This window comes from uncultured Haliea sp. (assembly GCF_963973825.1).
Taxonomy (GTDB): domain Bacteria; phylum Pseudomonadota; class Gammaproteobacteria; order Pseudomonadales; family Halieaceae; genus Haliea.
Map to the genome: position 1 here is coordinate 170,645 of NZ_CAXBAE010000002.1, position 115,343 is coordinate 285,987.

The window sequence follows — 115,343 nt, forward strand, 5'->3', positions numbered from 1 at the left end:
TCAATAGTTCAGGTTGCGTTCCAGCCTCAGTGATCGCCGGTGTCCGGATCATACTGCGCCGCGGCGCAAAGCGTAACCGGCCCGGTGCACTATGCGTAGGGCGTAAAGGCGGGGGCGAGATAGGGTGCCCCGTTGGTCTGCTGCAGGTAGACGAAGTCGACGCGGCCCGGCATATCGCAGCGCAGGGCGGGTGTCGTGTTCTCAGTCACCCGCATGACGATGCGAATATCCGGTGCTTCCAGCGGGCTCACCAGGGCACAGGTATAGGCTTCGCGGAACTGCGGGTTCAATCCTCCGGCGACCTCGCACCAGCTGATCAGCGACGCTTCACCGGACAGCCTGCGCCAGTGCAGGTTTCCGTCGCAGTGCGGGCAGTGTGGACGCGGGTACCAGACCGCGCGGTCGCAGGCGGCGCACCAGGTGACCTGCAGCTCCTTCCGGGCTGCAGCCGACCAGAATGGCCCGGCCAGCGGGTGGTCGAGATCGGGCCCGTTCATGCGCCCCCCCGGGACAGCACCAGTGTGGCCGCTTCGTCCGCGGTAAATCCTGCATATACAGCGCGTTGCGCATCGGTGACCTGGTTGGCGGCGCTACCACGCAGCTGTCGCACCAGTTCCACGACGTGGGAGGCACCGAGTAAATAGCCGTGGGACAGCAGCCCGCCGTGCGTATTGCAGGGTATGCCGCCCTGTCGCCGCGTGCGTGCATAGTGCAGGCGATCTTCCTGCACGAAGCTGCCGCCCTCGCCCTTGCGGCAGAAGCCCAGGTCCTCAATCTGCATCAGCGCCGTGCTGGAAAAACAGTCGTAGACGGCAATAACGTCGACCTCGGCAGGTGCCGTTTCCGCCATGGCGTAGGCCCAGGGTGCCGCGAAAACCTGCGGGGTAGCGGTCAGGTCCAGTTGCTGGCTGATGTAGGGCGCACCGGCGATTCGCCCGTGCCCCACACCATCGATATGGATCGGAATCCGGGGCATGTCCGCCGCGCGCTCCGAGGGACTCATGACCCAGGCCGCTGCACCGTCGGAAATCAGGCAGCAGTCTTCGCGTCGTAATGGGCCCGCCAGTGGTGGTCGGGCGAGGTAGGCCTCCAGCGTCAGGCCGCGATCCCGCATCACCGCGCCAGGATGTCCGTTTGCATGGCGGCGAAAGGTGAGCGGGATGGCGGCGAGCTGTGCCTCGGTGAGCTGATACTCGTGCATGTACCGCCGGGCGAAGGTGGCGAAATAGACAGGCTGTGGGTACCAGCCCAGAGGCACTTCAAGGTGTGCCTTCATGTCTTCCCCGGCGTGCCAGTCTCCCGGTGTTCCTGTGCCCGCGGCCCGGCGCGTGGCCCAGTCGACTGCGAACACATTGACGATATGCGTGGCCCGCCTGGCGCGCATGGCCATTGCCGCCTCATGCGCGCAGGTGGCAGCCCAGATCATAGCGCCGCCCTCGGTGCTGAACCAGAGAGGACCCAGGGTACCAAAGTGGCGGTGGAAGTCATCTGGCGTGATCTGGTCTGCGATGTGTCCGGACACCATCAGCCCATCAATGTCCTGCGGTTGTAAGCCGGCATCGGCTATCGCTGCTGCCACCGCTTCCAGTGCCATCTGCCGTGGGTCGCGGCCTGAGGGCCCGCTCACGGCGGTTTCTCCCACGCCGGTGATGGTTGCGATACCGCGGATATCCTCCAGGGGTTCCGCGGTCCCGCCCGCGGGCAGCGACGTGGCGCGCGCGAGCGACCGCAGCGATAATGCAGGCATCAGCGGCGGATCCGCTGTGCCGTCTGGAAGTTCTGCCGGGTTGTGCGCATGCGTAGCCTGCTGAAGTTCAGAGTCTGGCTGCGAAGACTAGCCCGGGGCGCGTTATCGGGGCAAGCCGACTGGTCAGCCTGCGTGTTCCTCCGGGCGATTCGCCAGCCTTCGCGCCACCGGGGTGCGAGTCGGTATAAGCACTTGCACCGCGCCGTTTAAGCGCGCGGGCAAAAACGTCTATCATCGGTTGTTGAGTTTTAGTGAGCCGGGCCGCAGCGTCCGCACGGTTGCCAAGGAGTTTGCAATGCCGAAACCACGTCCCCCGATGCCGATACCCTTCGGCTGGTTTGTTGTCTCCTACAGCGATGAGCTCGCAGTAGGGCAGTCTCGCGCGGTCAATTACTTCGGCCGTGAAATGGTGCTCTTCCGCACCGAATCGGGCCGTGCGGTACTGCTCGATGCGTACTGTCCCCACCTCGGCGCACACCTGGGGTACGGCATCAATGAAAGCAGTGGGCAGGGCGGGCGCATCGAAGGCGAAAGCATTGTCTGTCCCTTTCACGCCTGGAAGTTCGACGCCGCGGGTTACTGTACCGATGTCCCGTACGCGAAAAACATGCCGCCCAAGGTTGTTGGCAAACAGTGCCTGGAGTCCTATCCCGTGGTAGAGGACAATCAGGTGATCTACGCCTGGTACCATCCCGAGGGGGTTGCACCCCTGTGGGAGGTGGAGTCCTTTGAAGAGGCCAACAGCGCTGAATGGGCGCCTCTGCAGCGCTTTGAATGGGTTATCAAAACGGCCTGCCAGGAGATGGCGGAGAATGGTGCCGATTCTGCCCACTTCCGTTATGTACACCAGACCGCGACCTTCCCGGAAACTGAGCTGACCTATGATCAGCACTACTCGCTGGGTGTGCAGCGTGCGGATATGAAAACGCCCCGGGGTATGGTGAAAGGCAGCATAACCTCCAAGAATATCGGTCCGGGGCAGGGCTTCACGCGTTTCGAGGGTATCGCCAGCACGTTTCTGATGGGTAATGTGACACCCATCGACGATGAAACGGTACATGTTCGCTTTGCTTTTACGCAGCCGCTGGTGGATGGCGAGGTCAAGGCTGGTGGTGTCAACGCAGCGATCATCCGGGATATCTGTAAGCAACTGGATGAAGACAAACCCATCTGGGAAAACAAGATGTTCCGTCCGCAACCGGTACTCTGCGATGGCGACGGCCCGATTGCGCGGTTCCGCAAGTGGTACGGCCAGTTTTACGCAGAGCCCTTCACGACCGCCGCGTAATCTGGACTGGCCGCGGTTCTCGCGGCCAGCATCAGAAAGGCCTCAGAATGCAATACTGTCACCTTCGGCGGGTATCGCTGCCCGTCGTTGGTGTCGCTCCCAAAGCAGCGATGCGAGGGCGTCCTGGGCGTCCGGTTCGCCGTGTACCAGCACCAGTCGCGCCGACTCCTCAAAATTCGCGGCCCAGGCCAGCAGCTCGCTCTGTCCGGCGTGCGCCGAGAAACAGCCCAGCGTCTCTATGCGCGCCTTGACGGCATACTCTTCACCGAACAGCTTGACGGTCTGCATGCCATCGACCAGTAGGCGGCCGAGTGTCCCGCGGGCCTGAAACCCGGCGAATATCACGGTATTGCGATCGTCCCAGATACGCTGTTTGAAGTGATGACGGATACGACCACCCGTGCACATGCCGCTGCCGGCAATGATGATCGCGCCACCCTTGATGCGATTGATGGCCATCGACTGCTCCGTATCGGCGGTCAGCTGCAGGCGAGGCAGGAAGTCGGCTAATGATTCCTTGTGTACGTCCGACAGCTCGCGGATATCCTCCCCGTCCATGATGTCCAGCCAGCGGTCGTAGACCCGGGTGACCTCGATGGCCATTGGGCTGTCGAGAAATACCTGCCAGTTGTCGAGTTGGCCCGCGTGGTGCAGGCGCCCGAGGTGGAACAGAATTTCCTGCGTGCGACCGACGGCAAAGGAGGGGATCATCACGCTGCCACCCTGGTTCCAGGTCTCGTGAAGTATCTGGGCAAACTCCTCCATGGAATCATCCTCGTAGCGATGATCCCGGTCGCCATAGGTGCTTTCCATGAGCACGATATCGGCTTTCTCCAGCGTGGCGGGGTCGTTCATCAGTACCGAACCCTTGCGCCCGAGGTCACCGGAAAAGACCAGCCGCTTTTCGGTGGCATTCTCCGTGAGCACGATTTCCACGACCGCTGAACCGAGAATGTGTCCGGCATCGTGCAGGGTAACGCTGCAATGCTGGCCAAGTTTGAACGGTTTGCGGTAGCGACTGGGCTCCAGTTGTTTGAGAACCCGCTCGACATCCTGCTCGTCATACACCGGTTCGCGGGTTTTTCGACCCCGTCGCGCGGCCCGCAGGTTTTCACGCTCAAGGTCGCGCAGATAGAGGCCGACGGCGTCGTGCAACATGATGGGCAGCAGATCCGCCGTGGCGCGGGTGCAGTGAATCGGCCCGCGGAAACCCTGGTGTACCAGCAGCGGCAACATCCCGCAGTGATCCAGATGGGCGTGGGACAGGACGACAGCGTCAATACTGTCGGGGCGAAAGCTGAAGCGTTCGTTGTGGATACGCTCGACCGCATCGCCGCCCTGGCGCAGGCCGCAATCCAGAAGGACCCGCCCGCAGGCCTTGGATTCCAGCAGGTGACAGGAGCCCGTGACTTCCTGCGCGGCGCCGTAAAATGTGAGGGTTGCCATAATCGCTCTCTTTGCACTACGTTGCGCTGATTGTACCTCGGGCCACATGCAGGCGTCTGCTCCCTCTGCCCCTCGCAAGGGGCCCTGCGCGGGATGCAGGAGTCGGCTATAATTGTTGGCTTGCGGGCAGGGCCCGGCCGCTCAGGCACAGGCGACAGGACAGCAACATGGCAGATAACAAACTGATACCCCTGGTGCAGGTGCCCAGCGGTGGCAAGTTCGTCAATGAGCGGGGCATTACCGCCATCAAGGACGGTATCAAAACCGCTGCAACCGCCGGCGCTCGCCTGCCCAAGCCCGAGTGGCTGCGGATTCGGGTGCGCGGCGGGGCAACCTACGATCGCGTCAAGTCCATCGTGCACGAGCACCGCCTGGCGACGGTCTGTGAAGAAGCCAAGTGTCCCAACATGAGTGAGTGCTGGAGTGCCGGCACCGCCACCATCATGCTGATGGGTGATGTGTGTACCCGCGCCTGCCGGTTTTGCGCGGTCAATACCGGAAACCCGCGTGGCTGGCTCGACCCTGAGGAGCCCGCGAACACCGCCCGCTCCGTGCAGCTGATGGGCCTCAAGTACGTGGTGCTGACCTCGGTGAACCGTGATGATCTGCCGGACGGAGGCGCCGGGCACTACGCCGCCTGTGTGCGCGCGGTGAAGTCGGAGAATCCGGAGACTGCCGTGGAGGCCCTGACTCCCGACTTTCTGGGTGCACTTGCCGATGTGGAGACGGTCCTTGATTCGGGTATCGAAGTTTTCGCACAGAACGTCGAAACGGTGCGTCGACTCACTCACCCGGTGCGTGATCCACGGGCCAGCTATGAGCAGACCATTGCCGTGCTCGCCCACGCCAAGCAGTATCGGCCTGATGTGCTGACGAAAACCAGCCTCATGCTCGGCCTCGGTGAAACCGAAGCCGAGATCCTCGAGGCGATGGATGATTTGCGCGCAGCCGGGGTGGATATCCTGACCTTCGGGCAGTATCTGCAGCCTACGGCCAATCACTATCCCATCGAGCGCTATGTGTCGCCGCAGGATTTCGAGAAATACCGCCAGTGGGGCCTGGACAAGGGCTTCCTCGAGGTGGTGTCCGGCGTTTTCGTGCGTTCCAGCTATCGTGCGGAGCAGGTCCTGGAAAAGAACAACGTGGGGCTCACCCGGCCCTGAGTCCGGTAAAGCGGGCAGCGGCGTCTCCGCGCGCCTGCGCCGATTTTCCGTGGTTATCCCGCGCCGATTTTCCGTGGTTATAATGTTGCCCGCGTAGCACAGGGCAGGTAGGGGTGGTCATGCACACGAAATTCGACAGGATTGGGCTGGTTGGCCGCAGCCAGCAGGAGGGCCTGACCGACGTTCTTGACGAGCTGGTGCATCTGCTGCAGGGGCTGGGCAAGGATCTGGTGCTGGAGTCGCGCCTTGCGGAGCTGGTGGCAGACCAGTCCATCCCCCGCGCCAGCCTCGATGCCATCGGTGAGGACAGCGACCTGGTCATCGTGGTCGGGGGCGATGGCAGCCTGCTGAGCGCGGCGCGTACCCTGGCCAAATATGAAACACCGGTGCTCGGGGTCAATCGCGGGCGCCTTGGCTTTCTGACCGATATCAGCCCTGACGACATTGCCCAGCAGGTCCCCGCGGTGCTGGCCGGCGAGTACACCCGCGAGAGCCGCTTTCTGCTCGATGCGCGCGTGGTGCGCGACGGCAAGACGGTAGGGCGGGCGGATGCGCTCAATGACGTTGTGGTCAACTCGGGAACATCTGCGCAGATGATCGAGTTTGAACTGTCGATCAATGGCGTTTTTGTGTATCGGCAGCGGGCTGACGGCCTGATCATTTCCACACCCACCGGGTCAACGGCCTACTCGCTGTCCGGGGGTGGCCCTATCATGCACCCCACACTGGACGCGGTGGTCCTGGTCCCGATGTTTCCTCACGCACTGAGCAGTCGGCCCATTGTCGTGGACGGAAACAGTGAGATTCGCCTCGATATTCTTGAGCGCAACCGGATTCATCCGCCCGTCACCTGCGATGGACAGGTCAACATGACTGCCCGTCCCGGCGATTCCGTGCTGGTCACCAAGAAGCCACACCGGCTCACACTGCTGCATCCGCTGGGTCACAGTTTCTATGCCAGTTGCCGCGATAAACTGCGCTGGAATACGGCGCTGGTGAACTGATGCACGAGGGGTATGTCGTGCTGCGGGCACCTGCGGGAGAGGATTTGCGCCCGGTGGTTGTGTTCCTGCAGCAACAAGGTGTGCGCTGCCGCGTCTATGAGGCCGGCGGGGAACAGGTGCTGGAGGTGGCAGACCCATCTCAGGTGGAGGCGGCGAGCGCCGTGTATGCCGCCTGGCGCGCCGGTGACATCCAGCTTGAGCTGCGTGCAGCCCCTTCGCATGCCCAGTCGCGGCAGGGGCGGGGTGTCTGGCGCGAGGCACCGGTTACACTGCTGCTGCTGTTGCTCAGCGTGGCAGGGTTCCTGCTGGTGTATCTCGGAGCCTCCGCGCAGCGACTGTCCCTGTTCACCTTCACCCCGTTTGTTATCAGCGGTGATAGCCTGCGCTTTGGTGAGATGGGCGCGGAGTACTGGCGCCTGCTCACACCGGCGTTCCTGCATTTTGGCTGGTTGCACATCGTGTTCAACAGCCTCTGGCTGTGGGAGTTGGGTGCCAGGATCGAGCGGCGCCTGGGCTCGGTACACATGCTGGGACTGTTCATCTGTATCGCGCTGGTGTCGAATGCGTCCCAGTACCTGTTTGGTGGTCCCTCCATCTTCGGCGGCATGTCCGGTGTGGTTTATGGTCTGCTCGGCTTCAGTTTTTGCGGAGCACGCCTGCAACCTGCCTGGGGTTTCGAACCCAGTCGTCCCATCATGTTGCTGATGGTGGGGTGGTTGCTGCTCTGCATCGCTGGGGTGGTTGAGGTGCTCGGTTTCGGCGCCATCGCCAACGCCGCGCACGTTGCTGGCCTGTTGTCGGGCGCGCTGCTTGGCGTGTTTCTTGCGCTGCTGGCGCGGCGCAGCGGCGACAGCGGAGCGTCCGGACGGTTATAATCAGGGCTTTTGCCGCAGCCAGGGCCGTCATGAATTATCAGGACATCATCAAACAGCTGTCGCCGGAGATCTACCAGAGCATGCGACGCTCCGTGGAGCTGGGGCGCTGGCCCGACGGCCGCCCGGTTACGCCGGAGCAGCGCGCTCATGCCATGCAGGCGCTGATTGCCTGGGGGGAGCTGCATCTGCCGCCCGAGCAGCGGATCGGCTACATCGACAAGGGCAGCAAAGCCGGCGATACCTGCGATGATCCCGAGCCCCTGCGCTGGCGTGATTCGCAGGAGGGGCAGTGACATGGGACAGGAGCTGGCGCGCGGCGCCCTGCGTAAAATGGGTACCGAACTGGACCAGCCTGTGTCCTACACGCTGGTACTGGGCGAGTCACGCCTGCCCCTGAACGGCTTGCTGGGAAAGTCTCTCACCCTGGAATACCTCGGTGAAATTCACTGCATCCACTGCGACCGCCTGACCAGCAAGAGCTTCAACCAGGGTTACTGTTATCCGTGTTTTCGCCGGCTTGCGCAGTGTGACAGTTGCATCATGAGCCCCGAAAAGTGCCACTACGACCAGGGCACCTGCCGCGAACCCGAGTGGGGACTGGCCAACTGCATGATCGATCATATTGTCTATCTCGCCAACACATCCGGTCTCAAGGTGGGTATCACGCGGCACAGTCAGGTGCCCACCCGCTGGATGGACCAGGGAGCCACGCAGGCGCTGCCGATTTTCCGGGTGGCCAGCCGCTTCCAGTCGGGTCTCGTCGAGAGCCTGTTCAAGGGGCACGTCGCTGACAAGACCAATTGGCAGGCGATGCTGAAAGGCCCTGCCGATCCAGCGGACCTGGCATCCGAGCGCCAGCGCCTGATGGCAGCCTGCGCCCCGGGTATTGCCGAGTTGCAGGCCGCTCATGGCCTGCAGGCGATAGCGCCCCTGGAGGCGCAGGAGACATTGATCGATTACCCGGTTTTGGCCTATCCCGGCAAAGTGTCCTCCTTCAACTTCGACAAGACGCCCCAAGTCTCGGGAACGCTGCAGGGCATCAAGGGCCAGTACCTGCTGTTTGATACCGGTGTCATCAACCTGCGTAAATTCGGCGGCTATCAGGTCGCCCTTACGGAACATTGAGGATTCGCATGCGCGACGCTCAGCCTGGCGCCATCTACCTGCGTGACTATCAGCCCCCCGCCTTTTTCATCGAGCGCACGGAACTCGCGTTTGATCTGCATGAGGATCACGCGCTGGTCAGTGCCTGCCTGCACATACGGCGTAACCCCGCGGTCACGGGCGGCAAACCACTGGAATTGCAGGGCCAGCAACTGGAACTGCTGTCGCTCGCGATCGACGATCGCGCACTGTCGCCGGACGACTACGAGTTGGACGATGCTTGCCTGCGCATCCGGCAGGTGCCTGACACCTTCAGGCTGCAGTCGCAGTGTCGTATCCAGCCCCAGAACAACACAGCGCTCGAAGGCCTGTACAAGTCGCGCAACATGTTCTGCACGCAGTGTGAGGCGGAAGGGTTTCGCAAGATCACCTGGTACCTGGATCGCCCGGATGTGATGGCGGTGTTTGATGTGACGGTGGAAGCGGATGCCACGCGCTACCCGGTGTTATTGAGCAACGGCAACCCGCTGTCCCTGCGTGCCCTGGGCAATGGTCGCCACCGGGCCCACTGGCACGATCCTTTTCCCAAACCCGCCTACCTGTTTGCGCTGGTGGCCGGCGATCTGCGCAGTGTCGATGACCGGTTTGTCACCGCGAGCGGTCGCGAAGTCTCCCTGCATATTTACGTGGAGGAGAAGGACCTCGATAAATGCGACCACGCTTTGCTCTCGCTGAAAGAGTCCATGCGCTGGGACGAGACGGTGTACGGGCGTGAGTATGATCTGGATATCTTCAATATCGTGGCGGTCGACGACTTCAATATGGGCGCGATGGAAAACAAGGGGCTGAACATTTTCAACAGCTCCTGTGTTTTGTGTAGCCCGGAGGTGACCACGGACAGCGAATTCCAGAGAGTGCAGGCAATTGTTGCCCACGAGTACTTTCACAACTGGTCGGGGAACCGGGTAACCTGCCGCGACTGGTTTCAGCTGAGCCTGAAAGAGGGTTTTACGGTCTTCCGGGACGCAACGTTCTCGGCAGACATGGGATCGCCCACTGTCAAACGGGTGGCCGAGGTCAACGACTTGCGCAACACCCAGTTTGCAGAGGACGCGGGCCCACTGGCGCATCCGGTGCGACCGGAGTCCTTTATCGAGATTTCGAATTTCTACACCGCTACGATCTACGAGAAGGGAGCGGAGGTCGTGCGCATGATACATACCCTGTTGGGAGCGCAGCGCTTCCGCGCCGGGTCTGATCTTTATTTTCAGCGTCACGACGGACAGGCCGTCACCTGCGAAGATTTTGTGCGAGCCATGGAAGACGCCTCCGGCGTCGACCTGCAGCAGTTCCGGCTCTGGTATTCACAGGCCGGCACACCGGTACTGTCCGCTGCAGGTGCCTATGACCCGGTGGCACAGCAGTTTCATCTGACCCTGCGGCAGTCCTGCCCACCCACACCCGGGCAACCGGTGAAGTTGCCCATGGTGATTCCGGTCGCGCTGGGCCTGCTGGGGAGCGCGGGTAACCTGCCGCTTCGTCTGGCGACAGACGACCCGGCCTCAGCCGTGCAAACCCACCGGGTGCTGGTGCTGAACCAGCCCGAGCAAACCTTTGTGTTCGAACAGGTCAGCGAAGCGCCTGTACCCGCGCTGCTGCGGGGCTTCTCCGCCCCGGTGCGCCTGGAGTATGCCTACTCCAGTGACGATCTGCGCGCCCTCATGAAACGCGAGGCGGATGGCTTCGTGCGCTGGGACGCGGCCCAGCAATACGCGCTGCGGGTGATCGCGCAGGCGCAGGCCGCCTACACGGCGGGTGACGCTATCGACGTGGAATCGGGCTATCTGGAGGCCTGCGGGCAGCTCTTGCACGATCCTGCGCTGGACCCGGCGCTGGTCGCGGAAATGATGACGCTGCCCGGTGAAACGTATCTGGCAGACCTCGCGGCGGAGGCGGGTGGGGCAGATGTCGATGCCATCCATGCCGCTCGGCAGGCGGTGCGTCTTGCCATTGCCACAACGCACAGCGAGGCGCTGCAGGCCTGCTACCAGCGTTTGCAGAGCACGGCGCCCTACGCGCCCGATGCGGCGCAGACAGGCGCGCGCCGCCTGCGTAACCTGTGCCTGGATTACCTCGCGCTGGGCGGCCCTGGGGGCCTGGCACTGGCCGCCACCCAGTTCCGGGAGGCCACCAACATGACCGATCGGCTTGCCGCCCTGCAATCCCTGGCGTTCCACGGTCGCGATGACCACAGCGACGCGGCTCTGCAACAGTTTTACCGCGACTGGGAGCACGAACCCCTGGTGGTGAATAAGTGGCTGCAGCTGCAGGCCCTGGTTCCCGTGCCTGACACGCTCGAACGCGTGCAGGGGCTCCTGCCGCACCCGGCGTTCGATCTGCACAATCCCAACAAGGTGCGTGCCCTGATCGGCGGGTTCGCCAATGGCAACCCGGTCGCCTTCCACCGGGCAGACGGCGCAGGCTACCGCCTGCTGGCAGACAAGGTCACGCAGCTCAATGCCCTGAATCCGCAGCTGGCGGCGCGTATACTCGAGCCGCTCACGCGCTGGCGCAAGTACCGGAGTCGCGGTGAGCAGATGCGCGCCGTGTTGGTCGAGCTCTCCGCGTTACCCGGCTTGTCTCCCGATGTGTTCGAGGTCCTGCAGAAGTCGCTCGGAGACTGATCAGCGAGCGGGTTTCGCGGCCGGGTAGAGGGGGAATGCACTGTGACTGCCGCTTTTTCCCCCGGGCTGCTGACGCCGCAGCGCGGTGACAGCGGCGGCCAGGTCCGTGCCGCGCCAGGGATTGGCTCCGCGTCGATACAGCGCCTCTTCCAGATCTGCAATGGCCTGCGTCAGTGTCGGGTCTCCGAACTGACGCGCTATGTCTGTAGTCCGCATGGGCCGGTCAGCACCGAGTACGCTCCGGGCCCAGTCGATCAGCGCGACGCGCGCAGACGCCGCGCTGTCGCTGGCACAGGCTGCCTGCAACTGCTTGAACGCCCGTGCCTCGTTGCCGACAGCGCGCGGGTCTGGCTGTTCCTGTGCCGGGGGCAGTGGCCGCCGGCGCCAGAACAGGAACACCGTTGCCAGCCAGAGTGTCGCGAAGACGACGGCCAGGCTCTGCCAGACCACGCCGTGTGCCGCAGCCGACGTCGATGCAGTAGAGGGAAGTGGCTGCGGGGACGTTGCATCGACGGGAAGCGCCGATGTCTGAGCGCCGCGTGACGTCGCAGCCGCGGCGATCGTAATCCTGCGCTCGGGCACCACGGCGAAGCGCAGTACGTCCTGCTCGACATCCCACCAGGGGATGCGAAGCTCAGGGAGCGTGAAGTCTCCTGCGCGGCTGGCTACCAGAGCGGCGCTGTCCCGGCGCTGCCCGACCAGCCCACTGCCGGACTCGCTGTCTACCACGTCGGGCTGATCCGGGTAATAGCGCAGGCCCTCCTGGGCGGTAAATGTCACCGGAGGCAGCTGCGCACCCTGCAGGCCCTCGCCACGCAGGGTGATGGTACGCGTTGCCGACTCGCCCACCTGCAGTGATTCCGGCGCCGTTGACCAGGATTCCTCGATGCTCAGGTTACTCGCAGGCAGCCAGGTGGCGTCGGCGGGGAAGCCGCTGGGGCGCGGCAGCACGCGCACGGTCACCGGCTCGGTGCGACGCTGGATCTGACGCCCGCCCGCACCAAAGTCGAACACGCTGCGTCGGCCGGCACTCTCGCGGCCGGAAAACACCTGGGCGGGGATAACCAGCGTGCCACTCTGCTCCGGGAAAATCGCATAGCGTATTTCATGCACCAGCCAGGGACGGCCGTCTATCGTGCGCTGAAAGGAGTTCTGTTCCAGAGGCTGCACATAGGCGTTGTCGAGTTGCAACTCGCTGACGCTGCGGGAATCCAGGTTTATCGCCTGCTGAATGCGTACGGTGAGCAGCAGCTGCCCCTGCACGTACACGGCATCACGATCGACCTCAGCGGTGACCACCACGGTCTCCTCAGTGTCGGTGGGCTCGGGTGGCGGCCCCACCTCGATAGCTATGGGCTCACTGGTGGCGGCGCCAATGCGCAGGCCGGGGATCGCCAGCAATCCCTGGCGACGGGGGCTCAGGTCCAGGAGGAGTTGCCGGGTCTGGCTGCGCTGGCCGTTGATGATACTGGTGCTGGTCGTATTGCTGCGCTGCAGCACCTCGAAATCCGCCAACAAACGGCGCAGGTCCAGCGCATCGAGATCCTCGTTCGCGGTGGCGGTAATGACCAGCCTGAGGCTGTCGCCGAGGGCCACCTGCTGCCGGTCGACAGCGACTTCCAGCGCCGCCTGCACTGGAACCACCCACAGCGCGAGTACCAGGACCACCCAGAAGCGCTTACCACTCAACATCATTACCTGTCCCCGGTTGTTGTTGCCGTTTGCGGCTCTCGTAGCGAAACTTTTCACGCAGTAATCCGGAGGGATCGTCAGGTACCCGTCGCAGCCACTGCTCCATGGCCTGATTGCGCTCGGCTTCCTCCATGGACAACTCGGGTACCGGAACGTTTTGCGGGGAGCCAGGCTGTGCGGGCTGCTCGTTCTCTGCAGGTCGCTGCTCTCCCTCCTGCGGTGCGGTTTCCTCCTCTGGTGATGCACCTGCCGTTGCGTTGTCATTCCCGTCCGGGTCCCGCTGCTTGCCCTCTGGCTCCCTGCCGGGGTCCTGCGGTGGCGCATCGTCTGCGGCGTCCCCTCCCTTGTCGGAGGGGTCAGCCGCATCGCCGCCGCCTTGTTCGGGCGGCGAATTCCCGGGCTCTTGTTCCGCGGATTCCCCGGGCTCTTGCGCCTGTTCCTGTTGACGCTGCAGCGCCTCCAGAAGCGCCAGGTTGGCCTTGGCATCGTCCTTATCCGGCTCCAGCTCCAGCGACCTCCGGTAGGCGTTGATGGCGGCTTCAAGCTGACCATTGCGCGCCAATGCATTGCCGCGGTTGTACCAGCTGTCCGCGTTTTCCTCTGCAGCAAAGAGCTCGGCGGCCCGTTCAAAGTCGCCACTCTGGTAGGCCGCGGTGGCCTTCCAGTCCGGGTCTCTGAACAGCGCGGCAGCACGTTCCGGATCATCTGCTTCGAGTGCATTTTGCCCCTGCTGGTCCGGCGTCAGCCAGAGGTCCTCCCAGAGGCCGGCATGTACGGGGGCGGGTTGGGAGAAAAACAGCACGGGCACAAGCGTGAGCAGCCAGCCCCGGCGGAAGAGGGCGAGGGCAAGGGGCAGGAGTGCAACAATCAGCCAGTAGCCCTGGTCCTCCCAGGCGTCTGCACTGCGGTTTTCAGCGAGCCGTGTTTCGCGGTTGAGGACCGGCTGGGAGAGCAGATAGCGCAGGTCACTGTCGTCAACCCGCAGTCTGCTGTAAAGGCCTCCCGTGGCGGCGGCCAGCGCTGTAAGCTGCGCTTCATCCAGCCCGGGCATGACGATCGCCCCGCTGTCATCGCGCACGAATCCACCCCGGGGTAGCGGCATCGGGGCACCACTTCGGGTGCCGAAGGCGAGTATGGAGAGGCGGGCGGATGCACCTTCCAACAGCTCCTCGACACGCCGGCTTTCAGCCTCGCTCAGACCATCGGTCAGCAACAGGAGGCGCCCGTCAGTGGTGCCTGCGGAGGTCAACAGGTCCAGCGCGAGCGCAATCGCAGCGGAGGTGTTGCTGCCCGGCAACGGCATCATGTCGGGATTCAGCGCGGGCAACAGGTTGGCGATGGTTGCGGTATCGTCGGTTAGCGGAGTTACCACATGCGCATCGCCGGCGTAGGCCACCAGTCCGGTCTGGCCCTCGTCGCGCTGCTGCAGCAGGTCCAGCAGCTTCTGCCGTGCCCGGTCCAGTCGTGAGGGGGCCTGGTCGGCAGCTTTCATGGAGTAGGACAAATCCAGAACCAGTACCAGTGCATCCTGGACCTGCTCTACCGGCTGTGGAATCTGCTTCAGGCTCGGCCCTGCCGCCGCAACTGCGGCCAGCAGCCACCCCAGCAGGGCGCACCAGAGTATCCGTCGGCGGTGCCCAGCGCGGGTCCCCGCATCGGGTGCCAGGTAAGGAAGCAGGCGTGCGTCGATAACCCGCGTCCAGTCGCCGGCCCGCTGCCCCTGCCGCCACAGCATCCAGGCCAGCGGAATGGCAGGAATGCCCCAGAGCAGCCACGCAGGGCGCATGAAATGCAGGAAAACCTCGGGGTCATTCACGGGCAGTCTCCCCTGTGACCAGGGGGCCACTGCCGCGCAGTCGCCACAGGTGACGCGCGGCAAGCCCGAAACTGATGAGCAGGGCGAATAACAATGGCCAGTGACCCAGTGCCTGCCGCGGGCGATAGGTCGCGGCGTCAACTTCCACCGGCTCCAGTTGATCGAGCAGCTGGTAGATGCCGGCGAGTTCCTGCGGGTCTCGTGCGCGGAAATAGCGTCCTCCGGTCATCTCGGCGATGGCCAGCAGGCTCTCCTCGTCAAGATCTGCGGACGGGTTGACGCGACGGCTGCCAAAGCTGGACCCGAAGATACCGGGAATCGCCAGCTGATCGGCACCGATTCCGATGGTGTAGACGCGGATACCGAGGCCCTGGGCCAGTCGCGCCGCGTCCATGGGGTCGACACTGCTGGCCGTGTCCTGCCCATCCGTCAACAGGACCAGTACGCGGCTTTCTGCGGGGCGTTCGCGCAAGCGTTTGACGGCGAGCCCGATGGCGTCACCGATGGCGGTTTCCTGGCCGGCAAAACCGATCTGGGCCTCCCGCAGAAAACGCTCCACCGTTGCGATATCGAAACTCAGCGGAGATTGCACGTAGGCATTGCTGCCGAACAGAATCAGCCCGACCCGGTCGCCGCGACGACGTTCGATGAATTCGGCGCCGACGGCTTTCACCGCGTCCACGCGACGCACCAGATTATTGCCGACCTGCATGTCTTCAACCCGCATGCTGCCGGAAATATCCACGGCGAGCATCAGGTCGCGACCGCTGGCGGGCAATTGTACAGGCTCGCCAATCCAGGTGGGGCGGGCAGCGGCGGTGAGCAGGCACAGCCAGAGCAGCCAGAGCAGAATCAGCGTGGGCAGGCCGGTGGTGCCCCCCAAACTGCCGCGCGATTGCTCCAGTGCCTGCCAGTCCTCGAAAAACGGTGCGCGCAACGCGGCCGCCTCGCTACGCGCTGCCGGCAACCAGCGCCGGATCAGCAACGGCAGTGGCAACAGCAGCGCCATCCAGGGCCATAGCCAGGTGATCATGCGCGGCCACCCCGATGTCGGCGCAACCAGGCGTCAGCGCAGGCGAGCAGGGCCGGAACATCAACGAATCCCGGGTCGGCCGCGTGGGCCTGTGCGATGGCATCGGGAAAGCGCTGTTCACTGCCCACTGCATGAAATTCCGCATTCAGGAAATCCAGCCACGCCGCGCCGCTCAGCGCCGCGACCGTGCGCCGCGGATACACCTGCAGGCAGACGCCCTTGAGCAGCGCATTGATGGCACACAGTGTGGCTGTTGGATTCTGCCTGGCAGCATGCCGCTCTGCGATGGTGCGCAGTTCGGCCCGCGCCAGGCGTCGATAGCGGTTGCGCCTGTGCTGTCTCCACGCATACCAGCCCAGCGCGGCCAGGGTGGCGCAACCCAGCGCCGCGAGAAGCCACCAGCCCGGCGCAGGTGGCCAAAGCGCGACGGGCTCGGGCGTGCGCAGCGGCTGCAGGGCGGCAAGGGGATCTTGCGGCGTCATGCGCGCGGTTCCCCGAAATAGCGCTGCAGCAGGTGAAAAGGCGAGTTGTCGGTGCTGGCTGCAAGCAATGGAATCCCCAACCGCTGCAACTCCGTTTGTAAGCCGGCAGCGCGGTCTGCGGCGAGGGCTGAGTAGCGCTCGCGCAACTGACGATCACTGGTGACCAGCTCCGCTCTGCGCGAACCATCGGTCACGGCGTAGCGGCCGGGCGGCGGCAACATGGACTCCAGGGGGTCACTGCAGGCGATGGCGGTAATTTCCGTGTGCTGGGCGAGGCGAAACAGGTGCTCGCGCACGGCCGGCTCTGCCGCATCATGAAAGTCGCTGATCAGGTAGACGCTGGTGCCCGGCCGGGCGATGTGACGCAACGTCTCCAGCATGGTTGCCAGGCCACGGGCCGGTTGCTGCGACCCGATGTCTGGCAGTTGCGCGTTGAATTCGACGATGTGCGACAGCAGGGCCAGCACCGTTTTGCGGCTGCGCCTGGGCCGCACCTCCTGATGCGCTGCCTCATTGAAAACGACGCCGCCGACCCGATCGCCGTTACCGAGGGCGCTCCAGGCGAGCAGGCCGGCAAGGTGAGCAGCCAGCACTGACTTGAAGCAACAGTGCGATCCGAAAAACAGGTGCTGTCGCTGATCGATGACCACCAGTACGGGTCGTTCGCGCTCCTCGCGAAACACCCGGGTGTGCGCACTGCCCGTGCGCGCGGTGACACGCCAGTCGATGGTGCGGATATCATCGCCCGCCTGGTAATTGCGCACTTCTTCGAAATCAATGCCGCGACCGCGGAAATTGGCCTTGTTGGGCCCGGTCAGGGCGGCCAGCGCCCTGGTGCGGCGCGACAGGCTCAGGTGTGCAGCGGGAAAGCGTAGCGCGATCAGCGCATCGAGTGTTGCATAGGCGCCAGTAGCGGGGCCTGTCGCATCGGCGATGCTCACCTGGGCAGACCTACGCGGCGGGGACGAGAGTCAGCAACTCGTCGATGACGTGGTCCGGCGTGATGCCGTTGGCTTCCGCTTCAAAGCTGAGAATCAGACGGTGGCGGAGCACGTCGGCGGCGATAGCCTGCACGTCGTCAGGGCTTACGTAGTCGCGCCCACGCAGCCACGCGTGGGCTCTGGCGCAGCGGTCCAGCGCAATCGTGGCGCGTGGGCTGGCGCCGTACTCGACCCAGTTGCCCAGGCGTTCGTCGTACGCAGCCGCCTGGCGGGTGGCAACAACCAGTTGCACGATATAGTTTTCAACAACGTCGGCCATGTGCAGGCCGAGTGCTTCATTGCGCGCATCAAAGACGCTTTGCTGAGGCAGCGGCGTGGGTATGGGGGCGCCGCCACTGCGGGCTTCAGCGCGTGTCAGCCGCAGGATCTCGGCCTCGGCCACGGCATCCGGGTAACCGACTTTCACGTGCATCAGAAAACGGTCCAGCTGTGCCTCGGGGAGGGGGTAGGTGCCCTCCTGTTCAATCGGGTTCTGGGTCGCCATCACCAGGAACAGCGCTGGAAGTGCCCAGGTCTCAGCGCCGACGCTCACCTGGCGTTCCGCCATGGCCTCGAGCAGCGCCGACTGCACTTTCGCCGGCGCACGGTTGACTTCGTCCGCAAGCACCAGGTTGTGAAAGACCGGGCCGCGCTGGAAATGGAAGCTGCCTTCCTGGGGGCGATAGATCTCTGTGCCGGTGATATCCCCGGGTAGCAGATCCGGAGTGAACTGAATGCGGTGGAAGCTGCCCTCGATGCCATCTGCCAGAGCCTTGATGGCACGGGTCTTGGCCAGCCCCGGTGCGCCTTCGACCAGCAGGTGGCCATCTGCCAGCAGAGCGATGATCAAACGTTCGACCAGATGCGATTGCCCTATGATCTGGCCACTCAGCCAGCTTTCCAGCGTTCTCAGTTCAGCGCTAGCCACGCAGTCTCCTTTGGTTGATGACACTACCGCGTCTGCGGCTGGGCGCGTATTGTAGCCAATCCCCCGTGCGACTTCACGCCCGCTCCAACGCAGCCCTTGGAGCCCCGCCGCTGTGTAAAAGTTCCCTCCGCAGACATCACGCCCGGGAAGCCCTTTAGGGTAGACTGGGCCTGGCGAAGAGAAAAAAAGCAGTCGCCCAGGGCGCGGGAGCAGTGCAGCATGGCGTGGGACGAATTCAAGAGAAACCTGCTCAGGGAGCTATCTGCGCGCATTGACGCGCAGGCCGCTGAGGATGATCGCACCTCCCTGCACGAACTCGCAGAGGATTTCTTTTCCCGCTACCCCGCGGAGGATCTGCGGCACCGATCCATTGATGACCTCTACGGCTCGCTCTACGGCCTGCTTCACTTCATGGCCGACTGGGACGCGCCAGAACCCAAGGTACGCATTTTCAACCCGACCCTGCAGGACCACGGCTGGGAAAGCAAAAGCACGGTAATCGCCATCCTCTGTCGGGACTTGCCTTTTTGCACGGCGTCCGTGCGCGGGGAGTTGAACCAGCGCAACATCCGCATTCATGCCCTGGCGAGCTGCAACCTGCTGGTCGCTCGTGATAGGAGCGGCGAATTGCAGGCAGTGCTCGGTGCCATGCCCGACGATCCGGCTGGGGTTTCCCATGAAAGCCTGCTGTTCTTCGAAATCGGCCGTCACTCGCGCCCCGATCAACTGGGTGAATTGCATGATGCCCTGCGGGATATCCTGCGGGAAGTCGCCCTGGTGGTCGACGACTTTGCGGCAATGCGTCAGCGCTTGCAGTTGGCGCGTGATGCGGTCAGCGCCAATGCAGGCCAGGATGACGAGAGCCGTAGCGAGGCACTGGGGTTTATCGACTGGCTGCAACAGGATCGCGTGACATTCCTGGGCTATGAATACCTGCAGGTAACCCGGGAGGGGCCGGACTACCAGGTTAATGAAGATCCCGCCGAGCGCCTGGGCATTCTGCGTCAGCGCGACACACGGGGCGCCCAGGATTTGCAAGCGGATCTGCATGCGATGTCGCCCGAGGAACTGCGCAGGCGTCAGCTGAGTTTTGCCAAATCCGGACTACGCTCCCGCGTTCACCGCCAGGCCTACCCCGACTACATCGAGATCAAGGTGTTCGATGCGGCCGGCGATGTGGCGGGCCAGCACCGGTTCATCGGCCTGTACACCTCGGCGGTATACACCATGAACCCAAACCTGATCCCGATCCTGCGGCGCAAGGTTGCCCAGGTGGTGGAGGGGTCGGGGCTGGACCCACGCGAGCACGATGGCCGGGAACTCGCTCGCGTGCTGGAGCTGTTTCCGCGCGACGAGCTGTTTCAGTCGAGTGTTGACGAGCTGCGCAGTACGGTACTTTCCGTCAACCGCATTCAGGAGCGCCGCCAGACCCGCCTGTTTGTGCGTCGGGATGCACACGGCAAGTTCTTCAGCTGCCTGGTTTACATGCCGCGCGATCGCTATAGCACGCAGCAGCGCTGCGTCATGCAGGACATCCTGTGTCGCGCGCTGGGCGCCGAGGAATCGGAGTTCACCACCTATTTTTCCGAGTCGGTGCTGGTGCGCTGTCACTTTGTCCTGCGGGTCGACCCCGCGGTGCGCAGGGCGTGGGATGTCAACGAGATTGAGGAGCAGATCGTGCAGGCAACACTGGCATGGGAAGACCGGCTGCGGCTGCGCCTGATTGAGGAGTTTGGCGAGGAACTGGGAGAGCAGCACGCGCGTGAACTGGGGCCGGGCTTTCCGCCGGGCTACCGGGACGACTTTGATCCTCGCGTCGCCGTGCTGGATATCAAGCACCTGTTGAGCCTTCGTGCCGGGCAGAAGCTGGGGATGAACCTGACGCGCAAGCTCGAAGAGGATGAAGACCGCCTGCGCCTGCGGCTCTACCACCGCGGTGAGTCCCTGCCGCTGTCGGATGTGTTGCCGATCCTCGAGAATCTGGGCCTGAGGGTGATTACCGAGCGGCCCTATGGCATCCGCGCCGCCGACGATACCCGGTACTGGATTCAGGAGTTCACGCTCAGCTATTCTCTGTCGGACAATATCGACCTCGAGCAGGTACGCGATGAGTTCGAGGATGCCTTTGAGCGCGTCTGGTTCGGCGAGGCTGAAAGCGATTCCTTCAACCGGCTGCTGCTGGGAACCCGGTTGAGCTGGCGGGAGATCGCGCTGTTGCGGGCGTACGCACGCTATTTGCGGCAGATACAGTTTCCCTACAGTGTGGATTACATTGCCGAGACCATGGCGGATCACCTGCAGATCACCGGCGGTCTGGTGGAACTGTTCCTGACCCGGTTTTCGCCGGCCTTCGATGGTGACGATGAATGGCGCCATCAGCGGGAGCAGGCCGTTGAAGACAGGGTGCTCGCAGCTCTGGACGAGGTTCAGAACCTCGGGCAGGACCGGATCATCCGCCAGTATGTGAAGGTCATCAAGGCAACCCTGCGCACCAATTTCTTCCAGCCCGGAAACGACGGCAAGTTCAAGCCTTACTTCTCATTCAAACTGAGCCCGCGCGACATACCCGATGTGCCGCGCCCCGTGCCGCTGTATGAAATCTTCGTCTATTCACCCCGTGTCGAGGGCGTGCACCTGCGGGGTGGCAAAGTGGCGCGTGGCGGACTGCGCTGGTCGGACCGGCTGGAGGATTTCCGCACCGAAGTGCTTGGCCTGGTCAAGGCACAGCAGGTGAAGAACGCGGTGATTGTGCCGGTGGGCGCGAAGGGGGGCTTCGTTGCCAAGTGCCTGGCCCCGGGCATGTCGCGGGATGACGTGCAGGCCGAAGGTGTGGCCTGTTACCAGATATTTATCCGCGGCCTGCTGGATATTACCGACAATCGCGGGGAGGGCGGCATTCTGCGCCCGCCGCTGGTAGTCGCCAAAGACGATGAAGACCCCTACCTGGTGGTGGCGGCAGACAAGGGCACGGCCACCTTCTCCGACATCGCGAACGCGCTCGCCCGTGAGTATGGTTTCTGGCTCGGCGATGCCTTTGCCTCCGGCGGCAGCGCCGGTTATGACCACAAGAAAATGGCCATCACGGCGCGCGGCGCCTGGGTGTCGGTGCAACGGCACTTCCGTGAGCTGGGTATCAATATCCAGCAAACAGATTTCACCGTGGTGGGCATTGGTGATATGGCGGGAGATGTGTTTGGTAACGGCATGTTGCTGTCCCCACACATACGCCTTGTCGCGGCCTTCAACCACCAGCATATATTTGTCGATCCCGAGCCGGATGCCGCCGCCAGCTATCTCGAGCGCGAGCGTCTGTTCGCACTGCCACGCTCGAGTTGGGCCGACTATGACACCACCCTGATATCCGCGGGCGGCGGGATATTCGATCGTGGCGCGAAGTCGATATTCATATCACCGCAGATGCAGTCGAGATTCGCTATTCCGGTCGACAGGCTGACCCCGAACGAACTCATCTCGCACCTGCTGCGCGCAGAGGTGGATCTGCTCTGGAACGGGGGCATCGGCACCTATGTCAAGGCCAGCAGCGAATCCCACACGGACGTCGGCGACAAGGCCAACGACAGCCTGCGTATCAACGCCAGCGAGCTGCGCTGCCGGGTCATTGGCGAGGGCGGCAACCTCGGCATGACGCAACTGGCCCGGGTTGAGTACGGCCTGGCGGGCGGGCGTTCCAACACCGACTTTATCGACAACGCGGGCGGAGTGGACTGCTCCGACCACGAGGTCAATATCAAGATCCTGCTGAATGCCGTCGTGGAACGTGGCGACCTTACCGGCAAACAGCGCAACGTGCTGCTTGAGGACATGACTGACGGCGTGGCGGCATTGGTGCTGCAGAACAACTACCGGCAGACCCAGGCGATCAGCCTTGCCGAGGCCGAGGTGCAGGAGCGCAGCGGCGAATACCGACGTTACATCAGCAATCTGGAAGCCGCGGGCAAGCTCAACCGGCAGCTGGAGTTTATCCCCACCGACCAGGAGCTAGCCGACAGGCGAGCGCAGGGGCAGGGGTTGACGCGACCCGAGCTGGCAGTGCTGGTGTCTTACAGCAAGGCCATCCTCAAGGAAGAGCTGATCGCCTCTGACCTCGGTCTGGATCCGCATCTGGCCGCGGCAGTGGCTACTGCGTTTCCTGCACAGCTGGTGCAGCGCTACCCGGAGGAGGTGGCCGAGCACGGCCTGCGCCGGGAAATCATGTGTACCCAGGTGGCGAATGACATCGTCAATCGCGTGGGATTCAATTTTGTGCCGCGGCAGCGCAAGGCCACTGGCGCGCCGGTGGCGGATGTTGCCAGGGCCTACACCGCGGTGATGCACATCTACGCCATCGACGAGTTATGGGCGCGTATCGAGGCGCTGGACCACGTGGTTGATGCGACGGTGCAACAGGCCATGATGCATTGCCTGATGCGACTCGTGCGCCGTGCCAGCCGCTGGCTGCTGCGGAATCGACGCCATGAAATGGCGCCGACGCGCGCCATTGCCGAATTTGCAGACGGTGTCGCGCAGCTGCGCGAGGCGCTACCGACCATGTTGCGGGGGCGGGCGGCAGAGCAGTACCTTGCCATGTCGCAGCAGTGGCAGGACGCGGGTGTCGATGCCTCGCTGGCCGAGGCCGTGGCAGGTGCTCTGCAGGGCTACACTGCCCTGGGCATAATCCAGGCGGCGCGGGAGACGGAAGCACCGCTGATGCACGTGGCCGAGCTGTACTTCGAGATGGGTGAGCGATTGCAGCTGGACTGGTTCAGTGGGCAGATACTGGCCAGCAAAATCGAGAACGAGTGGCAGGCGCTGGCGCGCGATACGTACCTCGAGGACCTGGAGTGGCAGCAGCGTACGCTGGCTGTCGGGGCACTGCGCTATCTTACCCCCGAAGGGTCCCTCGAGGCATGCCTGGAAACCTGGGAGGCGCAGCAGGCCGCACTGTTGGCTCGCTGGCAGGATATGGTGACCGAGCTACACACCACGGATTCACCTGATTTCGCGATGTTCGCTGTAGCTGTCCGCGAGCTTCTCGACCTGGCGCAGAGCAGCCTGCGAACCTGAAACCGGTGCAGGGGGCCCGTGAGGCACCCTGCACACTGCATTGCGTCAGCTGACGCGTAGTTTGTGTACGCCTGACACGCCGGTCAGGCCGTCCCATTGGTCAACACGACCCTCTCGCCAACCTGATACCCACTGCTGACGGTGTTCCTCGTTGGCGTGCGGACAAAAGTCGATACTCCGGCCCGTAACGCCGGCTTGATAACCGCGGTCGTACGCCCTGGAACTCATGTCGCGTTTCTGTCTTCTCATAGATACTGCCTCCTGTTGGAACTCTGCACCCTGCGGGCACAGTTCCATCTAAACAGACTGCCACAGGCCTCGCAAACATCGATTTGGAGCAAAGCTCCATCCTGTTATAACCAAACAGGGTGTACACTGCAAGGACAAGCCCGGCTGTGCACATCGAGGGGGGAGTATGGCGACGTCCGGCAAGCATATCGTGATTTGTGCCGATGGCACCTGGAACGATCCGGAGGACGAAAACCCCACCAATGTGTTGCGTATCGCCCGGGCGATCAGTCCCCGCGCCGCGAATGGCCGCAGGCAGGTGGTTTTCTACGATTGGGGTGTCGGCTCCTACTATGCCCAGGCGAGCGGCGGCGTTACGGGGCTGGGGATGACCAAGAATATCCAGGATGGCTACCGCTTCATCGTGCAGAATTTCGACCCGGGAGACCGCCTGTTCCTGTTCGGTTTCAGCCGTGGCGCCTACACGGTGCGCTGTCTGGCCGGTATGCTCAACAACTGCGGCATTCTGCGACGCTCCGAGGCCAACCGCATTCCGGAGGCCTTCACCCTGTACAAGCAGCGCAACGCGCCACCCGGTTCAGTGACCTCAGAGCAGTGGCGGCAGCGCTTTGCCGTTGGCGGGCAGCGTGCCACCGTCGATTTCATCGGCGTTTGGGACACGGTAGGCGCCCTGGGCATTCCCACGCGTGTGCTCGCCTTCGCCGAAGAGAAGGACCTGTTTTACGATCCCGTGCTTGGGAGCAACGTGAGGGTCGCACGGCATGCGGTGTCCATCGACGAAGAGCGCAGCGATTTCGAACCCACACTGTGGGCACCCAGCGAGAGTGCCGATATGCAGCAGGTCTGGTTTGCTGGCGTGCATGCCGATGTCGGTGGTGGCTACCCGGCTGACGACGCTGGCAAGCGGCTCAGCGATATCCCGCTGCACTGGATGGCCAAAGAGGCAGAGCGCAGTGGGCTTCGCCTCGAGCCGCACCTGCTGAACCCTCTCGTGCTGGACAGCACGGCGACCGCACATCGCTCCTACCAACGTTTCTGGCGTGCCCTGGGCCGCTACAGCCGACCTATTCCCGATGACGCCGTACTTCATGCCTCCGTCCGAGAACGGTATGCGCAGGGCAACTACGCGCCTAAATCTCTGGTGGAGTGGCTCGCGCGCCGCAGCGGTGCCTGGCGTTCAACGACATGATTGATGGGCCGTGTTATGTGGTGGTCGCGAGAGTCGCGGCGACTCCAGATACCGTTGTCGCTTTTTGGGTTTTAGCCGGTTGAGGTCAACCATCACGAAAGCGTCGACACAGTGGCCAAACGTCGGGTCAATATTGAAGGCTGTCATCCACATCCCGTCGGGCTCCGCAACGTTGGCGTAATGTTTGAACAGGGTCGGAATCTGCAGGCCGAGACCTGAGAGATGCTGACGCAGTGCCTGCAAATCCTGCTCCTGGTCACCGCTGGGTGTGTAGGGTTGCTGTGGGCGAAACGGGCGGCGTGGTTGTACGGAGAGCGCGGTGTTTGCGCCGTAGGTGGCATAATATCCGCAGATCATGGTTGTGGCTTGTTCCCCGTAGAGTGGGCTGATGGACGCGGGCCCGAACAGATAGCGACAACCAGGGTAGCGACGCAGGTATGCCCCGATGCCCAGCCAGAGGTAGTCCAGGCTGTGCCGGGTTTGGTAGTGCGCCTGCACAAAGCTGCGACCCAACTCCAGTCCCTCTCGCAGGTATGTATCCATGCTTCTGCCAAAGCGAAACAGTGAATGGGAGTACAATGCCCCCAATCCACCCGAGGCAACCAGCTTCTGTGCGCGACCGAGCCGATAGGCACCGGCAATTTCCCGAGCCTTCGGGTCCCACAGTGTCAGCTGTAGGTACTCGCGATCAAATCGATCGATGTCTCTTGGCAGACCGGAGCCTTCTCCCAGCGCGCGAAATGCCAGCTCTCTCAGACGCCCTATCTCGCGCATGACACACGGGGCAGAATCCATTTTGCACAAACGAATCTGCATACCATCCGGTGTGGTGCCGAGTAGCTCGCTGGTCTCCATTTCCTGCTGCAGCAACGTGCGATTCTCAGGGTCCGCTATTGCCTCAGCACCCTGGAAGATCGGGCGCGCGTTTCGTGCCAAACGATAAACATGCCGTCTGAAGAGATCCGCCAGAACACGAGGAGAAGAGGACACCTGGCTATAGTTAGCCCAGGGAATCGGCGCTCCCACGCGCGCTGCGACCGTGTTGTGTTCCTGCTTGAACATCTCACGCACCAGCCAGAGTGTTGAGAGGGGTCGTGACAGGAACGAGAGGCTGTAAAAGAACACGGAATTGCGCCCAGCGACGTAGACAGGCAAGACGGGTGCGCGAGCAGACTCAGCGATGCGTATGAAGCCTGGGTTCCATTCACCATCTTTGACACCCTTGATGCCGAAGCGGGACACCTCGCCCGCGGGAAAAATAATCAAAACCCCCTCGGATTCGAGGTGTTCCCGAATGCGCTGCAGGTTTCTCTTTGGAGTGCCGCCCCCCATGTTATGGACTGGCAAGAGCAGAGTCTCCAGTGGTTTTATCGCGCTCAAGAGCGCGTTGGCGACCACCTTGACGTCCTGCCTGATGCGCCCCACCTGCTGCAGGAGCGCGAGCCCGTCCAAGGACCCCAGGGGGTGATTGGCAACGATAGCAATGCGTCCTGAGGCCGGTACCCGAGCCAGCTCACCCGGCGTAACCTTGAGAGTGAAGTCGAAGTACTGCAGCACGCGATCGACGAACTCCAGGCCCCTGAGCTCTGGATGCTCACGCGAAAACTGGGCGAACCGCTGCGTGTAGAACAGATAACCCAGAAAGCGCGTGGCGCTGCGAGCCAGGCGCTTATGGCGTGATACAAACTGGGGATAATGCGTCTGCAGAATCTCTTGTACATCCAGCATGTGGCACGGGCTCCCGTCAGGAGTAGAACAGTGTCAGGGCCTCATCATGGTCTCGCTGCCAGGTGTAGCGCGCACTGCGCCCCTGCGCCTGTTCAATAACGGCGATGCGTCCACCTCGCTGGATGAAGTGGTCAATCTGGCGCTGTATTTCACGTCGTTCCCGCTCTTTCTGAGTCAATGACGAACGAAACTTGTCTGTCTGCATGGGAGCATCTCCGTGTGCGGTTTGATGGCAAAGGTGCATGGCTGCTGTTGCAGTCTGGCTACAGAGCGATGAAGTTTTCTTGACCGATCAGGCGTGGTGACGAGTCGCCCTGGTCGATATTCAGTGCAACAAAAACGTCATATATCGATAACACAACTGTCATTTACCCACCTTATTCTTGCCCCTGTCCTGAGCCGGCGCGCTGATCGCAGCACCGTCTCGAATGTTGCTCATGCATCGGGAAGCAAGAATGAAACCATCGTTTTCTCATATCGGCGCCGCAGCCATCCTCATTTGTTCCAGTGTTATCGTGCAGGCAGCCGATGAACTTGTGGTACAGGTCAGCCGCGATGGGGTCTCCGCAGCGGGGCTGACCGTGGTACTGGACGGCGCGGTGAGCAAGCCCGTAGACGAGGGCGGCTTTGTCTACTTCGATCTTTCTTCCGGTGCCCACAGCGTGCAGATTCTCGACGGTGGCCGGACACTGCACAGCTTTCGTTTCAACACCGCCGACGGACAGCTTGCGGATGTGCTGGTGACGCTTGGCGCTGACTCGGAGGCCTCGGCCTCTGTAGAGTCCTACTTTGCGGCTGAAACCGCCGCACAACGCAGCCGCGCCACCACGGGTCGGATCACCGGCCGCGTGGAATCGGGAGGCCAGCCAGTTGCCGGAGCCGTGGTTGCGCTGGGCGGCGGTGTTGAGCGAACAGCCACGACAGACGAGAACGGGCGCTACCAGCTGGAGGCACCACGGGGTATCTACAGCCTGACCATCAGCCACCCTGACCTCGGTACGCAGAACATCGAGGAATACCGCGTCATCGCCAACGCCGAGAAGCAGTCAAACTTCGTGCTGCGTTCCGCGGCAAGCCAGTCGCTGGCCATTGGCGTGCCGCAGATCGAGGAAGTGACGGTCATCGCCAGCCTGCCCGCCGGCGGCATGCAGGAGTCTGAGCGATTCGCGACCAACGTCATCAACACACTGGACGTGGAGCAACTCGCGCGCTTCGGCGATACCGATGTCGCGGCTTCGGTGATCCGTGTTCCGAGTGTGACGGTGCAGGATGACCAGTTCGTATTCATTCGCGGATTGGGCGACCGCTATGTCAGCAGCACACTCAACGGCGCGACCCTGCCCAGTACCAACCCGACCAAACGCAGCGTGCCCCTTGATCTGTTCCCCAGCAGCATGGTCGAACAGCTTGATATCCGCAAAAGTTACCTCGCGTCCATGCCCGGTGAGAGCACGGGCGGCAACCTGGAAATCAACACCCGGACGTTCCCGAATGAGCGCGGGGGCAGTGTCTCGTTGCAGCTGGGCTACGTGGATGGCGTAACCCTGGACGATGCCTATGTCGATCCGGCCAGCGGCGATTTCGACGTCTTCGGCTGGGACGATGGCGCACGCCAGAGGCCCGCCATTGCCTACGCCGTGTCGCAGGCACTGAAGTACTCGGAGTTCTACGGCCCTGCGGTCGAGCGCGAGCTCGGGAAGCTGGGCGCAAACGCCATCACGGATGGCTTCCAGTACGACACCGAAACCGCGACGCCCGACCTGTCGATGGGTGCGAACTACGGGGACGTGTTCGATCTCCCGGATTGGGGTGCGGAGTTCGGTTACTTTGTTGCCGGTAACTACAAGAATGAACGCGGCGTTCGCAAAGACGGCATCCGCCGCACCTACGGCGGCCTGAACGCGTCCATGGTGCTGGACGATTACCGCTTCGAGCAGTTCGACAACGATGTTGACGCCAGCGGCCTCTTGTCCCTGGGGTTGAACATGGGCGCCTCCAGCTTTACCTCCAATACCGTGCTGTCGCGGGTCACCAGCGAGTCGGTCCGGGTCGAGGAAGGGTTTGACGGCGATGAACTCAACCCCTCCATCAGCTGGTCCATTGAGTGGGAGGAGCGGCAGTTCATTTCCCAGCAGCTCGCCGGCGAGCACATCCTCGGTGATGAGGAGTCCTGGACGCTCAACTGGCAGCTGACCGGCAGCCGGGCCGAGCGCTACGCGCCTGATCGCCGCGACGTGCGCTTCGACCTGCAGGGTGATGACGGCATCTACAACCTGCAGGTGCCCGAACTGACCCGCCGCTACGATGATCTGGTGGATGACAATCTTGACGGCTCTGTGGACGTCAATTACCTGTTCTCCAACGGTGCATTGGAGTCTTCACTGTCCTTCGGCGTTAACGGCATCAGTCGTGAGCGGGACTCGGATTCCGACACCTACGGCTTCGGTGGTGGTCTGCTGGCCATTGACGATAACGCCCCGAATCTCGACGTCTCCGATGTCGTCAACAGCGAAACCATCACGGGCATTCCGAGCACCGGCTTCACCTTCCAGGACAAGACGCTCCCCAGCGACAGCTACGACGCCGAGCTCGATCTGAACAGCGTCTACTTTTCATATGATGCCCTATGGAACCTGAAGTACCAGCTGGTTGTTGGGTTGCGCTATGAAGAGTTCGAGCAGATCACCGACACCTTCTCCCTGTCGGGTGACCAGGGCCCGGAGCAATCCGTGCTGGCGGAAGACTCGCTGCTGCCGACCCTGAGCTTCAACTGGTTCATCACCGATGACCAGCAGCTGCGCTTCGCGATGTCGCGCACGGTAGCGCGTCCGGATTTCAAGGAAACGTCCAACGCGACGTTTTACGATCGCGAGTTCAACTTCCGCGTTCGGGGGAACCCGAACCTGCAGGTGTCGGATGTGACCAACTACGACGTGCGCTGGGAAAAGTACTGGTCTGACCAGGAGTCCTTGAGCATCGCCCTGTTCTACAAGGATATGAAGGACCCGATCGAGCGCGTGGTACAGCCCGCGTCAGGCACGGCCGGCAACTCCCGCACCTTCCAGAACGCCGAGTCTGCCGAAATCCTGGGCGTTGAAATAGATGGGCGGAAGGACTTTGCGCTGGATGACAGCTTCACGCGCAGCGTGTTCCTCGCCACCAACGCCAGCCTGATTGATTCCGAGGTAACGCTGCAGAACGCCAGCACGCGTTCACTGCAGGGTGCGCCGGATTACACCTTCAACCTGATCGTCGGCTACGACGACATCGCGAGCGGTCACGAACTGACGCTGCTGTTGAACCAGAGTGGGGAGACCATCGTGGATGTCGGTGTTTCCGGGCAGCCGGACGTCATTCTCGAGCCCCGCATGGATGTCAACCTCGTCTACCGCTACTCGCTCTCCGACACCTTCACCTTCCGCGTGAAGCTGGAAAACCTGCTCGACAGTGAACTGGAGTTCACCCAGGGCGGGAACGTGTTCCAAAGCTACAAGCGCGGGTATGAAGTGAAGGCAGGATTTGATTGGCAATTCTGATAACAGGCACGCGTTCCGGCGCAAGCAGGATTTTTTTATGAACCAGGAAACCCGAGGAGTAACTATGAAACTGAAGAAATTGGCAATCGCCACGGCGATGCTCGGCTCAGTTGGCGGCCTGTATGGATGTTCTGAAGGTGACAGCGCCACCATCAATATTGATGCCCCCACTGAAATCGTGAACCCGCCAGTGGATGGCGGCGGTGACGGTTCCGGCAGTGCCTCAGTCTGCCCCGACTGGTCTTCCGCCCGTCCGAAAGATGCAGACGGCAACGATGTCTGTCAGATGCCGTCTACCGTTCTCGTTGACCGCACGTTGACCAGCGACAAGGTCTGGTACATGGAGTCGCGGGTTACCGTGGGCAATGGTAACCAGGAGATGTCTATCGACGAGGGCACACTGGCCAGCGGTAACCCCGTCACGAATGTGACCCTGACGATTGAACCGGGCACACAGATCAAGGGACAGACCGGGAGCTTTGCCAACCTGATCATCACACGCGGCTCCAAAATCATGGCGGAGGGCACCGCTGCGGCGCCCATCGTGTTCAGCTCGGATGACGCAGGCTTTGATGGCTCAGGGGAGTGGGGCGGCCTCATCATGCACGGTTACGCGCCGCACAACGAGTGTTTGACCGCAGACCAGGGCGCAGTCGCCTGCAACGTCGACTCCGAGGGTGAATCCGGCTTCGGCGGTGGCTACAGCCCCGACGACAGCAGCGGCGTGCTGCGCTACGTCGTCGTCACTGAAGGTGGTTTCGAGTTCGCCACGGGTAACGAGATCAACGGTATCTCCCTGATCGGCGTCGGCAGCGGCACCGAGATGGAGTACATCCAGGTGAATGCCAACGCTGACGATGGCATCGAGTTCTACGGCGGCAACGTCAGCGTGCGCTACATGGTGTTGACCGGTAACCAGGATGACTCGGTTGACTGGGACGAGGGCTGGAGCGGCAACCTGCAGTTTGTGCTGGTCGACCAGGGCCCGGACGCGACAGGGAACGTGATTGAGGCTGATACGGAAGGTACACTGGACTTCCTCTCCCTGCCCACCATTGCCAACGCGACCTTTATCGGTGGTGGCTCCAATGCCACGGGTGCGGTATTCAAGGCGACCTCGGGCGGGTTCATCCACCACTCGGTATTCACCTACGACGACGCATTCACGGCGGAAACGACCTGTGTTGACGCGAGCCGCGCTGCCCAGGTGGGTGTCGAGCTGGTGTACACCAACGTCGTGGCGGACTGTGACAACAGCGGCGACGTGGTGCTGTTGCCTGCGCTGGTTCCTGATGTCGAGCTGGACGCCAATTACGCAGCACAAGCCGCTGAAGCGTCTGCGGTCGGCGTTCTGGACATCTCGGATATCAATGCAACCTATCCGGCCAGCCTGGCGGACCCCGACTTCTTCGAGGCTACAGACTACGCGGGTGCAGTTGACCCCTCAGCCACCAGCTTCTGGTACGAAGGTTGGACGGTCTCCGGGTCGCTGTAAGCGAAGCCGAATCCCCTTTTGCGCCAGCCTTGAGCTGGCGTTTTTTTTGGTGACAGTTTCAGGGCAACTCCATCCCCAGCTGGCTGCTGCCGTCAATGCGGGGGATATCCAACACGGTCACGACGCCGGCGCTCGCGGCGACCACCGCGGGAATTGCATTCACCAGCCAGCAGGCTGCGGATGCGTTGCCACCGCCAGCCGCGCCGGGTTCGAAGCGGTCCTCTGCATGCAGGCTGAGTGTGACGGTGGGGTTGCCACTGACGATCACGTGGTGACAGCCACCCCCGTGCGGTGGGTAGGGCCAGTCACGTGCGCAGCTGTCATCAATGCGGGTGATGTGCTCCAGTACAAACAGCGCGTGGCCCTGGTGAAGCCCGCGTACTTCGAAGCGGAACGCGCCCTGGGTGCCCGCCTGAAACAAGCCCATGCCCTCGACAGTAACGTCCCGTTCCAGCGCGCGTCGCTCCACGACGACCTCGATTGCGGATACGGGGTGACCGAGGGCGTCACCGACCAGGCGCACCATGGGGCCCCAGACCATTTCGATGGCAAAATCGTGCAGCATTAACGGCAGGGCCTGCATGTCGCCACCAAAGCCGATCACCTCGCGCACGACACGGGGTTGGTCATACAGCGCGTAGTTGAATATCTCCCGGCTGCGAATTTCGGTAATGGCCGAGCTGGTGCCGCTGGCGATAATGGGCAGCATATCCATCGCCCAGCCGGGGTCGATCCCTGAAACGAACAGCGATGCGCCGCTGCGTTGGCAGGCCGCCTCAATGGGCTGCAGCACCTCGGCGAAGCTCGAGGCCGGGTGCAGCAGGCTGTAAAAGGCGCTGGAGACAACATTGCAGCCCGCTTCGAGGCAATGCAGCAGGTCGCGCATGGCCTCCTCGGGCCGCGTATCGGCCGTCGCGGTGTAGACAACGGCATCGGGTCGCTGCGCGAGCAGCCCGGCAGCGTCGCTGGTCGCCACCACGCCCACCGGGGCAACCCCTGCCAAGAGCCCGGCATCAACCCCGACTTTTTCCGGATTGGAAACCACAACGCCCGCCAGCTCAAGGCCGGGATGAGACAGTACGGCCCTGATGGCCGGGCGTCCGACGTTGCCGGTGCCCCATACAATGACGCGCAGATTCATGGTCCAGTGCTCCCCACATTCTTCATATTCTTGTCATACGGATGTCATAAAGCGGACGTATTGTTGCGCGCAATGACGTTTCCCCTGAGGAAGGCCCAGCGTACCATGCGATCACTTGTTGCTGCACTATTGCTCGTTGTCACCACCCAGTCTCATGCGCTCTCCCTCGGTGCCGAGGAGTTTGCCGCGTCCCGGCAGCTGAGCTGTGTGCTGGCGCAGGACGCCCTCGGCTTTCTCAGTGAGGACGAGTACGCCGACCAGGTGGATGAGGTGCTGGGTAACTACGATGCCGAGGCCGGCGATGTGATCTATGCCAAGGCGCTGGGCTACTTCGACGGGCTCATGTTCGGCATCCTCGAGCGCGACCAGTCTGCAATTCAGGCGCGCCTGCTGGAATACAGCGGCAGCCAGGCCTGCAGCCGCCACGTCGGGGCGCACTATACCCTCTAGGCACTCTGCTCAGGTGATCCCTCTGGAGGGTCAGCGCGTAAGGTAGCAGGAACCCGCTACCCGAGAGACTCTCCATGCGCCCCTTGCTTCCATTCCTGCTTCTTGTGTCCCTGCTGCCGGGCCTGTCCGGCTGTGGCGCGGTAACCGTAGACGAATACACTGACAATCAGCCGACCCTGGTGCCGGAAACGTTCTTTAACGGCCAACTCACGGCCCACGGCGTCATCAAGGACCGCAGCGGCAAGGTCATTCGCTACTTCAATGCCGATATCAAGGCCTACTGGAAAGACGGAATCGGCACACTGGAAGAGGATTTCCTGTTTGACGACGGTGAACCCGACCGCAGGGTCTGGACGCTCACGCCTGCGGGCGATGGTCGCTATATCGGCACCGCCGGTGACGTGGTGGGCGAGGGCGATATTACGGTAGCCGGCAACAGCATGTTCCTGGATTACGTGCTGCAGATTCCCTGGAACGACGGCACGCTGGACCTGCGCATCGATGACCGCATGTACCTCGTCAACCCGACGACTCTGATCAATGAGTCCATCATGAGCAAGTTTGGCGTGCGGGTCGGCGAGATACTGCTGGTGATCAGCAAAGTACAGGACTGACAGGGCTATCGCAGTGACACGTCTGGTCACGGCGCTCGGCTTTGCCGGGCTGATACCTTTCGCTGTCAGTGCCGCCGGCATCTGGCTGTTGCAGGACTATCCCCGTGCGCTGTCACAGCAAGGTTTCATCGTATATTCGCTTGCCATCCTGTGTTTCATGGCCGGGTCGCTCTGGGGGACGGCGCAGCGACGGGTGGGTGGCGACAAGGCACTGCGCTTGCTGGTCAGTAACGGCCTGGTGTTGTTCGCGGTGTGCAGTGTGCTCACGGCGCAGGCACTGATCGCCGGCGGGCTGCTGGCGTTGGCGCACCTTGCAACTCTCTGGTATGAACGTGGCAGCAGCACCGATCGGGGTTGGTACTCCCGCATGCGGGTTCAACTCACGCTACTTGTCGTCGCCCTGCATATTGCCTACATTGCGGGCCTTATTGTGCGCGGCAGCGCCTGAGAGGCATTCCGGCGCCAGCGAAGACCCGTACCCGCATCAAGGAGAACCCACATGCGTGCAGTTGCTGTTTCCAAACCCGGTGGCCTCGACAGGCTGAGATTGATCGAGCGGGATGTCCGCCCGCCGGGGTATGGCGAAATACAGGTGCAAGTGCGCGCCAGTTCCCTGAATTTTCACGATTACGTGGTAGCGCTGGGCATGCTGCCTACGGACGACGGCCGCATCCCCATGTCCGACGGCGCCGGGGTCGTCACCGCCGTGGGCGAGGGCGTTACCGACTTTGCGGTGGGCGATGACGTACTGAGCTGTTTCTTTCCCGCCTGGCAGGACGGGCGGCCCGACCTGCAGAAAGTGCTCGGTGTGCCCGGCGACCATGTGGATGGGTTTGCCGCTGAAGTCGTCACCATGCCGGCACAGGGTTTCACGCGCATGCCAGCGGGGCTGAGCTACGCCGAGGCGGCCACATTGACCTGCGCCGGGTTGACCGCGTGGCGGGCCCTGGTGGTGGAAACGCATCTGCGGCCCGGGGACTGGGTGCTGGTGCAGGGTAGCGGAGGGGTGTCTGTGTTCGCCCTGCAGTTTGCCCGCCAGATGGGTTGTCGGGTGATCGCCACCTCGTCGTCTGATGCCAAGCTGCAGCGGCTCGGCGAACTCGGCGCGGAACAGCTGATCAATTACCGCGAGGTGCCCGCCTGGGGCCAGCGGGTGCAGGAGATTACCGATGGCCGCGGTGCCGACCTGGTGGTGGAAGTTGGCGGGCCAGGTACGCTGCCACAATCCGTGAAGGCGGTGGCGTTTGATGGCTGTATCAGCATGATAGGCGTGTTGACGGGTCTTGCCGGTGAAGTGCCGACAGCGGAGCTGTTCCAGAAGAACGCCCGCATCAGCGGCATTACCGTGGGCAGCAGGGCGCAGCAGTTGGACATGCTGGCAGCGGTGGAGGCGGGCGGCCTCAAACCCGTCATCGACAGCAGCTACCCGTTGGAGCAACTGGCAGACGCCTTCCGTCACCAGGAATCACAGCAGCACTTCGGCAAGATCTGCCTGGATATTGGCGGCTAGTACCGGGCTCGAAAGGTGCCAACAGCGCGGACGGGCTGCTATACTCGCGGCCCGCAGCGCCCCCGTAGCTCAGTTGAATAGAGCGACCCCCTCCTAAGGGGTAGGTCCCAGGTTTGAGTCCTGGCGGGGGCACCAATACCCGCATACCCCCTTGCAAATCCCCCGTCCCCGTATCACTCTCTGCACCGTGGAATGCCGCTGCACGGCCGTGCAGCGCGGTGGTTTTTTCAAGAGGGATGCCCGATTGCGGTGGCGGTGTATCGCGAGTGTTCTGGCACTCCAGTATCTGGTAACGACGTCGGCTGTTCAGGCGTCGAACCTTCCTGCGGATCGTGAGCGCTATAGCGATGCTGTAGTGGCCATCGACCGCGGCCAGTGGACCGAATACCGGGCGCTGCGTCCGGCGCTCGATAGTTATCCCCTGGCCATGTACCTCGACTATTTTGAGCTCAGTCGCAAACCCAGCGCCGTGCGCCCCGGGGATGCCCGACTGTTTTTGCAGCGCAGCGCGGGCACGCCGCTGCCGAACCGGTTCCTGGCGATCTATCTGCAACGCGCGGGTCAGGAGCAGCGCTGGGACGATTTCCTCGCCGTCATGCCGACTGAGCCCAACAGTATCGAGCTGAAGTGCTACTTTTTGCGGGCGCAGCTTGCCGCCGGAGACCCGCTGGTGGCCTGGGAGGGGGCCGAGCGGCTCTGGGTCCATGGTGAGTCGCGCCCCAAGGCCTGTGATCCGTTGTTTGCGGCCTGGCAGAAAGCCGGGCAGCTGCAGGACGAGGTGGTCTGGGCGCGCTTGCTGAAAGCCTTCGACGCGCGGCAGCGCAGCCTCATGACCTACGTGGCACGCAAGGGCAGTGATGACCTCCAGCCCTGGTCCGAGCGGCTGCTGCAGGCCTATGTAAATCCCGATCAGATGAAGTCCCGGCTCGCCCCGAGTGACAATCCGAGAGCGGCTGACATCGTTGCGCACGGCACTGCCTATTTTGCGCGCTACAGACCGGAGGCGGCGTTGGCGCAGTGGCAGTATTTTCAGGCACGCATGGCATTTTCGGCGGAGCAGCAGGCCCTCGCGGAGCGCGAGCTGGCGCTGCGCAGCCTGTTTGCACGCTCCGCCGCCAACCTCGATTGGGTGGAGGCGGCGCTCGCGAGGCTGAACGACGATCTGCTGGTTGAAGTCCGCATGCGCTGGGCACTGGAGGAGCAGGACTGGCAGGCACTGGCGGCAAACCTGCAGAAGCTCTCCAGCGAGGGCAAGGCGCAACCGGCCTGGCGCTACTGGCGAGCCGTGCTCTTTGAGCGCAGTGGCGACAGGGCGCTCGCCGAGGCGCTGTTCCGGGAACTGGCTGCAGAGCGTGACTACTATGGCTTTCTCGCCGCCGACCGCCTTGCCCTGCCGTATCAGTTCAACCCCCAGGTCGTCAGCCTGACTGCGGAGCGCATGGCGCCGCTGCGGGAGCTGCCTGTGGTGCGGCGAATCGAAGAACTCTACCATCACGACAAGGAAAACCTGGCGCACTCCGAGTGGTACCAGGTGCTGCAGATGACCACCGCAGAGGAGCAGGTGGAGCTGGCGGCATTGGCCGCTGATCTCGGTTGGCATCGTATGGCAATCGATGCGGCGAACCGCGCCCAGGCCTGGGATGCGCTGGACCTGCGCTTTCCGCTGCCTTACCGCGACACCTTTGCCCGAATGGCGTCACAGCGGGGGGTGGAAACGACTGAGCTCATGGCCATTGCCCGGCGTGAAAGTGCGTTCTACGCCGGTGCGCGCTCGCCAGTGGGTGCCCGCGGCCTGATGCAGGTCATGCCTGCCACTGGCCGGGAGGTTGCCGCCAGCCTCGGTACGCCACATTCCGACGGCGCGCTGTTTGATGTCGAACACAACGTGTTGCTTGGCAGCGCCTATTATCGGCAGTTGCTGGACCGTTACGACGGCAATCGGGTGCTGGCGCTGGCAGCCTACAACGCCGGCCCACACCGGGTGACGCGGTGGCTGAATCCGCAGGATGAGACGGTGCCGGTAGATGTCTGGATCGAAACCATTCCTTTCCGGGAAACCCGCAACTACGTACAGGCCGTGCTGGCCTACAACGTGGTTTTCCAGTACCAGTTGGGCACGGCTGGCAGTCTGCTGACGGAACGTGAACGTCAGCGCGCGTATTGAGCGCTGGCAGTGACGGCCGCGCCACAGTTCAGTTTTGTGATCCCGGTGCTCAACGAGGGGCCGCGTATCAAGGGCCTGCTCGAGGCATTGAGCGCGGCCTTTCCCCGGGCGGAGCGTATTGTGGTCGACGGCGGCAGTGTCGATGACAGTGTGGCGCAGGCCTTGCCCGGTGCAACCGCGTTACTGATGACCGCAGCCGGCAGGGCGGCACAGATGAACCTGGGGGCGCAGACCGCGCGGGGAGAGTATCTGTTGTTCCTGCACGCCGACACTTACCCCCTGTTTGCCGGCGATGCGCTGTCGACGGCGCTCTCTGCGCGCCCGGCCTGGGGTTTCTTTGCCGTGTGCCTGGATGGCAGACGCGCCGTGTTCAGGGTGATCGAGCGGGCGATCAGCTGGCGCTCCCGGGCAAGCGGCATTGGCACGGGTGACCAGTTGCTGTTCGTGCGTCGCGATGTGTTCGAGGCGGCAGGAGGCTACGCCGCAATCCCCCTGATGGAAGACGTCGAGCTGAGTGCGCGTTTGCGCCGGCAGCACAGGCCTCTGGTGCCTCCCGGCCTGCGGGTACAAACGGCGAGTCGGCGCTGGGAGCAGCGCGGCGTGGCCCGCACCGTTCTGCAGATGTGGCGGCTGCGGCTGGCCTTCGCACTCGGGGTGAGCCCCGAGCGTTTGTGGCGGCAGTACTACGGGGCGCCGCGGTGAGTGTCTTGCTGCAGCAGTTTGCCCGGGTTCCGGTCCCCGGCCGGGTGAAAACCCGCATGCAACCGGTGCTGAGTGCGGAACAGGCGTGCGCCCTGCACGAGGCCCTTGTGTTGTGGACCAGTCGCAGGCTGTTGCAGGCGGGTCTCGGGACGGTGGAGCTGTGGGCGGCGGGCGGTGTCGAGCATCCGCTGTTTCGGCGCTGCCTGGGTGAGGGGGTGAGCCGGGTTTGCCTGCAGCAGGGTGACGACCTGGGTGATCGCATGCAGTACGCGCTGGCAAGCGGGCTGCGACGAGCCGCAGCGGTGTTACTGGTGGGCAGCGATTGCCCGGAGATCGACGCCGGCTACCTGCGCGCTGCGACGCGCGCACTGCAACACGTCGACCTTGTGTTAGGGCCGGCACTGGACGGCGGGTTTGTCTTGATCGGTGTGCGCCGCCCGGTATCTGACGGGGTCTTCACGAACGTGCGGTGGGGCTCGGAAACCGTGCTGGAGGAGACCCTCAACGGAGCGCAGGCGGCGGGCTACAGTGTACAACTGCTTACGGCCCTGCAGGACATAGACCGCCCGGAGGATTTGCCGGCCTGGGAAGGGCTGCAGGCGACGGTCGACCCTGCGGTCAGGCGCTAGCGGCTGCCGCGGTGTGCTGTGGTTCCTCGGCACTGGCCCGGGAACGCTGGTACAGCAGCCAGGCTATGGCGGTGCAGTAGCCGAGGTTGGTCTGCAATTCGCCGTCCGGATCGCTCAGGAAGGCGCGCTGGCTGGCAAGCCCCCGGATGCGGCTCGCCATTTCCGGGCGATAGGCCAGGTAGCGATCCCAGATATCGCGGTGCTGCGCTGCGGTAATGTGGTAGAGGCCGAGCCCGTTGCTGCGCTGCGAGAACAGGCCCAGTTCCGGTGCCGCGATGGCGGCCTGAAGCAGGAAGTCTTCACAGGCCGGTGTCCACACGCCGAGGTATTTCAGTGTGGGCCGGATGACCTGGTCTCTCAGGTGTTCTGCCGTGACGTACATGGGCCGTATCCTCTCGGGAAGCCGATTGAATGCTCTACCGCCGTATCGTGTCTCAATCCTCTATCGGCGCTGTTATTGTGAGTACCCTGCCCGGTAGTGCGGCTCGAACACCCGGATGCGCCTGAGGTCTTATTTAGCACAGGAATAGGATAAATCCAACAAAAATAACGGGTTGCGAGTAATTATTTACTAAATGGATGCGGAAGGCTGTGTAACTGGCTTTTTCTATGCCTCAGGCCCAGTGAATAACGTCGTCTAAAGTCTGCTAAATGTGGCAAATAAATGGTTAAAATTCGATAAAAGTATCGAATCAACCGCCTGCGATCTTTACCGTAAAGCCGCGTCGCTCCAACTCGGTTTTCAGCAGCTGACGTTGGTCACCCTGGATTTCCACCACGTCGTCCTTGACCGATCCACCCACCCCGCACTTCTGCTTCAGGGCCTTGGCAAGGGATTTGAGCGCTTCGCCGGTGAGCGGTAGTCCGCGAATCAGTGTGACGGCCTTGCCCCCGCGGCCCTTCGTTTCCCGGTGCAGGCGCACGATGCCGTCACCCACTGTGGCGGGGCGGTCCCTGCCGCACACACAGCTGGCTTCCGGGCGCTGGCACTGTGGGCACAGCCGGCCCCCGTCGGTGGAGTAGACAAGGCGGGAGTTCTGGGCGTCGCGTCGCGGCACGGGGATTTCCTTGTTGAGCGGTCCCCGGCAGTATATTAGCCTCGGCGCTGCAATTGAATGGCGCCACAAGGAGGCACCCCGTGAAGAAAAAGGAATTGCTGCAGATGGTCGAAGACCTGCAGAGCCAGGTCGCCTTCCAAGAGGATGCGCTGCAGGCGCTGCAGGCGGCCCTTACCGGCCAGCAACAGGATCTGCTGGTGCTGCGTCGGCAGCTGCAGCTGCTCAAGGAGCGGCAGGATGAGCAGGCTGCGGCCCTGGATGACGCACGCCCGGAGGGTCGCGAGGCGCCGCCTCATTACTGAGCGCGGGCGCGGGACAACCGCGGGTAAGGCGCGCAGCGCCCGGTGCAACTTGCCTCCCGCGGGCAAATCGCCCACACTTTGGCGCTTTTTGCATACGCATCAAACTGACAGGAAAAGAGCATGTCCGACGCTTCTGCCCGTAAAGATACCCCTGCCCAGGCCGAATTCCGCGCCTATTGCCGCGACTGGCTGGCTGCCAACAAGCCCGGTGAGCCGCCGGTGCGCTTGCCGCAAACCCCGCTTGAGATCATGACCACAGAGCAGCTGGACTACCTGCAGGCCTGGCAGAAGGCCGCCTATGACGCGGGCCTGGTCGGCTGCGACTACCCGGAAGCAGTCGGGGGCGGCGGGCGCAAGGACTGCCAGCGCGTGGCCAATGAAGAAATGCTGGCCGCCCGCACGCCGTTCTTTCCCAATGTGATTGGTCTCGGCATGGCGGCGCCGACGGTCTTTTACCATGCGCAGGAAGCGGTCAAGGCAGAGCTTCTGCCCCGGCTTTTCTCCGGTGAGGATATCTGGTGCCAGGGGTTCAGTGAGCCCGGTGCGGGTTCCGACCTGGCCAGTGTGCAGACCTTTGCGGAAAAGCGCGGCGACCGGTGGGTGATTAATGGCCACAAGGTGTGGACCTCCCTTGCGCACTTTGCCGAGTGGATGATCATCCTCCTGCGCACCGACAAGTCACACAAGTACGATGGACTCTCGTACTTCGTGGTGCCCATCCGTGCCGCACTGGGTAACGGCGTGACTGTGCGGCCGCTGATCAAGATCACCGGTGAAACCGGCTTCAATGAAGTGATTTTCGACAATCTCGAGGTTGACGACCGCTATCGCCTGGATGAGTTGGGCAAGGGGTGGCAGGTGGCGATGACCACGCTGCTGCACGAACGCGGCGCCGGCGAGTTGCAGACCCCGCGCTCCGGTGGCATGAAGAACCGCTCCAGCCACAACATCACGACGTCCGCCGTTATCGAGCTCGCGCGGCAGACACGCCGGGGTGCCGGCGCAGCAGCCGACGACCCACTGCTGCGCGACAAGTTGATGCGTCAGCTTATTCGTGAAGAGGGGCTGAAGCAGAACCAGCGGCGCTCGCGCGTGCAGGCGCTGCTGGACCATCCCATGCGTCTGCCGCTGCAGAACAAGCTCCTTGCCAGTGAGATTGCCCAGTCGATCGCTTCCCTGGCGGTCGAGGTGGAGGGCATGGCGTCATCGCTGTATATGGGAGACAGCAATGCGCCCGCAGGGGGGCAATGGCCGCTGTCCTACATGAATTCCTACGGCATGACCATCGCGGCAGGCACCAGCGAGGTACAGCGCAACATCCTCGGCGAGCGTGTGCTCGGCCTGCCCAAATCGAAGTAAGTTGAAGCCGTAAGGAGAATACCGATGACACAACCCAACAACTACGGCTTCGGTGAAGAGGCTGCGCTGCTCAAGGACTCTGCGCGCAAGTTTTTCCGTGAGCATTTCCCCACCGACAGGCTGCATGCGCTGGTCGCCGCAGACCCCACTCCCGGGCGGGCGCCAAGCTGCCAGTGGGATGAGGCGCTCTGGGCGCAGTTGGTGGAACTCGGCTGGACCGTGCTCGCCGTGCCGGAGGAAGCGGGGGGTGTCGGCATGCCGGTGGCCGCGGTCGCCGGGCTGGTTGAAGAGGTGGGTCGTGCGGCCTTCCCCTGTCCGCTGTTGGGTACCCTGAATGCGACCTACGTGCTGGTGGCCTGTGGCGAGGCGGGGGCCGTGGGACTGGCAGATATTGCCGCCGGCAAAGCCGCGACCCTTGCCCTGACGGACAGGCACGGCGCCTGGGACCCCGCCGCGACCGAGGTCGAATACCGCGATGGCGGGCTCTACGGCACTGCCTGGTTCGTGCAGGATGCGGGCAAGTGTGAGCGATTGCTGGTCTGTGCCAGCACCGGCGCGGGGTACGGCCTTTTCTGGGTGGACGCCCATGCGGCAGGCGTCACTGCCGAGGCCGACGGCATTGTCGATCTCACCCGGGATCAGGCGCATATCGTGTTCGATGGCGCATCGGGCATCGAGGTCAGTGGTAACGCGCTGTCGGCCCTGCACCAGGCCATGCCGGCGATCTGGACCCTGGTGGCTGCCGATATGGTCGGTGCCGGCGAGTGGCAGTTGCAGACCACGGTGGAATACGTCAGCACGCGCAAGCAGTTCGACCGGCCGCTGGGTTTCTTCCAGGCCATCAAGCACCCATTGGTAGAGGTGATGGTGCAGATCGACGAGGCGAAGTCCCTGGTTTACAACGCCGCCTGTGCCTGCGACAGCGAGCCGGAGAAAGCGGCGCAGTACGCACACATGGCCAAGGCGTCGGCCAGTGACATGGCGGCCTACGCCAGTAGCCGCTCGGTACAGAGCCACGGCGGCATCGGTTTTACCTGGGAGTGCTATGTACACCTGTATTTCAAGCGCCAGAAGCACTCCCAGATGTTGTGGGGTGACGGCGTGTGGCACCGGGCCCGTTTGGCGGATATCGTCATAGGCACTGCGGCATGAAACCCCGGCATCGTTATTCGGAGACCTCACTATGAGCTGGAAAACCTGGGTGCTGCTGGGGCTCACGTTCGCCCTGGGCATGTTCACGCTGTTTTCGATCGCGACCCGCTTGCCGGCTCCGCCCGAGCACCAGGTGTTCGTCAATGGCGACGTCCTCACGATGGATGCCAACAACCGGGTCGTGCAGGCACTGTCGGTGCGTGGCGAGCACATCGAGGCACTGGGCAGCAACGAGGACATCATGGCCTTGGTGGACGACCGCACCGAGGTGATCGACCTCGCGGGCCGGACCCTGATGCCGGGCTTTATTGATGCGCACGGGCACTTCCCCGGCTCCGCAATGAACACGGTCGCCGTCGACCTGAACAGTCCGCCGATTGGTGAGATCAAGGATATGGCGGGGCTGCTGGACGCGCTGCGCGCCAGGGCCGCCGTGGTGCCGGAAGGCGAGTGGGTCACCGGATTCGGTTACGACGACACCCTGCTGGCAGAGCGCCGGCACCCCACCCGCGAGGAACTGGACGCGGTCGCGCCCGGGCGCCCGGTCGCGCTCCTGCACATTTCCGGGCACATGGTGGTCGCCAATAGCCTTGCGCTGGAAGCCGTGGGCATCGGCCCGGAAACGCCGGACCCGGAGGGGGGCGTGATTGCGCGTGACCCCGACAGCGGCGAGTTGACCGGCCTGCTGGAGGAAACAGCGAGACTGCCTGTGGCCGAGCGCATGCTTGATCTCGGCGCGCTGGATTTCCTGCGCATGGTAAGCGCGGCAGTGCGCGAGTATGGCGAGTACGGCGTCACCACCGCGCAGGCGGGTGGTGCGGCGCCGCAGATGGTGGTCGGGTTCAAGCTTGCCAGCCACCTCGGCCTGATCCCCCTGCGGCTGGTGATTTTTCCCATGGAGGATGACTACGGTGAGGCGATCGCGGCGGGTACCTTCGACAGCGCCGACCTCGCTGCACCGCGCATTGACGTGGGTGCGGTAAAGATCGTCGCAGACGGCAGTATCCAGGGCTTTACCGGCTACCTTACGCGCCCCTATCACACGCCGTTCCACGGCGATGCGGATTACCGGGGCTATGCGGCGGTGCCCAGGGAGCGCCTGTTCGAGAAGATTGCGTCACTGCACGCCGCAGGGCAGCAAATTGCGGTGCATGGTAATGGCGATGCCTCGATCGACGACATCCTGGACGCGTTTGCCGCGGCACAGGCAGAACATCCCGTCGCAGATCCGCGGCTGATCCTGATTCACGCGCAAATGGCCCGCGAGGACCAGATCCAGCGCATGGCAGAGCTGGGTGTGACGCCGAGCTTTTTCGCGGCCCATACGTTCTTCTGGGGTGACCGCCACCGCGACATCTTCATCGGCCCGGAGCGTGCAGCACAGATCAGCCCGGCTGCCTGGGCACAGACGGCGGGCCTGCGCTTCAGCTCCCACATGGATACCCCGGTGACCCCGATGCGGCCTCTGCAGGCGGCGTGGAGCCTGGTGCATCGGCAGACCTTTGCCGGTGACGTGCTGGGCCCGGAACAGCGCGTAGATGTGATGACCGCGCTGCGTGCGGTGACCATCGACGCCGCCTGGCAGATCTTCCAGGAGGATAATCGGGGCTCGCTGGAACCGGGGAAACTAGCGGATCTGGTGTTGCTGGACGGCAGTCCGCTGCGCGACCCCATGGCTATGCGGGAGCTCAAGGTGGACGCGACCTGGGTAGGCGGTGCGCTGGTCTACAAGCGCGGCTAGGCAGCGGCGTGGACACCCGCGCCGCGATTCGCTATAAAGCGGGGGCAGTGCCGCTACTCGCGCCGGCAGGTGACAACAAACAAGGGAATGCCCCTCACCCATGTACCTCTACAGCGTTGACAGAACACTGACCTTCACTTCCGAAGATATGGTTCTGTTCAAGGAGTCACCCTTCGCCAGCTGGATGGAGCGCCTGACGATCGAGAATCCGGCGCACGGTGTTGCACCGGACCCGGGCAGTGCCGAGCCCGGTGACAGCGCCAGCCGTCAGGACGCGGTCGCCGCTGTGCTTGCCAGAAACGGCCGGCAGGTGACCTTGGTGGACTGGGAGGCGCCGGAGGCCCTGCGACGCAGTGACACCCTCGCAGCCATGCGCAGCGGCGCGGAGTTTATTGTCAACGGCCAGCTCGCCGTAGGGCCATTGGCCGCGTCCAGCCAGCTTTTAATGCGCACTCGCGGTTATTCAGAGCTGGGCAACCACCTCTACATACCGTGTGACACGCAGGGTAAAACCAGTCAGCACGATGCCTTCAGGCTCTGCTTCATTGCAGACCTTCTGCACAGCCTGCAGGGGGTTCTGCCGCCGAAGATGGTGATATTTCGTGCGGGCGGGCAGGCGCTGCATTTGAACACCGAAGACCATATCTACCACTATCGCGCGGTCAAGCAGCACTTCATGGCCGCGCAGCGCGAGTTTCGCAAGCACCGTATGCCGGATCCGGCGCTGTCCGTCCATTTTGGCCGCTGGAGGGATTGCGCCAACGCAGTGCTGCGCCAGCGGGCCCTGCAGGGTGACACCCACTGGCAGGTGCAGGAACGGCAGGGCGAGGTGGCCAGCGCGCCGGCCGCGCCCCGCGCGCTGCTGGCAGAAGGCAGTGATGCGGCGCTGCAGGGCCTGGAGTTCATCGGCAGTGGCGGTGTTTCGGTGAAACGACCTCAAGGTCGCGCGGCCCGCGCTGGCGATCGGCGGCGCAGGCCCGTGCCGCCCGCGGTGCTGGGCGGCGCGCCGGTGCCGCCCCAGCCAGAGATGACAGAACCCCTGGCGCACCCGCTGGATACCCCGGGATTCAGCGTTGCGCGTCGCGATGAGCCGCTTCCGCGTCGTGCCTACGCAGTGCCCTCGGCAGGGCGCAGGTGCGAGGCGCCGGAGGACAGACCGGGGGAGCAGGACACACCCAGGCGTTTCACGCCGGTGCCGTTTTCTGCCAGCCTGAACACCAGTGAGAGTTTTGACGGCTGAGGGCTAAGCACCTCAGGGCGTACTCAACAGCGCTTTCTGTGGCCTGATAAACAGCCCCTCACAGCTTGCCGTGACCTCACCCGCCATCAGCATTTCGCCCGTAACCACGGTTTTGCGCCCGGTGGAACCCTGTAGCGTCGCGCGCAGCGACAGGTCGGTGTTCAGCGGTGTCGGCCGGTGGTAGCGCACGGTCAAGGTGCCGGTCATGCCCGGGTTGTTTCCCGCCAGCTGTGCCATACCGAGAAACTGGTCGAAAATGGCAGCGATAAAGCCGCCGTGAATAAACCCGGGTGGGCCTTCGTAGGCGTAGCCGCAGCGTACCGTGCCGAAGGCTTCACGCCCCTTCAGCCACATATTGAGCGCCGGTGAGAGGGGATTGCTCCACCCGCCCAGCGCGTTCAGCTCATGGTTCACCTCTCCGTGGCCACCGTGTTTCCCGTCGGCGATGAAGGCCTCCAAGCCGTAGAGGCGCGGTTGGGCACCGAGCGCCGCGCTTTCCCGCTCAAGGCGCTGTGCCAGGGCATTCAGGCCCTCGGTATCCGCATCACTGGTTACCAGGGTTTCAGTCAGCGCACGCAGCGCCTCCGCCGCCCTGCGTTTGGCCTCCCAGTGTGGCGAGAAAGGGGGTGACACTTCTTCGGAAGCAAAGGGGCTGAATACCGCCTTGCTCCGGTCGCGGTTGTCGAACATGCATGGGGTCCTGTTGTGTCGTGTGCGTCAGCGCAGGCTGCGGAAGCAGGTGCGCAGTTCATTGACCAGCACTTCCGGCTGTTCCAGGGCGGCGAAGTGCCCGCCACTGGACAGCTCGTTCCAGTGAATAAGGTTGTGGAAACGCTGCTCCGCCCAGCGTCGGCTGCTGCGAAAAATCTCTTTCGGAAAGATGGAGCAGCCGGTGGGCATCGTGATCGGGTCCATAGAGGGATTGTTGAAACTCTCCCAGTACAGGCGTGCGGAACTCGCCCCGGTGTTGTTCAGCCAGTAGAGCATCACGTTGTCCAGCAGTTCATCGCGGCTGATCACGTTCTCGGGATGTTTGACGCCGCTGCGCTCGCAGTCCGTCCAGGCCCAGAACTTTTCGATGATCCACGCCATCTGCCCCACCGGTGAGTCGGCGAGTCCGTAGCCCAGGGTCTGCGGCCGGGTAGACTGCTGCTTTGAGTAGCCAGAGTCCCACTGTGCGTAATACGTCATGCCGTCAAGCGCGGACTGCTCGTTCGCTGTCAGGTTGTTCATCGTGTCGGGGTCGGGTGACACGATGGGCATGGTGATGTGAATGCCCGCGCAGTGGCGGGTTTCGGTCTGCCCGATGCTCTGTGTGATCATACTGCCCCAGTCGCCACCCTGGGCAACGTAGCGCTCGTAGCCGAGGCGCGCCATCAGCTCACCCCACAGGCGTCCAATCACTTCGACGGAGGTCCCGGTGGCCGCTGGTTTGCCCGAGAAACCGTAGCCCGGCAGTGAGGGGATCACGACATGGAATGCATCCGCTGCGTCGCCGCCGTGGGCGACCGGGTCGACCAGCGCAGCTATGATATGACGGAACTCCAGCACTGATCCGGGCCAACCGTGGGAGATAATCAGCGGCAGTGCGTCGGGGTGGGGTGAACGGCAGTGCAGAAAGTGGATGTCGATGCCGCCGAGGCGTGTACGGAATTGCGGCCAGCGGTTCAGTTCCGCTTCGCAGCGCCGCCAGTCATAGTCCTGTGCCCAGTACTGCGCCAGTTCCTGCGTATAGGCGAGCGGGATGCCCTGGCTCCAGTCCTCGCAGGTTTCCGGGTCAGGCCAGCGGGCGGTGCTCAGGCGGCGCCGCAAATCGTCCAGATCGGCGTCGGGAATATCGACAGTGAATGGCAGAACGGTGGTATCAGACATGGTAGAACCCTCAAGGAAGCGCTCTACCGTAGCCAGAGGAACCTGTCGATGCAAGCAGCGGCGGTAACAAACCCGTCGCGCGGTATAGCGGTTTAACCAGCCGCCGCCACCCGCTTGCTGCTGCCGGCGCTGCGCGTCGCTCGGCCTTTGCGCGGTGCCGTTACCGAAATGGAGTCGAGGTAGGGTTGCAGCGCCTCACGCTCCTGCGCGTCGTCCTCGGTCTTGCTCAGCAGATGCGTGGTGCGTGGCTCGCGGTCGAGGAACAGCGCACCAGTGACTTTTGCCGCCTCAGTCGCGACGGCGAGCCAGACGATGGTGTCCGCACCTTCCTCCGGGCTGCGCAGAATACGCCGGGTGATACGGTGGAAACCGGGCAGGGCCGATTCCACTCCGGGTGTATCCGCCCAACCGGGGTGCATGGCGTTGACGACGATATTCTCATCCTTCCAGGCATCGGCCCACTGCTCGGAGAGCACCATCAGCGCGCGCTTGCAGCGCGCATAGGCAACGCTGCCCGAGTAGTTCTGTTCCCGGGCCTGAAGCCAGCGAACCTTCAGGGGTTGCGTGTACATGCCGCCCGATACCACGTTGATCACGCGCGCTTGCGGCGCAGCCTGCAACAGGGGCTTGACCCCCAGGGTAAGCCGGTAGGGTGAGAGCAACAACAAGGCGAAACTCTGCTCCAGCCCTTCCGCAGTTTCCGCACGCTCGTTGAACAGCGCGCCCGCGTTGTTGACCAGTACATCGATCGGTCGGCCCGTGCGCAGCAGTCGCTCGACCAGACGCTGGACCTCGGACATCAGGCTCAGGTCGGCGATCTCGACCGAAATATTCGGGTTGCCGGTCTCTCGCTGCAGGGTGTTGACGAGGTCCTGTGCACGTGACTCGTTACGAATCACCAGCGTCAGCGCTGCGCCGCGCTCGGCAAGCGAACGCGCTGTTGCCAGTCCCAGCCCGGACGTGGCCCCGGTAATCACCGCGTGCTTGTCGCCCATCCAGGCCGACATGGGGTTCCAGTGGCGTTTGCCCAGTGTGTAGCCCCGTCGGCTGAAGCGCGCGACGCCGGGCAAGACCCAGCGGTCAGCCCGCGCATTGCTTGCCGACACTGTCGGTGCGGGGTAGTTGTCCTCCAGCGCCGTCTTCAACCCCTGCACGGACTCGTAGCCCATTTTTTCCATACCTTTGCGCAGTGCTGCCACCGTTGGGCCCAGGGGTACGTGGAAATTGAAGGTGGCCCGGTAGTCGATATGTGTGCCGGCCGACGACGATGAGAAATGGATGACGTCGTTCACCTCGAACAGCCGGCAGCTGCCGTGCAGTTCGATGGATTTGTCCTGCTCGAGGTGCGTGACGGTATACAGCAGGTCAACCGAGCCAACCGGCATGTCGCAGGTCACGCGGAAGCGTGTACCCACCTCAACAGGCCCTGCGGACAGCTTCTCCGCAGCACTGGCCGTTGCATCCCACTCCTGCGTCGTGCGAAAGTCCTTCACGTAGTCGAACGCCTCGCGGACCGGACGGGGCACATCGATTTTCTCATGCAGTTCAATCATGGTAGAAATCCCGTATAGAAGTTAGTCTGTATACGATGTCAACCCTGCAGTAGATTGCCTGCCTCGTCACAGTATAGACGCCAGGCGGCGGAGCAGGGTGCCGCGATGTTGCGGTGGTCGTACGCGATTCAGTGGAGGACGTCATGAAGAGGATGGGTGCTGGTGTGATCGGGCTGTGCTGCACGCTTGTCGGCGGTCTGTCACAGGCCCAGTACGATATCGAAACCCGCCTGCCGACCTGCGAAACGCTGCAGTGGTCGCCGGCGGTGCACAGAAGCTACCCGGATATCGGGCAGATCTGTCGCGGTATCTATGCGCGTGACGGTACCCTGTACGCCCAGGCTGAGGTTGACGTCGTGCGCGTGACGGGCAACCGGATGACCCTGCGCACAGTGCACGTGGATGGCAGTCAGGGGCATGAAACCACGGTTCGGGTGGGGCCCAAGTGGCGCGCAGTCATTGATGGCAAGGCGTTGCGCGCCGGTGAGTTGATCGCCGGCCAGCGGCTCACGGTGTACATACCGCAAAACCGCTTCGCGCTCACCGCCGAAGGAGGGCAGGGTATGGCGGAAGGACTTGAGCCCGGATCCGGCGAGAATCCCGAGGCAGGGCAGCCCTAGTCGTCAACCCAGACCTGGCGCAGTGGCTCACCGAAGTCATCGTAGAGGATCTTCCGCCGCGGCCGGGGTCGCGCGCTTCCCTTGCTGGCTGGCTGCCGCTTCTGCAATGCCTTCCGGCGTTCCTCTATGGCGGCGACAACCTCGGGTACCAGTGTGCGCTCCGCGCGTGGTTCGGCAAACAGCCGGCGCGTCAGATACAGCGGCGGGGCGAGGGGGTCCTTGCCACTGACACCCGGCGGCACAGATTTTACTTCCCCACCTTCCCGCAGGAACCGCTGTGTCTCGCGGTCGAGATCGGCGCGTAGATCCGCTTTGTCGGGGAGCTTCTTTACCATGAGCTGCGCCTGCCGTAACGCCTCTTGAGCATCCAAAACCGGTGAGTATAGCGCTCCCACCGAAATTTCACAGGCCTGTGGCCGGGGCGCTTTCCCGGCGCCGGTTGCGGTGATAGCCAAGGGCAATGCCCGCGAGCACGCCCAGTACGTCTGCGAGCAAATCGCCGGCACTCGCGGCCCGTCCCGGTACCGCGAGCTGCAGGATCTCGGTGGCGGCGCCATAACCGGACAATGCGAGGAATACGTAGATCCAGCGCTCGGCGCTGCGGCCCCAGGCGCGCATCGCGGTAAAGCCGCACAGTGCGAACAGCACCCCGTGTACGAGTTTATCCGATGAGCCGGTCTGCAGTACGGGCGCTTCGATCGTGGGTAACCAGCCTTCGAGCAGACTCAACACTTCGCCCGGCAGCAATAGCAGCAGGGTGGTAACGCCGAGCATTCCCAGGGCCTGATACTGCAGGCGATGCAGTTTTCGGGGGTCACGCATGCTGTACCTGCCGGGCATCGAGCAACAGGTTGCGGGGGGTCAGCGCGTAGTCACAAAAGGTGCCCAGGCGCACGTCGGCGCCCTGTTCCTGGAGCAGCAGCGCCCGGTCCAGCACCAGCCATATTTCCAGCGGGCGACGAAACGCATGGGCAACCAGCTCAATACGGCGCACCAGGTCGCGACGCTGCATGCCCCGTAGCAGCCAGTGGTGTTCATCGACATTCTCTACCGGTGGCAGTGCCTTGAGGGCGGCGGCCGTGCGCAGAAAACCGCCAAAGCTCCCGCGCGTGATATTGTAGGGCACGGCCGGGAGCGGCAGGTAGCGGTCTATGCCGGTGACGCTGCGCTGCCATTCATCGAAAGCCAGGCGCCACAGGACCTCACGTTGACGCCTGCGTTGCGTGGCGCGGCCTCCGGTGACACTTTCCTGCTGGGTGAATTGCAGGTCCGCGCGGGTCAAGCGGAGACCGCTGCTGGCGGCCTCGTGGGATAGGGGGCGATAGCGCTCGCCGGCGATCGCGTCGTAGCAGCAGGGAGACAGGGTCAGGCGCTCACAGCGGCTGCTCAGCCAGAGTGTCATGAGCCGCGTGTGCAGGTCGCCGCAGGCATGCAGTGCCACGGCGTGGCCGTTGGCGGGCAGGAAGTGTGCGGCGGCATCGCCCAGCACATCGACTGCGTGAAATTGCATCGGGGCGGCCCAGCCTGCGGCGAGGCGCTGGCCCTGCGCGCAGAGCATCGCGTTATGTTCCAGGCTGACAACATGCCGTTGGTCGGCCACCGCGAGCAGGCGGCCGAGGTGCCCCTTGCCGGCGCACCATTCCAGCACCGGGTGTTCCTCCCCCGGCGCCATCCGCGCAACGAACGCCGTAATCTGCTGCCATTTACGCCCGGGTACCCCGGTGTCGAGGCGCGCTGGAATATCCAGACGACGACCTGGCAGCTCGGGCAACGCCACGAGCTGTGACAGCCGATCGGCCGCGTCGCCCAGCCAGGGGCGCAACCAGCGCAGACGGCGCTCCATATCGCCTTCCAGCACCGTCAACTGGGCTTCATCCAGTGCGTGCAGCGCTTCGGCGAGTGTCGTTTCGGTTTCCCACCAGGGCAGCGAACGGTGGTGAAAGGGCCGCAGCTGCCACAGAGGGCGATAGCGATAAAGCAGTGCGTCGAGCGCGCGAAACCGTTCTGCCCAGCACGTTGGCGCTGCGTTGCTCACCGCCGCTGTGCCGTCAGGCCTGCAGCAGCCGGTTTACATCGGCGGCCTCCAACGGGCGCACACAGCGGGCAATTTCCTGCCCGTTGCGCAACAGGATCAGCGTCGGCCACAGTTTGACGCTGTAGGAGCGACCCAGTGGGCGGCCCTTGCCGTCTTCGATTTTCAGGTGGGTCAGCGCGGGGTGCTGGCTGAGTGCCCGGGCAATGCCCGCTTGCGCGGCCTGGCAGTGGCCACACCAGTCGGTGCCGAATTCAAGGAGCAGATCACCTTCGCTGTCCTCCAGCGATGCCCGATCGGGGGCCTGCGGTGAGTAGCTTGTGTTGCGCGTCATGGTTTTTCTCTGCGGCTGTCTGTGGGCGCTGCCACTATACCGAATCTCCGGGCACGCGGTCAGCAGCGCTTGCGCAAGCCTTCGAGAAAGGTATGCGTGCTGCTCTCCAGGAGTGAGAAAACGTCTGCCTGGGGCAGGAAGCGCTCCACGTGACCATACAGGGCAATACCTGCAAGCCCATGCGCCATCGACCACAGTTTGATAGACAGCTGCAGCACATCGCGTTCATCGACAGGATTTTGTGCGCACCAGGCCTCCACCGCCGACATCAACACGTAGAACCCGGCGGCGCTGCGTTCGTCACTGGGCCGCTCCTGTAGCGCGCGTATCCCGGCGTCTCCCCACATCAGACCGTAGAAGGCGCGGTGCTCGCGCATGAAGCGGATATAGGCTTTGCCGATGGCGATGATGGCCTCGGCACTGCCGGGAGGCTGCGTCTGCACTGCCGTTTGTACCTGCTCGCCCAGGGCGAAGAAGGCGAAGTCGATGACGGCGTCGAGCAGCGCTGTCTTGTCGCGGAAATGCCGATAGGGCGCCGCGCTGCTGACGCCGGCACGGCGCGCAGCATCCACCATGGCGAAGTCTGCGCTGCCCCGCTCCTCGATCAGCTCGGCGGCGGCGAGAATCAGGGCGTTGCGCAGGTCGCCATGGTGATAGGCGGTTGCCCGGCTGTTCATGAGATCACATCCTTCGGCGTCGAGGGCGTGGATTGCGCTTCTGTGTGAGCCTTGCCGTGTTTGAGTAGCACGAACAATTGTGGCACCAGGAAGAACGATACCACTGTGGACAGCAGAACACCCCCGGCGATGGACATGGCGAAGGGCGGCCAGAACTGGCTGCCCTCCAGGATCAGCGGCAGGAAGCCGCCGAAGGTCGTGACTGTGGTCGAGGTGATGTGCCGACTGGAATCCATGACGACGCGTCGCACGGCATAGCGGCCACCGCTCATGGCGCCACTGTCTTCCTGCAGCGCCGTCATAATGATAATCGCGGCGTTGATCGATACCCCGATCGATCCAATAACGCCGATCAGAGCCTGAATGCCGAAGGGATACTGGAAAATCGCCAGCGACAGCAGGCTGAGCCCGATGGAGCAGACGCAGACGACCCCCGCGACAGCGGACAGTCGCCAGGAATTGAAGGTCAGGACGATGGTGGCGATCAGCAGTGCGACAATCATCCCCATCGGTGCCATGATCTCATTGACCACACCGGCGCGTTCGTCACTGTCGCCACCAAAGCCATAGCGATAGCCTTCGGGCATGGCAATCGGGTTGGCCAACAGGTCCGTGCGCAGCTGCTCAAGTGCCTCCTCGGGCAGTACGCCGCGGGTCAGGTAAGCCTGTACCGTATTGGTGCGTTCACCCTGTTTGCGACTGATGGGGCTGCGGGCAGGCTCCAGCGAGAAGCTCCCCAGGCTGTGCAGGGTCACGCCGGGCAGGCCGTTGTCGCCGGCACCGCCGCGCAAAGGCAGGTGCAGGCTGCCGACATCTCCGGGGCTATGCCAGCGCGCTTCGTCCAGCCGGGCGACGACCGGCAGCCGTTCTGTTCCCTCGAGCACTTCGCCGCCGCTGATGCCCTGCAGTGCCGCTTCCAGGGCGGTCGCGACATCGCGCTGGCTGACGCCCGCCATCTCCATGCGCATGGTGTCGCCGTGGAATACCCACTTTGGTGCCCCGGCAGCGAGGCTGGTATTGGTGTGGGTGACATCCCGGAGTTGCTCCATGCGCAACCGGAACGCCTCGCCGAGTTCGCGCAGCACATCAAGATTATCGCCATAGACCTCGACTTCCAGCGGCGCCATCACGGGCGGTCCCTGGTCGATGCCACGGACGATGATGCGGGCCTCCGGGTAGTCCCGATCAACAGCGCGCTGCAGTCGGCGGATGAGGTCATCGGTCGCGCGGGCATCGGTCGTCAGTACCAGTGCCTCCGCCCAGCTGGGCATCGCTTCGCGGGTGCGGAACATGTTGTAGTAGAACGGCGGTGCGCTCTCGCCAATGGTCCAGTCCACCCGCCGCACCAGCGGCTCCCGGCGCAGGTCCTGGTCGAGCCGCTGGACCAGGGCGGTGGTGTCGTCAATGGATCGCCCGTCGGGCAGCTTGACCTGCAGGTACATCTGGTCCCGGTCGGTGCCCGGGAAGAACTGTGCGGTGAGCGTGGGGAAGGTCAGAAAGCCGGTGACCGGCAAGACCAGCGCCAGGGCCACCGAGCTGGCCGGATGTTGCAGCGACCAGTCCAATGCGCGCACCAGCAATGCACCGGGCGTGCCGCTGTCAATGCCCATCTCCCACCAATGTCCGCTGCGCGCCAGTCCCCTGGGCAACAGCCATGCAGCGAGCACCGGGGTGACGATCAGTGCCAGCAGCAGCGAACCCGTCAGCATAATCACGACGGCGATGGCTATCGAACCCATGAAGTCTCCTGCGGGCCCGGGCAGGATGACCATCGGGGTGAAAGCGAGCACCGTGGTCACCGTGGAGGAGAGCAGGGGAATGCGCAGGCGGGATACGGCACCGGTGATGGAGGAGAGCGGGCTGTCGCCGTGGTCGACCAGACGCTTGCGGATTTCATCGGTCATCACAATCGAGCCGTCGACCAGCAGGCCCAGCGCAACGACCAGGCCGGTGACGGACATCTGGTGGATCGCGATTCCCGAGTGATAGAGCACAGTGATCGAAAACAGTGTGCACAGGGGCAGAATGCATGCGACCACCACGGCGGCACGCCAGCCCATGGTGAACAGCAGTACCAGCAGCACCAGCACAACACCGAGCGCCAGATTACCCACCACACTGCGCAGGCGCTCCTCGGTATATACGCTCTGGTCGTAGCTGACTTCGATGCTGACACCCTGAGGCGCCAGCGCCCGGTAACCCTCAAGGAATGTGCTGAAGTCCGCGGCCCAGCGGTCGACTTGCAGGCCATCTTTCATGGCAACGCCGATCAGAATGCCCTCGACGCCTTTGACCAGCACCCGGGAATCCGGCGGGGTGGCCTGTGCGCGATACACCTCCGCGATATCGCCGACTCGGATCGTGCCGCCCTCCGCCGTGGTCCGCAGCAGCACGTCGCGGATTTGCGCGGTGCCGTCAAACGTGCCGTCGATTTCAATGAGGAAATCGTTACCGTGCCCGGTGCTGCGTCCGGCGGCGACGCGCGGGTCGGCGCCGTGCAGGGCGGCAGCGACGTCCGCTGCGCTCAGGCCTGTGCTCGCCAGCGCCACTTCATCGATGGCAACGCGAATCTCCTCGCGAGGCTCACCGAAGAGATCGACCCGCTCGGTGCCATCAAAATTGCGTGCGGCGTCGGCAAAATCCAGTGCGATACGGTGTAGCAACGAGAGCGGCGCGGTGTTCGCGGTTTCAGCCCGCAACGCCACCAGCATGGTGTAGGATTTCAGCCGGTCGTCATCGAACAATGGGGTGCTGGCACCCGGCGGAAACTGCGCTGCAGCATCTGCCAGTGCATCCCGAATCTCCGACCAGCTGCGCTCGATGTCGGTATCGGAGAGGCTCTCCACCAGGGAGACGGTGAGACTGGAGACCCCGGTCGCCGAGCTTGAGTTGAGCTCGTCGATTTCCGCGATCTGGCGCAGGGCGTCCTCCAACGGCCGCGTGATGATCGCCTCGACGCGAGCGGGGTCTGCCCCCGGGTAAAACGTTGTCACGTGGGCGACAAAGTTGGTGATGGTCGGGTCTTCCTGCCGCGCAATGGAGCGCAAACTGGCGATCCCTACGGCCAGAATCACCAGCACCAGCAGGGTAAAATACCGGGTGTTGTTGTAGAGCAGGCGAGCCAGCATGGTCAGCCCTCCAGCGCCTGTACGGCGGTGCCTGCGGCGATGCGATGTACACCGTCTGCGACCACAGGCTGGCCGTCCCGCAGGCTGCCCCGCACAAAGGCTCTGTTGTCGTCGACGGACAGCACTTCCACCGCTTCACGCAGCGCCACCTGGGCCCCGTCCTGCCGCTGGCTGATCCGCAGCACGGTCCAGGCACCCCGTTCACCCTCGAGCAGTGCGCTGATGGGCACCCAGCCGCCGCGCGCCCGCACGCTGCGCTCCAGGCTCAGGCTGACGGTTTCACCATCCAGCACCGTCGCGGTCGGTGGCAGGTCAAACACTGCCAGGGCTGTGTGTGTGCGGGTGTCGATGTCACGGCGCAGCGCCCGCAGCGTGGCATTGACGTCGCCGTTGCGCAGGTTCAGGAGGTAGCTTTGTCCGGGCTCGAGTTCATCAAGGTGGCTCGCAGGGATGCCGATGCGGGCTTCCAGACTGTCAACGGAGACAAGCTGCAGAACCGGCTCTCCAGCCTGCAGCACGGTGCCCGGGTCCAGATGGCGCGCTGCGACGACGCCGTCATAGGGTGCGCGCAGGGCGGATTTTTCCAGGTTGATGTCCAGGCTTTCCAGCCGCGCAAGCAGGGCGGACCGGCGGCTGGCGAGCGCCTCTGCGGTCAGGCGTGTTTCGTCATACTCCTGCGCTGACACCGCACCGCTCTCCCGCAGTCGTGCACTGCGCTCGAGGCGCAGGCGGGCCAGCTGCAGTTCCGCGTCGATACTGGCCAGGTCAGCCGCTGCCACATCCCTTTGCGCCTGTAGCTGGCGTGTATCCAGCTGTCCAAGCACCTGTCCGGCGGTCACCGCGAGGCCTTCCTCAGCCTCAAGCGCCAGCAGCAGGCCGGGTATCTCGAAGGCGAGCTGCGCCCGGGCCTTGGCCTGGACCAGGCCCGAGAGTCGCAGCGTCTCGCGGTAACTCTGCTCCTCGGCAAACGGCAGCACGGTAACCGGAAGGGGAGCAGGCTCAGCTCGCCCGGCCGAGCCTGCACGCAGCGTAATCCCTGCAGTGAGTACCGTGGTCACCAGAAGGGCAGCGGCGCTGCTGAATACAAAGACAGAGTAGCGGGAGCGAGGGGCCTGGGGCATGTGAACGCCTGCATGTTAATAGCTTTAACATGCAATGTTAGAGGATTTAACATCTGATGGGAAGCGCCAACCGCACAGGACCTGCATCTCCCCGGTGGCCTCACTGTGCGGCGCCTCGTGCGACGGACCGGTTGCAGCCAGCGGGGTATTCAGGGAGAATGCCGCCCGGCGACTCGGGTGGTCCCCTCGCAACGCCAGGTAGCGAACCCCGCCAGGCCCGGAAGGGAGCAACGGTAGTTACTGATGCGTGTGCCGGGGTGTGGCTGCCCGGGTTGCCTCTTTCCCGAATTGCCTGTGCCCCGTCCCCGGGGGTGGTGTATCCTTTGCGCTTTTCGGCAAGGCCAGTTTGACATGTCGTATCAGGTACTCGCACGCAAGTGGCGGCCCCGTCGGTTCAGTGAAATGGTGGGCCAGGAGCATGTATTGCAGGCGCTGGTCAACGCGCTGGATCACGACAGGCTCCACCACGCCTACCTGTTCACCGGCACCCGCGGCGTTGGCAAAACCACAATCGCACGCATACTTGCGAAAAGCCTCAACTGCGAAGCAGGGGTCAGCTCCGAACCCTGTGGGACCTGTAGCTCCTGCCTGGAAATTGCCGAGGGACGCAGTGTCGATCTGCTGGAAGTGGATGCGGCCTCACGCACCAAGGTGGAAGACACGCGCGACCTGCTGGAAAACGTGCAATACGCCCCCACGCGCTCGCGCTACAAGGTCTACCTGATTGACGAAGTGCATATGCTGTCCAACAGCAGTTTCAACGCCTTGCTGAAGACGCTCGAAGAACCGCCGCCTCACGTCAAGTTCCTGCTCGCCACCACAGACCCGCAGAAACTACCGGCTACCGTGCTCTCACGCTGTCTGCAATTCAATCTGAAAAACATGGTTCCCGAGCAGATTGCGGCGCATTTGGGCGCGGTGCTTGACGCCGAGATGATTCGCTACGAGGAGCCCGCACTGTGGCTGCTTGGACGGTCGGCAGACGGGAGTATGCGCGATGCCTTGAGCCTCACGGACCAGGCGATTGCCTTCGGCGCGGGGGCGATCACCGAGGCGGGCGTGCGCAGCATGTTGGGCACCGTGGACATGACCTTCGTCTATGCAGTGCTGGAGGCGGTAGCGGCGGGAGATGCGGCCGCCGCGCTGGCGGCGGTGGCGCATATGGCGGAGCATGCACCGGACTTTGAGTCCGGCCTGGATGAATTGCTGTCGCTCCTGCACCGTGTTGCGGTCGCACAGATGCTCCCGGACCACGCCGACAACAGCCGCGGAGACAGTGAGCGTGTGGCGCGTCTGGCCCTGTCTCTGACGGCGGAAGATGCACAGCTGTTCTACCAGATGGCCCTGAACGGCAAGCGCGATCTCCCGCATGCCGCTGATCCGCGCAGCGGGTTTGAAATGACGGTTTTGCGGATGCTCGCCTTCCGCCCGCTGGTTCTCCCCGATGATGGCAGCCTGGTTCCATCCGCAGACGGCGCATCCGGCACGGCCGGCCCGGGGCCAGCCAAACACGGCAGCGCTGCCGCGCCGCAGTCTGCCGCAGCTGCTGAGCAGGCTGCGGTGGCAGGTGTCGAATCGCCTGCAGCGGCTGAGCCTCCTGCGGCGGCTGAGTCCCCGACAGTGGCATCGGTGCCCGCTGGGGAACCGCCCAAGGCCGCCGGCGCGCGGCTGCAGCTCGACCGCGCCAGTCCACCGGCCCTTACCGCCTGTGCCGACTGGCCGGACCTGCTGGATCGACTGGGTCTTGCTGGCATGGTCCTGAGCATCGCTTCACACTGCGCACTCGAGGCGCAGCAGGGCAGCGACTTTCGCTTTGTACTCGACGACAACCAGATGGGACTGTTCAACCCGGGACACGCAGAGCGCATCCGGCTGGCATTGCAGAACTACTTCGATACACCGGTGTCAGTGTCCATAGAGCCGGGGCGCCCCACCACGGAAACGCCGGCGATGCGCATCGCGCGACACAAGCAGGAAAGGCAGCGCGCCGCTGAGGCGGCGATCGAGTCTGACGCGCGTGTGCAACGGCTGATCCAGCGTTTTGATGGCGAACTGGATCGCACCTCCATCACGCCCCTGGAACCCTGAGGACACGACATGAAAGGCATTACCGACCTGATGCAACAGGCGCAGAAAATGCAGGCCGACATGCAAAAGGCACAGGAAGAACTGGCACAGAAAGAGGTGATCGGCGAGGCGGCCGCGGGCCTGGTGCGGGTGACGATGAATGGTCGCCACGATGTCAAGCGCGTGCGCATAGACGACAGCGTCCTCAGCGAGTCGCGCGAGGTATTGGAGGACCTGCTCGCAGCGGCGGTCAACGATGCCGTGCGCCGGGTGGAAGAGCAGAACCGGGAGTCCATGGCGGGTCTGGCCGCCGGGCTCAACCTGCCCCCCGGTTTCAAGTTGCCGTTTTGACCTCGCCATGAAGTTCAGCCCCGTTCTGGCACAGTTGATCGATGCCCTGCGCTGCCTGCCCGGCGTTGGCCCGAAGTCCGCCCAGCGCATGTCGATGCACCTGCTTGAGCGCGACCGCGCCGGCGCACTGGCACTGGCCGAGGCACTGCGTGTCGCGATGGACCGCATTGATCACTGCTCCCTGTGCAGGAACTTCAGTGAACACGATGTCTGCGAAATCTGCAGTGATCAACGCCGCGACCGACAGACCATATGCGTGCTGGAAACCCCGGCAGACGTGCTCGCTGTCGAGCAGAGCGGCAGTTACCGCGGCCTGTATTTCGTATTGATGGGGCACCTGTCGCCCATCGACGGCATAGGCCCTGCCGAGATTGGTCTCGACAGGTTCCAGCAGCGGGTGATTGATGAGGGCATCACCGAAGTCATTCTGGCCACCAACCCGACGGTGGAGGGTGAGGCAACCGCCTACTATCTGTCGGATATGCTGCTGCCCAGGGGCATTCGGGTTTCACGCATTGCCCACGGCGTGCCGCTGGGTGGCGAACTGGAATATGTCGATGGCAATACGCTGGCACACGCGTTCAGTGGCCGACGCCAGATGAGTGGAGACGGCTGAATGCGCTGGCAGTTGATTGAATCTGACGATGCGCTACGAGCTTTGTTGGAGCGCTTCAGGGGGGCACCCGCGGTTGCGGTTGATACTGAATTCATGCGTCGCAGCACCTTCTACCCGCAGGTGGCGCTGGTGCAGCTGTGCTTTGGCGAGGAGGCCTGGCTGGTGGATCCCCTGCAGGTGAGTGATCTGCAAGCACTGAGGGCGCTGCTGCAAGCGCCGGAGACGGTCAAGGTGCTTCACTCCCCAAGCGAAGACCTCGAAGTGTTCGATCGCTGGTTGGGTGTGCTGCCCGAGCCGCTGTTCGACACCCAGCGCGCCGCAGGATTGCTGAATCTGGGCTTTGGTATGGGCTACCGCGCTCTGGTGTTGGCCTGTGAGGGCGTTGATGTGCCCAAGGAAGAGACCCGCTCAGACTGGCTGCAGCGTCCGCTCACTGCTGCACAGTGTGAGTACGCAGCGCAGGATGTGGCCCATCTGTTGCCCCTGTGGCATCGGCTGGCGGCTGACTGTGAGACGCAGGGCAAGCTGGCGTGGGTGCTTGCGGACGGGGCCGATGCACTCGCGGCCTTTCGCGCGCCCGGCGACCACGGCGTATCCAGGATCAAGTCGGCCTGGAAGCTGGACCGCCGCGCGACAGGGCGCCTGTACGCACTGTGCGCCTGGCGCGAGGCGACAGCCCGCCAGCGGGACAAGCCGCGTGGCTGGATTATTGACGACGCTACCTGCCTCGGGCTCGCGGAAAAAGACCCGCAGTCACATACATCGCTGGAAAAACTCGGTCTACTGAGCCCGGGTTCGCTACGCCGTGATGGTGCGGCGCTGCTGCAGCTGCTGGCTGCGCAGCGTGAACTCCCGGAGGACGCGCTGCCGCAGCGTCTGCCACAGCCGCTGGATCCCGTCGGGCGCAAGTCCCTGCAGGCGTTGAAGCAGTGGTCCAGGGAGATCGCTGCCGAACTCGGCACCGTGCCCGAGGCATTGCTTGCCGCCCGTGACTACGAACTCCTGCTGCGGCAGCACCGGGGCGAGGCGCTGGAAGAGCCACCGAGCTGGTCCGGCTGGCGCCACGAGCGGGTGATCGTGCCCCTGCGCCAACGGTTGCGGGAGAGGGCGTCGTGACGCGTATCTGCCAGGTGTTCCGCAGCCCGCTGAAACCTGAAATGTACCTTTACGTGGACAAGGCGGAGGGCTGTGCGCGCGTGCCCGAGGCGCTGCTCGCGCGCTTCGGCGAACCGCAGCCTGTACTGGTGCTGGCGATCTCGCCAATGCGCAAGCTGGCGCGCGTAAACGCCGCCGACGTCCTGGCCGGTATTGAGTCGCAGGGGTTTTTCCTGCAAATGCCCCCTGCGGACGCCGTGTACACACAACGGGAGAGCGCCCGTGACTGAGTGGTGGGAGCAGCCGCTGGAATCCCTCGATGCGGCGCAATGGGAGGCGCTCTGCGATGGCTGCGCCCGCTGTTGTCTGCACAAACTGGAGGATGCCGACAGTGGCGAGGTGTTCTACACCCGGGTGAGCTGCCGTTATCTCGATACCGAGACCTGTCGCTGTCGCGATTACCGGCATCGAAGCAGTCTGGTTGCGGACTGTATTACACTGGGTCCGGCCAATATCGCGGACGCGCTGAGCTGGTTGCCTGCCACCTGTGCCTATCGCCTGCGCGCGCGTGGGGAGCCACTGCATCCCTGGCACCCGCTGTTGTCCGGCGATGCTGCCACGGTGCACAGGGCGGGCATTTCCGTGCGCGGGCGTGTAGTCTCGGAGCTGCATGTGCATCCCGACAGCTATGAAGAGCAGATTGTGCACTGGGTAGAGGAGGGCACGCGATGACGGAACAGCCGGACTACCTGATCGCCACGCTGGTTTACCTGGGGACGGCCCTGCTGGCGCTGGTCGCGATGTTCTGGTGGCTGCGGCGGGTCTGGTCACCGGCCTGGCGCTGGCTGCTGCTGCTGGCAGGTGCCGCGCTGCTGATGACGCCGGCCTATCCCTATGAGGGGGTGGATACGTTTGCCCCCGCGCTTATCGTGGCTGCGTTCCAGCTGCTGACAGCGGGCCCCGAGGCCGCCGCCCACGCAGTGCGCCCGCTGGTTGCAGCGTTGGGGCTCGCGTTGGTAGTCACCCTGCTATTGAGAATAACCGTGTTGCGCCGCGCACGGCATGCACCTGGCGATCAATGATCCGGAGGAGCTGTTATGTCCGTTCAGTTTGGAAGCAAAGCATTATTCCCACGTATTTTCCTGTTTCTTGCCGTGCTGCTTGGCACACCGGCTGCGCTCCACGCGCAACCCCCCATCGGCCCACAGCCGGACCTGCGCCTGCTCATCGATATTTCGGGGAGCATGAAAGAGTCCGATCCCGACAACCTGCGCGGCCCTGCACTTGAGCTGATCGTCCGCCTCCTGCCCGATGGCGCCCGTGCCGGCGTCTGGATATTCGGTGAAGACGTACAGCAGATTGTCCCGCACCAGGTGGTCGATGCCCGCTGGCGGGAGCGCGCTCTGGAGGCCGTGGCCCGCATCGACAACTCCGGGCAGCGCACCAATATTCCCGCGGCACTGGCCGCGGCCACCTACGATATCGGCAGCATGGATCCCACCTACCGCACCAGCGTGGTGCTGTTGACCGATGGCAAGGTCGATCTCTCTGCGTCGCCAATGGCAAATGCCACGGCAGCACGTGACCTGCTCGCCACGACGGCGCCCAAACTGGGTGCCACGGGCATACCTGTGCACACCATCGCCCTCTCTGAGGAGGCAGACTGGACCTTCCTGCGCGCACTGGCCAACAGCACCACGGGGATTGCGGAGAAAGCGCGTACAGCGGCGCAACTGACAGAGATCTTCGTGCAGTCGCTGGAGATGGTGGCGCCCACGGCGCGGGTGCCGATTGTCGGCAACATTTTCCTGATCGATGAGACGGTGGACGAGTTCACCGCACTGGTGTTCCTGCAGGAGCCCGGTGCGGAGGTGACCCTGACCAGCCCTGACGGCGTCGAGTACCGTCCGGAACAGAATGCCGACGGAGTCGACTGGTTTCAAAGCAGCCAGTTTGCCCTGGTCACCGTAACCGCCCCGGAGCGTGGCGCCTGGACACTGGTCGCGCCAGAGGGTGCCCGGAGTCGGGTATCGGTCATCTCCGATCTCAAGCTGGAGGTCGACCCTCTGCCCAACAGTCTCCCCGCCGGGCGGGTTACCGAGCTGGGCATCCGCCTGCGCGACGGTGATGGCGTGATCGCACGGCCCGAACTGCTGCAGCTGTTCACCCTGTCGGTACAGATCACCGGCCCGGAGGATTACAGCGAGCTGATCGACGTAACCGGGCGCTATCCGGTTCCAGCGACCGGGGAATACCGCGTCAGCATCCCCGCGTTTGACCGCGGTGGGCGATACCAGCTGTTGGTGCAGCTGCGCGGTGAGACCCTGCAACGGGAACTCCCGCTCTATATCGAGGTGATTGCCGAGGAGGCAGCACCGGCCATCAGCACCCGTCCGCCGATGGTGCCGGAACAGGATTTGCAGCGTCCGGCACTGACGCTGGCGGTTCTCGCGTTGCTGGCAGTCGCGGTTGCCCTGTGGGTCTACCGGCGGCGTCGCAAGCGCAAGATGGCGATCTGGCAACGTCGTTTTGATGCCTCACGTGGCGCCGCGGATGAGACCGTAGTGGCCGGGCTGAGCGCCACGGCGGATGAAGATGAAGGGAAAGGCAAATCCCCTTGATTAGGCGCGCGGCGCTCGCTACCCTTGGCGGCTTTGTTTTTCACGGGTATTGAACAGATGATGAAATTTGAGGGAACCGAGCGCTACGTCGCGACCGACGATCTGCGCATGGCTGTTAACGCGGCGGTGACCCTGGCGCGCCCTTTGTTGATCAAGGGTGAGCCGGGCACGGGGAAAACCATGCTTGCGGAGGAGGTGGCGCTGGGTCTGGGCAAGCGGCTGATCCAGTGGCATATCAAATCCACAACCAAGGCCCAGCAGGGCCTGTATGAGTACGATGCGGTCTCGCGCCTGCGGGACTCCCAGCTCGGCAACGAGAAGGTGCACGACATCGGCAACTACATCAAGAAGGGCAAACTGTGGGAGGCCTTCGAGGCTGAGGAGCAGGTCGTGCTGTTGATCGATGAGATCGACAAGGCGGACATCGAGTTCCCCAACGACCTGCTGGTTGAACTGGATCGCATGGAGTTTTTCGTCTACGAAACCGGCGAGACCGTGCGTGCCCGCCACCGCCCCATCATCATCATCACCAGCAACAACGAGAAGGAACTGCCGGATGCGTTCCTGCGCCGCTGCTTCTTCCACTTCATCAACTTCCCCGACCGCGACACCATGCGCGCGATCATTGACGTGCATCACCCGGGGATCGCCCAGGAACTGGTGCAGGAGGCGATGGAGGTCTTCTTCGATCTGCGCTCCATTCCCGGCTTGAAGAAGAAGCCATCGACCTCCGAATTGATCGATTGGTTGAAGCTTATCCTTGCGGACGACATCCCCGATGAGGTTTTGAAGAATCGCGATGCCAGCAAGGCGATTCCCCCCCTTTACGGTGCGCTGCTGAAGAACGAGCAGGATGTGCACCTGCTGGAGCGCCTGGCCTTCATGCACCGTCGCGAGACGCGCTGACACATGCTGGTCAACTTTTTCCATGGTCTGCGGGATGCCGGGGTACCGGTGACCACGCGAGAATTGCTGGATCTGCTCGGCGGCATCCGGCAGCACGTGGTTTTCGCGTCGATCGATGACTTCTATTATTTCAGCCGCACCTGCCTGGTGAAGGACGAGAAGTACTTCGATCGCTTTGACCGTGCCTTCGGTGCGCACTTCAAGGATCTGGAGGGCCTGGATGACGTCATCGAGGCGATCATCCCCGACGACTGGTTACGCGCCGAGTTCATGAAGCAGCTGTCCGAGGAGGACCGCGCGAAAATCGAATCCCTGGGCGGACTGGAGAAGCTGATCGAGGAATTCAAGAAGCGCCTGGAGGAGCAGAAGAAACGGCACCAGGGCGGCAATAAATGGATCGGCACCGGCGGCACTTCGCCCTTCGGTCAGCAGGGCTATCACCCCGAAGGTATCCGCGTGGGTCCGAACGGCGGTAATCGCAAGGCCGTGAAGGTGTGGGACAAGCGCGAATTCCGCAATCTCGATGACAGTGTTGAACTGGGTACGCGCAATATCAAGGTCGCGATGCGTCGCTTGCGCAAATTTGCGCGAACCGGCGCAGCGGATGAACTGGACCTGGACGACACCATCCGCTCGACCGCGCGCAATGCAGGTCTACTGGATATCAAGATGGTGCCCGAGCGGCACAACGCGGTGAAGGTGCTGTTGTTTTTTGATGTCGGGGGATCGATGGACCCGCATGTGCGTGTCTGTGAGGAGCTGTTTTCGGCTGCACGCAGTGAGTTCAAGCACATGGAATACTTCTACTTTCACAACTTTATTTACGAAAGTGTGTGGCGTAACAACGTGCGCCGGCATAACGAGCGCGTGCCGCTGCTGGACGTCATGCACAAGTACAGCCACGACTACAAAGTGATTTTTGTCGGCGACGCCGCCATGTCGCCCTACGAGATTGCACAGCCCGGTGGCTCGGTAGAGCACTGGAACGAGGAGTCGGGCGAGGTGTGGATGCGGCGTCTCAAGCAGACCTACGAAAAAGTGGCCTGGATCAATCCGGTGCCACGTGACGAGTGGGAGTACACCCAGTCCACGGCGATGACCCACAAGTTGCTGGAGGGTCACATGTACCCGCTGACCCTCCAGGGGCTGGAGCAGGCGATGGCGTTTCTCTCCAAGTAGGTCCGCGCGCGGGATTCCGGCGCTAGCGCCCGAGGCTGCCGCAGAAGGCGATGAGGCTTGCCGTTACGGCAACGTTGAGGGATTCAACACCGTTGCGCATGGGAATGCACAGGGCCTCGTCCGCCAGGCGTTCGCTCGCCTTGGAAACGCCCTCGGTTTCGTTACCCAGAATGTACACACAGCTGCCCGACGGCCGGTAGTCGAACAGGCTTTGACGGGCGTCCGCGCGCAACGAGCACACCTTGAAATCCCGGGCCTTGCAGGCTTCCAGCGCTGTGGGCAGCGATTCGCAAAACAGGATGGGGGCGCGGTATAACGTGCCCGCGCTGGCCTTGATGACCAGCGGACCCAGGGCGGCGTTGCCGCGCCTCGCCAGCACGATCCCGTCAATGTTTCCCGCCGCGGCGGAGCGGACAATCATCCCCAGATTCTGCGGATTGGTGATGCCGTCGAGTGCGAGCAGGCGCTGGTTCGCGAGGTCCGGGCCTGCCAGGTAGTCATCTACGCGGGCAAAGGCGGGGCAGAGTATATCCAGTGCGATACCCTGATCCTGGCGCCCGTTGCGCGATATTCTGGCGAGCTCAGCCCGGTTATGACGCTGCACCGCGAGGCCGCGTCGCGCTGCATCGCGCAGAATCTCTGCCATCACCCCGTCCTCCCGGTTGCTGTCGGCGACATGCAGTGCATGCAATGACAGCCCCGGCGTGCGCAGGGCTTCAAGCACCGGCTTGCGGCCGTAGACAGTGAGAACGCGGTCGAAAAAGGCCTTGCGCGCCGTGTATTCTGGACGATCGCTCAAGGTGTCAGGGGTTTGCGCCGGGCTCATGACCGCTGGCGAGCCGGGTTACACGGTCAGCCGACTGCTTCATACGCTGGGCGATATCCTCGATCTGGGCGCCGGTAATGGGGGAATCCATTGAACCGGCCACAAAACACATGACCGGTACCTGCCGGTAAACGAACACCGGCACCGCAATGGTGCTGACCTCGTAGCGGGCCTTGGGGTCGATACGGTCGAGGTGGTAATGCTCTACACAGATGCCCTGCTGGTACTTGTTGGTGGCCTCTTCCAGCTCCTGCAGGCTCCAGGACTGGTGTATGCGGGTCAGCTCCCGGGTCAGTTCTTCCTCCGCACGGGTTTTCAGCGTGACCTCATAACCCCGGGCCCGAATCGCTATCACCGACACCCGCAGTTTCTGGTCGAGGCGCTCGTTGTACCCGCCCCGTGACTCGTGTGCCCGGGTAAGCCAGGCTTCGAGCTGCTTCGCTGGGGAGAAGGCGGTAAAACACGCCGCAACGGGCGCAGCGTTGGGCAGGCGCAGGCCCAGCTGGAAGGAGTCCATCAGCGGGGTGGCGTTGCCATACAGCGCCAGCAGGACCTGGTGCAGCTTGGAACGTGCGGTGACGGCAAAGCCCAGGTTCAGGTCGCTGTTGAGGCCCTCCAGTTCCGGCCTCGCGTATTCCAGCACGGGAAACTGCGCGAAAGCGGCGTTACCTGCCGCTATAATGGAAGGGCCGAGGCGATACGCCTTGGTTTTGGGATGTTGAACCAGGAAGCCGTAATTGGCCATCGTGGTCAGGATGGCGTGACAGGTGGCCTTGTTGAGGTTCAGGCGACGCGTCATTTCCGTCAAACCAAAGGCCTGTTGCGGGTTCGCCATCAGCAGATCGAGTATGGCCAGCGCGCGGGCGGTGGGTTGGGAAAACAGTGCCACGTCAGGTACTCCCTGGCTTCGCAATGGTGCGGTTCATTATGCTGTACTGAAGAATCATAACCTCCGACTGCCTGCGGCCGCAATCCTGCGTTTGGGTGAGGCGTGCAGCAGGCGAGCCGCATTAAACAACAGGGAGCCAGCAGGTGCCAGAGCTTTGTCAAAGTCCACTCACACTCTACGGGACGTCTGCGTGTCACCTGTGCGAACAGGCTGCTGCCTTACTGGATCTGGCTGTGCAGGAGGCGCTGATCAGCGACTACGATGCCGTGGATATCAGCGAGGATGAGCAGCTGTTTGTGCGCTACGCAACCCGCATCCCGGTGCTGTACCGGCAGGACGGGTGCGAGCTGGACTGGCCGTTTTCGCCCCAGCAGCTGCTGGATTTCATCGATGGCGGTGACGGCGGGCAGGGGTAGCGCGCCGCGAGCCGCGGCGCAGCAGGGCTCAGGACCGGTTGCCGACCCTGACGGCGAGAACATCACAGGACGCGCCATGCAGGACGCCGTTGGCGGTAGAGCCCATGAGGAGTGCCAGGCCGTAACGGCCGTGACTGCCCACCACGATGAGGTCGGCGCCGATTTCCTCCGCCTTGCTGTGGATTTCCACCTCCGGACGGCCGAGCACGATGTGCTGGCGGTCGGCGGCAATCCCGTACTGCTCACCGAAACGCGCCAGTTGCTGCGCGGCCTGTTGGTGGATTTCGTCCTGGATACCGGAAAAATCCATGGGGATGTCGCCGCCATAGGCAAAGCTCAGGGGCTCGATGACGTGAATGAGGTGCAGCTCGGCACCGCTGCCCTGTGCGACGCCGCGTGCGCGCTGGGCCACGTCTGCGGAATCTTCACTGAGATCCACCGCGATAATCAGTTTCTTGTAGTTGGACATAGACCCCCCGTAATCGTGAACAGAAATCAGGTTCCGTTATAGCATACAATGCGCGCCGGACAAGCGCCTCCGGCAGCAACGCGGGCGACTTTGCCCCGATCGTTGACCTGAGTCAGGACCTGCCTTGAATTATGTGTTGATTGCCTTCGCCCTGCTGGTGGCCCTCGCGCCGCTCACGCATTTCCTCCCCAGCAAGCGACAGCGCCTGCAGGTCACCCTGCGGGAGACCGCGGCGTTGAACGGGCTTTTCGTCGAGTTTCGCGACCAGCCGGGGCCAGCGTTACCACAGCAGAGCCTGGCATCCGACGTCATTTATTATGGCCTGCGACTGCCGCCCTCCCGCGGCAAGGGCCGCCGGCGCTGTGTCTGGCAGCTGCGTGCTGACGGGTGGCAGGCCGTCGGGCCAAAGCCTGAACCGGTGCCCGCTGCGCTGCTCGCGGCCCCCGGCACCATGCTCGCGGCAAGCGTGCATGAGGACAGCTGTGGGCTGTACTGGCAAGAAGCGGGCGATGCGGCTACCGTAGAGCAGATGGCAGCTATTCTGAAGGACTGGGCGCAACAGATTCCTTGACCCGGAGGGACAGGGTCTTTATATATGCGACTTTTTTGACGGGCGCTGGCAGGTGGATGCTGGCGTCTGCTGACCCACACCAAGCGAGATCACGCGGGAGTCTATGGGTAAATCACTGGTTATTGTCGAATCGCCCGCCAAGGCGAAAACGATCAACAAGTATCTCGGTCCGGATTTTATCGTCAAATCCAGCATCGGACACATCCGGGACCTGCCCACAGCCGGCAGCGCCACGCCGGTGGATGCCAAGGAACGCGCCGCCCAGGCGGCCATTACCCGCAAGATGTCACCCGAGGAAAAGGCCCAGCACCGCAAGACCAAGTCGCGTGAGCAGTTGGTGCGTCGGATGGGCATTGACCCTGAGCATGGCTGGCAGGCGGACTACCAGATCCTGCCGGGCAAGGAAAAGGTCGTGGCCGAACTGCGCAAGCTGGCCGCCAGCAGCGATGCCATTTACCTCGCGACCGACCTTGACAGGGAAGGGGAGGCCATCGCCTGGCACCTGCGTGAAGCAATTGGGGGGGATGATTCACGCTATCAACGCGTGGTGTTTAACGAGATTACCAAGAAGGCCATTGGCGAGGCATTCAAGCATCCTGCACATCTGGACCAGAACCGGGTCAACGCCCAGCAGGCGCGGCGCTTCCTCGACCGGGTTGTCGGCTATATGGTTTCGCCCCTGCTGTGGGCCAAGGTGGCCCGTGGTCTTTCGGCGGGCCGGGTACAATCCGTTGCGGTACGCCTGATCGTCGAGCGTGAACGCGAGATCCGTGCCTTCGTGCCCGAGGAGTACTGGGAGATTCACGCCGACCTGCAGCCGGCTGATGCCGACGCGGTGCGCTTTCAGGTGCGCAAGCAGGCCGGCGCCGCCTTCCGCCCGACCAGCGAGGAGGCAGCGCGGGCGGCGACGAAAGCGCTCGAAAAGTTGCCCTATGTGGTCAGTGACCGAGAGGACAAGCCCACCCGGTCGAAAGCGCCGGCGCCTTTCATCACCTCCACGCTGCAGCAGGCGGCCAGTACGCGCCTTGGGTTTTCCGTGAAGAAAACGATGATGATGGCACAGCGCCTCTACGAGGCAGGCTACATCACCTATATGCGCACCGATTCCACCAACCTCAGTGAAGACGCGGTACAGGCCTGTCGCGACTACATCGCGGCGGAGTTTCCACCCGCCTACCTGCCCGCCACGCCCAACCGTTACAGCAGCAAGGAGGGCGCCCAGGAGGCCCACGAGGCGATTCGCCCTTCGGACGTCAACCTGCTGCAGTCGGGTCTGCAGGGCATGGAACGCGACGCCGAGCGCCTGTATGAAATGATCTGGCGACAGTTTGTCGCAGGCCAGATGACGCCCGCTGAATACACCGCGACGACCATCACGGTCACCGCAGGCGACTACGAGCTGTCGGCCAAGGGCCGCATCATTCGCTTTGATGGCTACACCCGTGTGCAGGGGGCTGCCGGACGCAAGGGAGAGGACGAAGTGCTTCCCGATATCCAGAAGTCGGACACGCTGAAGCTGGTCGCCCTGGACCCGGCGCAGCACTTCACCAAGCCCGCGCCGCGCTACGGGGAAGCCAGCCTGGTGCGAGAGCTTGAAAAGCGCGGCATTGGCCGCCCGTCCACCTACGCCTCGATTATTTCAACCATTCAGGATCGTGGGTACGTACGCCTCGAGAACAAGCGTTTCTACGCCGAGAAAATGGGTGACATCGTCACCCAGCGATTGCAGAACAGCTTCACCGAACTGCTCGACTACGGCTTCACCGCGAGCATGGAGGAACGGCTGGATACGGTGGCTCAGGGCGAACTCGACTGGCGGGATCTTCTGGACAGTTTCTACGCCGATTTTCGGCAACTGCTGGAAAAGGCGGAAGAGGCGGAACCCGTCGGGATGCAGCCCAATGAGCCGACACCGACGGACATACCGTGCAGCAAGTGCGGCAGGCCCATGCAGATCCGCACCGCCAGCACCGGTGTGTTCCTGGGCTGCTCCGGTTATGCACTGCCGCCCAAGGAGCGCTGCAAGAACACCATCAACCTGACACCGGGCGACGAAGCCATTCGCGAGGACGCGGACGACGAGGCCGAGTCCCGCCTGTTGAGGAAAAAGCATCGCTGCACGCTGTGCAATGCGGCGATGGACAGTTACCTGATTGACGAGCAGCGCAAACTGCACGTCTGCGGCAATAATCCCGACTGTCCCGGTTACGAAGTCGAGACCGGCAAGTTCAAGATCAAAGGCTATGATGGTCCTACGCTGGCCTGCGACAAATGTGGCGCGGAGATGCAGCTCAAAACCGGCCGGTTCGGCAAGTACTTCGGCTGCACGGCGGAAGCGTGCAAGAACACGCGCAAACTGCTGCGCAACGGGGAGGCGGCACCGCCGAAAATGGACCCGGTGCCCATGCCGGAGCTGGCCTGCGAGAAGGTGGATGACCACTACATCCTGCGCGACGGTGCGGCCGGGTTGTTTCTGGCTGCCAGCCAGTTCCCGCGTAACCGGGAGACCCGGGCGCCCTTCGTGGATGAACTGCTGCCCCACAAGAACGAGATCGACCCCAAGTACAGTTTTCTGTTCTCGGCGCCAGTCAAGGACGACGACGGCAATCGAACCCAGGTGCGCTACAGTCGGAAAGCGGCTGAGCAGTATGTGATGACCGAGCGCGATGGCAAACCGACGGGATGGCGAGCGGTCTACCGCAATGGCAAGTGGCAGACGGAAGAGGGCAAGAGCACGGCCGCGGCGAAAGGCGCACCGCGAAAGAAGAGCGCCGCGCCCAAGCGCAAGGCGGCGCGCAAGCGCACATGAGCAGTCTCCGGGGCCAGGCCAATCATGCGCTGTACCTCGGCCGGCTTCTGTTGCAGGCCTGGGAACAGGCGCGGCGCGCCGAAAATGTCCCCGCCAACACCTTGGCGCAGGCTTTTGGGCCAGCCGTGCGGGAGCACCTGCTGACGGCCTATGGCTGGTTCCTGCTCGATTTGCAGAAGCCCGCACAATTGCCGCCGCAGCCGCCTCACTGTGTTGCGGAACTGCCGCCGGCAGCGCCGGGCAAGGCGCAACCGGCAGAAGTGACGGAGTTTGCGCAACTTGAAACGCAGGGCTGGCTGTCCCGGCTGCTGCAGCAGCCCGCGGCGCAGCCGGCCAGGCGGACGGAGGGCAGCCTTGCGGTGAGCACCTCTGGCCAGCTGGACTGGGACACGCTGCAGGTCGCGGCAGACGAGCTTGAAGCCGCGTTTTCCCGCATGGGTGACCTGCTGGACGAATGCTAGCAAGTGCGCGTTGGCGGTCGCATCTGCCCCCTGTTACACTGGCATTTGATGCAAAAAGAGGAGCCTCTCGTGGCCACAGCCCTGTTGGAAATTGTTGATCTCGGCGAAGGTGAAATTGTCCTGCAACGCGCCGAAGACGATTCCGAGCCTCTGCTGCGCATCCAGTTTTCAGATGAGGCGCGTGATTACCTGATGGACAACGGCCTGGAAGTTGCGAAGGTGATGATCCAGGCTGGCATGCAGGCCGCTGCCAGCATCAATGAAAAAGAACGCCCCGAAAACGGTGAAGGCCGGGCGCGCACTGTTCACTGACCCGGCACAACGACGTTTGCTAGCGTCGCAGGATGCCGACACTCAACCCCTCGATCGCGAACGCCTGCGTGCGCAGGTCAACCTTGATCGGCGCATAGGCCGGGTTCTCGGCGTGCAACTCTACCAGGTGCCGGCTACCGCCTCGCTGAAAGCGTTTCACGGTCACTTCATCCTCGATGCGGGCGACAACAATGGCGCCATTGCGGGCTTCGCTGCTGCGGTGCACCGCCAGCAGGTCCCCGTCGAGGATGCCGACATCCTGCATGCTGTCGCCCGTGACCCGTAGCAGGTAGTCTGCCGCCGGCCGGAAGAAGTTGGCGGGAATGGCGCAGTAATCCTCGACATGTTCCTGCGCGAGCACCGGGTTGCCTGCCGCAACGCGCCCGATGATGGGAAGGCCGGGGTTCTCGGGCAAGCGGATACCACGAGAGGCGCCAGCAATGATTTCAATCGCACCCTTGCGCGCCAGCGCCTTCAGGTGTTCTTCGGCGGCATTGGCCGACTTGAATCCCAGCTCTTTGGCGATGTCGGCGCGAGTAGGGGGGTAGCCGGTCTGGTCGATATGCTGGCGGATAATGTCCAGCACCTGCTGCTGTCGCTGCGTGAGTTTGTCCATGACCCGTCCATCTGTGTATTTGTACAGTGGCTGGGATTATATACAGTAATACGCGGCAGCGACAAGCGGGCTCAACTATCCTCCACGCCGAGCATGGTGTCGGGTTCGATCGTCGACAGGGGGTTGCTCCACTCTTCGGGGTGGTAGGGCAGGTCGGGATCCAGGCCGTCTTCGTCATCCAGCTCGAAGGGGGTTCGCCAGTCCTCCGGTGCCGCCGCCCGCTGCAACTGCAGCATGCGCCAGACCTCGAGATCGTACTCGGTAACCTCGCCGTCCAGGAACTGTGTCTCCACGGTACGCGCGGCTTCGTCCAGGGCGACAACTTCGAACAGCTCTCCCGTTTCGATATCCCGGTACCAGCTGCCAACGGTGGGATTCAACATGACTGCGCTCCCTTCCAGAGTCCTCGGTGTCACCTGCAACATACCATGCCGACCTGCGCTGTCCATTATGTGCTGTCGATCTAAAAACACCTTTTTTCATAGCGTTTTTCCGGGGCACTGAATTTTCCGCGGCAGATCAGTCGCTTGCGGATGTCGCTCGGCACATGTCGAAAGGAGGATGGCGCTGTTATACTGAGTGGCTCTGACAAGTGCCTGGCAACAGAAGAAAATTGTCTAAACCCGGGAAATCAGGAGCCTGATGTAACGTGGAAGCCACAGAGCAAACGCTGTCCCGAATACTGGCGACCTACGGCCTCGACACACCGCTGGTAGCGATCGGCGGGCTACTCCTGCTCGCCATGCTCATCCACCTGCTGCTCGGTGTCCTGCTGCGCCGCCTGCACCGCGTGGCGGAGTCCAGCAGCAATCGCTGGGACGACGTGGTAATCACTGCGGTGGAAACGCCACTGCGTGTCGCGCTCTGGCTCATCGCCTTGATGCTGATTCTGGGCAGGGTGCCGATCGCCGCAGATTTGCAGGCCTTCATACTGCGAGCCTACGACACGCTGCTGATTCTCATGCTGGCCTGGTTCCTGCAACGTCTGATATTCGGCGCAGAAGAAGAGTTGCTGTCACCTGCGCGGGGCCACAAGGCCTCCACGGACAAGGCTGCCGTGCATTCGACGGCGAAACTCATCCGGGTGATCCTTTGGATTCTCGCTGGCCTGATGGCCCTGCAGAGTGTCGGTGTGTCCATTTCGGGGCTACTCGCCTTCGGCGGTATTGGCGGTATTGCAGTCGGTTTTGCCGCCAAGGACCTGATGGCGAACTTTTTCGGCGGGATGAGCATCTACCTTGATCGCCCCTTCACCCCCGGGGACTGGATTCGCTCACCGGATCGGGAAATCGAGGGCACGGTGGAGGATATCGGCTGGCGCCTGACCCGTATTCGCACGTTTGATCAGCGTCCGCTGTATGTTCCGAATGCGGTTTTCACACAGATCGCAGTGGAAAACCCGTCGCGCATGTTCAACCGGCGGATTTATGAAACGATTGGTGTGCGCTACCAGGATTCAGCCAAACTCGCGTCCATTGTTGCGGATGTGCGACAGATGCTGGAAAAGCACCCCGAAATCGACCTCAACCGCACCCTGATCGTGAATTTTGTGTCTTTCGGGCCCTCGTCACTCGACTTTTTTGTGTATGCCTTCACACGGACCACGGTCTGGGTGGAATATCACGCCATCAAGCAGGACGTCTTGTTGAAGATCCTCGACATTATCCATGAGCACGGGGCCGATGTGGCGTTCCCGACCCGTACCCTGCACCTGGACAGCGCGCCGCCCGAGCTGGCGCAGGCTGTGCGCGGAGAGCACCCATGACGGAAAGCGCCGTGCCAGTGCCATTGTGTCTCGGGATTATCGGCGGCACAGGCATCCACCAGGTCGAGGGCCTGCAACTGCTGGGCGAGCACCCGGGAGACAATGCCTACGGCAGTCCCTCGCGGCCTGTGCAGGAGGGCATGGTCGACGGGCAGCGGGTTTTTTTCCTCCAGCGCCATGGCAGCCCCAGGGCGATTCCGCCGCACCTGGTGAACTACCGCGCAAATATCGAGGCGCTGCGCGGCCTCGGGGTCACCCACGTGGTTGCCATCAACGCCGTGGGCGGTATCAGTCCCGACATGCAGCCGGGGCGGCTGGTAGTGCCTGACCAGATTGTGGATTACACCTGGGGGCGGGAGCACACGTTTGACGATGGCCGCAGCGGCGCGCTGCAGCATATCGATTTCACCCATCCCTACGATCACGCCCTGCGCCTGGCCATTATCGAGGCAGCGGAAGCGGCGGGCATCCCCCATGAGCCCTCCGGTGTACACGCCGTCACCCAGGGCCCCAGGCTGGAGACGGCCGCCGAGGTGCGGCGCCTGGCCAGAGAGGGTTGTGACATCGTCGGCATGACCGGCATGCCCGAGGCTGCGCTGGCCAGGGAGTGCGGTATTGCCTATGCAACTATCTGCATGGTGGTCAATCCTGCCGCAGGGCTGGGTGATTTGCCCCTGACGCAGGATACCATGCGCGATATTCTGCAGCGTGAGGCCGCCGTCGTCAGGCGCCTGCTGGGCTGCCTGCTGCCTCGGCTGGGCGCTCAGGGCCTGTGATCAGCTCGAGGATGGCCTGGTCGTAGTTCGCGCTGTACAGCGCATCCGCATCCAGTGGTGTCAGTTTGATGACCAGTCCGAGTAAGGGGTGGTCGATGTAGTGCACCTCATTGGAGCGCATGCGCCGCTGCTGCTGCAGAAGCACGGCATGTCGGTAAGGATAGGCGGGGGCAGATTCCGGCTCCGGGGCGTCCAGCAGCCCCGACGCGGCATCCCACTGCGGGTCGTAGCCGATCGGCGCTTCGGGAGCGGTCGGCTGTGTGGGCAGCACCGGCGCCGCGATCAGCTCCAATGAGGCCGGCGCCAACGGCGGTGCCGGCATACGCCAGGTGCCGGGCAGGTAATCGCCGTTGGTGTTCAGCCAAAGCCGGGTGTCGACATGCAGGAAGCGGGAGCGATGTAGCCTGATCGTGCCTTGCAGGGCAGGGTAGGCCTGGTCATCACCAGAACGGTCAAGCACGATGGGCAGGGCTGTCCTGGCACTGCCTACCGGTTGCCACCACACTTCGTGAAACAGTATGCGGTAGGGGCCGTTGCGTTCCATATAGGCTGCTTTGCCGCGAAACTCTCGGGCCTGGGCCGGAAGCAGCACAAACGGTGTGGGCAGCCGAGGCGCTGCTGCATCTTCCGCCGCGGCAACCTCGGCGCCGGGTGCTGCGGTGACCTCTGGCGCCGGGGCCGGCGTGTCGACAGCCGCCGCTGCAGGCAGATCTGCCGCTGCGCCATCGGCCTCCTGGCCGCGCAGCTGGATCAGCTGTTTGCCGCGCTTATCGACCCGGCTGTGCAGTGCATCAGCTGTGCGCTCCAGGTTGGCCTGCAAGCGCTGGGGATCGAGCAAGAAACGCACGGCGTCCGGGTACTGCAACCGGGGCAGCGCGTCCCACTGTTCCGAGCGTGGGGCTCCCGGGCTGGTGTGCGCAACGATCAGTAATTCCACCTGATACCAGTTTTGCTGACGCCCATCCTCCGCCAGGGTGGACGTCGCCAGAAGCGCCGTCACGAGAAGCGCGAGCAGGGTATGAACGGGGCGGGCAGTCATCAGGCGGCATCTTCCGTGGCATCGGCGGCAAAGGTGTCCAGCAGCTGGTCGGCGAACTGCTGGCGCTGTTCGGGCTCATCCAGCTGGCGTTTGAACCGCAGGCGCATGGCGCCGGCCAGCTGGTACCCCTTGGGATCGGACTGCACCAGTTTGACGAGGCTCAGCGGATTCACGCGGGTGGACTCCCGAAAGTCGATGTTACCACCGCCGGGGCCAACCTCAATGCCTGCAATCCCCAGCTGATCCGCGCGGATGCGCAGCCTGGCCACCTGCACCAGGTTTTTCACCTGCTGCGGCAGCAGGCCGAACCGGTCGATCATCTCCACCTGAATCTCGCGCAGTGCCTGCTCGCTGGCGGCGGCTGCGATGCGCTTGTATAACACCAGTCGGGTGTTGATATCCGGCAGGTAGTCCTCCGGGATCAGCGCCGGTATATGCAGGTTGATCTCGGTGCCCGCGTCCAGGGGTGCGTCCGTGTTGGGGATCTCCCCGCGCCGCAATGCCGCCACGGCGCGCTCCAGCATGCGCATGTACAGCGCGAAGCCCACGCTGTGTATTTGCCCGCTCTGTTCATCCCCCAGCAGTTCCCCCGCACCGCGAATTTCCAGGTCGTGGGTCGCCAGCAGATAACCGGCGCCGAGGTCTCCCGCGGCTTCGATGGCTTCGAGACGTTTTTCCGCATCGGGTGTGATTGCCGAACGCGGCGGGCACAGCAGGTAGGCGTACGCCTGGTGGTGCGAGCGGCCAACCCGTCCGCGCAGCTGATGCAGCTGGGCGAGGCCGAACTTGTCGGCGCGCTCGATGATGATGGTGTTGGCGGTCGGCACGTCGATCCCGGTTTCAATGATGGTCGTGCACAGCAGGATGTGGTGGCGCTGGTGGTAGAACGCGGACATGACCTGTTCCAGTTCGGCCTCGCGCATCTGCCCGTGGGCAACCCCGATGGACAGATCCGGCAGCAGCTCCCGCAGCTTGCGGCCGGCCTCCTCGATACTTTTCACTTCGTTGTGCAGGTAGTACACCTGCCCCCCGCGCAGGGTCTCACGCAGCACGGCCTCGCGAATCAGGGCGATGTTGTGTTCCCGGACAAAGGTCTTGATCGACAGGCGGCGTGCCGGTGGCGTGGCGATGACAGACAGGTCGCGCATACCTCCCAGTGCCATGTTGAGCGTACGCGGGATGGGGGTCGCGGTCAGTGTGAGGATGTCGACCTCAGCGCGCAGGGCCTTGATCGCTTCCTTCTGTTTGACACCAAACCGGTGCTCTTCATCAATGATCAGCAGGCCGAGGTCGTGAAAGCGGAAGTCGCTGGAGAGCAGTTTGTGGGTGCCGATAAGAATGTCGATGTCGCCATTGCTGACCCGCTGCAGCACCCCGCCGAGGTCCTTGCCGCTCTTGAAGCGTGAAACAACCTCCACGGTCACCGGCCAGTCCGCAAAACGATCGGCAAAAGAGTTGAAGTGCTGCTGGGCGAGCAGGGTGGTCGGAACCAGCACAGCGACCTGCTTGCCATTGCGTGCGGCGATGAAGGCAGCGCGCATGGCCACCTCGGTCTTGCCGAAGCCAACGTCACCGCACACGAGCCGATCCATGACACGCTCGGCGGTCATGTCGGCGATCACCGCGTCAATTGCCGCAGCCTGGTCCGCGGTCTCCTCGAAGGGAAAGCTTGCGGCGAACTGCTCGTACTCGAGGGCGGGCAACTCGAAGCAGAAGCCCTTGCGGGCCTCGCGACGTGCGTAGACATCCAACAGCTGCGCGGCCACATCACTGGCCTTTTCGGTGGCCTTGCGCCTGGCTTTTTCCCACTGGTCAGAGCCCAGCTTGTGCAGCGGGGCGAGTTCCGGATCGCTGCCAGCGTAGCGGCTGACCAGGTGTAATGAGGCGACGGGCACGTATAGCTTGCTGCCCTGCGCGTATTCCAGCGTCAGGAATTCATTGTCGGCGCCATCCACCTCAAGGGTTTGCAGCCCGAGGTAGCGACCCACACCGTGCTCCAGATGCACCACGGGCACACCCTCGCGGAGCTCATTGATATCGCGAAACACATTTTCCGCGTGGGCTTCATCAACCTTGCGCCGGCGCCGCCGCTGGGCGACCCGGTTGCCGAACAGCTGCGCTTCGCAAACCAGTGCCGGCTGGTCGGCGCCAAAGTACATGCCGCGATCAATCGGTGCAGTGCTGATGGCGAAGCGCAGTCCCGAGGCCAGGAATTCGGCCCAGTCCGCCACCTCGGGGGGCGTCAGGCCGTGGGCGGCGAGATTTTCCAGCAGGATCTCCCTGCGGCCGGCGGATTCCGCGCACAGCAACAGCGGCGCCGTATGCTGTTGCATGAAGTGCTGCAGCCGCTCGGCAGGTGTCTGGCGCGCGCCCTCGGTGCTCAGGTCGGGCAGGGGTTGCGAGGGGCTGGCCACGTGTGTCGGCGCCTCCGGATTGCGTCGCAGCTCCAACACCGGGCACTGGCCCATCAGTTGGTACAGTTCCTCCACCGGAGTGAAACAGCGCGCGGGAGGGAGCAGGGGGCGCCGAGTATCAATGCCGTACTCGGTGTATCGGTGTCCGGCATCTTCCCAGAAGCGCTGCGCGGCCCGGTAGTGGTCGCCGATGGCAATGACCGGGGTGCCTTCCGGGAGGTAGTCGAAAAGGCTGGCGCAGTGCTCGAAAAACAGCGGCAGATAGTACTCGCAGCCGCCGGGTGCGCGACCCGCACTGACTTCGCGGTAGGTGGGGCAGGCGTCGTGGTCGACATCGAAGGCCTCGTACCAGCTCAGCCGGAAGCGCTCGATGGCCGCGGGATTCAGCGGGTATTCGCGAGCGGGCAACAGGTTGATGGCGGCGACTTTCTCCAGTGTGCGCTGGGTGTCGGGGCTGAAGGTCCGCAAACTGTCGACCTCGTCGTCCAACAGATCCACCCGAAAGGGCAGCTCGCTGCCCATGGGATAGATATCCAGCAGTGAGCCGCGCAGGGCGAATTCACCGTGCTCGTAGACGGTCTCGACATTGCGGTAGCCGTTGCGCTCCAGGTTCCGCCGGAAGGACTCGCGGTCCAGTAACTGCCCGGGCTCCAGCACCAGGCTCGAGCCCGCCACATAATGCACCGGTGGCAGCCGGTGCATGAGCGTGGAGATGGGCACCACAAGAATGCCCGCTGTGAGCGTGGGCAGCCGGTACAGGGTCTCCAGTCGCTCGGAGACGATGTCCTGGTGCGGCGAAAAATTGTCGTAGGGCAGCGTCTCCCAGTCGGGAAACGCCAGGATGTCGACGGGCTCGGCCAGGAAGAACGGCAGCTCCCGCTCCAGCGCCAGGGCTGAACTGGTGTCCGCGGTGATGACCAGGAGCAGGCTGTCTGGCCGGGCCATCTCCGCTATCAGCCGGGCCTCGGCACAGCCGTGGAAGGGGCCGATGGCGGTCCGGGTACCGGATTTCGCGGGCCAGGGTGTGCTGGCGAGCAGGGATCTGTACATAAAGCCTGGCGTTTCACTGCGGAAGGGGCGGTTATTGTAAAGCGCTGGGTGAAAAGTACCACTGTGCCTTGCCCTCACCGGGATGCGGCGGGATAATACGCGCCCGTTGCAGCCCTGATTCCCCCTCACACAGGTGACAGACGAGTGAACGAACGCAAGCGAGAGCGCCCCGACGACTATTTCAGAGACTGGAAAGAGCGCGAAGCGCTGGCCGAAGGCATGATTCCCCTGGTCGGTGAGCTGTCCCGCCGCAAGAATGTAAAGTGCTACATCTACGGCAAGTCACTGGTGAACCAGTCTGTCACCCAGATCATGAAGGACCACCGCTACGTGCGGCAGGTGGAGGAGAACGAGCTCTCCGAGTTCGAGACCTTCCCCATCATCAAATCCCTGTCGGCCCTGGACCTGGGACCTGCGCATATCGATATCGGCCGTCTCGCGGTGCAGTATTACGATAAAGGCGAGGGCGCCGGTCTCAGTGTCGATGATTATGTTCGCCAGCAGGTCGCCGACCTGATTGGCGCCAAGGCAGAGCCGGGGCGTGGCCCGGTGGATGTGGTGCTCTACGGCTTCGGTCGTATCGGCCGCCTCATGGCACGCATTCTGATCGACAAGACGGATGGTGGCGAATCGCTGCGCCTGCGGGCCGTTGTCGTGCGCAAGGGCTCCGCCCCTGACGACCTGGTGAAACGCGCCAGCCTGTTGCGGCGTGATTCTGTGCACGGGGCCTTTGACGGCACCATCCGCGTGGACGAGGAGCGCCAGTCGTTTGTGGCCAACGGCAACGAAGTCAAGGTCATTTACGCCGACTCGCCCGACAGCATCGACTACACGGAATACGGCATTAACAATGCGATTGTGGTCGATAACACCGGGGTATGGCGCGATGAGGCCGGGCTGTCACGGCATCTCAAGTCCAAGGGTGTGGCCAAGGTCATCCTCACGGCGCCGGGCAAGGGCGACATGAAGAATGTGGTTGCGGGCATCAACAATGACATGATCGACGCCTCCGACAGCATCATTTCCGCGGCATCCTGCACCACGAATGCGATCGTGCCGCCGCTGAAGGCAATGGATGACCGTTACGGCATCATCAGCGGGCACGTCGAAACGGTGCACGCCTACACCAACGACCAGAACCTGATCGACAACTACCACAAGGCTGATCGGCGGGGCCGCAGCGCGCCGCTGAATATGGTCATCACCGAGACGGGCGCCGCCAAGGCGGTGGCCAAGGTGTTGCCGCAGCTCGCAGGCAAGCTCACCGGCAACGCCATACGTGTACCGATTCCCAATGTCTCCATGGCCATCCTCAATCTCACGCTGGGTCGCGCAACCACCAAGGAAGAAGTGAACGAGTACATGCGGCACATGGCACTGCACTCGTCGATGCGCAAGCAGATCGACTATTCCAACTCTCCCGAGGTGGTGTCGAGCGACTTTGTCGGCTCCCGGCACGCCTGTATCTTCGATGCCCAGGCCACCATCGTGAACGGCACCCAGGCTGTTCTGTACCTCTGGTACGACAACGAGTTCGGCTACAGCTGCCAGGTGTATCGGATTCTCGAGCAGGTGTCGGGGATACGCTACGCCCGCTATCCGAAGAATGCCTGAGAAACACAGCGGGCGGCCGCCGCGATGGACGGAAATGGCGTGACGGGGCGCTTGCGCAGTGGTGTTTTGGCGCAGGCTTCCGTTATAATGCGCGCGGCCCGGGACAGGGCGGCTGCGCTTGATTTCTCCGGCCTGGCCAGGCGCACGGATGACCCGGCGCCTCGCCTCTGCCAGCTTTGGGGTGCCAACTCCTTCGCACGGCTCTGGCCGCCACAAATACTGACGAACCTGTAGGCAGATCGTATGATCAAGATCAAGCGGGGCATGGATATTCCCATCCAGGGGGCCCCCCAGCAATCGATTGAAGACGCTTCCCCGGCGCGCGCTGTCGCCCTTGTCGGTCCAGACTACGTGGGCATGAAACCCACCATGGAAGTTGCCGAAGGCGACCGGGTAAAGGCGGGCCAGCTGCTGTTCACCGACAAGAAGACCGACGGTGTGCGTTACACGGCACCCGCGGGTGGCGTGGTGTCGGCGATCAACCGGGGTGCGCGGCGCGTGCTGCAGTCCGTCGTCATCGAGGTGGAGGGCGACGCCTCCGAGAGCTTTACCGCCTACAGCGCCGACCAGGTACGTGGGCTGGGCGGTCAGGCCATTCGCGAGCACCTCAACCAGGCGGGGCAGTGGACCGCGCTCAGGACACGTCCCTTCAGCCGGGTCCCGGCGCTGGACGCCGAGGCCGCCGCGATTTTCATTACCGCGATCGACACCCACCCACTTGCCCCCGATCCAGCGGTGGTCATTGCCGCCGAGGCGGAAGCGTTTGCGCTGGGGCAGGACATCCTCGCGCAGTTGACCGCAGGTCCGGTCTATCTGTGTACAGCGCCCGGTGCCAACCTGCCCTCGGGGCAGGCCGCGACCATCCAGGTAGCCGAGTTCGCGGGCCCGCACCCGGCGGGCCTGGCGGGCACCCATATCCACTTCCTGGAGGGTGGCGTCACCGCGACCAAAGTGGTGTGGACCATCGGCTACCAGGACGTGATCGCCTTCGGCCGGCTGTTCCTTGACGGCTCCATCTACACGTCGCGTGTCATCGCCCTCAGCGGGCCGCAGGTCAACAAACCGCGCCTGTTGCGCACGAGACTGGGTGCCGACCTGCAGGCGCTCTGTGCCGGCGAGTTGAAAGACGGTGAGAACCGCATCATTTCGGGCTCGGTGCTTGGCGGCCGCCGCGTACAGGCCCCCACCGCCTACCTCGGGCGCTACCACAACCAGGTCTCCGTGCTGCTGGAGGGGCGTCAGCGCGCCTTCATGGGATGGCTTTCCCCCGGTGTGGAAAAGCACTCAAACCTCGGGATCTACCTCAGCAGCCTGTTCGGTCTCAAGCCGCTGGCAATGACCACCACAACCAACGGCAGCCAGCGCGCCATGGTGCCGGTGGGCACCTATGAGACGGTGGTTCCCCAGGACTACCTGCCGACGCACCTGCTGCGGGCACTGATCGTCGGCGATACGGAAACCGCGCAGTCGCTTGGCTGCCTGGACCTGGACGAAGAAGACCTCGCGCTGTGCACGTATGTGTGCCCCGGCAAATACGAGTACGGTCCCATCTTGCGGGACAACCTGACGCGCATCGAGAAGGAGGGTTAAGCCGTGGGACTGCGTAAGATCCTTGATGGTGTAGAACACCACTTTGAAGAAGGCGGCCGCTTCAAGCAGTGGTATCCGCTGTACGAAGCGATTGACACAATCTTCTATTCGCCGTCCTCGGTAACGCGGAGCACGGCGCATGTGCGCGATGGCGTGGATCTGAAGCGCATCATGATCACCGTCTGGTTCGCAACGTTCCCCGCCATGTTCTACGGCATGTACAACCTGGGCTTCCAAGCCAACGACATTCTTGCGGCCACTGGTGGTCAGGTAGACGGCTGGCGGGGTAGCCTGATCGCTGCGTTCGGTGGCTACGACGCTTCCAGTCTCTGGGATTGCTTCTTCTTCGGCGCCCTCTACTTCCTGCCTATCTATGCCACCACCTTTTTGGTCGGTGGGTTCTGGGAAGTCCTGTTTGCCATGAAACGCGGGCACGAGGTGAACGAAGGCTTCTTCGTCACGTCCATTCTGTTCGCGCTGATCTGCCCCCCGGACGTACCCCTGTGGCAGGTTGCTCTGGGCATCAGCTTCGGTGTGGTGATTGGCAAGGAAGTGTTCGGCGGCACCGGGAAGAACTTCCTCAACCCTGCGTTGACCGGACGGGCCTTCCTGTACTTCGCTTATCCCGCTCAGATGTCCGGTGACGGCGTCTGGACGGCGGTGGACGGCTATACCGGCGCCACACCGCTGTCCATTGTCGCCTCCGACGGCATGGCTGGCCTTGCCCAGGAACAGATCACCTGGATGCAGGCCTTTCTCGGCAATATTCACGGCTCTATCGGCGAAACCTCCACGCTGGCCATTCTGATCGGCGGTGCCGTGCTGATGCTGATGCGCATTGCGTCGTGGCGTATCGTCGCAGGTGTGTTCATCGGTATGGTGGCCCTGTCTTCACTGTTCAACCTGATCGGGTCCGAAACCAACCCCATGTTCAATATGCCTTTCTACTGGCATCTGGTGGTGGGTGGTTTCGCCTTCGGCATGATGTTCATGGCGACGGATCCGGTGTCTGCGGCCTACACCAATACCGGGAAGTTCGCCTACGGTATCCTGATCGGCGTGATGTGTGTGCTGATCCGGGTGGTGAACCCGGCGTTCCCCGAGGGCATCATGCTGGCGATTCTTTTCGCCAACCTGTTTGCGCCGCTGATGGACCACTTTGTGATCCAGTCGAATATCAAACGGAGGCTTGCCCGTGTCTAAGAATGACGGCATCAGTAAGACCCTGCTGGTTGCCTTTGCGCTCTGTATCGTCTGCTCCGTGGTGGTCTCGACCGCCGCGGTCATGCTCAAGCCGGCACAGGAAGCAAACAAGACCTTGGATCGCAAACGCAATATCCTCGCAGCCGCGGGCATGCTCGATGAATCGCGCTCCGTTGAGGAGCAGTTCGCTCAGGTGAAAACCCGGGTCGTTGACCTCCGCACCGGGCAGTTCACGGATGCCGTGGACCCGGCCAGCTACGAGCAGACCAAGGCGGCGAAGGAACCCGGCAAATCCACGGACCTGAGCAAGACGGAAGACATCGCCGGTATCGGCAGCCGTGAGCATTATGCGCTGGTGTATCTCGTGGAAGACGGCGGGGGCGACATCGACAAGCTGATCCTGCCCGTACGCGGCTATGGCCTGTGGTCAACCCTGTATGGCTTCATCGCGCTGGAGTCCGATGCCAATACCGTCGCCGGCCTCGGGTTCTATGAGCACGGCGAAACGCCCGGTCTGGGTGGTGAAGTGGATAATCCGCGCTGGAAAGCACAGTGGCCGGGCAAGCAGGTCTACCGCGACGGCGAAGTGGCTCTGTCCCTGGCGAAGGGTAGCGTGGACCCCGGCAGCCCGGATGCGCCCTGGCGTGTCGATGGTTTGTCCGGCGCAACGCTGACCTCCCGCGGTGTCACCCAGCTGGTTCACTTCTGGCTCGGTGAGCAGGGCTACGAACCGTTCCTCAACAATCTCAAAGCAGGGGAGGCCTGAGATGTCTTCGGTCAAGGACACCCTCGTTACACCCATTTTCAAGAACAATCCGATTGCGCTGCAGATTCTCGGCATCTGCTCGGCACTGGCGGTTACGTCGTCGCTACAGGTCACCGTAGTGATGTGTATCGCGCTGACGCTGGTGACAGCCTTCTCCAACCTGTTCATCTCTGCGATACGCACCCAGATACCGGGTAGCATTCGTATCATCGTGCAGATGACGATCATCGCTTCACTGGTGATCGTGGTTGACCAGGTGCTGAAGGCCGTCGCCTATGACATCAGCAAACAGCTTTCGGTGTTCGTCGGCCTGATTATAACCAACTGTATCGTCATGGGGCGCGCGGAAGCGTTTGCGATGAAGAATCCGCCGTTGCCCAGCTTCTTCGATGGCATCGGCAACGGGCTCGGCTACAGCACAGTGCTGCTCGCAGTCGCCTTTGTGCGCGAGCTGTTCGGCTCGGGCAAGCTGTTTGGCATCGAGGTGCTGCCGCTGGTCACGGAAGGTGGCTGGTACAACCCCAACGGCCTGCTCCTGCTGCCGCCCAGCGCATTTTTCCTGATCGGCGGTTTCATCTGGATCCTGCGCAGCGTCGACAAGAAGCAGGTTGAAGAGCCTGATTTCCGCATGGCCAAGCACACGGCTGCCGAGGAGGGCGCGTAATGGAACAGTACCTGAGCCTGTTTATCCGGGCCGTGTTCATCGAGAATATGGCGCTCGCGTTCTTTCTTGGCATGTGTACCTTCCTGGCTATCTCCAAGAAGGTACAGGCGGCAATCGGTCTCGGCATCGCCGTTATCGTCGTACTCACCATCACCGTGCCGGTGAACAACCTGATCTACAACTACCTGCTGGCGGACGGCGCGCTGGCCTGGGCGGGCCTGCCGGATGTGGACCTCAGCTTCCTCGGGTTGTTGTCCTATATCGGCGTTATCGCGGCCATCGTCCAGATCATGGAGATGTTTCTCGACAAGTACGTCCCGGTTCTGTACAACGCGCTCGGCGTCTTCCTGCCATTGATTACAGTAAACTGTGCCATCCTGGGCGCGGCGCTGTTCATGGTGGAACGCGATTACAGCTTCGGTGAAAGCGTGGTGTTCGGTGCCGGCGCAGGTGTCGGTTGGGCCCTCGCCATCGTCGCCCTCGCAGGCATTCGCGAAAAGCTCAAGTACAGTGACGTGCCCGACGGCCTGCAGGGTCTGGGCATCACCTTCATCACGGTGGGTCTGATGTCACTTGGCTTTATGTCTTTCGGTGGTATGAATCTCTAGGCGGAAGTGCTGTTATGAACCTGACGATCATCCTCGGTGTTACCATGTTCACGGCGATCGTGCTCGCCCTGGTCGCCGTCATTCTGAGCGCACGCTCTCGCCTGGTGAGCAGTGGCGAGGTCGCCATTGAGATCAATGGCGAGAAAACCATTCACGTACCCGCGGGTGGCAAATTGCTGCAGACCCTGTCCGAAAGCGGATTGTTCCTGCCCTCGGCCTGCGGCGGCGGCGGTACCTGCGCGCAGTGCAAATGCATCATCACCGAGGGCGGCGGCGCCATGCTGCCTACCGAGGAAAGCCACTTCACCAAGCGTGACGCGCAGGAGGGCTGGCGCCTGAGCTGCCAGACCGCCGTCAAGCAGGACATGAAAATCGAAGTGCCGGAAGAAGTGTTCGGCGTCAAGCAGTGGGAGTGCACGGTAGAGAGCAATCCCAACGTGGCGACCTTCATCAAGGAACTGACGCTGAAGCTGCCCGAGGGCGAGAACGTCGACTTCCGCGCCGGGGGCTATGTGCAGCTCGAGTGCCCGCCGCACGTGGTCAAGTACAAGGACTTCGAGATCGAGGAGGAATACCGCGGCGACTGGGAACGCTTCGGTTTCTTCAAGCTGGAATCTCACGTTGACGAAACCACCATCCGTGCCTACTCCATGGCCAACTACCCGGAAGAGCGCGGCGTCGTCAAGTTCAACATCCGCATCGCGACACCGCCTCCGGGCAGCGAGGGCATCCCGCCTGGTGTGATGTCGTCCTGGGTGTTCAACCTGAAGCCCGGCGACAAAGTGAAGGTGTATGGTCCCTTTGGCGAGTTTTTTGCCAAGGACACCGACGCGGAGATGATCTTCATCGGCGGTGGCGCGGGCATGGCGCCCATGCGCTCACACATCTTCGACCAGCTCAAGCGCCTGCAGAGCAAGCGCAAGATTTCCTTCTGGTACGGTGCGCGCTCGCTGCGTGAGATGTTCTACGTCGAGGACTACGACCAGCTCGCCGCAGAGAATGACAACTTCGAGTGGCACGTGGCCCTGTCGGATCCGCAGCCCGAGGACAACTGGGAGGGCCTGACGGGCTTTATCCATAACGTCCTGTACGAGGAATACCTGAAGGACCACCCCGCGCCAGAGGACTGCGAGTACTATATGTGCGGTCCGCCAATGATGAATGCCGCGGTAGTGCGTATGCTCACCGACATGGGTGTGGAGCCGGAAAACATTCTGCTGGACGACTTCGGCGGTTGATGCAGGGTTCTCGGCACAGTACAAGCCACTCTTCGGGGTGGCTTTTTTGTAGGGCGGCCGGCGCGCTGCTGGCGGTGCTGGTACTCGTTGCGGCCTGTTCGCAGCCGGGTACGGGTGTGGCGCTGTCTGGCGCCACCATGGGCACGACCTGGCACATTACCTATATCCCGTCCGAGGCGTCGCCGCGTCCCGAACAGCTGCGGACCGTGCTCGAGGGCCTGCTGGTCGACCTGAACGACAGCATGTCCACCTGGCAGATCGATTCGGAGATCAGCCGCTTCAATCGCAGCCCGGTCGGCGAGTGGGTTCCTGTCTCCGGTCATTTCGGGCGAGTGATGGCGCAGGCCCTGCACATCGGCGAACTGTCCGGTGGCGCCTACGACGTGACCGTGGGTCCGCTGGTAGAACTCTGGGGCTTCGGTCCGGTCCAACCACGTATGGAATTGCCCGACGAGCGCGCGATCGGCACAGCCCGCGAGCGTGTGGGGCAGCGTTACATCGAGTTCGACAGCGACCTGCAGCGCCTGCGTCGCCTGCGCGATGTGGAACTGGACCTGTCCTCCATCGCCAAGGGGTACGCCGTCGATGTGCTGGCCACCGCCCTCAGTGGGCACGGCATCGCCAACTTCCTGGTTGAAGTGGGCGGCGAAATGCGCGTCGCAGGAATCAGCCCGCGCGGCGACGCCTGGCGTGTCGCGATAGAACGACCCGAGCCCGGTGCACGGGCTGTCGCGCTGGGTATTGCGCTGGAGGATATCGCGGTTGCGACCTCGGGTGACTACCGGAACTACTTTGAATTGGAGGGCCGGCGCTACTCGCACAGTATCGACCCGCGAACCGGGTATCCGGTGGCACACGATCTGGTGTCCGTCACGGTTTTGGCGGAAGACTGTATGACGGCGGACGGCTGGGCCACCGCACTCACCGTGCTCGGCGCCGACGAGGCACTGGCACTGGCGGAGCAGCACGGCCTTGCCGTGTATTTGATGCGACGCGAAGGGCAGCGTATCGTGCCGCTGTATTCCAGCGCGTTTGCGCCGTGGCTGGATCAGAGTACCCTGACAGAATAGCGGCCCGCTGCCGCAAGGATGACTGGAATGACCGAATTTGTTCTCGCCGCGGTGCTGATCGCGATTGTCATGGGCATTATGGCCGTGGGGGTGCTCATGGGCCGCGGGCCCATCAAGGGCTCCTGTGGTGGCATGGGCGCACTCGGTTTCGATACCGCCTGCGATATCTGTGGTGGCGACCCCGGCCGCTGCGAGAAGGAGACGCGTAACACCGGTGGCGCCGATGACCGGGATGATACGCGCTTCTACCCGGCGGACCGCTAGGGCAGGCTACGCGCAGGGACACTCCACTGGGCTTCCACTACGCCATTTTCGTTGGCCTGCGCTACAGCTTCAGCCGACGGCGCAACCGCTTCGCCAGTGTCATCGCGACGGTGTCCATGCTGGGCATGGTGCTCGGCGTCGCGAGCCTGATAACCGTGTTGTCCATCATGAACGGCTTCGCCGCGGAACTGCGTGATCGCATCCTTGCGTTGGTGCCCCACGGGTTTGTGGTGGCCGCCGAGGGGCGCATCGAGGGCTGGCCGCAGCTGGCTGAAGCGCTTGCCCTGCAGCCCGGTGTGGTCGCCGTAGCGCCGTACCTCACGGACAAGGTGATTCTCTCGGGCCATGGAACCCTGCGCGGTGCCAGCCTGACCGCTATCGATGTACAACGCCAGGCGGCTGTGTCGGGTGTCAATGAAGCGATGCAGAGCGGCACCCTGACCGACCTGCAACAACCGTTCAGCGTCGTCCTGGGCACGGGCCTGGCGCGCGGCCTGGGAGTCGCACCCGGCGACACGCTGGATGTCACGCTACCCAGCCTTACGGTTACGCCGCTGGGCACTTTTCCGCGCAGTAAACGCCTCCGTGTGGTCGGGCTGTTTGCTGTCAACGCCCAGCCCGATGGCTATCAGGCCTACGTGTCGCTGGAAACGGGGCAGCGGCTGTTCGGCGCGGGCGAAGGCGTGGACGGTATACAGCTGCGCACCGTCGACCTGATGCAGGCACCGCGTCAGTTGGCCGCTCTCCAGCAATCCCTGGCCCCCGGATTGCTCGCCCGCGACTGGACACAAACCCAGGGTAGCCTGTTTCGCGCGGTCAAAATGGAAAAAATCATGGTCGGGCTGTTACTGCTCAGCGTGGTCGCCGTGGCGGCATTCAACATCGTATCCACGCTGGTTATGGCGGTGGCTGAAAAACGCGGTGATATTGCGGTATTGCGCACCATGGGGGCCCGCGCGGGCGGCATCATGGCGATTTTTCTTGCCCACGGCTTGGGCCTTGCCTGCACCGGCATTGGCGTCGGTGCCGCGCTGGGTGTGGTGCTGGCGAGCCACATTGCCCGGATCACGGCGACCCTGGAGCAGTGGCTGGGTGTGAAGCTGTTTGATCCCTCCGTTTATTTTATCAGCGAGTTACCGGCGCGTTTGCAGTGGCAGGATGTTGCGGCGGTGATTGCCGCATCCCTGTTGCTGAGTCTTCTGGCGAGTGTTTACCCCGCCTGGCGGGCCTCGCGTATCGCACCGGCTGAGGTGTTACGTTATGAATGATGCAATGGTGCTGCGATGCGAGCAGTTGGGCCGTGTCTATCGGGATGGCACGCGCGAGGTGCAGGTTCTGAGCCAGGTTGAGCTGGCGCTGCGAGACGGGGAGAAAGTCGCCATTGTGGGCGCATCGGGGTCCGGAAAATCGACGCTGCTCAATCTGCTCGGTGGCCTGGATTCGCCCACAACGGGGCGGGTACTGATTCGCGGTCAGGATCTCGCCGAGCTGGGGGAGCGCGCCCTGTGTCGCTGGCGCAACCAGCATCTGGGCTTTGTCTACCAGTTTCACCACCTGCTACCGGAGTTCGACGCCAGGGAAAATGTGGCCATGCCGCTGTTGATTGGCGGAACGCGGCGGCGCAGCGCGTGGAAGTCGGCAGAGGCCGTGCTCGAGCAGGTCGGCATGCAGCACCGCTTGCAGCATCGGCCCGGTGAGTTGTCGGGCGGGGAGCGTCAGCGCGTGGCGATTGCCCGAGCCCTTGTCACGCGGCCCGATTGCGTATTGATGGACGAACCCACGGGAAATCTGGACCCGGAGTCAGCGCAGCAGGTTCTCGCCCTGATTGACTCCCTGAGCGCTGCACGTACCGGGTTCATTGTGGTCACACACGATCCGCACATCGCGCGGTGCATGGATCGAACGCTGGAGTTGCGACAGGGTGCCCTGCGGGAACAGGCCGATGCGGCTGCGTGACCAGGGGCGTATCGCCCTGCGCTACAGCTTTGCGTTTGGACGCGGCTACCTGTCGACGTTTCTTGCGTCGCTCTCGGCGCTGGGCCTGATCCTTGCAATTGCGCTGCTGATTGCGGTGCTTTCGGTGATGAACGGTTTTGACAAGGAAATGCGCGAGCGGATCCTGGCGCTCGTGCCGCACATCAGCGTTTATGCTACCGATCCGCTGATCGACTGGCAGCCGGTTGCGTCTGCAATACGCGCGCGGCCGGACGTACAATCGGTGCAACCGTTTGTACAGTTCGACGCCTTGTTCATGCGCGGCCGCGACATTGAAACGGGCGTCGGCATAGGGCTGTCCGGCGCAGGGCAGGAGGGCTTGCTGGCGGCGTTGGATCGCGCTCTGCAGGAGCGCTTCGCCGCAGAACCCTCGGGACTGCTCCTGGGCAGCGGTCTTGCGAATCGCTTGGGCGCAGCTCCCGGTAATTCGCTGACCCTGATTGTCCCCGGCACGGACAGCGCGAACCCGGCGGGGACGCGGTTTGCTGCGGTCACCCTGGTGGGCCTGCTGTCAACAGGCACGGAGCTGGACGAGTCCGCTGCCGTTGTGCCCCTGGAGCTGGCCTCGGAGCTCGCGGGGCTCTCGGGCGGGATAACAGGCCTACAGGTGCGCGTGCCGGATCTGTTCAATGTCCACGGCCTTGGCTGGTCTCTGCTGGCCGACCTGCCGCCGGGCTACTACACCACAAACTGGATGATGACCCACGGAAACCTGTATTCCGCGATCCAGCTGTCGCGGGACCTGGTCAGTATTCTGTTGTTCTCCATCATAGGCGTTGCCGCCTTCAACGTGGTTTCCTCCCTGGTGCTGGTCGTGTTCGACAAGCAGGGGGATATCGCAATTCTGCGCACTCTGGGTGCGTCCGGAGCAGACATCACCGGCATCTTTCTTCTGCAGGGCGCGATGATCGGCCTGATCGGGGCATTGCTGGGCAGCCTGTTCGGGGTACTCTTGAGCCTCGGTATTCCCCATCTGGTTATGGGGCTGGAACAGCTGCTGGATATACGCTTCCTCAGCACCGACGTGTATCCGGTATCCTTTCTCCCGGTGGAAATACTGGCGTCGGACGTGGCGTGGGTGTCGCTGGTGGCGCTTATGCTTTGCGTGTTGGCCGCGCTGTATCCGGCGCGGCGCGCTGCACGCCTTGCGCCGGCGCAGATTCTGCATCAGGAGCGGGTGTAGGCGTTTGCGCCCGGGCCTTGCGCCGGGCCTGGCGTTTGCGCCAATGGTGGCCGACCCGCCAGCGCCACAGAAGGTTGACCGCTGTATAACCCAGTGAGCCAAACAGCAGGCCGCAAAGCAGGCTGCCTACCAGCAGGGGCTTCCAGATCATCTCTATGCGATCGGTTATCCAGCCAAGGCTGAGTTCAAACTCCAGCACATGCACCGGTGCATCAATCAGCAGTGCACCGACCCTGTAGGAGAGGTAGAACACCGCCGGCATGGTTACCGGGTTGGTGATCCACACCAGCGCCACGGACATGGGCAGATTGCAGCGCAATAACACTGCCAGCACGGCGGCCACCAGCATCTGCCCGGGTACCGGGAGGAAGGCCACGAAGACCCCGACGAAAAACGCCATGGATGCAGAAAAGCGATTGATGTGCCAAAGATTGGGTTGGTAAATCCAGTCCCCCAGCACGCGCAGACTGTCAATGGCGCGAATGCGGCTGGGCGTGGGGAGCCACTGTTTCAGGGTTTTTCTTGGCATGTGCAGTCTGGTTGATTTTGGTGTGTATTGAAGGGGCTACATCGTGTTTCAGTGCGCGCTGATAACCACCCGGTCAATCCTGCGCGTATTATGGCGGCAAAACCCCCGGCAAACCACCGATGCCCGCGCTGCTGACGGCGTTTCTCGTCGGCGTGGTGCTCTTTTCCCTGGCCTCACAGGTGGGGCCCGCGTGGTTGCCGCCCCTGCTCGCGACCCTGGCGGTAGCTGCCTGGCAAGGCCGCAGCGGACTCCATCGGCTGTGTGCAGCGCTGCTGATGGGCCTTGCGGTGGGCGCCAGCCACGCCCAGGCCTGGCAGGCAGGGCAGCTCCCGGTTGCCTGCGAGCGCCTGCCGCTGTGGGTCGAGGGCCGTGTGTCGGGCTTGCCGCAGAAATATGTGGAGGCCGATGGGCGCCAATGGCAACGCTTCCACCTTGAGCTGGAACAGCCGCTGGGTAACGGCTGTTCCGGCCCGCAACAGCTGCTATTGACGGAAAGCACCGGCCTCCCACTGTTGCCGGGGGAACACTGGCGATTCCTGGTCCGGTTACGCCTGCCCTGGGGCCTCGAGAACCCCGGCGCGAGTAACCGCCAGCGCTGGCTCGCCGAAGCGGGCATCGATGCGGTGGGCAGCGTCAGCGGCACGGCGTCGGCACAGCGCCTGCAGGCGGGTGACTGGCGCACCGCGCACCAGCGGCTGCGACGGCATCTCAGCGAAAGGATCAGCCGTTCGCAGGGCGCCGGCCCCGCGTCGCCGATACTCGCGGCGCTGGCCGTCGCCGATCGCAGCGCGCTGGACCCGGGGCTGTGGCGGGTATTCCAGCAATTCGGTGTCGGCCACCTGCTGGTGATCTCCGGGTTGCACGTGGGGATGGTCGCCGCCTGTGGCCTGCTACTGGGGGGCGGTTTTGCCCGTCTCCTGCTCATGTGCGGTGTGTCCCGATGGAATCATCTGCCGGCGCCGCTGGCGGCATTGATTCTCGCAACGGTGTATACCGCACTGGCGGGCTTTTCACTGGCGACATCGCGAGCGTGGCTGATGTCGGTCACGCTGCTCTGTGCGCGCCTCTGCGGCCGCCCCGCATTCACCGGGCATAACCTGTTGCTCGCCGCCGTGGTGCTGGTGGTCACCAATCCACTGGCCGTACTGGGCGCGGGTTTCTGGCTGTCGTTTTCCGCGGTGGCGTGCCTGCTCTGGTTCAGTGCCTGGCGGCGCAGGCGGGGTGGCTGGTTACATGCCCATGGCTTCATGGCCGTCGCAATGCTGCCTCTCAGCGGTGCCTGGTTCGGTGGCGCCAGCCTGCTCGCTGCCATCAGCAACGCCCTGCTGGTGCCACTGGTCGGAGCGTTTGTGGTGCCTCTGGTCCTTGCCGGAACACTGCTTGCTCTGCTGGGGAGTGGCCTCGCCGACCTGCTCTGGCGCCTCGCCGCGTGGCCGTTTGAGCAGTTGCTCCCGGCAGTGAGCGCGGTGGCGGAGCGCTATCCGGAAGTCGTATATCGGGTGCTTGCGGCGACACCGCTTGCCCTGGGTCTGGCCGCTGCGGCGCCAGCGCTGGCCTGGCTACCCCTGCGCTGGCCCTGCAAGGCGTTGCTGCTGATACTACCGCTGCCCCTGTTGCTGCCCTTTGCCGACCACCGGGTCGCCAGTCCGCAGGCGGTGCATGTGATCGTGCTGGATGTCGGGCAGGGGACGTCAGTGTTGCTGTACGACCGTGAGCAGGCACTGCTCTACGATACCGGTGGGGGCCCTCCGGGCGGCGTATCGGTGGCTGAGCGTGCGGTAATCCCTGTGCTGCGCCAGCGCGGTATCCGCCGTCTCGACACGCTCCTGGTCAGCCACGGTGACCGCGACCACAGTGCCGGACTCGCCAGTCTGCAGGCAGCTCTGTCACCTGTCAGTCTTCTGGTTGGCGCCGACCTCTCGGACACCCCGGGCGCCCAACCCTGCCGCGCGGGCCATGCCTGGCAATGGCGCGAGGACGTGCGCTTTCAGCTGCTGGCACCGGCGCCCGGCGAGCACCTCAGTCGCAACGATGGCTCCTGCGTGCTGCGCGCCGTGCTGCCGGGTATCGAGCTGCTGCTACCGGGTGATATTAGCGCGCAGCGAGAGCGCGCGCTGGTCCGCTACTGGGGCGAACATCTGCACAGCCGCCTTGCCCTGGCACCCCATCACGGAAGCAAGACCTCGTCGTCCTGGGCCTGGCTCGGGCATGTCCGACCACAGCGGGTGATCTATACCCATGGACGGGCCAACGCCTTCGGTCACCCGGCTGCCAGGGTGGTGCAGCGGCATCAAGCGCTGGGCATCGACACCCTCAGCACGGCGCAGGCCGGGGCGCTTGAGTGGGTACTGGTGCCCGGTAAACCACCCGTCCTGCTGCAGCACCGGACCTTGCAAACGCGCTACTGGAAGCACTAGTGCGCAGTTTCGCAGGCCTCGGGCCTGTGCGTATAATGCAGGCCACACTGGCAATGGATATCGATTGTGCTGGAACTCGTAACGGCGGGCGGTTGGCTGATGGTGCTGATCCTGCTCTGCTCTATCCTCGCGCTGGCGATCTGCGTTGAACGCCTGTACACACTGAACCCGAAGAAGATTGCGCCGCCGCACCTGCTCGCTACCGTGTGGAAGCAGTTGAAGGCCGGGGAGCTGGACACGCAGCGTTTGCGCAGCCTGCGGCAGTCATCTCCGTTGGGGCGCATACTGGCGGCGGGGCTGGCCAATGCCAATCACGGCCGCGAGGTGATGAAAGAGAGTATCCAGGACGCCGCGAGCCACGTCGTACACGACCTGGAACGCTACCTGAATACCCTGGGCACCATTGCGGCGGTTGCGCCCCTGCTCGGGCTGCTGGGCACCGTGGTCGGCATGATCAAGGTTTTCGCGCAGATCATGGCTCAGGGCACGGGTAATGCCAGCGCGCTGGCCGGTGGTATTTCCGAAGCGCTGATCACCACGGCGGCAGGCCTTGCGGTAGCGATTCCGGCCCTGGTCATGCATCGCTATTTCGTCGGTCGCATTGACGCCATCGTGGTGGGGCTGGAGCAGGAGACCATCAAGCTGATGGATGCCCTGCACAACGATGAGCGGCGGGACGAGCGCGCTTGAAATTTCGCCGCCAGCAAGCCGCCGAAGTTGGCGTGAACCTCACGCCGCTGATCGATGTGGTATTTCTCCTGCTCATTTTCTTCATGGTGTCGACAACCTTCACCCGCGAAACCCAGCTTACCCTCGATCTGCCCGAGGCCAACGGCGAGCCCAGGGAAGTCACCGAGCAGCAGGTAGAGGTGCTGGTGGACGAAGCAGGGCGCTACCGCGTCAACGGGCAGCCGCTGGTGGACAACCGCATGCGGACACTGCAGGCGGCGATCTACAAAGTGTCTGCGGGCGACACGACCCTGCCACTGGTGATTGCAGCCGATGCGCAGGCAGCGCACCAGGATGTGGTGCGCGCCATGGATGCCGCGGGCCAGATGGGCTTTGTGCACATGAACATCAGTACCCGGATGCCTGCCGAGGCAGCAGCCAGTGACTGACCGGGAGCGCCCCAGCGACTGGCAGCTGTATCGGCGGCTTATCTCCTATGTGTTGCCCTACTGGTATCTGTTCGCGCTCAGTATTGCCGGCTATGTGGTGTATTCCATCGGCAATGTGCTGCTGGCCGACCTCATGCAGTTCCTGCTCGATTCACTCAATGAGTCAGACAAGGCCGAGTCCGGCCTGGTCGCGCGCGCTGCCTATGCGCTGTTGGACGCGGGCGACATGACACGGCTTGAGTTTGCCCGTATCGGGGTACCCATTGCCATGATCGTGCTGGCCTTCACCCGTTCCATGGGTTACTTCGCCGGCAACTACTTCATGAACCATGTGGCCCGCAACCTGATTCACCAGCTGCGCATTGAATTGTTCGACAAGATGCAACTGGCGCCCAGCAGCTACTACGACAACAACAGCCAGGGGGTGCTGATTTCCAAGATTACCTACAACGTTGAGCAGATCACCGGCGCCGCAACCAAGGCGCTGAAAGTGGTGGTCGGCGAAGGCCTCACGGTCATCGGCCTGTTGGGGTATCTGTTCTACCTCAACTGGCGTCTAAGCCTGGTGTTTATGCTGGTCGCCCCCTGTATCGCGGTGGTGGTAAGCGTTGTGGGCAAGCACTTCCGGCGCTACAGTCGGCGAATCCAGGATTCCATGGGCGATGTCACCCAGGTGTCCAATGAAAGCATTGGCGGCTACCGGGAAGTGCGCCTGTTCGGGGGGCAGGCGCAGCAGAGTGCGCGCTTTGCCGCCGCCAGTGAGTACAATCGCAATCAAAGCCTGAAGCTGGCCTTTGTCGATGCCTTCAGCACCCCGGTGATACAGACCATGCTGTCCATCGCACTGGGCGCACTGGTCTGGTTCGCGCTCAACCCGGAAATCCTCAGCGGTTTCAGCGCGGGTTCCCTGGTCGCTTTTTTGACGGCCGCGGGCCTGCTGGGCAAGCCAATTCGCCAGGTGAGCAGCATCCAGAGCATCATCCAGCGGGGCCTGGCGGCCGCCGAGGACATCTTCGCCCAGCTGGACTTGGATGACGAGCAGGACACGGGAATCTACCGCGTGGAACGCGCTCGGGGTGACATCGTGCTGCGCGACGTGAGCTTCACCTACCCCGGTACCACGCAGGAGGTCCTCAGCGGACTCAACCTGAGTATCCGGGCGGGGGAGGCGGTGGCGCTGGTCGGTCGCTCGGGCAGTGGCAAGAGCACGCTGATCCAGCTGCTTGCACGCTTTTACCCGCTGCAGAACGGCGATATCACCCTGGACGGCGTCTCCATCGCGGATTACGAATTGGCGAACCTGCGCCGCCAGCTGGCGATGGTGTCCCAGGACGTCACCCTGTTCCAGGACAGCGTAATCAACAACGTCGCCTACGGCGACCTGTCCGGCGCCAGCCGGGAGGACGTGATCGCGGCCTGCCAGTCGGCCCACGCCCTCGAGTTCATCGAGCGGCTCCCCGACGGCCTGGACACCGAACTGGGTGACGATGGCGGTGGGCTGAGCGGTGGCCAGCGCCAGCGGCTGGCGATTGCCCGAGCCATCCTCAAGGACGCGCCGGTGCTCATTCTGGACGAGGCGACGTCGGCCCTGGACAATGAGTCGGAACACCGGATTCAACGGGCCCTGGATACCATCATGCGCAATCGCACCAGCATTGTTATCGCCCATCGCCTGTCCACGGTGGAACGGGCCGACCGTATCGTGGTGATGGATGCGGGGCGCATTGTGGCCGCCGGAAGTCACGAGGAGCTACTGGCCGAGGGCGGTCTGTACGCGCAGCTGTATCATCAGGAGTTCAGTGACTAGCCCAGGGCTGGAAGCGGCCCTGCTGCGAGGCTGGTATGAGGGCGCCTGGTGGACCTGGCTGTTGCGGCCGCTGGAGGTGCTCTACCGCGCTGTGACGGGGCTGCGACGGCTGCTTTACCGGCTCGGGGTGTACAGGGCCTACCGGGCGCCAGTCCCCGTGGTGATCGTCGGCAATATTACCCTGGGCGGTACCGGCAAGACTCCGATCATCGTCGCGCTGGTCGAGGCACTGCAAGCGCGGGGCCTGCGTCCGGGGGTGGTCAGTCGCGGCTACGGCGCAATGGCCGGCGGCTTTCCACATACCGTCTCCGCGACCAGCAGCGCTGGCGATTGCGGCGACGAGCCGCTGCTGATATTCCAGCGCACCGGCGCCCCCTGCGTTGTAGACCCTGATCGCCCCGCAGCGGTGCGCAGCCTGCTGGCCTCGCACCCCGTGGATATCGTGCTCTGTGACGATGGCCTGCAGCATTACGCCCTCGCGCGGGACTTCGAGATCGCCGTACTGGATGCAGAGCGCGGCGTGGGCAACGGTTTCTGTTTGCCGGCAGGTCCACTCCGCGAACCGCCGTCTCGCCTGGAAACGGTGGATGCGCTGCTGTGGCGCGGGGGCACGGCGGTAGAGACGGGTGTCACCCTGGAGGTTGACGGGGTGTTTGCGCTGCGGCCCATGCCGGGGCAACGCCCTCCCGGAGCGGGTGCGCAGGTGCACGCGGTCGCCGGCATCGGCCAGCCACAGCAGTTCCAGGCCACGCTCACGGCGATGGGCTATCGCGTCATCGCACACAATTTTCCGGATCACCACCGGTTCAGCGCCACAGATATCACCGCACTGGACGACGCTCCGGTTATCATGACCGAGAAGGACGCGGTAAAATGTCGGGCGTTCGCAGGCGAGAATCACTGGTATCTGAAGATCAGTGCGCGCTTGCCCGAGACCGTCGTCGAACGTATTGCCGCACTGGCAACCCGGACGCCTTGAGCCTGTAGATACTATGCATTTCACCGTTGTCATCCCCGCACGCTACGCCTCAACCCGACTGCCCGGCAAACCCCTGCTGGATATTGCAGGCCAGCCCATGGTCCAGCGAGTCTGGGAGCAGGCGCGGCAGAGTGGGGCAGACCGCGTGGTCGTGGCGACTGACGACGCGCGCATTGTCCAGGCCGCGGAACGCTTTGGTGCCGACGCGCTGCTGACCGATTCCGCTCATCCCTCGGGGACAGATCGTCTGGCACAGGTTGCGCACCTGCTGCAGCTGCCGGCGGACGCCATCGTGGTCAACGTGCAGGGTGATGAGCCCCTGATTCCGCCTGCCGTCATCGACCAGGTCGCAGGCAATCTCGCGGCCCATCCCGCATGCGGCATTGCCACCCTGTGCGTACCGATCACAACGCTGGAGACCTTGCGTGATCCGAATGCGGTGAAAGTCGTAAGCGATGCGCAGGGCAGGGCGCTCTACTTCAGTCGGGCACCGGTGCCGTGGCCGCGTGATGCCTTCGCCGTAGCCGGTGCAAGCCTGCCCGCGGAAGGTGCCTGGTTCCGGCACGTGGGTATCTATGCCTACCGGGTCAGCTTCCTCCAGGAGTATGTTGGCTGGTCCCCTGCGCCGCCGGAACAGCTGGAACAGCTGGAGCAGCTGCGGGCCCTGTATCACGGCGTGCGTATCCACGTTGCTGAGGCCGTCGCCGAGGTACCCGGTGGGGTGGACACGCCCGATGACCTGGCAGCGGTCCGCGCGCGCTTCGGGGTCTCGCCGTGAGCGCGTTGCCCTCTACCCAGCGCGTGCTGTTCGTCTGCCTGGGCAATATTTGTCGCTCGCCCACCGCCGAGGGTGTGTTCAGGAAGCTGCTTGCAGACCGCGGGCTTGAGCACCGCATACACGCAGACTCCTGTGGCACCGCTGACTGGCACAGCGGCAAGCCGCCGGATCCGCGCAGTATCGCCGCCGCGAAACGTCGTGGTTACGATCTCGAGGCACTGCGCGCACGCCCGTTGTGCTGGGAAGACTATTACACCTTCGATTACATGCTGGCGATGGACGAGTCCAACCTGGAGGTGCTGCGCCGGGAGTCGCCGCTCGATTACGCGGGGCACATCGGGCTGTTCCTGGATTTTGCCCCCGACCTTCCGGAACGCGAAGTACCGGATCCGTACTACGGCGAAGGTGACGGATTTCTGCGGGTGCTGGAACTGGTCGAGGCGGCCAGTGACGGTTTGCTGGCTGAGCTGCTGCAGCATGGATGATGCCCTCGACTCCCTACAGCCGCCGAATACCCTGCGTCTGCGTGCACAGGCGCAGGCACTGCGCAGCGTATACTCGGTCGCCGAGGTTGAGTCCGTGCTGGCGTGGGCGCGGGCCCGGGCATTGCCGGTGCTGCCGCTTGGCGAAGGCAGCAATGTGGTGCTACAGCCGCAGCTGGATGCCTTGGCCCTGCTCGTGCGGCTGTCGGGGCGGGAGCTGCTGGAAGACGGACGCGAGTTCATCACGCTGCGCGTTGGCGCCGGTGAAAACTGGCACGCGCTCGTGGTGTGGACATTGTCGCGTGGTTACTACGGCCTCGAGAACCTGGCGCTGATCCCCGGCACCGTCGGCGCGGCGCCTATCCAGAATATCGGTGCCTATGGCCGTGAAGTCGCGACTTTTGTGGTCGCCGTTCACGCACGCCGTGTTAGCGATGGCACACCGCTGACCCTCAGCGCTGCCGAGTGTGAATTTGCCTACCGGGACAGCGTGTTCAAGCGGGCGCTGGTTGACAGTGTGGTCATTACCCATGTCGACCTGCGGCTGGCACGCAGGCCGGCGACCAACACCGACTATCCCGCACTGAGCGCGGCGCTGGGGGCGCGAGGTTGCGGCGACAATGCGAGTCCGCAAGAGGTATTCGACGCCGTGGTCGCACTGCGCCGCGCACGCTTGCCGGACCCAGCGCTGCAGCCCAACGTGGGCAGTTTCTTCAAGAATCCGATCGTCTCCCGAGATCACGCCGATGCACTGCGCGGCCGGTATCCGGACTTGCCGGTGTTTCCGCTGGATGCCCGGCACTGCAAGCTCGCAGCGGCCTGGCTGATTGAACAAGCGGGCTGGAAAGGCCGCCGGTCGGGAGGCGTCGGCGTGCATCCCGGGCACGCGCTGGTGCTGGTCAACTACGGTGCGAATACAGCACCGCCCCTGCTGGCCCTGGCCGCCGAAATCCAGGCCACCGTCGCGCAGCAGTTTGCGGTGCACCTGGAACTGGAGCCGCGCGTCTACGGGGTGGAGCGGTGACTGATTTCGACGCCGAGAGCTTCCTGAAACAGCTCACCACGCGCCCGGGCGTTTACCAGATGTACGGTGCCGACGCCGAACTGTTGTATGTGGGCAAGGCCCGCAACCTGAAAGCGCGGGTCAGCAGTTATTTCCGCGCCAGCGGGCTCACGACCAAGACCATGGCGCTGGTGGCGCGAATCCGGGACATCCAGGTCACGGTCACCTCGACGGAAGTGGACGCCCTGCTGCTGGAACACAATCTGATCAAGAGCCACAGGCCGCCCTACAACATACTGCTGCGTGACGACAAATCCTATCCGTACATCTACCTTTCCACCGACGACGAGTTCCCCCGCCTGAGCCTGCACCGGGGGCGGAAACGGCGCAAGGGCAGCTACTTCGGACCCTATCCCTCAGCCTCGTCGGTGCGTGAATCACTGCACTTTCTGCAAAAGGTGTTTCGCGTACGGCAGTGCGAGGACAGCTTCTTTCGCAATCGCTCGCGACCCTGCCTGCAGCACCAGATCGACCGTTGCACGGCGCCCTGCGTCAACCTGGTGTCGGCCGAGGCGTATGCAGAGCAGGTCCAGAACACGGCGTTGTTTCTGGGGGGTAAATCGCAGGAGTTGCTTGTGCGGCTCGCGGATGACATGGAGCAGGCCGCGGCGGCGCTGGAGTATGAAAAGGCTGCCGTGTATCGCGACCAGATCAGTCAGCTCCAGCATGTCCAGGCCAGCCAGGGCATCGAGGGCGCCAGCGGGGAACTGGACATACTCGCCGTCGCCGTCGATGGAGGACGGGCCTGTGTGCAGGTGCTGTTCGTGCGCAACGCGCAGGTTCTGGGCAGTAAAACCTGGTACCCGCCTCTCAAACTGGACGAGACAGGCGCTGAGGTTCTCGCGGCCTTCCTGCCCCAGTTCTACCTGGCGGGCGGACGGCCCATACCGGGCGAGATCATCGTCACCGACCTGCCGGATGACAGCGAAGCCCTGGCGGCGGCCCTGACCCATCAGGCCGGCCGTCGCGTGCGTATCCGGGCCAACGTCCGCGATGCGAGAGCGCGCTGGATGCAGCTTGCCCGACAGACCGCCGAGACCAACCTGCAGTCACATCTGGCCGGCCGGCAATCCACCCTGGAGCGCCTGCAGGCGATACAGGAACTACTGGATCTGCCGGCACTGCCGGAACGCATGGAATGCTTCGATATCAGCCACAGCTCCGGTGAGGCCACGGTGGCTTCCTGCGTGGTCTTTGACCAGAACGGTCCGCGTAAATCCGACTATCGGCGCTTCAATATTGACGGCATTACCGGCGGCGATGACTACGCGGCCATGCAGCAGGCGCTGGAGCGACGCTACCGACGGCTGAAGGACGGGGAGGGTAGCCTGCCTGACATCCTCTTCATCGACGGTGGCAAAGGGCAGGTTGCGCAGGCCATGCAGGTGCTCGAGGCATTGCAGTTGAACAGCATTGAGGTCGTCGGGGTTGCCAAGGGGGTCACCCGCAAAGCCGGTTTTGAAACGCTGATCCGTGGCGATACAGGGCGTGAAACCCGACTGCGCGGGGATAGCCCCGCGCTGCACCTGATACAATCGATACGCGACGAGGCACACCGCTTCGCCATAACCGGGCATCGGGCGCGGCGCGACAAGGCCCGCCAGCGGTCCTCACTGGAGGGGATTCCCGGAGTAGGGGCCAAACGCCGCCGGGAGCTGCTACGGCATTTCGGCAGTGCCAGCGGCGTGGCGAACGCCAACGTCGATGAGTTGAAGAAAATCAACGGAATTAGTGCGACCCTGGCGCAACAGATATACGATCACCTCCACGGCAGTGGCCAGTAACGGAGCGAACGCCCTCTTGAGCATCAACATACCCAACACGCTGACCCTGATGCGGATATTCCTCATACCGGTGTTGGTTGTGGTGTTCTATCTGCCTTTCCAGCACCATCTGCTCGTTGCGGCGGGCGTGTTCAGCGTCGCTGCGGTGACGGACTGGCTGGACGGTTACCTTGCCCGGCGTCTGGGGCAGATGACCAAGTTCGGGGCGTTCCTCGACCCGGTTGCCGACAAGCTGATGGTGGCCGTGGCACTGGTGCTGCTGGTGGAACGGCACAACACTATCCTGCTCACCCTCGCCGCCAGCGTGATCATCGGCCGGGAGATTGTGGTCTCGGCGCTGCGTGAGTGGATGGCGGAACTCGGGCAGCGCACCTCGGTGGCCGTATCTTACATCGGTAAGGTGAAAACCGCGTTCCAGATGATCGCCATTATCGGCCTGCTGGCAATTGATCCCACTGTTCACGGCAACGCCTTGCAGGCACTCTGTTACTTCATGCTCTACGCCGCCGCCGTACTCACCTTGTGGTCCATGGTGATTTATCTGCGCGCCGCGGCAGAGGTCATGCGCGGACAATGAGCCCAGCATTGTTCTTGACAGGGCGGTAACAGGCCCTAGAATAGGCGCCCTCACGCGGCCCTCAAGGCTGTTTGATGTTGCGGGAATAGCTCAGTTGGTAGAGCGCAACCTTGGCAAGGTTGTGGCGGGGCGCGAAGCCTCGACGGTTCCGGCGACCGGGGACACAGCAGTAACGAAGCAGTAAAGCGGGAATAGCTCAGTTGGTAGAGCGCAACCTTGCCAAGGTTGAGGTCGCCGGTTCGAACCCGGTTTCCCGCTCCAACCCCCTCTGTACCGCCTGGTACAGTGACAATCAAGGCTCGGTGGCAGAGTGGTTATGCAGCGGATTGCAAATCCGTCAACGCCGGTTCGATTCCGACCCGAGCCTCCATCATCTTCCAGCTCACCACTGGCGTCTATGCGTTATTTAGCGGAATACTCGGTAGTCCGATAGGCCGGATCGCTTGTGTTATGTGCCACGGCGGGGCAGGATTGTAGCCTGACCGGACTGCAGAGGGCGCTGTATCCTTATGAAACGAGATAGGTACGGGCAGCTGACGGCTGCCATGGTATTGCTGCTTGCCGCTTTATCCGCCACGGCGGCGGAGCCGGATCCACTCCCGTCCTGGCAGGAGGGTGCCACGAAGTCCTCAATCACCGCCTTCGTCGAGCGCGTTACAGAAACCGGCTCTGAGGACTACATTCCACCCGCAGAACGCATTGCAACCTTCGACAACGACGGCAACCTCTGGGCCGAGCAACCAATGTATTTCCAGCTGTTCTTTGCCATTGACCGGGTGAAGGCGTTGGCGCCGCAGCACCCGGAGTGGGAATCCCAAGAGCCCTTTGCGTCCCTGCTCAAGGGGGATGTCAAGGCAGCGCTTGCCGGGGGCATGCCGGCGATCAATGAATTGATCATGACGACACACGCGGGCATGACCACCGACGAATTCGCGGTGCTGGTGCGCGACTGGATTGCGAACGCGCGGCACCCGGAGACCGGACGGCTGTTCACTGACATGGTGTACCAGCCCATGCTGGAATTGCTGGCTTACTTGCGGGCCAATGATTTCAAGACGTTCATTGTCTCGGGCGGAGGCATTGAGTTCATGCGCCCCTGGACCGAAGCTGTCTATGGCATACCCCCGGAACAGGTCGTCGGCAGCAGCGTGGTCACGGAGTTCGCGTTGCGGGAGGGCAAGCCGGTTCTGGTGCGCCTGCCGGAAATCCGGTTTATCGATGACAAGGAGGGCAAGCCTGTAGGTATCAATAGCCATATCGGGCGCCGACCCGTATTCGCCTCCGGTAACTCTGACGGTGACCTGCAAATGCTGCAGTACACGGCGGCGGGGCAGGGGCCTCGCTTCATGTTATATCTGCATCACACTGACGCCGAGCGCGAGTGGGCCTACGACCGGGAATCACACGTTGGCAGGTTGGACAAGGGGCTGGACGAAGCGCGTGCGCGTGGCTGGACGGTCATCGATATGCAGCGCGACTGGAAAGCAGTGTTTCCGAAACGGCAGGATTGATCGCCACGTTCAGTCCTGCCTTCCGGCACGCGGCTAAGGTGCGTCAGCCTCGAGAAGGTAGGTCACCAGGGCGTCTCTCTGTTCCGCCTTGCGCAGGCCACCAAAGGGCATCAGGTTGCCGGGTATGGCGTCAGCCGGCGCGGCAAGGAACTGCGAAAGCGAGTCTCGCCCCCATACCAGGCCAGAATCCTGCATCGCGGGAGAAAAGGCAAACCCTTCCACACTACCCGCTTCGCGCCCGTTGAGGCCAGCGAGGCTGGGCCCCATGAGGTGCACCTCCGGCGCCATGGAATGGCACGCCGCACACTTGGCAAACTGCTTTTTCCCCTCTGCCCGCAGGTCATCGGCGTGTGCGGGGGCAAGCCCGCTTGCCAGCAGCACCGCGAGTACCGCCGCCGGCGCCAGAGAAAACCACATTGCACCGCGCATCCTGCCCCCTAACCCAGCAAAACCCGGGCACGCTCTGCGGCGAGAATTCCGGCACCGATGGCGCCATCAATGAAACCGCGCCAGCCTTCTCCATGATCCGATGAGCCAAACAGCACTCTACCCTGGTCTTTCTGGAACACATCGTAATACTTCGCCACCCAGCCGGGGCGGTACGAGCAGTAGGTCCCACGGGCATAGGGGTCATTGTTCCAATCGTAGCTCAGGGAACTGAGCAGCTCTGCACCGGGAATGAGCGCATCAACCGCCGCCTGCACAGCCTCGTCGTCGTAGACATCAAGCGCATCCGGATTCTGGCCAAAGCCCACCAGCAGCGTGTAATCCGGGGCCTGTTTGTACGTCATGAGGTAGTCCAGGGGACCATCGGCGGCAAAGCTGAGCACGTTGCCGACATCCCCTTTCACTTTCACGTAAAGTTTGAAGCCGACACCCGTGTGGCGTTCTTTGCCCGCCTCGACCACGCCTTCCGGCAGCGGTGGGGTGAAGTCGATATTGAATATGGTATTCATCGGCAGGCAGCAGATGACAGCGCCTGCTTTGATCACATCGCCGTTTGTCGTTTGCACACGCACCAGGTTCCCGGTGTCCTGCACGGACTTCACGGGCGTTGACAGGCGAACCTCGGGGCTGCCGTCGGCGATCATGTGCTCTACGAGGGCGGCGGTACCATCTTTGAGGCTGAAGCGCGCGACAGAGTCCATGAAGGTCGGGAAGTAGCCGCCACCACACTGGTGCCACCGCAGCATCTCCAGGTAGGACATGGCGTCTGGCGAGTTGTGCGCCATGGTAGCCACCACGGCGCGGATGAAATCTTTCTGGAAGTCGCTTAAATCGGCCTCGCGAAGTTTGTCGCTGACACTGATGGCGTCCGCCTCCAGCGCCGCAGGTGCGTTATGCAGAAGATCCCAGTTGCGTGGCAGGATGGCGCGTCCGGCATCGGTGAATGCCTGCCAGCCCATGACCGCCTCCATGATTTGCGCCTCGTTCAGCTCCTGACGTTGCCCGTTGATGGTCAGGACCATGCTGTCCGGGACGGCGCCGGGCGTTTCCTTGATCGCCAGGCCATAACGCTCCTTCTCCGCCCAAACGAAGGGTTGCGTGTGGTGTATCCAGAACCCGCCCAATTCCACGGGATCGCCATCCAGATCAGCGGAGAACGTGCGGCCCCCCAGCCGGTTGCGTGCTTCGAGCAACAGGGTCCGATAACCGTTCTTCATACTGTCCCTGGCGGCGGCTGCGCCGGCGTTGCCGCCGCCAATGACCACCACATCGTAATCGCAGCCCGGAGTCTTGCAGGCCTGTTCTGCGCCTGACACCGCAACGGCCTGCTGTGGGCCGGACACCAGACCCGCCGCGCCTGCCGTGATTGCCGTCGCACCGCCCAGAAAACGCCGTCGATTCAAGCCAGGGCCCTGCTCGGGCGTCACCTTGTCTTCGCTCATTGATGTAGTCTCCCTGTGTGGCTGTTATTCGATGCTGCAAGCCACCAAGGCTACCTGATGGCATACCGGGATGTTGGACATTTTCCGCCAAATGATCGACGCAATGCGCCAACTAGGGCACTGCAGCGCCGTTCCGTGCCGGCGAGTGAAAGAGGAGAGGTCAGGAGGTGGATTCCCGCGCCGCCCCTGAAGCGGGCGTTATGCCACCCTGTATGCGCTTCACCTCGGCGCGATAGTTGCGCGGCGTGACGCCCACCGCTCGCCTGAAGGCACGAATGAATGCGCTGGATTCTGAAAAACCGAGCTCCCCGGCAATCAGAGCGATGGGCGTCTGTGATTCCGAGAGTGCCCGTTTGGCCATGTGCACCACGACCTCCTCACGGAGGCGCTGGTAACTGCTGCCCTCTTTCGCGAGACGCCGGTTGAGTGTGCGCGGTGACAGGTTCAGTTGCTGTGCGACCAGCGTCACACCACCGTCGGGCTGGTCGAATGTGCGAGCAATCAGCTCTCGCACGCGCTCCAGGAAGCGGGTCTGTTGCTGCCATGCTTGCAGGAGTGTATCGGCCTGCACTTTCAGGATGTCGAGCAACTGGGGGTCAGCCCCTGCCAGCGGCGTCTGCATCATCGACTCGGCAAACAGCATGCTGTTCTGCTGTTGCCCAAAGTTACATTCGCAGCCGAAGGCTTCATGGTAGTCTTCCACGGACGCAGAAGCCGCGTGCTTGAAGGTCGCCCTGAGCGGCGTGGCGGCGTCTCCCACCTTGATGCGCAGCAGGCGGACCAGGGCGCTCATCGTAAACTCGACGTCGAGGCGCACGCCTTCGCAGGCAGGGCGGTTGATTGTCCATTCGAGTTCCACCTGGCCCCCCGACACCAGTTTGGTATAGCCCATGCCGCGCATGAAGATGGGTTGGTAGTGCACAAGCTGCTCGAAGAGGGCACCGACGGTGGGCGAGTAGTCCATCAAGTAGCCATAGAGGCCCAGTGACGAAGGCTGCAGCTTGCGGGAGATGTCCAACCCCAGTTGCGGTCGATCCAGGCAGCGACTTGCCCATGAGAACAGCGAGAGATACGCATCGATGGAGAGGAAGGACAGGGTGCTGGGATGTTCATGAATACCTGTTTGCCGTGCGATTTCCTCCGCACGGAGCCCCTGTTTGAGGAGATAGTCGATCAGCCACCCGGCATCCAGGCCCCAATCGGATTGGTCTGACGAGGTGGCCATCAACCCATCCAGGATCAGCGATATTGGCCGGGAGTGTCAATGAAATGGCGAAGTGAGTCAACTTGTCACCGTGGCTGTGCGCTACCATCCACAGCGGAAACGTGGCGGCAAATAATCAACAGTGTCTGGGGGAACAAGCATGCGCGCACTTTATCTGAACGGCGGTAATCACCTTCGTGGCTTTGCCACCTCAGCGCTCGCGCTGGCAGTGAGCGCGGTTGCCGTGCAGGCCACGGCGCAGGGGATGCTGGAGGAAGTGGTGGTCACGGCGCAGAAGCGCAGTGAGAACCTGCAGGATGTGCCGGTGTCGGTGTCTGCCATCGCCGGTGCCGACATAGAGATGTTCCGTTTCAGGGACGGTACCGACATTGCAGCACAGATACCCAACCTGCAGGCCACGAACACGGCGGGGGACGGGTTTCCGATTTTCTCGCTGCGCGGGGTCGCCATGAGTGACTACAGCTTCAACCAGTCCAGCCCCGTCGCGACCTACATAGACGAGGTCTACAAAGGCAACCCTGCCATCCAGGGCGCACAGTTATTCGATCTCGAGCGCATCGAGGTTCTCCGCGGCCCGCAGGGCACGCTCTACGGGAAAAACTCCACCGGCGGCGCCGTCAACTACATCACCCGGACGCCGGGTTACGGCGAGACCAGCGGCAACCTCACACTCGGTTACGGGAATTTCAACCGCCGGGAAATCAGCGGTGCGGTGGATACACCCCTGCAGGGGGATACCCTGGGGTTGCGTATTGCAGGCACCTGGACGGAGGCCGATGGCTGGTTCGACAACCGCAACCCCGGCATCGAGGACGGCAATGCGATTGATGAGTACGGGCTGCGAGTCTCCCTGGCCTGGCAGCCGTCGGACACTGTCGAGGCGCTACTGCGCTATACGAAAACCGATCAGCGTGCGGTGAACTACGGCATACAGCCCTTCAATATCTCAGCCGACGGCCTGGGCGGTGGCGTCTACGGGTTGTACAACGCGCTCGGAGCAACGGACAAGGTCGATTATCAACGCAATGGCCTGGACTTTCGGGACTTTGAATCCGATCAGGACGCCCGGCGCGAGCTGTCCAACCAGGCGTTGGCGCTGACGGTGAACTGGGCGTTGAATGATCGCTACCAACTCACATCAATCACCTCCTGGGATGACGGAGAGGCACTCAATCCCGAAGACACGGACGGCTCGCCGCTGGAAGTGCTGTCGATACCCTATTACGGCGAGGCCGAACAGTACACGCAGGACTTGAGGCTGGCGTCGAGCGGCGATGGCCCTTTCAACTTTATCGCCGGCCTGTACTGGTCCCAGGAGCAGGTGTACAACGCCACCACCATCGGTTTCTACAGCGACCTGGATATGAACCTGGATGGCAGCATTGACGCGTTTGACTGCGCCGATGTTGCCGGCACCGCGTTTCTCGGCGCACCCATTACCGAGGCAGGACTGAATGCGGAGGCTACGCTGAACAGTCTGGGATTCAGTCTCGCCGACTTCGCACCCGCCAGTTGTCAGTTCGACAACGCCTTCGATCAGGAGCGTACCAGCCAGGCGGCGTACTTCGACGGCAATCTCGCCTTGTCGGAGGCGTGGACCCTGCGCCTGGGGCTGCGCTACACCCGGGATAAAACCGAGTTGAGCGACTTCTCTGCGCGTATTCTGGCGGCGGCTGACGGCACGCCGATTCTCAACACCATTCCCGGCGACCCCGTGGATGCGTTTGCAAGGGCCGGCAAGCGCTCCGAGACAGAGGGAGAGTGGACCGGCAAGCTGGGACTGGATTACACCAGCGAGGCAGGCACGCTGATTTACGGCAACGTCAGCCACGGCTATCGCTCTGGCGCGTTCAATGCCCAGGCCTTTCTCGACCCCTCCGAATTGACCTATGTGGAGCCCGAGACTCTGGACGGTGCCGAACTGGGTGTGAAACACGAGTTCCTGCAGGGTGGTGTGCGCCTTAACGCGGCCGCGTTCTATTACCGCTATGACAACCAGCAATTCCTCAATATTGACGGCATCATACAGACGCTGGTCAACATTGATGAATCCGAAATTGCCGGTATGGAAGTGGAGGTGGAAGCTGCACTCAGCCCGGGCCTGATTGTGCAGGCGGGTCTCGGTCTTCTGTCAACCGACGTGAGGGGCGGTGAGCTCAGCGGTGTCGACCTTGCCGGCAACGATCTGCTGCTGGCACCGGCAAGTAACTTCAACCTCGCTGTCACCTGGGATATCGCCACGCTGGAGCAGGGGACCTTCACCCTGCGCGCCGATACCAGTTTCATCGATGACTTCTACTTCGATGTCTACAACACGGAGCGAACCGCCTCGGAGGCATACTGGCTGCATAATCTGCGCCTGGATTTCCTCTCGACGGATGAGGGCTGGCAGCTGGGCGTCTGGGTGAAAAATGTCAGCGACGAGGATTACTACACCTCTACGCTGGACCTGCAGACCTTCGGCTTTGACTACGGTCATGTCGGGGCGCCGCGCACCTACGGTGCCGAGCTGCGCCTGAATTTCTGAGTGCGACCGCGGCCGGGGCTACCCCCCGGTCTCGGCTTCCCGCCAGTCGCTGTCGATATACAGCTCCAGGGGGCGATACGCGGTTTTGTAGGACATCTTGTTGCAGTTGCGAATCCAGTAGCCCAGGTACAGGTAGTTCAGGCCCATACGTCGCGCCTGTTCGATTTGCCAGAGGATGGCGTAACTGCCCAGGCTGCGACGCTCCTCTTCAGGCTCGAAGAAGGTATAGATCGCTGACAATCCATCGGTCAACACATCCACCACGGCAATGCCCAGAAGGCGTTCCTCCGCGAAGAACCGGTAGTAACGTGTGCAATCCCAGGCGTCATTGAGGAATGACATGTACTGGTCGCGATCCGGCGGGTACATGTCGCCGTCGGCGTGGCGCTGCTCAATGTAACGGTAGTACAGGTTATAGGCGGCCTCATCGCCGATATGTGCGCTGAGTTCCACGCGAAGGTCTGCGTTGCGCCGCCAGGTGCGCCGCTGGGCGCGGTTGGGTGCAAAGCTGTGCACTGGAATGCGTGCCGGAATGCAGGCATTGCAACGGCCACAGTGTGGCCGGTAGATGTGGTCACCGCTGCGCCGGAACCCCATTTGTGACAGACGACTGTACAGCAGCTGGTCCATTTCCTGCCGCGGGTCGATGAACAGGGTGGTGGCTTCCTGGTCTTTCAGGTAGCTGCAGGTATGAGGGTAGGTGGTGTACACCTTGAGATCCCGCAGGGATGAGGTCACGGCAGCAGGTCTCCGCAATGGGTCGGCAAAACCCAGATGGACGGGTCGATACACTCATCAACATTCTGGGCAAGCTCCGCTTCAAAGTCCAGCCTGCTGATCAGCCGTGCCCCCATTCTGTTCATGTGCGCGCTCTCCACCTGGCAGTCGATCAGCCTGAAGTCTGCCCTGCGCAGCAAGGATACAAGCGCCACGAGGGCAATGCGGGATGCGCTGGGTACGCGGGAGAACATCGACTCACCAAAGAACACGCGTCCCAGCGCAACACCATACAGGCCACCGACCAGTTCGCCCCCGGCGCTGAGCACCTCCACCGAGTGTGCGATGCCCCGCCGGTGCAGGGACTGGTAGGCCTGCAACATGTCATCGCTGATCCAGGTGCCTTCGCTGTCGCGCCGGGGCGCTGCACAGGCCGCCATGACCGACGCGAAGCGCCGGTCCACACTGAGTTGCAGGGTTGTTTGACGCAGGGTCTTGCGCAGGGAACGCGACACATGCAGGGCATCAAGGTAGAGCACCGAGCGCGGGTCTGGTGTCCACCACAGTACGGGTTGCGGTGGCTCATACCAGGGGAAGATACCCCGCCGGTAGGCCGCGGTCAGGCGCTCGGGAGACAGTCCGCCGCCGGCTGCCAGCAGCCCATTGGGATAGGTCAGTGCCTGACTGGAGGGCGGAAACGCATCGCCGGGGGCCAGGCGGGCGATCCCCGGCATGGGCCTAACCCAGGTTGTCCAGGTATTTTTCGGCGTCCAGCGCAGCCATGCAGCCGAATCCGGCGGAGGTGATCGCCTGGCGATAGATGTGATCACCAACATCGCCCGCCGCAAAAACACCGGGGACAGACGTGGCCGTCGCATTGCCCTCGGTGCCACTGCGAATCGTGATGTACCCGTCCTTCATGTCCAGTTGCCCCTGAAACATCTCCGTGTTGGGCTTGTGGCCAATGGCAATGAACACCCCGGCGAGGTCCAGTTCGCTGGTCGCACCGTCAGCCGTGGCTTTCACCCGCATACCCGTCACGCCGCTGGTGTCTCCCAGCACTTCGTCGAGTGTGTGGTTCCAGAGCAGGCGCACCTTGCCTTCTTCCGCGCGTTTGAACAGGCGGTCCTGCAGAACCTTTTCCGCGCGCAGGCTGTCGCGCCGGTGGACCAGCACCACCTCCGACGCAATATTGGCCAGGTAGAGAGCCTCTTCAACCGCCGTATTCCCACCGCCGATCACGGCGACTTTCTGGTTGCGGTAGAAGAATCCATCACAGGTGGCGCAGGCACTGACGCCCTTGCCCATGAATGCCGCCTCGCTGGGCAGCCCCAGATACTGTGCCGAGGCCCCGGTTGCTATGATCAGGGCATCGCAGCTGTAGCGGCTGCTGCCCTCAAGCAGGAACGGTCGGGAGGAGAGGTCCACGCGCTCGATGTGGTCGAATACCACCGAGGTTTCGAAGCGCTCAACATGGGCCTGCATCTGCTGCATTAACTCCGGACCCTGCAACTCGGCATGCCCACCCGGCCAGTTTTCCACTTCGGTGGTGGTGGTCAGCTGCCCGCCCTGTTGCATACCGGTGATCACTACCGGCTTCAGGTTCGCGCGCGCCGCATACACGGCCGCCGTGTAGCCCGCGGGGCCGGAACCGAGAATGATCAGGGGGTGGTGTTGACAGTCGCTCATGTGGTGATTTCCCGGTTGCTGGTGTTAAATGTGGCCTGTTGCGCGACTGACGCATGCTGCGCAGCCCGGCGGCGGCTGGGCTGGCTATGTTAATGTAAAGACCACGCCGCGGCAAAGGCGAGGTGGATTCTAAATAGTTTCCATAAGTTTTTGAATATAATCATAAAATGGGGCACAATTGCTGAGTGATGTGGCGCGTGGGGAACGTCTTTTCCACGCCAGTAAGGGGAAATTCAAGCGTGCCTGAGAAATCCGGTCAGCACAGCGTCCTGGGCCCGCGATTGCGGGAGGGCGCCTTCATTGGCGTCAGCGCGGCCTGCCTCTATGTGTTGTTGGCACTCGTTACCTACAGCCCGCGTGATCCGGGCTGGTCGGCGACGGGTTCGGGGGCGCGCATCCTCAATGCCGGTGGCCCTACCGGCGCCTGGGTGGCGGATGTGGCATTCTCACTGATCGGCTTCGCGGCCTACCTGCTCCCCGTCCTGCTGGCTTACCGCGCTCTGGTCATTCTGCTGCAGCGCCACCGGCACCAGCGCTTTGACTGGGTGACCTTTGGTATTCGGGCCCTGGGGCTCGTGCTGGTCATCATCGCCGGCACAGCGCTGGCAGCGCTCAACGACGGCGGTGGGTCCGGCCTGCCCCAGGGGGCTGGTGGAATCCTCGGGCAGGCGATCGGCGATGGCTTTCGTCTGGCCTTCAGTGCGATCGGCAGCCGGCTCATTCTGCTGGCTGTCTTCCTGTTCGGCATCACGATTTTCACCGATATCAGCTGGCTGCGCCTCATGGAACGGCTTGGTCGGTGGACACTCAACGCTGGCCAGCGCATCCGTCACTGGTGCCTGGCATCGCTGGACCAGGTGCGTGATCGTCGCCAGCGGGAGAAGGCGCTGGAGGCGCGCAAGGCGGTGATTGATGAGCATGTGGAGCGCAGCAAACAGCGTAAACCTCCAAAGATAAAGCCCCTGAAGCCGCGGCCTGAAAAAAGTGACCGCGCGGAGAAGGAAAAACAGCAGCCCTTGTTCGATGCACCGGTGACCGGCGAATTGCCCGCACTGGGCCTGCTCGACGCGGAAACCAAGGACCCGACCAAGGGCTTTTCCGAGGAGGCGCTGGCGGCCATGTCGCGCCTGCTGGAACTCAAGCTGGCCGACTTCGGCATCAGTGCAGAGGTGGTGGCGGTGTATCCGGGCCCGGTGATCACCCGGTTTGAGATCCAGCCTGCGGCGGGTATCAAGGTGTCGCGGATATCCAACCTGGCCAAGGATCTGGCGCGTTCACTGGCCGTTATCAGCGTACGGGTGGTGGAAGTGATCCCCGGTAAATCGGTGGTCGGGATCGAAATCCCCAACGAAGACCGGGAGATCGTGAATTTCCGCGAAGTGCTGTCCTCACGCGCCTTCGACCAGTCGCGCTCGCCCCTCACCCTGGCGCTGGGCCATGACATCTCCGGCGAACCCGTGGTGGCTGATCTCGGCAAAATGCCCCACCTGCTGGTGGCGGGCACCACGGGGTCCGGCAAGTCCGTGGGGGTTAACGCCATGCTCCTCAGCCTGCTCTACAAATCCACCCCCACCGATGTGCGTTTGATCATGGTCGACCCGAAAATGCTTGAACTCTCGGTGTACGACGGGATTCCACACCTGCTGACGCCGGTAATCACCGACATGAAGGACGCCGCCAACGGGCTGCGCTGGTGCGTGGCGGAAATGGAGCGTCGCTACAAGCTGATGGCGCACCTGGGCGTGCGCAACCTGGCAGGCTACAACCGCAAGCTGGCAGACGCAGAGCGCGAGGGCACACCGATCACGGACCCGCTGTGGAAGCCCGATCCGATTCTTGCGCTCACCGACGAGGAGCAGGAAGCGCCGCCGCTGGAGCGCCTGCCCTCCATCGTGGTTGTGATCGA

Annotated in this window: 105 protein-coding genes, 3 tRNA genes and 1 other RNA gene (1 of these 109 cut by a window edge); 70 read left to right on the plus strand and 39 right to left on the minus strand. The window is 63.1% G+C overall.

Features of this window, described 5'->3' with window-relative positions; all coding sequences use genetic code 11:
* Positions 1-89 precede the first annotated feature (89 nt).
* Positions 90-497 (minus strand): zinc ribbon domain-containing protein, encoded by a 408-nt coding sequence (locus AACZ17_RS03300; protein ID WP_290739057.1) that lies wholly within the window; start codon positions 495-497, stop codon positions 90-92.
* On the minus strand, positions 494-1,747 hold the full coding sequence (locus AACZ17_RS03305) for a thiolase family protein (protein ID WP_290739060.1): 1,254 nt from the start codon (positions 1,745-1,747) through the stop codon (positions 494-496). Before AACZ17_RS03305 ends, AACZ17_RS03300 begins: the two co-directional genes overlap by 4 nt.
* Before the next feature lie 295 nt (positions 1,748-2,042).
* On the opposite strand from AACZ17_RS03305, the gene AACZ17_RS03310 reads away from it, so the two are divergent.
* On the plus strand, positions 2,043-3,035 hold the full coding sequence (locus tag AACZ17_RS03310; protein ID WP_290739063.1) for a Rieske 2Fe-2S domain-containing protein: 993 nt from the start codon (positions 2,043-2,045) through the stop codon (positions 3,033-3,035).
* Positions 3,036-3,077: 42 nt separating this feature from the next.
* Here AACZ17_RS03310 and AACZ17_RS03315 read toward each other — a convergent pair whose 3' ends face one another.
* Positions 3,078-4,481, minus strand: coding sequence for an MBL fold metallo-hydrolase (locus AACZ17_RS03315; protein ID WP_290739066.1), 1,404 nt, complete (start codon positions 4,479-4,481; stop codon positions 3,078-3,080).
* 167 nt (positions 4,482-4,648) lie between these two features.
* On the opposite strand from AACZ17_RS03315, the gene lipA reads away from it, so the two are divergent.
* The 6 genes from lipA (at position 4,649) to pepN (ending at position 11,311) form a co-directional block, all read left to right on the plus strand.
* Positions 4,649-5,644: a lipoyl synthase gene (lipA, locus tag AACZ17_RS03320; RefSeq protein WP_290739069.1), complete on the plus strand. Its 996-nt coding sequence runs from the start codon at positions 4,649-4,651 to the stop codon at positions 5,642-5,644.
* Between the two features lie 119 nt (positions 5,645-5,763).
* On the plus strand, positions 5,764-6,648 hold the full coding sequence (locus tag AACZ17_RS03325) for an NAD(+) kinase (RefSeq protein WP_290739072.1): 885 nt from the start codon (positions 5,764-5,766) through the stop codon (positions 6,646-6,648).
* Positions 6,648-7,523 (plus strand): rhomboid family intramembrane serine protease, encoded by an 876-nt coding sequence (locus tag AACZ17_RS03330; protein ID WP_290739075.1) that lies wholly within the window; start codon positions 6,648-6,650, stop codon positions 7,521-7,523. The genes AACZ17_RS03325 and AACZ17_RS03330 overlap by 1 nt, the downstream gene beginning before the upstream one ends.
* Before the next feature lie 29 nt (positions 7,524-7,552).
* Complete coding sequence (locus tag AACZ17_RS03335; RefSeq protein WP_290739078.1) at positions 7,553-7,816, plus strand: DUF1315 family protein; 264 nt, start codon at positions 7,553-7,555, stop codon at positions 7,814-7,816.
* A gap of 1 nt (position 7,817) precedes the next feature.
* Positions 7,818-8,648 (plus strand): DUF2797 domain-containing protein, encoded by an 831-nt coding sequence (locus AACZ17_RS03340; RefSeq protein ID WP_290739081.1) that lies wholly within the window; start codon positions 7,818-7,820, stop codon positions 8,646-8,648.
* An 8-nt stretch (positions 8,649-8,656) separates the two neighbouring features.
* Positions 8,657-11,311: an aminopeptidase N gene (pepN, locus tag AACZ17_RS03345; RefSeq protein ID WP_290739084.1), complete on the plus strand. Its 2,655-nt coding sequence runs from the start codon at positions 8,657-8,659 to the stop codon at positions 11,309-11,311.
* On the opposite strand, the gene AACZ17_RS03350 is transcribed toward pepN, so the two are convergent.
* Genes AACZ17_RS03350 through AACZ17_RS03375 form a run of 6 tightly spaced genes read right to left on the minus strand, consistent with a single transcriptional unit; the run spans position 11,312 to position 18,242 of the window.
* Positions 11,312-13,006, minus strand: a complete 1,695-nt coding sequence (locus AACZ17_RS03350; protein WP_290739088.1) for a BatD family protein — start codon at positions 13,004-13,006, stop codon at positions 11,312-11,314.
* On the minus strand, positions 12,990-14,819 hold the full coding sequence (locus tag AACZ17_RS03355; RefSeq protein WP_290739091.1) for a VWA domain-containing protein: 1,830 nt from the start codon (positions 14,817-14,819) through the stop codon (positions 12,990-12,992). Before AACZ17_RS03355 ends, AACZ17_RS03350 begins: the two co-directional genes overlap by 17 nt.
* The gene (locus AACZ17_RS03360) at positions 14,812-15,852 is read right to left on the minus strand and encodes a VWA domain-containing protein (RefSeq protein WP_290739093.1); all 1,041 of its coding nucleotides are present in this window, start codon (positions 15,850-15,852) and stop codon (positions 14,812-14,814) included. Before AACZ17_RS03360 ends, AACZ17_RS03355 begins: the two co-directional genes overlap by 8 nt.
* The gene (locus AACZ17_RS03365) at positions 15,849-16,334 is read right to left on the minus strand and encodes a DUF4381 domain-containing protein (protein WP_290739096.1); all 486 of its coding nucleotides are present in this window, start codon (positions 16,332-16,334) and stop codon (positions 15,849-15,851) included. Before AACZ17_RS03365 ends, AACZ17_RS03360 begins: the two co-directional genes overlap by 4 nt.
* Positions 16,331-17,275, minus strand: coding sequence for a DUF58 domain-containing protein (locus AACZ17_RS03370; protein ID WP_290739099.1), 945 nt, complete (start codon positions 17,273-17,275; stop codon positions 16,331-16,333). The genes AACZ17_RS03365 and AACZ17_RS03370 overlap by 4 nt, the downstream gene beginning before the upstream one ends.
* A 10-nt stretch (positions 17,276-17,285) precedes the next feature.
* Entirely contained in the window at positions 17,286-18,242 is a 957-nt protein-coding gene (locus tag AACZ17_RS03375; protein ID WP_290739102.1) for a MoxR family ATPase, read from the minus strand.
* 219 nt (positions 18,243-18,461) lie between these two features.
* On the opposite strand from AACZ17_RS03375, the gene AACZ17_RS03380 reads away from it, so the two are divergent.
* The gene (locus AACZ17_RS03380; RefSeq protein ID WP_290739104.1) at positions 18,462-23,306 is read left to right on the plus strand and encodes an NAD-glutamate dehydrogenase; all 4,845 of its coding nucleotides are present in this window, start codon (positions 18,462-18,464) and stop codon (positions 23,304-23,306) included.
* A gap of 45 nt (positions 23,307-23,351) precedes the next feature.
* Here the strand turns inward: AACZ17_RS03380 and rmf are convergent, their stop codons facing one another.
* Positions 23,352-23,555: a ribosome modulation factor gene (gene rmf, locus AACZ17_RS03385; protein ID WP_290739107.1), complete on the minus strand. Its 204-nt coding sequence runs from the start codon at positions 23,553-23,555 to the stop codon at positions 23,352-23,354.
* Positions 23,556-23,721: 166 nt separating this feature from the next.
* On the opposite strand from rmf, the gene AACZ17_RS03390 reads away from it, so the two are divergent.
* Positions 23,722-24,744, plus strand: a complete 1,023-nt coding sequence (locus AACZ17_RS03390; RefSeq protein ID WP_290739110.1) for a DUF2235 domain-containing protein — start codon at positions 23,722-23,724, stop codon at positions 24,742-24,744.
* Here the strand turns inward: AACZ17_RS03390 and AACZ17_RS03395 are convergent.
* The gene (locus AACZ17_RS03395; RefSeq protein ID WP_290739113.1) at positions 24,733-26,472 is read right to left on the minus strand and encodes a lysophospholipid acyltransferase family protein; all 1,740 of its coding nucleotides are present in this window, start codon (positions 26,470-26,472) and stop codon (positions 24,733-24,735) included. The two genes, AACZ17_RS03390 and AACZ17_RS03395, sit on opposite strands and share 12 nt — an antisense overlap.
* A 16-nt stretch (positions 26,473-26,488) precedes the next feature.
* Positions 26,489-26,677 carry a hypothetical protein gene (locus AACZ17_RS03400; protein ID WP_290739116.1) on the minus strand — a complete coding sequence of 63 codons (189 nt, stop codon included), beginning with the start codon at positions 26,675-26,677 and terminating at the stop codon, positions 26,489-26,491.
* Between the two features lie 250 nt (positions 26,678-26,927).
* Here AACZ17_RS03400 and AACZ17_RS03405 point away from each other — a divergent pair, with 250 nt between their 5' ends.
* Both AACZ17_RS03405 and AACZ17_RS03410 read left to right on the plus strand, forming a co-directional pair.
* The gene (locus AACZ17_RS03405; RefSeq protein ID WP_290739118.1) at positions 26,928-30,008 is read left to right on the plus strand and encodes a TonB-dependent receptor; all 3,081 of its coding nucleotides are present in this window, start codon (positions 26,928-26,930) and stop codon (positions 30,006-30,008) included.
* 64 nt (positions 30,009-30,072) lie between these two features.
* Positions 30,073-31,503, plus strand: a complete 1,431-nt coding sequence (locus tag AACZ17_RS03410) for a hypothetical protein (protein ID WP_290739121.1) — start codon at positions 30,073-30,075, stop codon at positions 31,501-31,503.
* Positions 31,504-31,561: 58 nt separating this feature from the next.
* Here AACZ17_RS03410 and AACZ17_RS03415 read toward each other — a convergent pair whose 3' ends face one another.
* A complete protein-coding gene (locus AACZ17_RS03415) occupies positions 31,562-32,644 on the minus strand; it encodes a hypothetical protein (RefSeq protein WP_290739123.1) in 1,083 nt (360 codons plus the stop codon).
* Positions 32,645-32,749: 105 nt separating this feature from the next.
* Between AACZ17_RS03415 and AACZ17_RS03420 the strand changes: the two genes are divergently transcribed.
* The 8 genes from AACZ17_RS03420 (at position 32,750) to AACZ17_RS03455 (ending at position 38,713) form a co-directional block, all read left to right on the plus strand.
* Positions 32,750-33,094 carry a hypothetical protein gene (locus AACZ17_RS03420; protein WP_290739126.1) on the plus strand — a complete coding sequence of 115 codons (345 nt, stop codon included), beginning with the start codon at positions 32,750-32,752 and terminating at the stop codon, positions 33,092-33,094.
* 74 nt (positions 33,095-33,168) lie between these two features.
* Positions 33,169-33,708: a DUF3833 domain-containing protein gene (locus AACZ17_RS03425; protein ID WP_290739129.1), complete on the plus strand. Its 540-nt coding sequence runs from the start codon at positions 33,169-33,171 to the stop codon at positions 33,706-33,708.
* Between the two features lie 13 nt (positions 33,709-33,721).
* Positions 33,722-34,156 carry a DUF3429 domain-containing protein gene (locus AACZ17_RS03430; RefSeq protein WP_290739132.1) on the plus strand — a complete coding sequence of 145 codons (435 nt, stop codon included), beginning with the start codon at positions 33,722-33,724 and terminating at the stop codon, positions 34,154-34,156.
* A gap of 51 nt (positions 34,157-34,207) precedes the next feature.
* The gene (locus tag AACZ17_RS03435) at positions 34,208-35,218 is read left to right on the plus strand and encodes an NAD(P)-dependent alcohol dehydrogenase (RefSeq protein WP_290739135.1); all 1,011 of its coding nucleotides are present in this window, start codon (positions 34,208-34,210) and stop codon (positions 35,216-35,218) included.
* A gap of 58 nt (positions 35,219-35,276) precedes the next feature.
* Positions 35,277-35,353 (plus strand) — tRNA-Arg (locus AACZ17_RS03440).
* A 220-nt stretch (positions 35,354-35,573) separates the two neighbouring features.
* The gene (locus tag AACZ17_RS03445) at positions 35,574-37,382 is read left to right on the plus strand and encodes a transglycosylase SLT domain-containing protein (protein WP_339637737.1); all 1,809 of its coding nucleotides are present in this window, start codon (positions 35,574-35,576) and stop codon (positions 37,380-37,382) included.
* A gap of 9 nt (positions 37,383-37,391) precedes the next feature.
* Complete coding sequence (locus AACZ17_RS03450) at positions 37,392-38,084, plus strand: TIGR04283 family arsenosugar biosynthesis glycosyltransferase (RefSeq protein WP_290739141.1); 693 nt, start codon at positions 37,392-37,394, stop codon at positions 38,082-38,084.
* Positions 38,081-38,713: a TIGR04282 family arsenosugar biosynthesis glycosyltransferase gene (locus AACZ17_RS03455; protein ID WP_290739144.1), complete on the plus strand. Its 633-nt coding sequence runs from the start codon at positions 38,081-38,083 to the stop codon at positions 38,711-38,713. Before AACZ17_RS03450 ends, AACZ17_RS03455 begins: the two co-directional genes overlap by 4 nt.
* Here the strand turns inward: AACZ17_RS03455 and AACZ17_RS03460 are convergent.
* Entirely contained in the window at positions 38,703-39,095 is a 393-nt protein-coding gene (locus tag AACZ17_RS03460; RefSeq protein WP_290739147.1) for a hypothetical protein, read from the minus strand. The genes AACZ17_RS03455 and AACZ17_RS03460 overlap by 11 nt on opposite strands.
* Positions 39,096-39,405: 310 nt before the next feature.
* Positions 39,406-39,771, minus strand: coding sequence for a translation initiation factor Sui1 (locus tag AACZ17_RS03465; RefSeq protein WP_290739150.1), 366 nt, complete (start codon positions 39,769-39,771; stop codon positions 39,406-39,408).
* 80 nt (positions 39,772-39,851) lie between these two features.
* Between AACZ17_RS03465 and AACZ17_RS03470 the strand changes: the two genes are divergently transcribed.
* From AACZ17_RS03470 to AACZ17_RS03490, 5 genes are all read left to right on the plus strand, one after another.
* Positions 39,852-40,073 (plus strand): SlyX family protein, encoded by a 222-nt coding sequence (locus AACZ17_RS03470; RefSeq protein WP_290739153.1) that lies wholly within the window; start codon positions 39,852-39,854, stop codon positions 40,071-40,073.
* A gap of 120 nt (positions 40,074-40,193) precedes the next feature.
* Positions 40,194-41,432, plus strand: coding sequence for an acyl-CoA dehydrogenase family protein (locus AACZ17_RS03475; RefSeq protein ID WP_290739156.1), 1,239 nt, complete (start codon positions 40,194-40,196; stop codon positions 41,430-41,432).
* A gap of 24 nt (positions 41,433-41,456) precedes the next feature.
* Positions 41,457-42,584: an acyl-CoA dehydrogenase gene (locus AACZ17_RS03480; protein ID WP_290739159.1), complete on the plus strand. Its 1,128-nt coding sequence runs from the start codon at positions 41,457-41,459 to the stop codon at positions 42,582-42,584.
* 31 nt (positions 42,585-42,615) lie between these two features.
* Positions 42,616-44,325: an amidohydrolase family protein gene (locus AACZ17_RS03485; protein ID WP_290739162.1), complete on the plus strand. Its 1,710-nt coding sequence runs from the start codon at positions 42,616-42,618 to the stop codon at positions 44,323-44,325.
* A 100-nt stretch (positions 44,326-44,425) separates the two neighbouring features.
* Positions 44,426-45,565 carry a hypothetical protein gene (locus tag AACZ17_RS03490; protein ID WP_290739165.1) on the plus strand — a complete coding sequence of 380 codons (1,140 nt, stop codon included), beginning with the start codon at positions 44,426-44,428 and terminating at the stop codon, positions 45,563-45,565.
* A gap of 12 nt (positions 45,566-45,577) precedes the next feature.
* Here AACZ17_RS03490 and AACZ17_RS03495 read toward each other — a convergent pair whose 3' ends face one another.
* From AACZ17_RS03495 to AACZ17_RS03505, 3 genes are all read right to left on the minus strand, one after another.
* Positions 45,578-46,255, minus strand: a complete 678-nt coding sequence (locus tag AACZ17_RS03495) for a PaaI family thioesterase (protein WP_290739168.1) — start codon at positions 46,253-46,255, stop codon at positions 45,578-45,580.
* 27 nt (positions 46,256-46,282) lie between these two features.
* Entirely contained in the window at positions 46,283-47,437 is a 1,155-nt protein-coding gene (locus AACZ17_RS03500; RefSeq protein WP_290739171.1) for an epoxide hydrolase family protein, read from the minus strand.
* A 92-nt stretch (positions 47,438-47,529) separates the two neighbouring features.
* On the minus strand, positions 47,530-48,990 hold the full coding sequence (locus AACZ17_RS03505; protein ID WP_290739173.1) for an SDR family NAD(P)-dependent oxidoreductase: 1,461 nt from the start codon (positions 48,988-48,990) through the stop codon (positions 47,530-47,532).
* 143 nt (positions 48,991-49,133) lie between these two features.
* Here AACZ17_RS03505 and AACZ17_RS03510 point away from each other — a divergent pair, with 143 nt between their 5' ends.
* Positions 49,134-49,610 (plus strand): hypothetical protein, encoded by a 477-nt coding sequence (locus AACZ17_RS03510; protein ID WP_290739175.1) that lies wholly within the window; start codon positions 49,134-49,136, stop codon positions 49,608-49,610.
* Here AACZ17_RS03510 and AACZ17_RS03515 read toward each other — a convergent pair.
* From AACZ17_RS03515 to AACZ17_RS03545, 7 genes are all read right to left on the minus strand, one after another.
* Positions 49,607-49,945 carry a hypothetical protein gene (locus AACZ17_RS03515; RefSeq protein ID WP_290739176.1) on the minus strand — a complete coding sequence of 113 codons (339 nt, stop codon included), beginning with the start codon at positions 49,943-49,945 and terminating at the stop codon, positions 49,607-49,609. The two genes, AACZ17_RS03510 and AACZ17_RS03515, sit on opposite strands and share 4 nt — an antisense overlap.
* A 67-nt stretch (positions 49,946-50,012) precedes the next feature.
* Positions 50,013-50,432 carry a VanZ family protein gene (locus AACZ17_RS03520; RefSeq protein WP_290739178.1) on the minus strand — a complete coding sequence of 140 codons (420 nt, stop codon included), beginning with the start codon at positions 50,430-50,432 and terminating at the stop codon, positions 50,013-50,015.
* Positions 50,425-51,645, minus strand: a complete 1,221-nt coding sequence (locus AACZ17_RS03525) for a methyltransferase (protein WP_290739180.1) — start codon at positions 51,643-51,645, stop codon at positions 50,425-50,427. The genes AACZ17_RS03520 and AACZ17_RS03525 overlap by 8 nt, the downstream gene beginning before the upstream one ends.
* A gap of 13 nt (positions 51,646-51,658) precedes the next feature.
* Positions 51,659-51,976 (minus strand): thioredoxin family protein, encoded by a 318-nt coding sequence (locus tag AACZ17_RS03530; protein WP_290739181.1) that lies wholly within the window; start codon positions 51,974-51,976, stop codon positions 51,659-51,661.
* Between the two features lie 59 nt (positions 51,977-52,035).
* Positions 52,036-52,653: a TetR/AcrR family transcriptional regulator gene (locus AACZ17_RS03535; protein WP_290739183.1), complete on the minus strand. Its 618-nt coding sequence runs from the start codon at positions 52,651-52,653 to the stop codon at positions 52,036-52,038.
* Entirely contained in the window at positions 52,650-55,781 is a 3,132-nt protein-coding gene (locus AACZ17_RS03540) for an efflux RND transporter permease subunit (RefSeq protein WP_290739185.1), read from the minus strand. The genes AACZ17_RS03535 and AACZ17_RS03540 overlap by 4 nt, the downstream gene beginning before the upstream one ends.
* Positions 55,782-55,783: 2 nt before the next feature.
* A complete protein-coding gene (locus tag AACZ17_RS03545; protein ID WP_290739187.1) occupies positions 55,784-56,902 on the minus strand; it encodes an efflux RND transporter periplasmic adaptor subunit in 1,119 nt (372 codons plus the stop codon).
* A gap of 175 nt (positions 56,903-57,077) precedes the next feature.
* On the opposite strand from AACZ17_RS03545, the gene ffs reads away from it, so the two are divergent.
* The 11 genes from ffs (at position 57,078) to AACZ17_RS03600 (ending at position 65,737) form a co-directional block, all read left to right on the plus strand.
* An RNA gene (gene ffs, locus AACZ17_RS03550) (signal recognition particle sRNA small type) lies at positions 57,078-57,174 on the plus strand.
* A gap of 79 nt (positions 57,175-57,253) precedes the next feature.
* Positions 57,254-58,990, plus strand: a complete 1,737-nt coding sequence (dnaX, locus tag AACZ17_RS03555; RefSeq protein ID WP_290739189.1) for a DNA polymerase III subunit gamma/tau — start codon at positions 57,254-57,256, stop codon at positions 58,988-58,990.
* Positions 58,991-58,999: 9 nt separating this feature from the next.
* A complete protein-coding gene (locus tag AACZ17_RS03560; protein WP_290739193.1) occupies positions 59,000-59,320 on the plus strand; it encodes a YbaB/EbfC family nucleoid-associated protein in 321 nt (106 codons plus the stop codon).
* Positions 59,321-59,327: 7 nt separating this feature from the next.
* A complete protein-coding gene (gene recR, locus AACZ17_RS03565; RefSeq protein ID WP_290739196.1) occupies positions 59,328-59,936 on the plus strand; it encodes a recombination mediator RecR in 609 nt (202 codons plus the stop codon).
* Entirely contained in the window at positions 59,937-61,052 is a 1,116-nt protein-coding gene (rnd, locus tag AACZ17_RS03570; protein WP_290739198.1) for a ribonuclease D, read from the plus strand.
* Positions 61,049-61,321: a YcgL domain-containing protein gene (locus AACZ17_RS03575; RefSeq protein ID WP_290739202.1), complete on the plus strand. Its 273-nt coding sequence runs from the start codon at positions 61,049-61,051 to the stop codon at positions 61,319-61,321. Before rnd ends, AACZ17_RS03575 begins: the two co-directional genes overlap by 4 nt.
* Complete coding sequence (locus tag AACZ17_RS03580) at positions 61,314-61,763, plus strand: YcgN family cysteine cluster protein (RefSeq protein ID WP_290739205.1); 450 nt, start codon at positions 61,314-61,316, stop codon at positions 61,761-61,763. The genes AACZ17_RS03575 and AACZ17_RS03580 overlap by 8 nt, the downstream gene beginning before the upstream one ends.
* Entirely contained in the window at positions 61,760-62,113 is a 354-nt protein-coding gene (locus AACZ17_RS03585) for a hypothetical protein (RefSeq protein ID WP_290739208.1), read from the plus strand. Before AACZ17_RS03580 ends, AACZ17_RS03585 begins: the two co-directional genes overlap by 4 nt.
* Positions 62,114-62,128: 15 nt before the next feature.
* Positions 62,129-63,652 carry a vWA domain-containing protein gene (locus AACZ17_RS03590; protein ID WP_290739211.1) on the plus strand — a complete coding sequence of 508 codons (1,524 nt, stop codon included), beginning with the start codon at positions 62,129-62,131 and terminating at the stop codon, positions 63,650-63,652.
* Between the two features lie 60 nt (positions 63,653-63,712).
* Positions 63,713-64,558 (plus strand): MoxR family ATPase, encoded by an 846-nt coding sequence (locus tag AACZ17_RS03595; RefSeq protein ID WP_290739728.1) that lies wholly within the window; start codon positions 63,713-63,715, stop codon positions 64,556-64,558.
* Between the two features lie 3 nt (positions 64,559-64,561).
* A complete protein-coding gene (locus AACZ17_RS03600) occupies positions 64,562-65,737 on the plus strand; it encodes a VWA domain-containing protein (RefSeq protein ID WP_290739214.1) in 1,176 nt (391 codons plus the stop codon).
* Between the two features lie 22 nt (positions 65,738-65,759).
* On the opposite strand, the gene AACZ17_RS03605 is transcribed toward AACZ17_RS03600, so the two are convergent.
* Positions 65,760-66,536 (minus strand): RNA methyltransferase, encoded by a 777-nt coding sequence (locus tag AACZ17_RS03605; RefSeq protein WP_290739216.1) that lies wholly within the window; start codon positions 66,534-66,536, stop codon positions 65,760-65,762.
* A gap of 4 nt (positions 66,537-66,540) precedes the next feature.
* Positions 66,541-67,452: a helix-turn-helix domain-containing protein gene (locus AACZ17_RS03610; RefSeq protein WP_290739219.1), complete on the minus strand. Its 912-nt coding sequence runs from the start codon at positions 67,450-67,452 to the stop codon at positions 66,541-66,543.
* Positions 67,453-67,595: 143 nt separating this feature from the next.
* Here AACZ17_RS03610 and AACZ17_RS03615 point away from each other — a divergent pair, with 143 nt between their 5' ends.
* A complete protein-coding gene (locus AACZ17_RS03615) occupies positions 67,596-67,868 on the plus strand; it encodes a glutaredoxin family protein (RefSeq protein WP_290739222.1) in 273 nt (90 codons plus the stop codon).
* A gap of 28 nt (positions 67,869-67,896) precedes the next feature.
* Here the strand turns inward: AACZ17_RS03615 and AACZ17_RS03620 are convergent, their stop codons facing one another.
* The gene (locus AACZ17_RS03620) at positions 67,897-68,337 is read right to left on the minus strand and encodes a universal stress protein (protein ID WP_290739225.1); all 441 of its coding nucleotides are present in this window, start codon (positions 68,335-68,337) and stop codon (positions 67,897-67,899) included.
* Between the two features lie 133 nt (positions 68,338-68,470).
* Here AACZ17_RS03620 and AACZ17_RS03625 point away from each other — a divergent pair, with 133 nt between their 5' ends.
* From AACZ17_RS03625 to AACZ17_RS03640, 4 genes are all read left to right on the plus strand, one after another.
* Complete coding sequence (locus tag AACZ17_RS03625) at positions 68,471-68,908, plus strand: hypothetical protein (protein ID WP_290739731.1); 438 nt, start codon at positions 68,471-68,473, stop codon at positions 68,906-68,908.
* A gap of 103 nt (positions 68,909-69,011) precedes the next feature.
* Positions 69,012-71,717 (plus strand): type I DNA topoisomerase, encoded by a 2,706-nt coding sequence (gene topA, locus AACZ17_RS03630; protein ID WP_290739228.1) that lies wholly within the window; start codon positions 69,012-69,014, stop codon positions 71,715-71,717.
* Positions 71,714-72,178: a DUF6586 family protein gene (locus tag AACZ17_RS03635; protein ID WP_290739232.1), complete on the plus strand. Its 465-nt coding sequence runs from the start codon at positions 71,714-71,716 to the stop codon at positions 72,176-72,178. Before topA ends, AACZ17_RS03635 begins: the two co-directional genes overlap by 4 nt.
* A 69-nt stretch (positions 72,179-72,247) precedes the next feature.
* The gene (locus tag AACZ17_RS03640; protein WP_290739235.1) at positions 72,248-72,490 is read left to right on the plus strand and encodes a hypothetical protein; all 243 of its coding nucleotides are present in this window, start codon (positions 72,248-72,250) and stop codon (positions 72,488-72,490) included.
* Positions 72,491-72,509: 19 nt separating this feature from the next.
* Here the strand turns inward: AACZ17_RS03640 and lexA are convergent, their stop codons facing one another.
* Together lexA and AACZ17_RS03650 are read right to left on the minus strand one after the other, a co-directional pair.
* Positions 72,510-73,106, minus strand: coding sequence for a transcriptional repressor LexA (gene lexA, locus AACZ17_RS03645; protein ID WP_290739238.1), 597 nt, complete (start codon positions 73,104-73,106; stop codon positions 72,510-72,512).
* A gap of 71 nt (positions 73,107-73,177) precedes the next feature.
* Positions 73,178-73,489 carry a DUF6763 family protein gene (locus AACZ17_RS03650; RefSeq protein WP_290739241.1) on the minus strand — a complete coding sequence of 104 codons (312 nt, stop codon included), beginning with the start codon at positions 73,487-73,489 and terminating at the stop codon, positions 73,178-73,180.
* 266 nt (positions 73,490-73,755) lie between these two features.
* On the opposite strand from AACZ17_RS03650, the gene AACZ17_RS03655 reads away from it, so the two are divergent.
* Both AACZ17_RS03655 and AACZ17_RS03660 read left to right on the plus strand, forming a co-directional pair.
* Entirely contained in the window at positions 73,756-74,871 is a 1,116-nt protein-coding gene (locus AACZ17_RS03655) for a mechanosensitive ion channel family protein (RefSeq protein ID WP_290739244.1), read from the plus strand.
* Positions 74,868-75,647 carry an S-methyl-5'-thioinosine phosphorylase gene (locus AACZ17_RS03660; RefSeq protein WP_290739249.1) on the plus strand — a complete coding sequence of 260 codons (780 nt, stop codon included), beginning with the start codon at positions 74,868-74,870 and terminating at the stop codon, positions 75,645-75,647. Before AACZ17_RS03655 ends, AACZ17_RS03660 begins: the two co-directional genes overlap by 4 nt.
* Here the strand turns inward: AACZ17_RS03660 and AACZ17_RS03665 are convergent.
* Positions 75,595-76,686 (minus strand): CsiV family protein, encoded by a 1,092-nt coding sequence (locus AACZ17_RS03665; protein WP_290739252.1) that lies wholly within the window; start codon positions 76,684-76,686, stop codon positions 75,595-75,597. The two genes, AACZ17_RS03660 and AACZ17_RS03665, sit on opposite strands and share 53 nt — an antisense overlap.
* Positions 76,686-80,150, minus strand: a complete 3,465-nt coding sequence (gene mfd, locus AACZ17_RS03670) for a transcription-repair coupling factor (protein ID WP_290739255.1) — start codon at positions 80,148-80,150, stop codon at positions 76,686-76,688. The genes AACZ17_RS03665 and mfd overlap by 1 nt, the downstream gene beginning before the upstream one ends.
* A 144-nt stretch (positions 80,151-80,294) precedes the next feature.
* Between mfd and AACZ17_RS03675 the strand changes: the two genes are divergently transcribed.
* The 12 genes from AACZ17_RS03675 to AACZ17_RS03730 all read left to right on the plus strand — a co-directional run bounded on the left by AACZ17_RS03675 (position 80,295) and on the right by AACZ17_RS03730 (position 92,345).
* Positions 80,295-81,764: a glyceraldehyde-3-phosphate dehydrogenase gene (locus AACZ17_RS03675; protein WP_290739257.1), complete on the plus strand. Its 1,470-nt coding sequence runs from the start codon at positions 80,295-80,297 to the stop codon at positions 81,762-81,764.
* 243 nt (positions 81,765-82,007) lie between these two features.
* Entirely contained in the window at positions 82,008-83,354 is a 1,347-nt protein-coding gene (locus AACZ17_RS03680; RefSeq protein WP_290739260.1) for a Na(+)-translocating NADH-quinone reductase subunit A, read from the plus strand.
* Between the two features lie 3 nt (positions 83,355-83,357).
* Positions 83,358-84,557 carry an NADH:ubiquinone reductase (Na(+)-transporting) subunit B gene (locus AACZ17_RS03685; protein ID WP_290739263.1) on the plus strand — a complete coding sequence of 400 codons (1,200 nt, stop codon included), beginning with the start codon at positions 83,358-83,360 and terminating at the stop codon, positions 84,555-84,557.
* Positions 84,550-85,323, plus strand: coding sequence for a Na(+)-translocating NADH-quinone reductase subunit C (locus AACZ17_RS03690; RefSeq protein ID WP_290739265.1), 774 nt, complete (start codon positions 84,550-84,552; stop codon positions 85,321-85,323). The genes AACZ17_RS03685 and AACZ17_RS03690 overlap by 8 nt, the downstream gene beginning before the upstream one ends.
* Before the next feature lies 1 nt (position 85,324).
* Complete coding sequence (locus AACZ17_RS03695) at positions 85,325-85,987, plus strand: NADH:ubiquinone reductase (Na(+)-transporting) subunit D (RefSeq protein WP_290739268.1); 663 nt, start codon at positions 85,325-85,327, stop codon at positions 85,985-85,987.
* Positions 85,987-86,595, plus strand: coding sequence for an NADH:ubiquinone reductase (Na(+)-transporting) subunit E (gene nqrE, locus AACZ17_RS03700; protein WP_290739271.1), 609 nt, complete (start codon positions 85,987-85,989; stop codon positions 86,593-86,595). The genes AACZ17_RS03695 and nqrE overlap by 1 nt, the downstream gene beginning before the upstream one ends.
* 14 nt (positions 86,596-86,609) lie before the next feature.
* Positions 86,610-87,833 carry an NADH:ubiquinone reductase (Na(+)-transporting) subunit F gene (gene nqrF, locus AACZ17_RS03705; RefSeq protein ID WP_290739274.1) on the plus strand — a complete coding sequence of 408 codons (1,224 nt, stop codon included), beginning with the start codon at positions 86,610-86,612 and terminating at the stop codon, positions 87,831-87,833.
* Between the two features lie 74 nt (positions 87,834-87,907).
* Complete coding sequence (locus tag AACZ17_RS03710) at positions 87,908-88,903, plus strand: FAD:protein FMN transferase (RefSeq protein WP_290739277.1); 996 nt, start codon at positions 87,908-87,910, stop codon at positions 88,901-88,903.
* A 27-nt stretch (positions 88,904-88,930) separates the two neighbouring features.
* Entirely contained in the window at positions 88,931-89,167 is a 237-nt protein-coding gene (nqrM, locus tag AACZ17_RS03715; RefSeq protein WP_290739280.1) for a (Na+)-NQR maturation NqrM, read from the plus strand.
* Positions 89,168-89,268: 101 nt separating this feature from the next.
* Positions 89,269-90,435, plus strand: coding sequence for a lipoprotein-releasing ABC transporter permease subunit (locus AACZ17_RS03720; RefSeq protein WP_290739734.1), 1,167 nt, complete (start codon positions 89,269-89,271; stop codon positions 90,433-90,435).
* Positions 90,428-91,123, plus strand: a complete 696-nt coding sequence (locus AACZ17_RS03725; RefSeq protein ID WP_290739283.1) for an ATP-binding cassette domain-containing protein — start codon at positions 90,428-90,430, stop codon at positions 91,121-91,123. Before AACZ17_RS03720 ends, AACZ17_RS03725 begins: the two co-directional genes overlap by 8 nt.
* Positions 91,110-92,345 (plus strand): FtsX-like permease family protein, encoded by a 1,236-nt coding sequence (locus AACZ17_RS03730; RefSeq protein ID WP_290739285.1) that lies wholly within the window; start codon positions 91,110-91,112, stop codon positions 92,343-92,345. Before AACZ17_RS03725 ends, AACZ17_RS03730 begins: the two co-directional genes overlap by 14 nt.
* On the opposite strand, the gene AACZ17_RS03735 is transcribed toward AACZ17_RS03730, so the two are convergent.
* The gene (locus AACZ17_RS03735; protein WP_290739287.1) at positions 92,257-92,874 is read right to left on the minus strand and encodes a DUF2062 domain-containing protein; all 618 of its coding nucleotides are present in this window, start codon (positions 92,872-92,874) and stop codon (positions 92,257-92,259) included. The genes AACZ17_RS03730 and AACZ17_RS03735 overlap by 89 nt on opposite strands.
* A 119-nt stretch (positions 92,875-92,993) precedes the next feature.
* On the opposite strand from AACZ17_RS03735, the gene AACZ17_RS03740 reads away from it, so the two are divergent.
* The 13 genes from AACZ17_RS03740 to AACZ17_RS03800 all read left to right on the plus strand — a co-directional run bounded on the left by AACZ17_RS03740 (position 92,994) and on the right by AACZ17_RS03800 (position 105,390).
* Positions 92,994-95,291 (plus strand): DNA internalization-related competence protein ComEC/Rec2, encoded by a 2,298-nt coding sequence (locus AACZ17_RS03740; protein WP_290739290.1) that lies wholly within the window; start codon positions 92,994-92,996, stop codon positions 95,289-95,291.
* 66 nt (positions 95,292-95,357) lie between these two features.
* Positions 95,358-95,981, plus strand: coding sequence for a MotA/TolQ/ExbB proton channel family protein (locus AACZ17_RS03745; protein WP_290739293.1), 624 nt, complete (start codon positions 95,358-95,360; stop codon positions 95,979-95,981).
* A complete protein-coding gene (locus tag AACZ17_RS03750) occupies positions 95,978-96,409 on the plus strand; it encodes a biopolymer transporter ExbD (protein ID WP_290739296.1) in 432 nt (143 codons plus the stop codon). Before AACZ17_RS03745 ends, AACZ17_RS03750 begins: the two co-directional genes overlap by 4 nt.
* A complete protein-coding gene (msbA, locus tag AACZ17_RS03755; protein ID WP_290739299.1) occupies positions 96,402-98,216 on the plus strand; it encodes a lipid A export permease/ATP-binding protein MsbA in 1,815 nt (604 codons plus the stop codon). Before AACZ17_RS03750 ends, msbA begins: the two co-directional genes overlap by 8 nt.
* Positions 98,209-99,195, plus strand: coding sequence for a tetraacyldisaccharide 4'-kinase (gene lpxK / locus AACZ17_RS03760; protein ID WP_290739302.1), 987 nt, complete (start codon positions 98,209-98,211; stop codon positions 99,193-99,195). Before msbA ends, lpxK begins: the two co-directional genes overlap by 8 nt.
* A 13-nt stretch (positions 99,196-99,208) precedes the next feature.
* Complete coding sequence (kdsB, locus tag AACZ17_RS03765; protein ID WP_290739304.1) at positions 99,209-99,973, plus strand: 3-deoxy-manno-octulosonate cytidylyltransferase; 765 nt, start codon at positions 99,209-99,211, stop codon at positions 99,971-99,973.
* Positions 99,970-100,458 (plus strand): low molecular weight protein-tyrosine-phosphatase, encoded by a 489-nt coding sequence (locus AACZ17_RS03770; protein ID WP_290739308.1) that lies wholly within the window; start codon positions 99,970-99,972, stop codon positions 100,456-100,458. The genes kdsB and AACZ17_RS03770 overlap by 4 nt, the downstream gene beginning before the upstream one ends.
* Positions 100,451-101,479, plus strand: coding sequence for a UDP-N-acetylmuramate dehydrogenase (murB, locus tag AACZ17_RS03775; protein ID WP_290739311.1), 1,029 nt, complete (start codon positions 100,451-100,453; stop codon positions 101,477-101,479). The genes AACZ17_RS03770 and murB overlap by 8 nt, the downstream gene beginning before the upstream one ends.
* On the plus strand, positions 101,476-103,302 hold the full coding sequence (gene uvrC / locus AACZ17_RS03780) for an excinuclease ABC subunit UvrC (RefSeq protein ID WP_290739314.1): 1,827 nt from the start codon (positions 101,476-101,478) through the stop codon (positions 103,300-103,302). The genes murB and uvrC overlap by 4 nt, the downstream gene beginning before the upstream one ends.
* A 22-nt stretch (positions 103,303-103,324) precedes the next feature.
* Positions 103,325-103,879 carry a CDP-diacylglycerol--glycerol-3-phosphate 3-phosphatidyltransferase gene (pgsA, locus tag AACZ17_RS03785; RefSeq protein ID WP_290739737.1) on the plus strand — a complete coding sequence of 185 codons (555 nt, stop codon included), beginning with the start codon at positions 103,325-103,327 and terminating at the stop codon, positions 103,877-103,879.
* A gap of 185 nt (positions 103,880-104,064) precedes the next feature.
* Positions 104,065-104,140 (plus strand) — tRNA-Gly (locus tag AACZ17_RS03790).
* Between the two features lie 35 nt (positions 104,141-104,175).
* Positions 104,176-104,249, plus strand: a tRNA-Cys gene (locus AACZ17_RS03795).
* Between the two features lie 139 nt (positions 104,250-104,388).
* Positions 104,389-105,390 carry an HAD family hydrolase gene (locus tag AACZ17_RS03800; RefSeq protein ID WP_290739317.1) on the plus strand — a complete coding sequence of 334 codons (1,002 nt, stop codon included), beginning with the start codon at positions 104,389-104,391 and terminating at the stop codon, positions 105,388-105,390.
* A gap of 33 nt (positions 105,391-105,423) precedes the next feature.
* Here the strand turns inward: AACZ17_RS03800 and AACZ17_RS03805 are convergent, their stop codons facing one another.
* From AACZ17_RS03805 to AACZ17_RS03815, 3 genes are all read right to left on the minus strand, one after another.
* Positions 105,424-105,807 (minus strand): c-type cytochrome, encoded by a 384-nt coding sequence (locus AACZ17_RS03805; RefSeq protein WP_290739320.1) that lies wholly within the window; start codon positions 105,805-105,807, stop codon positions 105,424-105,426.
* 20 nt (positions 105,808-105,827) lie between these two features.
* Positions 105,828-107,279 carry an NAD(P)/FAD-dependent oxidoreductase gene (locus tag AACZ17_RS03810; RefSeq protein ID WP_290739323.1) on the minus strand — a complete coding sequence of 484 codons (1,452 nt, stop codon included), beginning with the start codon at positions 107,277-107,279 and terminating at the stop codon, positions 105,828-105,830.
* Positions 107,280-107,439: 160 nt separating this feature from the next.
* Positions 107,440-108,504, minus strand: coding sequence for an AraC family transcriptional regulator (locus AACZ17_RS03815; RefSeq protein ID WP_290739326.1), 1,065 nt, complete (start codon positions 108,502-108,504; stop codon positions 107,440-107,442).
* 139 nt (positions 108,505-108,643) lie between these two features.
* Between AACZ17_RS03815 and AACZ17_RS03820 the strand changes: the two genes are divergently transcribed.
* Entirely contained in the window at positions 108,644-111,031 is a 2,388-nt protein-coding gene (locus tag AACZ17_RS03820) for a TonB-dependent receptor (RefSeq protein WP_290739329.1), read from the plus strand.
* Between the two features lie 18 nt (positions 111,032-111,049).
* Here AACZ17_RS03820 and AACZ17_RS03825 read toward each other — a convergent pair whose 3' ends face one another.
* Genes AACZ17_RS03825 through trxB form a run of 3 tightly spaced genes read right to left on the minus strand, consistent with a single transcriptional unit; the run spans position 111,050 to position 113,437 of the window.
* Positions 111,050-111,769, minus strand: coding sequence for an arginyltransferase (locus tag AACZ17_RS03825; RefSeq protein ID WP_290739332.1), 720 nt, complete (start codon positions 111,767-111,769; stop codon positions 111,050-111,052).
* Positions 111,766-112,482 carry a leucyl/phenylalanyl-tRNA--protein transferase gene (gene aat / locus AACZ17_RS03830; protein WP_290739335.1) on the minus strand — a complete coding sequence of 239 codons (717 nt, stop codon included), beginning with the start codon at positions 112,480-112,482 and terminating at the stop codon, positions 111,766-111,768. Before aat ends, AACZ17_RS03825 begins: the two co-directional genes overlap by 4 nt.
* Positions 112,483-112,486: 4 nt before the next feature.
* Entirely contained in the window at positions 112,487-113,437 is a 951-nt protein-coding gene (gene trxB, locus AACZ17_RS03835) for a thioredoxin-disulfide reductase (protein ID WP_290739338.1), read from the minus strand.
* A 239-nt stretch (positions 113,438-113,676) separates the two neighbouring features.
* Here trxB and AACZ17_RS03840 point away from each other — a divergent pair, with 239 nt between their 5' ends.
* Positions 113,677-115,343, plus strand: partial view of a DNA translocase FtsK gene (locus tag AACZ17_RS03840; RefSeq protein ID WP_290739341.1) — the 5' portion only. Its footprint extends 646 nt past the window's final position; the window shows 1,667 of its 2,313 coding nt (coding positions 1-1,667); it begins with the start codon at positions 113,677-113,679; its stop codon lies off the right edge, out of view.

Coding starts and splice junctions, on each gene's coding strand:
- AACZ17_RS03800 (WP_290739317.1), top strand. CDS start 104,389: ATGAAACGAGATAGGTACGGGCAGCTGACGGCTGCCATGGTATTGCTG.
- AACZ17_RS03585 (WP_290739208.1), top strand. CDS start 61,760: ATGACGGAACAGCCGGACTACCTGATCGCCACGCTGGTTTACCTGGGG.
- AACZ17_RS03530 (WP_290739181.1), bottom strand. CDS start 51,976: ATGACGCGCAACACAAGCTACTCACCGCAGGCCCCCGATCGGGCATCG.
- topA (WP_290739228.1), top strand. CDS start 69,012: ATGGGTAAATCACTGGTTATTGTCGAATCGCCCGCCAAGGCGAAAACG.
- AACZ17_RS03665 (WP_290739252.1), bottom strand. CDS start 76,686: ATGACTGCCCGCCCCGTTCATACCCTGCTCGCGCTTCTCGTGACGGCG.
- AACZ17_RS03500 (WP_290739171.1), bottom strand. CDS start 47,437: ATGTCTGATACCACCGTTCTGCCATTCACTGTCGATATTCCCGACGCC.
- AACZ17_RS03805 (WP_290739320.1), bottom strand. CDS start 105,807: ATGTGGTTTTCTCTGGCGCCGGCGGCGGTACTCGCGGTGCTGCTGGCA.
- AACZ17_RS03330 (WP_290739075.1), top strand. CDS start 6,648: ATGCACGAGGGGTATGTCGTGCTGCGGGCACCTGCGGGAGAGGATTTG.
- AACZ17_RS03325 (WP_290739072.1), top strand. CDS start 5,764: ATGCACACGAAATTCGACAGGATTGGGCTGGTTGGCCGCAGCCAGCAG.
- AACZ17_RS03490 (WP_290739165.1), top strand. CDS start 44,426: ATGTACCTCTACAGCGTTGACAGAACACTGACCTTCACTTCCGAAGAT.
- AACZ17_RS03815 (WP_290739326.1), bottom strand. CDS start 108,504: ATGGCCACCTCGTCAGACCAATCCGATTGGGGCCTGGATGCCGGGTGG.
- AACZ17_RS03660 (WP_290739249.1), top strand. CDS start 74,868: ATGACGGAAAGCGCCGTGCCAGTGCCATTGTGTCTCGGGATTATCGGC.
- rnd (WP_290739198.1), top strand. CDS start 59,937: ATGCGCTGGCAGTTGATTGAATCTGACGATGCGCTACGAGCTTTGTTG.
- AACZ17_RS03495 (WP_290739168.1), bottom strand. CDS start 46,255: ATGTTCGACAACCGCGACCGGAGCAAGGCGGTATTCAGCCCCTTTGCT.
- AACZ17_RS03510 (WP_290739175.1), top strand. CDS start 49,134: ATGAAGAGGATGGGTGCTGGTGTGATCGGGCTGTGCTGCACGCTTGTC.
- AACZ17_RS03515 (WP_290739176.1), bottom strand. CDS start 49,945: ATGGTAAAGAAGCTCCCCGACAAAGCGGATCTACGCGCCGATCTCGAC.
- rmf (WP_290739107.1), bottom strand. CDS start 23,555: ATGAGAAGACAGAAACGCGACATGAGTTCCAGGGCGTACGACCGCGGT.
- trxB (WP_290739338.1), bottom strand. CDS start 113,437: ATGAGCGACTGTCAACACCACCCCCTGATCATTCTCGGTTCCGGCCCC.
- AACZ17_RS03480 (WP_290739159.1), top strand. CDS start 41,457: ATGACACAACCCAACAACTACGGCTTCGGTGAAGAGGCTGCGCTGCTC.
- AACZ17_RS03395 (WP_290739113.1), bottom strand. CDS start 26,472: ATGCTGGATGTACAAGAGATTCTGCAGACGCATTATCCCCAGTTTGTA.
- pepN (WP_290739084.1), top strand. CDS start 8,657: ATGCGCGACGCTCAGCCTGGCGCCATCTACCTGCGTGACTATCAGCCC.
- AACZ17_RS03300 (WP_290739057.1), bottom strand. CDS start 497: ATGAACGGGCCCGATCTCGACCACCCGCTGGCCGGGCCATTCTGGTCG.
- lexA (WP_290739238.1), bottom strand. CDS start 73,106: ATGGACAAACTCACGCAGCGACAGCAGCAGGTGCTGGACATTATCCGC.
- AACZ17_RS03540 (WP_290739185.1), bottom strand. CDS start 55,781: ATGCTGGCTCGCCTGCTCTACAACAACACCCGGTATTTTACCCTGCTG.
- AACZ17_RS03360 (WP_290739093.1), bottom strand. CDS start 15,852: ATGATCACCTGGCTATGGCCCTGGATGGCGCTGCTGTTGCCACTGCCG.
- AACZ17_RS03590 (WP_290739211.1), top strand. CDS start 62,129: ATGTCCGTTCAGTTTGGAAGCAAAGCATTATTCCCACGTATTTTCCTG.
- AACZ17_RS03400 (WP_290739116.1), bottom strand. CDS start 26,677: ATGCAGACAGACAAGTTTCGTTCGTCATTGACTCAGAAAGAGCGGGAA.
- AACZ17_RS03820 (WP_290739329.1), top strand. CDS start 108,644: ATGCGCGCACTTTATCTGAACGGCGGTAATCACCTTCGTGGCTTTGCC.
- lipA (WP_290739069.1), top strand. CDS start 4,649: ATGGCAGATAACAAACTGATACCCCTGGTGCAGGTGCCCAGCGGTGGC.
- AACZ17_RS03365 (WP_290739096.1), bottom strand. CDS start 16,334: ATGACGCCGCAAGATCCCCTTGCCGCCCTGCAGCCGCTGCGCACGCCC.
- AACZ17_RS03405 (WP_290739118.1), top strand. CDS start 26,928: ATGAAACCATCGTTTTCTCATATCGGCGCCGCAGCCATCCTCATTTGT.
- AACZ17_RS03725 (WP_290739283.1), top strand. CDS start 90,428: ATGAATGATGCAATGGTGCTGCGATGCGAGCAGTTGGGCCGTGTCTAT.
- nqrM (WP_290739280.1), top strand. CDS start 88,931: ATGACCGAATTTGTTCTCGCCGCGGTGCTGATCGCGATTGTCATGGGC.
- AACZ17_RS03340 (WP_290739081.1), top strand. CDS start 7,818: ATGGGACAGGAGCTGGCGCGCGGCGCCCTGCGTAAAATGGGTACCGAA.
- AACZ17_RS03505 (WP_290739173.1), bottom strand. CDS start 48,990: ATGATTGAACTGCATGAGAAAATCGATGTGCCCCGTCCGGTCCGCGAG.
- AACZ17_RS03415 (WP_290739123.1), bottom strand. CDS start 32,644: ATGAATCTGCGCGTCATTGTATGGGGCACCGGCAACGTCGGACGCCCG.
- AACZ17_RS03390 (WP_290739110.1), top strand. CDS start 23,722: ATGGCGACGTCCGGCAAGCATATCGTGATTTGTGCCGATGGCACCTGG.
- AACZ17_RS03535 (WP_290739183.1), bottom strand. CDS start 52,653: ATGAACAGCCGGGCAACCGCCTATCACCATGGCGACCTGCGCAACGCC.
- AACZ17_RS03520 (WP_290739178.1), bottom strand. CDS start 50,432: ATGCGTGACCCCCGAAAACTGCATCGCCTGCAGTATCAGGCCCTGGGA.
- mfd (WP_290739255.1), bottom strand. CDS start 80,150: ATGTACAGATCCCTGCTCGCCAGCACACCCTGGCCCGCGAAATCCGGT.
- AACZ17_RS03410 (WP_290739121.1), top strand. CDS start 30,073: ATGAAACTGAAGAAATTGGCAATCGCCACGGCGATGCTCGGCTCAGTT.
- murB (WP_290739311.1), top strand. CDS start 100,451: ATGGATGATGCCCTCGACTCCCTACAGCCGCCGAATACCCTGCGTCTG.
- AACZ17_RS03810 (WP_290739323.1), bottom strand. CDS start 107,279: ATGAGCGAAGACAAGGTGACGCCCGAGCAGGGCCCTGGCTTGAATCGA.
- AACZ17_RS03425 (WP_290739129.1), top strand. CDS start 33,169: ATGCGCCCCTTGCTTCCATTCCTGCTTCTTGTGTCCCTGCTGCCGGGC.
- AACZ17_RS03635 (WP_290739232.1), top strand. CDS start 71,714: ATGAGCAGTCTCCGGGGCCAGGCCAATCATGCGCTGTACCTCGGCCGG.
- AACZ17_RS03695 (WP_290739268.1), top strand. CDS start 85,325: ATGTCTTCGGTCAAGGACACCCTCGTTACACCCATTTTCAAGAACAAT.
- nqrF (WP_290739274.1), top strand. CDS start 86,610: ATGAACCTGACGATCATCCTCGGTGTTACCATGTTCACGGCGATCGTG.
- AACZ17_RS03420 (WP_290739126.1), top strand. CDS start 32,750: ATGCGATCACTTGTTGCTGCACTATTGCTCGTTGTCACCACCCAGTCT.
- AACZ17_RS03460 (WP_290739147.1), bottom strand. CDS start 39,095: ATGTACGTCACGGCAGAACACCTGAGAGACCAGGTCATCCGGCCCACA.
- AACZ17_RS03435 (WP_290739135.1), top strand. CDS start 34,208: ATGCGTGCAGTTGCTGTTTCCAAACCCGGTGGCCTCGACAGGCTGAGA.
- AACZ17_RS03735 (WP_290739287.1), bottom strand. CDS start 92,874: ATGCCAAGAAAAACCCTGAAACAGTGGCTCCCCACGCCCAGCCGCATT.
- AACZ17_RS03650 (WP_290739241.1), bottom strand. CDS start 73,489: ATGTTGAATCCCACCGTTGGCAGCTGGTACCGGGATATCGAAACGGGA.
- AACZ17_RS03600 (WP_290739214.1), top strand. CDS start 64,562: ATGCTGGTCAACTTTTTCCATGGTCTGCGGGATGCCGGGGTACCGGTG.
- AACZ17_RS03350 (WP_290739088.1), bottom strand. CDS start 13,006: ATGATGTTGAGTGGTAAGCGCTTCTGGGTGGTCCTGGTACTCGCGCTG.
- AACZ17_RS03305 (WP_290739060.1), bottom strand. CDS start 1,747: ATGCCTGCATTATCGCTGCGGTCGCTCGCGCGCGCCACGTCGCTGCCC.
- AACZ17_RS03620 (WP_290739225.1), bottom strand. CDS start 68,337: ATGTCCAACTACAAGAAACTGATTATCGCGGTGGATCTCAGTGAAGAT.
- nqrE (WP_290739271.1), top strand. CDS start 85,987: ATGGAACAGTACCTGAGCCTGTTTATCCGGGCCGTGTTCATCGAGAAT.
- dnaX (WP_290739189.1), top strand. CDS start 57,254: ATGTCGTATCAGGTACTCGCACGCAAGTGGCGGCCCCGTCGGTTCAGT.
- AACZ17_RS03485 (WP_290739162.1), top strand. CDS start 42,616: ATGAGCTGGAAAACCTGGGTGCTGCTGGGGCTCACGTTCGCCCTGGGC.
- AACZ17_RS03545 (WP_290739187.1), bottom strand. CDS start 56,902: ATGCCCCAGGCCCCTCGCTCCCGCTACTCTGTCTTTGTATTCAGCAGC.
- AACZ17_RS03310 (WP_290739063.1), top strand. CDS start 2,043: ATGCCGAAACCACGTCCCCCGATGCCGATACCCTTCGGCTGGTTTGTT.
- AACZ17_RS03315 (WP_290739066.1), bottom strand. CDS start 4,481: ATGGCAACCCTCACATTTTACGGCGCCGCGCAGGAAGTCACGGGCTCC.
- AACZ17_RS03335 (WP_290739078.1), top strand. CDS start 7,553: ATGAATTATCAGGACATCATCAAACAGCTGTCGCCGGAGATCTACCAG.
- AACZ17_RS03560 (WP_290739193.1), top strand. CDS start 59,000: ATGAAAGGCATTACCGACCTGATGCAACAGGCGCAGAAAATGCAGGCC.
- AACZ17_RS03730 (WP_290739285.1), top strand. CDS start 91,110: ATGCGGCTGCGTGACCAGGGGCGTATCGCCCTGCGCTACAGCTTTGCG.
- AACZ17_RS03380 (WP_290739104.1), top strand. CDS start 18,462: ATGGCGTGGGACGAATTCAAGAGAAACCTGCTCAGGGAGCTATCTGCG.
- recR (WP_290739196.1), top strand. CDS start 59,328: ATGAAGTTCAGCCCCGTTCTGGCACAGTTGATCGATGCCCTGCGCTGC.
- aat (WP_290739335.1), bottom strand. CDS start 112,482: ATGCCGGGGATCGCCCGCCTGGCCCCCGGCGATGCGTTTCCGCCCTCC.
- AACZ17_RS03595 (WP_290739728.1), top strand. CDS start 63,713: ATGAAATTTGAGGGAACCGAGCGCTACGTCGCGACCGACGATCTGCGC.
- AACZ17_RS03740 (WP_290739290.1), top strand. CDS start 92,994: ATGCCCGCGCTGCTGACGGCGTTTCTCGTCGGCGTGGTGCTCTTTTCC.
- AACZ17_RS03475 (WP_290739156.1), top strand. CDS start 40,194: ATGTCCGACGCTTCTGCCCGTAAAGATACCCCTGCCCAGGCCGAATTC.
- AACZ17_RS03680 (WP_290739260.1), top strand. CDS start 82,008: ATGATCAAGATCAAGCGGGGCATGGATATTCCCATCCAGGGGGCCCCC.
- kdsB (WP_290739304.1), top strand. CDS start 99,209: ATGCATTTCACCGTTGTCATCCCCGCACGCTACGCCTCAACCCGACTG.